Here is a 115,343-nt window from a genome sequence, read left to right on the forward strand (position 1 = left end):
AATGCAGGATCGTATCATAGCCGCTGATGGAGACGTCCCGGACCAGTTGTGTCCGGTAATCATGAACCTTGCTGGTGACGGCTCCGCATTTCGGGCAGTGGTGCAGGCGCTGCTGCATCCTTAGATGGATATGCATTTGCCTGCCGGAGCATTCTATATTTGTGACGATTACATCTTCCAATTGAAGCAGTTTTTCGATACAATCTCTGTAGAGCATTGATTACCTCCTGAGGGTTTTGTTTCGCAGCTTTATTCTACAGGATTTTGGTATTTGATGCTCTTACTTTTTCAATCTAAAGATGGCTCACAGACAGTGAGCCACCCCAACATATTTTTTAGAACCCCTATTTTTGTGTAACCGCCCAAAGCGATTGAATTTCCTGTCGGGATGTAATAGAATATTTATTAGTGACAGTAGAGCTTGTCTACTTGCCATGATATACGATGAAAGGAAGTACTATATATGGTAAAACAGCTATATCCGAGAGTTGAAATCAACCTGGACTATTTGAAGGAAAACGCGGAGCAGATGGTGAAGCGGTGTGCGGACAAAGGTATTGAGATTGCCGGTGTAATCAAGGGCACGACGGGACTTCCGGAATGCGCCAAGGCTTTCGCGGAGGGCGGATGCACCATGATTGCTTCTTCGCGTCTGGAGCAATTGGAGGATGCGCGGAATGCGGGCATAGAACTGCCGTTTCTGCTGCTGCGTGTGCCGATGCCCAGCGAGATTCCGGAGGTTATCCGGCTGACGGATATCAGTCTGAACAGCGAGCTTTCCGTTTTGAAGGCGCTGAATGAAGAGGCCGGAAGGCAGAACCGGAAACACGGGATCATTCTCATGGCGGATCTGGGCGATCTGCGGGAAGGTTACTGGGACAAGAATGAGATGACAGATGTGGCGGAACAGGTGGAAACCGGGATGGAACATCTGGAACTGGCAGGCGTGGGTACTAATCTGGGCTGCTACGGCTCAATCTTGGCAACAAAGGAAAAACTGGACGAACTGGTGGATGTTGCGGAACGCATTGAGGCGAGAATCGGCAGAAAGCTCCGGTACATTTCCGGCGGCGCGACAAGCAGCCTGATGCGAGTTCTGGATGAGGACATTCCCGAACGGATTAATATGCTCCGTTGCGGAGAGGGAATCCTTCTGGCCAGGGATCTGGAACTGTTTTACGGTTATGATATGAGCTTTATGCATCAGGATGTGTACACACTGAAGGCAGAGGTTATTGAAGTGAAAGAAAAACCGACGCATCCGGTGGGACAGATCGCGGTGGATGCTTTCGGACACACCCCGGATTATGTGGACCGTGGAATCCGGAAGAGAGCGCTGCTGGGAATCGGTAAGGTCGATTACGGGAGCATCGAGGACATCTTCCCGAGGGAGAAGGGAATTCAGGTGATCGGAGCCTCCAGCGATCATACGATTCTGGATGTTGAAGACTGCGGACGGGATCTGAAGCCCGGGGACATTATAGATTTCGATATCAACTATGCGTCTCTTGTCTACGTGACAAACTGCAGGAATGTGCAGATCATCTATGTATAGAGACACGCCTGTCAGAATTCCGGAGAAGGAGCTTCGTGTTTCTGCGGAGCGTCATTTCGCCCGGGCGGGCGGCCACGGCCTGACGGGGAAAGGCCGGGAGGTTTTTCTTTCCGGCGGGAGGCGGTACCGGGACGCGAGGATACAGAAGATTGATATCCGTGCGGTCGTTTCATTCTGTGATACAAAGCAGGAATCCCCGAACTCCGTTCTGCTGAAACACGCGCACGCCGCGAAATCTTCGGAATTCCCGGAGTATGTGCGCCTGACGGCGCCTGTGCTGGAACAGTACGCGAAAACTTCGGTAACGGGAGCTTACGTCTGGTTTCTGAGCGTTTCGGGGCTGGAATCCACCGGTGCCGGCGCGGACGGAGAGAAAGCCGTCGACATGGACGCCGGGAGCACCGGAGGCAAGGGTGAAGAGAAAGGCGCCGCCGACATGGACGATGGGAGCACCGAAGCCGGGAGCATAGAGTCCTTCTATGAAACGCTCTGGGAGGAAAGTTATCTGGCTGCGGCGGTTTCCCGGCTGAAGAAGGATCTTGCCGGAGGGATCCCTTCCGGATACTGCCTTTCCCCGCAGATGGGGCCGGGGTATTACGGAATGTCGATGGAGGAAATTTTCGCCTGCGGAAAACTGGCGGATCCCGGAGCCGCGGGCGTTGAAATTTCTGAGGCGGGGTCGATGCGGCCGGCAGCTGCCTCGGCAGGCATATATTTTGTGCTCCCGACGGGCGCCCCGGTTCCGGATCAGGCGTGCAGAAGCTGCGTGGGAGACCCTAGCGGATGCGGGTTTTGTCTCTTGCGGAACAAAGACTGATTCGATATAATAAAAAAGGAGAGGGAATCACTTATGGGAGATATGGCACTTTATCTGGGAATTACTGTCGTCGGATATTTTATCGGCGACCGGTACCGGAAAAAGGAAAGGAATCTGCCCTGGACCGCGAAGGTGCAGACTGCGGCGATCGCGGTGCTGGTTTTCGCTATGGGACTGCGAATCGGCGCCAACAGAGAAATCGTAGAGCAGCTGGATACCATCGGGCTGTACGCCTTTGTATTCACCATTGTCGTTATGGTGTTCAGCGTTGTGTGCATTTTTTTTGTGAGAAAACTGCTTGGAATCAATCGCTATGGACTTATGAAGACGGATCAGACAGAGGATCCGGTGGAGAAGGCCATCGAAGATAATCTGAGCGGTGCATCCGGGGGACGCGGCATCGACCCGATGACTCTTGTAATACTGGGTTTTGTTGCTGCCGGAATCGCTGCGGGATATTTCGGCTTTGCATTGCGGCTGAAGCATTTCGACAGTTTCAATGAGACGATCAGTCTGGTTATCAAACTCGGTCTCTGTACGCTGCTGATTTTCGTCGGAATCGATATCGGGATCGAAGGAAAGGTTGTTGCACACTTCCGAAAAGTGGGAATCCGGATCCTGGCTATTCCGGCCGCAGTTATCGTCGGGACGCTGGCGGGGTCCGCAGTCTGTGCGCTTTTCCTGCCGATCAGCCTAAAGGAATCGCTGGCGGTCGGCGCCGGCTTCGGCTGGTATACGCTGGCGCCCGGAATCATAATGGACCGGGGATTTGTCCTGGCGGGAGCGATCTGTTTTATGCATAATGTAATGCGTGAACTGCTGGGGATTCTCTCGATTCCGCTTGTTGCGAGATATGTGGGCTTTGTGGAGAGCTGCGGGCTTCCGGGTTCATCCTCAATGGATGTCTGCCTCCCGATCATCGAGCGGGCGACCAGCGGAACGACGGCGATTTATTCCTTTGTGAACGGCGTTGTGCTGTCTTTTGCCGTTCCGGTGCTGGTTACTTTGTTTATCGCGTAAAGCATTAGGTATCTGCTCATAAGTTTATGTTGGAGACGGTTAGTAATAAGCGGGCATTAAAACGGTGCCTGCCCGTTAGCTTCTGTCGGAATCAATGGGCGCTGACAAAGGAGAGGTTTTATGTTTTATGTCGCTCTGTATCTGAGCATGCTTGTAATTGGATATCTCGGAGGATACCGGATGCGGAATCGCCGGATCGGGGAGAAGGCGTCTGAGGTCATTATGATGGTGTTCATTTCCCTTCTGGTGCTGATTATGGGGCTTCGGATGGGATCAAATCAGCAGGTGATCGATAATATCGGACCAATCGGGCTGATCTCTCTTGCCTTTACCGTGCTGCTGTGGATCGGCACATGCTTCGCGGTATCGGTGGCGCGCAGGCTTATGCGTCTGGACAAATGGGGGTTCCTCCATGAAAAGACACCCGGCGGGCAGGGGAGTCTGACCGGAGACGGTGATACGCCGGAGGAGACGGTGATGCTGAAGCATATTGACGATGTAGAAGAAAACGCCGACCGGAAAACCGGAAATGACAACAGCATGACCCGTCTGATTCTTCTGATGCTGGCGCTCGGTCTTGCAATCGGATTCTTCGGGATTCGTACCGTACTGGATCACGAGCAGATGCTTGTCTTTGATGATCTGAGTTCCAAGGCGCTTGTGGTCGGCCTGTGCATCATGATTCTTGCGATCGGTTACGGCATGGGTCTCAGCGGTGAAGTGATCCGCGCCCTGAGCAAAATCGGAGCAAGGGTTCTGGTGATTCCTGTCGCGATTCTGGTGGGAACTACAATCTCGGCAATTCTGATCGGTCTGATCTTCCCGCAGATTACCGTGCGGGAATCCATGGCTATCGGATACGGCTACGGATGGTACACCTATGCGCCCATCTGTATCGGGCATGCCGGACATCAGGTGGCATCTGCCATCTCCTTCATGCACAACGTGCTGCGGGAACTGGGCGGTATCGTGCTGATTCCGGTTCTGGCAAAGAGGATCGGATATATTGAGACCGCATCGATTCCGGGTATCTGCGTTATGGATGTAGCGCTGCCGATTCTGCAGCGCGCGACGAGAGATGAAATTATCGCCTATGCCTTTGCCATCGGTCTGTTTGAGGAACTGCTTACAACTGTGCTGGTGCCGCTGGCAATCGGATAGGAGAGCGCTGTCGCATTCGCCGGCGGCGCATTTTGCGACGGCGGGAAATGCGCTGATGCGAAGATCAAGACGGCGATGCAGCCTGCGCCGGCGGGAAATGTCGGCATGAAGGCGGAGACGGGACTGCGTTGGCAGAACGCTGGGGAAATACGGCGGAGAATACAAAGAAGATAAAAGCATAAAGAGGAAAATAATGAAAAAATTCAGAGGAAGTAATGACTATGTAGCGTCCGGAGAACTGATGAACGCCGTGAACGTGGCAATCGCGCTGGAAAAGCCTTTGTTAATCAAGGGAGAGCCGGGAACGGGAAAGACCATGCTTGCCCAATCTATCGCCGACGCACTGGAGATGCCGCTGTATATCTGGGGAATCAAATCGACGACGCGGGCGCAGGAGGGCCTGTATGTCTATGACACGGTGCAGCGCCTGTATGACAGTCAGTTCGGCGAAGGTGATGTCTCGGACATTTCCCGGTACATCCGTCTCGGCAGGCTGGGTGAGGCGTTCACTTCCGAGGAACAGGCGGTTCTCCTTATCGATGAAATAGATAAGGCGGATCTGGAGTTCCCCAACGACCTGCTGTGGGAGCTGGACCGTATGGAATTCTATATTACAGAGACAAAGACTACGGTGAGAACAAAACATCGTCCGGTGGTGATCATCACGTCTAATGCGGAGAAGGAACTGCCGGATGCTTTTCTCCGCCGGTGTATTTTCCATTACATCGATTTCCCGGAGGAGGAAAAGATGCGGGAGATTATTCGGGTGCATTACGGAGACATCGACAGGAGACTAGTGGATGAAGCGATGAAGGCTTTTTATGACATCCGCCATATGAAAGATATTATGAAAAAACCGAGCACTTCGGAGCTGCTGGACTGGATTCAGGCGCTGCAGATCGGCGGTGTCGATGTGAAGAGGATCCGGGAGGAAATTCCCTATGTAGGCGTGCTGCTGAAGAAAAATCAGGATATCGAGCTCCTCAGGGCATATAGGAGATAAGCTGATGTTTATCCATTTTTTCTACACACTGCGGGAATACGGCCTGAATGTTTCGCTGGACGAATGGCTCTGTCTGATGGATGCTCTGGATCGGGGACTGGCCGGAAATTCGCTGCGGGAGTTTTATTATCTTTGCCGGAATGTTCTCGTGAAACGGGAGAGCGACTACGACAAATTTGATATGGCGTTCGCAGTTTTTTTTCAGTCGATTCAATCGGTGGATGAAATTCCGGAGGAATTATGGGACTGGCTGAATCAGGGTGAACTAGAGCGGGAACTCGAGGATATGCCGGAATGGGCGAAGGAATTCGACTTCGATACGCTGCAGAAGATGTTCCGGGAACGTCTGGAGGAGCAGAAAGAAAAGCACGACGGCGGAAATTACTGGGTCGGAACCGGAGGAACATCGCCCTTTGGCCACGGCGGCTACAATCCCGCGGGAATCAGGGTCGGCGGCGCAGGACGACACCGGTCGGCGGTGCAGATTGCGGAGGATCGCAACTTCCGCGATTTCCGGCAGGACAATGAACTTGATACCCGTCAGTTTCAGATGGCTTTCCGGAAGCTGCGGCAGTTTTCCACCCGGGTAGACACGGCGAAAACAGAACTGGACATCGATGAGACCATTGACGCCACCTGTGAGAATGCGGGACTTCTGAGACTTGTCTATGAAAAGCCCCGAAAGAACACCGTCAAGCTGCTTCTGATGATGGATGCGGGCGGCTCCATGTATCAGCACAGCGAACTCTGCAGCAGACTGTTCCAGGCGCTGCACGATTCAACACACCTGAAAGATCTGAAAATCTATTATTTCCATAACTGTGTCTATGATTACCTTTATACGGATCCCTCCTGCGCGAACGGCCGCTGGATCGAGACCGAGTGGGTGCTCAGAAATCTGGATTCAGACTATAAGGTGATTCTGGTGGGAGACGCGGCAATGTCCAGCTATGAGTTATTGTCCCGGGGAGGAAATCTGGACTGGTATGTCTACAACAAAGAACCCGGCATCGACTGGCTGAAAAAACTGGAGAGGCACTATAAAAATATCGTCTGGCTGAATCCCATAAAAAAAGAACGCTGGGGATACGCATGGGGATCCCGTACCATCGCACTGGTACGGGAGGTGTTTCCGATGTATGAGCTGACGCTCGATGGGCTGGACGCCGCAATACAGAAACTTCTTTCACGATAAACCGAAGAGAACCGGCCGGGTAGGCCTGTCTCGTTTCGAGGACATAAAACTTTACCGGCGGCTAACCTTTACTGAACGGGTTGAAGGTTAGCCGCTGATCTCGCTTCAAGGGCATAGGACAACATCGACCGGTTAATAAGCAGCAGGTCGATTAAGCTGCCGCCGGCAGGTAGGGTTTCTGGCGGGTTGTGCAAGGCTCAGTTACGGTTCAGTTCAGGTAGCGGAAGACGCCGCGTACCTTCCCCTGAATGCTCACATCCCGAACGATAATCGGGCTCATGGTGTCATTTTCCGGTTGAAGGCGGATGTGATCATCCTCTTTGTAATAGGTTTTCACAGTCGCTTCACTTTCAAATCCGTCAATCATAGCAACGACAATGTCGCCGTTTTCTGCGGTGTTCTGCTGTTCGACGAGGATCAGATCCCCATCCATGATTCCCACGTTGATCATGGATTCACCGCGAACGCGGAGCATGAAACAGGTTCCCTGAACGAACTGTGCGGGAACAGGGAAGGTTCCGTCCATATTTTCCTCCGCGGTGATCGGCGTACCGGCGGCGACGCGTCCGATAACGGGGATATCGATGATGTCCTCGCGCTCCGGCGCCGGATCGGGTGTTTGCTGCGGAGCGGCGTTTTCAGGGGAGACCGGGGTATCGGTTTCCGGCCCGTCTTCCTCCTGCGGTACCAGAACCAGTGCCCGGGGCTTAGCCGGATCCTTGCGAAGATAGCCTTTCTCCACCAAAGCGCCGATGGCCTTATGAGCTGTAGAGGTGGATTTGATTCCGACGGCCGCACAGATCTCGCGGACAGTAGGCGGATATCCCTTGGTTCGGATTTCCTCTCTCATGAAATCCAGTATCTTCTGTTCTTTTTCTTTTAAATCAGCCATAGCGTCCCCCTGTAAATGATTTATACAGAAAGTATAACACAACGCGAACAAAAAGTAAACATTTGTTCGCGTGTTCGCGTATGCTTTTTATTCAGCTTTAGCCGATGTTTGTGCCGTATTTTCGGGTAAAACGAATGAAAATCCCTGTGGCGTGACACAGGACATGCCTTCCGTATTTTGGCTGCTTCAGGCGTATTCGACGAATCAGCACGCAAAAAGCGCCGGCAGCATGTAACCGGCGCGGGAGCGGAACGCTCAGCTGACTTTTTTGTTCTCGAGATCTTTCGTGGTCCTCTGTGCCCGGACGGGTCTGTCGACGATGATGGAAATAATGACACAGACCAGGAGCAGGAACTGATAGAAGAGGAACGGAATGATAGAGACGCTGGTGATTTTGGCGATGCTGGCCGCGATCAGCAGCTGTGCGCCATAGGGAATGATACCCTGGCAGATGCAAGAGAATATATCGATAAGCGACGCAGTCTTGCGCGGATCGATGCCGAACTCGGTGCTGATATCCTTTGCGATCGGTCCGGCCATCACGATAGCTACTGTGTTATTCGCCGTCGCGATATCCATCAGGGCGGTCAGCAGCCCTATGCCGAGCATGCCGCCTCTCCGTGTTCTGGAGTGATTCCGGATTGTCTGAAGAATCCATTCAAAACCGCCGTATTCCCGCATCAGCGATCCCATGGAGGCGACCAGAATCGTGACGATCATGGTCTCGAACATATTTTTTGTGCCTTCTCCCATGGCGCTGAACGCTGTGGCGATGGTAAGAGAGCCGGTAGCGAGGCCCACGATGCCGCAGAGTATTGTGCCGCATCCCAGAACGATAAAAACATTTATTCCGCAGAGAGAGGCCAGCAGTACGACGAAATACGGGATGGCCTGCCAGACATTGTACTGATAGTGCTGCAGATCGGCGGAGCCTCCCGTCATCGCAAAGGCGATCAGGATGGCAAAGGTGATAATAGCTGCGGGAAGTGCGATATGGAAATTAACCCGGAATTTATCTTTCATTTCCACGCCCTGCGTCTTGGTTGCCGCGATGGTGGTGTCGGAGATGAAAGACAGGTTGTCGCCGAACATGGCGCCCCCGACGACCGTTCCGACGCAGAACGGCAGACTGAGGCCTGCGCTGTTGGCTACGACAAAGACAATCGGGACGAGCACGGTGATCGTTCCGACGCTGGTTCCCATGGCCATGGAAATCAGACAGGCGATCAGAAACAGACAGGGAATAGCGAAGTTCGGCGGGATGATGTTCAGGAGCATATAGGCAGTACTGGTCGCTCCGCCGGAGGCCTGGGCAATTCCGCTGAATGCACCGGCCATCAGGAAGATAAACAGCATGATCGTGATATTGTCATCACCGATGCCCCCGGCGCAGACGTGAATCTTCTCATCAAACGACAGCTTCGGGTTCTGAAGAAAGGCCACAACCAGAGCCACCATGAACGCAACGACGACAGACATGACATAGAAGCCCATCTGTCCGCTCCTGGGCCTGATATACTCATAATAGATCCCGCTTCCCAGATAGAGAACGAGAAAGACTAAAATCGGAGCCAGAGCTCTGACATTCGGTGTTTTCTTTTCCATTTATACGCCTCCATAATATCTCAATAAATCAGACGGCCGCGAACATTTTGCCAATGCCGGGCACCCTTCCATTGGATGGTGCGCCGCGGCGCTGCTGATAAACTGCCGTCAGCGCCCATTAAGTCCGATGGGGACTTAATGAGCAGACACTACATTATATCACAGTCCGCGGATATTTGTGAAGAGGAAACAAGAAGAGGAAACAAAGGGAAGGAAAGAAAAGAGGGCGAAAACAGGAGCAGATGGAAAACCGTACGGGACCGGCGGGTGGCAGAAATCGCAGGAACAGTGGATTTACAAATAAAAGGGGCTGTGATAAACTTGTTTCAGTAACTGTTTTGGCGTAGGAGTGAGAAATGGATCTTCTGATTGCGTTTTGTGTTTTTGTGGGATGTATGGTCGCCGCTCTGATCAGCGGAACCTCTATGATCCTCGCGCTGCTTGCAGGTCTGGCGGCGTTCGCGGCTGTGGGGCTGCACCGGGGATATCCGCTGCGGAAACTCTGCGGAATGGGAATCCGCGGAGCCCGGGAATCTCTCATCGTCATTGAGGTGATGTGTGTGATCGGTTTCATCACAGCAGCCTGGAGAGTGAGCGGCACGATTACGATTTTTGTGTACTACGGGATTAAGATTATCACGCCGTCGGCGTTTCTGATCATTACGTTCCTTCTGTCCTGTCTGCTCAGCTATGCGTTGGGAACATCCTTCGGAGTCGCCGGGACGGTGGGTGTCATTTTTATGACGCTTGCCAGAAGCGGAGGCGTGGATCCGCTGATTACCGCCGGCGTACTGATGAGCGGCGTCTATTTCGGGGATCGCGGCTCCCCGGTTTCGTCCAGTGCGAATATGGTGGCGGGGATCACAGGAACAAAGATTTTCGACAATGTCCGTGTCATGATGCGGACCGCTGCCGTTCCGCTGGCACTGTGTTTTGTCGTCTACGCGGTTCTGTCTGTGCGGAACCCGATCAGTCATGTAGACAACGCTCTGGTTTCGGAATTCGAATCGGCGTTTAATCTCTCCCTGTGGGCTTTTGTACCGGCTGTCATCATGCTACTTCTGCCGCTGCTTCACGTTAGCGTCATGATTTCCATGGGACTCAGCATCGCCGCAGGAATTCTGGTGGCCTGGCAGGTGCAGGGCGTTCCGCTGCTGAAGGTTCTGCAGATCTGTGTAATCGGTTATCAGGCGGAGGGAAACGGTCTGGGCAGGATTCTCAACGGAGGCGGCCTGGTGTCCATGCTGGAAATTATCGGGATCCTGCTGATTTCCTGTACCTATTCGGGGATTTTCAACGGGACGGGAATGCTTGATTCTCTGCAGCTCCGTCTGGAACGGGCGTGTACCCGCATCGGGCGGTTTCCTGTGATGCTGCTTCTTTCCCTGGCGTCTGCGGTGGTCTTCTGCAATCAGACGATTTCTACGCTGATGTGCAGTGACCTTCTGAAGAAGCCCTATCTGGACGGTGGGGGAAGCCGAGAGGAACTCGCCATCGATATGGAGAATTCCGTTATTCTGATTGCGTGCTTTATTCCCTGGAGCATCGGGTGCTCCGTGCCGCTGGCTTTCTTCGGCGTGGACTTCCGGTGTCTGCCGTATGCGGCGTTCATGTATCTGATGCCTTTGTTTTATCTTTTCACAAAAAAGAGAACGTTTCCGGAACGGCAGAAGCCGGAAACTCTGACGCAGATGGGGTGATGAACTGATGAAAGAACAGACTGGAGGAGATGTATGAAGGGTACGTTATATGGAGTAGGGGTAGGACCGGGTAATCCGGAGCTGATGACGCTGGCGGCGGTGAGGATTATCCGCGAGTCTGCGGTAATTGCCTGCCCGGGGAAGGATGCGCGGCAGAGTACGGCGTACAGGATTGCGGTACAGGCGGAGCCGTCTCTGGCGACAAAGGAATTGCTGGCGGTGGATATGCCGATGACCCGCGACAGAGCGGAACTGACAAAGTCTTTCCGGCAGGGAGCGCTGCTTCTGGAGTCCTTTCTGAAGCAGGGGAAGGATGTGGCGTTTCTGACACTGGGGGATCCGGCGGTATATTCCACGTTTGCTTATCTGGAGGAACGGATCGCCGGGCTGGGATATCCGACCGGATATATCAGCGGCGTACCGTCCTTCTGTGCGGCGGCGGCAGAAGCCGGAGTGCCGCTGACGGAATGGGATGAGGCGCTGCATATTATTCCCGCCGGTCAGATGGATGAGTCGGAACTGGAGGAGACGCTCCGCCTGCCGGGAACCTGTGCGCTGATGAAATCCGGAACACGCATGGATGCGGTAAAATCAGCCCTCGCCGGCAGCGGGAGGGAGGTTTACATGGTCGAAAACTGCGGGATGCTGGGTCAGAAAATCTACCGCGGAGCGGATTCGATTCCGGACACCGCCGGATATTTTTCGATGATTCTCGCGAAGGAAGAGAAAGGTTCAAATCAGCCGTCTGACGACCTCTCTGAAGGCGCGGAAAAGCGACGCTCTGAATCTGAAAGCATCCGCAATCCACTTGACAGCCGGGGAAAATGAATTTAAAATTGAACGTAGTTTTCAATTTCAGAAGGAATTCATGAATCAGATATTCCCGCATAAAATCGGGGACAGAGAAGAAGGGAGGGGAGCAGCCGTGCTGAGGATGACAGGTTTTCATACCAGAGAAAGGTTCACTGCTGTTTTTCTCAGCGTTCTTCTGCTGGCAACGGTCGTTCTGGCCACCTTCTATATCGCGGAGGAGTCCGATCACCACTGTTCGGGCGACGACTGCCCGATCTGTGTCTGTCTGCACCAGTGTGAGAATATCGTCCAGACGCTGTACGGCGGTGACACTCCGTCGCCCGCGGCGGGAACCGCGGCAGTGTTCTTTACCGTCCTTTCTCTCATTTTTTCATATTTTGCAGCAGCGGATACTCTGATTGTCCGCAAAGTCCGGATGAACAACTGAAAATACCCTTTCTGACGGCGTGAGCCGCGAGTCAATGCTATCTTACGACGAAAAAAGAAAGGGTCAGTTATGTTATGAAAAAAACAGCAGTAATTCTTCTGGCGGCAGTGGTCTTTGTAGTGGCTGCTCTCTCAGGCTGCGCGAAAGACAGCGGCAATTCAGAGTCGAAAACTTCCGCGGAAAGCAAAAAAATAAAAATCGTTACAACTATATTCCCGGAATATGACTGGGTCACACAGATCCTCGGCAGCAAAGCGGATCAGGCAGAGGTGACGATGCTTCTGGATAACGGAGTCGATCTGCACAGCTATCAGCCGACGACGGAGGACATCGCAAAGGTAAAATCCTGCGACCTGTTCATCTATGTCGGCGGTGAATCGGATGAATGGGTCAGCAAGGCACTGAAGGACTCCACAAACAAGAAAATGAAAGTGATCAATCTTCTGGATGTCCTGGGCGATTCTGTGAAAGAAGAGGAATCGAAAGAAGGAATGATGCCGGAAAAGGAAGAAGAGGAAGACGGCAGTGACGAGCCGGAGTACGATGAACACGTGTGGCTTTCACTGAAAAACGCGAAGGTGCTGACAAAAGCGGTCGCAAAGGAAATCGAAGCGCTGGATCCGGAGAACGCAAACACATACGGGAAAAACGAAGCTGAATATCTTCGTCAGCTATCTGCCCTGGACGAAAAATACAAAAAAGCGGTCCGACGGTCGGCAGGCAAAACACTGGTGGTCGGCGACCGTTTTCCGTTCCGTTACATGGTGGACGACTATGGATTGGAGTATTACGCCGCGTTTGCGGGCTGCTCCGCCGAGACGGAAGCCAGCTTCAAAACAATTTCGTTCCTGGCGAAGAAGGTGGATAAGCTTAAACTGAAGAATATCGCGACCATAGAGGGGTCCGACCGGAAAATCGCCAGGACGATTATAAAAAATACCGGGAAAAAGAGTCAGCACATTGTGACGCTGGATTCCATGCAGTCAACGACTTCTGAGGATGTGGAAAAGGGAAAGACCTACCTCGGCGTCATGACGGCGAACCTCGGCGTGCTGAAGAAAGCACTGCAGCGGGAGGAATAGTCATGGAACAGATCCGCTGCAATAATTTATCCATCGGTTACGGAGAGCAGGCCATCGCATCCGGCCTCAGTTTCAGTGTGAACGCGGGGGATTACCTCTGTATTGTAGGGGAAAACGGTGCGGGAAAGAGTACGCTGATGCGTACTCTTCTCGGCCTGCAGAAGCCGGTAAGCGGACAACCGGTCTACAGCCCGGATGTCCGGAAGAACGAAATCGGGTATCTCCCCCAGCAGATGCACACACAGCGGGATTTCCCCGCGACTGCCGGAGAGATCGTATTGTCCGGTTTCCAGGGGCAGACGGGATGGAGACCGTTCTACCGGAGGAGTGAAAAGGCAGAAGCCCGGGCGATCATGCGACGCCTTTGTATCGAAGAACTTGCGGGCAGAAGCTTTCGTAACCTCTCCGGCGGGCAGCAGCAGAAGGTTCTGCTGGCAAGGGCGCTGTGCGCCTCCGGGAAAATTCTGTTCATGGACGAGCCGGTGACAGGTCTGGATCCCGAGGCGACAAGGGAAATGTACGCGATAATCGGGGAACTCAACAGAGGAGGAACGACGATCGTCATGATCTCTCACGACATCCTCTCGGCGGTGCGCTACGCAGATCACATTCTCCATATTGGAAACGCCTGCTTTTTCGGCAGGAATGAGGACTATCTGCGCAGTGAAACAGGGAAGAGGTTCCTGAACCGGAGGGAGGTGGGGCTGTGATGACCGCAATCATGACGCTGACGGAGAAGCTGACGTTTTATCTGGACTACCCGTTTGTGCGGTACGCGATCATCGTCGGACTTCTGATCGCACTGGTGTCGTCACTGCTCGGGGTGACACTGGTTCTCCGCCATTTTTCCTATATCGGGGACGGACTGTCTCACGTAGCGTTCGGTGCGATGAGCGTGGCGGTCGTGCTGAAACTTTCTGACCGCATGCTTCTGATTCTTCCGGTCACTATATTCAGTGCGGTGATTCTTCTGAAATCGGGTCAGAACAGAAGAGTGAAGGGCGATGCTGCGGTCGCCATGCTGTCGGTGGGCGCTCTGGCTTTCGGATATCTTACGGTGAATGTGGCAGGAGCCTCGGCAAATGTATCGGGGGACGTCTGCAGCACTCTGTTCGGCTCGACGTCTATTCTGACGCTGACGACCGGGGAGGTGGCGCTGTGCGCAGTTCTTTCTGCGGTGACGCTGATGCTGTTTCTGCTGCTGTATAACCGGCTGTTTGCGCTGACCTTTGATGAAAATTTTGCCAGGGTATGCGGAATCAGCGTGGAATTTTATAACCTGCTTCTGGCGGTCATCATCGCAGTCATCATCGTGCTTGCGATGAACCTCGTCGGTGCGCTGCTGGTTTCGGCGCTGATCATCTTTCCAACCATGGCGGCAATGCGTCTGTTTGAGAGCTTTCGGGCAGTTACGGCTGCTTCCGCCGCAATCTCTGTGAGCTGTGCGCTGATCGGGATTCTCGTGTCAGTTCTCGCGGGGACTCCGGTGGGTTCCACCATTGTTGTCGCGGACGCGCTTGCGTTCGGTCTGAGCATGATTGCCGCGAGGCTGAGAGGAGGAGTGTGATGAAACAAAGTAAAATTCAGACATTCCGGGCGATCCTGTTGCTGTTTCTTTGTGCCCTGATCCTGACAGGTTGCGGAACAAAGAGTAACGAGACGCAGAAATCAGATTCCGCCCCGAAGACGACACAGAGTGAAAGTGCATCTTCTGATAACGGCAGTACGGAAACAGAAGCCTCAGACTCATCCAATGCGGACGGGAACGCCGGGAAAGAAAAAAATAGCAGGAAAAAGGGGCTTCTGGATCTGACGAAGATGAGCAGCACAGCGATTTATTCGGAGGTTTACAATATCATGATCGATCCGGACAGATATAAAGGAAGGATGATAAAGATAAAGGGTGTATGCTATATTACAAAGGATGATGCGTCGGGCAAGACGTATTACGCCTGTGTCATCAAGGACGCCACTGCGTGCTGCAGTCAGGGAATTGAATTCAAGTTGAGAAAAGGACTCAGTTATCCGGAGGATCAGTCGAAGATTACAGTAAAAGGAACCTTCACCACATATAAAGAAAAGAAAATGACATACTCGTGTCTGAAAAATGCAGTTCTGGAAAGATAAAGGGGATTCGGAAAAGACCGAATCCCTGAACACGAGTATCAGACAATATTTGCAAAATCACCCATCACCTCGGAGATTTTAATCTGCTGCGGACAGACCTTTTCACAGCTTCTGCAGTGCAGACATGCGGATGGCCGCTTATCTTCCGGGAACGCGGCCAGTGCCATCGGGGCGATGAAACCGACCTGACCTGACTTTGTTGTAAGTGTATGCTCGTTATACAGAGAGATCAGGCGCGGAATATCCAGACCTGCCGGACAGTGGTCAACGCAGTAGTGGCAGGCGGTACACGGCACAGTCTGTTCATCGGCCAGCTGTTCTGCAATCTGCATCAGAGTCTGCAGTTCCTCACCGTTCAAAGGCAGATCCTGCTCAAAGGTTTCGATGTTGGCCTTCAGCTGGGACTCGTCTGTCATACCGGAGAGAACCACTCTGACCTCCGGAAGCCCCTGCAGGAATCGAAACGCCCAGGCCGGGATTTCCTCCTGCGGGCGCAGTTCTTTCAGCCTGCTCTTCTGATCATCGTTCAGGTGCGCCAGCTTGCCTCCCCGGAGGGGTTCCATGACCCAGACCGGTATGTTATATTTCTTCAGAAGCTCGACTTTTTCCCGGCCGTGCTGGAATTCCCAGTCCAGATAGTTCAACTGCAGCTGGCAGAATTCCATGTCGTCGCCGTAGGCTTCAAGGAACCGTTTCAGTACAGGCAGTTCTCCGTGGCAGGAGAAGCCGAGGTGCCGGATGCGCCCGCACTCTCTCTGCTTACGCAGGTAATCCATAATGCCGTACCGGGGATCGAGGTACTGTTCGATGTTCATTTCACAGACATTGTGGAACAGATAGAAATCGAAGTAATCGTGTCCCGTCTTCTCGAGCTGTTTTTCGAATATCTCCTGAACCTTCGGCATATTGGCCAGATCGTATCCGGGAAATTTGGTGGCGAGGAAGTATTTGTCTCTGGGGAATCTGCGCAGCGCCTGTCCCATGACCTCTTCGGAGTGTCCTCCGTGATATCCCCATGCGGTGTCATAATAATTGACGCCGTGCTTCATGGCGTAATCCACCATGCGCATGGTCTTTTCCGCGTCGATTTTCGCATCGTCGCCGTCAATGACAGGCAGGCGCATCGCGCCGAATCCCAGCATGGACAGCTTCATATCCTTAAAGTTTCTGTATTGCATAATATCCTCCTAATGTTTCTCTGCTTGTCCGCATTGTTTTTTCGTCGGTTTTGATGTACAATCTATATGATATTACATGAACCTGACTTCAGGTCAATATATTTTTGTTAAGTGAAAGGAATTTTATGGAAACGTATACCATCGGGCAGATTTCGGAAATGTTTCAGCTGCCGGTGTCCACACTGAGATATTATGACAGGGAAGGACTTTTCCCTGAGCTTCGCCGTCAGTCCGGAAGACGGATATTCAGCGAACGTGAAGTTGAAGCGCTTCGCGTGATCGAGTGCTTGAAAAACTCCGGACTTGAGATTCGGGACATCAAACGGTTCATGCAGTGGTGCGGCGAGGGACCGTCTACCTATCCGCAGAGGAAACGGTTGTTTGAGGCCAGACGGAAGGCTGTGGAGGAGGAGATGGCGCACCTTCAGAAGACGCTGAATCTGCTGGAGTACAAATGCTGGTATTATGAAACCGCTATGCGCGACGGTGATGAAGAGGGCATACAGAACATGCTGCCGGATGGCCTGCCGAAGGAAATTCAGCGACTCTACGACGAAGTATTCAAAGCAGACGCATAAACGGTATCTCGATATACATAATGGCTAAGGTCATTAAACCTTAGCCATTAAATGTTTCCTAAGAGTATGAAATAATCTCTGTAAAAATTCATTTCTGAGGCCTTTCATGATACAATCAAAATCATGGAGGGCCTTAGATTATGGCAAAAAGAGAAAGAAAATCCGTACATCACGTGGAAATGACGGACGGGAAACGAGCGATCATTTAGGGACTGCTGCAGGAATATGATATCCAGAATGCTCAGGATATCCAGGACGCGTTGAAAGATCTTCTCGGTGGAACCATCAAAGAAATGATGGAAGCTGAGATGGATGACCATCTCGGGTATGAAAAGTCAGAGCGGACGAACGATGACAGTGAGGACCGTAATTACAGGAACGGCTACAAAAGCAAACGAGTCAATTCCAGCTATGGAAGTATGGATATCGATGTGCCGCAGGACCGAAATTCTTCCTTCGAGCCGAAAATCGTGAAGAAGCGTCAGAAAGACATTTCTGACATCGATCAGAAAATTATCTCCATGTACGCGAAAGGGATGACAACGAAGCAGATCTCGGAAACGATGCAGGATATCTATGGGTTCGAGGCGTCGGAGGGCTTCATTTCCAATGTTACAGACAAGATCCTCCCACAGATCGAAGAATGGCATAACCGGCCGCTTTCCGCGGTATATCCGATCATATTCATCGATGCATCCATTTCTCCGTACGGGAGGATAGTATCGTTCACAAGGTGGCCGCATATGTGGTTCTGGGAATCAACACCGAAGGAAAGAAGGAAGTCCTTTCTCTGGTCATCGGCGAGAACGAGAGCAGCAAATACTGGCTCACTGTATTGAATTCATTGAAAAACCGTGGTGTCCAAGACATTCTGATCCTCTGCTCGGACGGACTCTCCGGGATCAAAGAGGCGATCACAACTGCTTACCCGGAGACGGAGCAGCAGCGCTGCATCGTCCATATGGTGCGAAACACGCTGAAATATGTGGCAAACAAAGACATGAAAGAATTTGCCAAAGATCTGAAAACAGTCTATACGGTGGTAGATGAAGAAGCCGCTCTGGAGCAGCTCGAAAGAGTGAAAGGAAAATGGTTGCCGCAGTACCCGTATGCCATGAAACGCTGGTATGAGAACTGGGATGCCGTTTCTCCGATCTTCAAGTTTTCCGCGGACGTTCGGAAGGCATTTTACACGACCAATGCGATCGAGTCGCTGAATGCCACGCTGCGCAGGCTGAACCGTCAGAGGTCCGTATTTCCAAGCGCTCAGGCACTTCTGAAGGCGCTGTACCTGGCCACGTTCGAAGCCACCAGAAAATGGACGATGCCGATCCGGAACTGGGGTCAGATCCTGGGAGAACCGGCGATCATGTACCCGGACAGGATCCCAGAATAGAAAAAATCAGCTGATGTGTCGAAACCAGAAACGCCCGGAATTGCCGGGTGTCCTTGACATGCCAGCCGATTTCTGATAAACAGTAGACAGGTGCTGAAGGGGAGTTTTTCCCATTCAGATATATCTCATCTCATGAAAGGCCCCAAATTACAGAAAGAATTTCATGCTCCCTTTCCGGTATGATCCCCTCTGAACTCATTCTTAGGGATTAGGTACAGCCTCACTGCAGCTGTTGGGAGCGAGATGAATGCCGGTGATTCATACATGCTCTCAAAGATTCTCACAAAGCGTTCGTGTTCGCTTCTGGATTCCCACTTCTCTGGTGGATCTCTTTTCTTCTTTTTTGACATAAACTCTCCTTTCTGGACATAAAAAAACCACCGGACATTCTGAATTGAAAGCCTGGTGGCTATGTATTTCTTTGCTTGTTGAATTTATCTAACCATATTGTGGTAACTCTATTATATGAACTTCCAACAAGCTATTCATCGTATTCTTTAAATGTCAATTTTATTTCTTCACCTTCGGATGCAGTAGTTCTGCATCCGATTTCATATGGAACATTCTTATCACAACTCTCAATCAGTTTGGTTTCTTTTCCATTTAAGGAAAGTGATATTTCTTCATTTTCCTCATTTGCGTTTGTTCCTTTATCTTGACGAATAAGCAATATTAATATTGGATATTCGCTACAATTTGTAACATACAAACCGCCAGATACTGAACGAATGTAATCATCGCAATATGTTATTGTTGATTCATCATCAGCAACAACAATTTTCACTTGCTGGGAATCCGATTCATTTTGCTCATTTGCACCGCACCCCGTCATTATTGTAATGCAAAACACTACAGCAAAACACATAGTTATTACCCTTTTGACTGAATATTTCATTTAGTGCTCCTTTCTTAAACACAAATTTGTATATTTTGCCGTTGCAAACGAATTTCCTTTCACCTCAATCATCTCATCTGAACGTCTCATCGCTTCCATGTCAATCTTAACACACGTACATTGCAACCTCCAGATAGTTTCTTCCGATTCGACTCATATCTTTAGCAATCACTGTTGCTATCTCGCCATCTTCAATGTCACGAATCATTTCTTTCCAAGCGGGGCGATCAAAAGAACCGCCACTGTATCCGTCATCGGTGTAGTGTCTGATGTTCTCATAGTCCAGTGCCTCCATTTTCGCTGTAGCGGATTCCATTCCATTCTGGCGGAAGATCCTGCCGAGAAGGGCGATCATAGTACCCGGTTCATCCGAACAGGCCTCTGTTTCCAGCTTGCGTACGATCTCCAGGACCACTTCCTCATCCATTTCTTCGGTCATCTCAGCAAAATGCTCTGCAGCTCTCCTGGCAAGTGCATCCACTAACGGGCAGCCTGCGCAGCTTTCTGTTTCACGGGCTCCGGTTTCTCCCAGCCCCATTGCAATAATTTCCATTGTTTCCTTTGTTGTAGCCATCTCTTATCCTTTCTCCGAAAGCCGGATAGAAAAATAACCCCGCACCGGATTGTGCAGGGTCATGTATTCAGCTTCCGGCTGAAAGGATAGCTTAATCGTCAAGGAATTTCACCAGGAGATCGTCGATGGCATCGGTGTAGCGGTTCTCCTGTATCAGCTTGTTTTTCATTTCGATCAGGCAAAGGACGATGATCCGGCGCTCGTCGTAGCTCAGCTTATATTTGTTTCCGAACATCTTTCTGACCTCCTTTTTTCTTTTATCATAAGGAAGAAATACACCGACAGCAATTATGCGAATGACGGCAGCAAGTGGAAAATTATTTTTTCCTGCAGCCGATCCATGTAAATATGCTTCTCATATCTTAACGAGCGTGCTTCGCCCGTTCCCGCCTTGCCCGGTACTTGCCATAGTGATCCAGTGCTTTGATAATGTATTCTTCGCGCTGTGAAGCCGGAAGGTCCTTCGGAAGATATGTCCTGATCGTGTCTGTTTTCAGAATGATCCGGTCTTTCTGATTCGGCTTTTTCTCACCCAGCAGTTGATAGACCAGCTCTCTGGTGAGGCTGCTGCTTTCGGCCAGTTTCCTTAATTCCTTCGCCTGAGCGTGGCTGGGCGTTCGTTTCTGATAATGGACGGCCGCAACAACAACTTCCTGCCATTCGCGTGGAAGATAGGACAGCTCCACGGCAGGCCGCAGGGCAATCTTTTTCTCATCCACCATCCGCAGCAGGGAAGGAATAAGACGGGTCAGGCGGATGTAACGGCGAACTTGAGTTTGGCTATCACCTGTTTCGACACCAATAATTCCAGCGGATTCCACTTCCTGCAACTTCCGACCCACTGGGTTGGAAGTTAAATCGGTTCGTTTTCCCTGCCGTTTCATGGCATCCAGGCGCATCTTATATGAAAATGCTTTCTCACTGGGAAGGATTTCTGTTCTCTGCAGATTGCTGTCCACCATGAAGATGACGGCTTCATCATGATTCAGCTCTACGATTTTGCAGGGGAGGGTGCTAAGTCCTGCAATTTCGCAGGCCCGTTTCCTCCGGTGGCCGGACAGCAGTTCATATCTTCCGTCTTCCTTCTTCCGGACGGCAGCCGGCGTGAGCACGCCGTTCATCCGGATGCTGTCCACCAGGGCTTTCATGTCCTCGTCTTCTTTCACATGGAATGGGTGCTTTGGGAAGGTGTCGATCTCGGAGATCGGAATCGCATAGATTTTCCTCTGCGCGGAACCGCTCTTGTCTTCATTGGAATAAAATGTATTCTCATTAGTTGAATGGGGCTTGTTTTTTTGAAATGTTTCGTCCGGCATCCGGCATCATCTCCTTTCTCTTTTCATATGTACTATCTGAGGCAGATGCCGGAGCCGGCCTCTGCCTCAGATCGATATCTACATATTAAGTAAAGGAGATGTCCGCATCAATTATGCGAAATCGCACAATCGCTCCCAACAGGTGTGACCACTCCGCAGCTTCAAGTTCCACGGACTCTCAAAAATATGCGAATTCGCACATTTTCTCCCATCAAAATCCTCAAAAAACATGCCGTTATATACCGTTGTATGCGGTTATATGCGGTGCAAAACCGGATGCTCTGAAACCCGCAAACCGTTGCAATCGCCGGATCCTTTGGAATTGCATAAAAAAAGAGCAGCTTCTAAAAGCTGCTCGATCTGGCGGAGGACATGGGACTCGAACCCACGAGGCTGTTACACCCTACTCGCTTTCCAGGCGAGCTCCTTAGCCACTCGGTCAATCCTCCACATCAGTGTCCACGAACTAATTTACCATAAAATAAAAGGTTTTGCAAGAGGAAAACTTACAAAACCTCAAAAACTCTTGAAACTCTTGAAAACCTTGAATCTTACGAATCCCGTAGAATTTTATCAAACCCGGAGATCCCGTGAAAACCTCGCGAACATCGTGCGTCGGTGCGGTCCGCGTGTCTGGGGCAGTGTCATTACGGGGTATTCACATTTGTTTCGCCCGCGAGCCTCGCGTGTCAGCGTGGTCAGTGTGTCCGGAGCGCTTCAACTACCGTGTCCGGAGTGCTTCAACTACCGTGTCCGGAGCGCTTCGGCTATCGTGTCCGGAGCGCTTCAACTACCGTGTCCGGAGCGCTTCGGCTATCGTGTCCGGAGTGCTTCGGCTACCGTGTCTTCCATCTGGCTGATTTCGATGACGCCGCTGTGACGAACTTCTTTTTTGTCGAGATCCTTCAATCCGCGGGGCACCCGTACGCCGGTTCCGGAGGCAACCTCCTCAATGTAACGGAATCCGTCGGGCTGTTCTGGAAGACCGATGGACTTCGCTACGCTTTCCGCGAATTTATAGGCGCTGGCGGTAGATGCAATCAGCGTCGGAGTCCGGTCCCCCGTGGTCTTGCGGTAATCTGAATAGACTTTGTATGCTACCGCCGTATGGGTATCGATCAGGTACCCGTTGTTCCGATACATCTCGCCGATGGTTTTGTTCGTCGCCTCCACATCTGCAAAACCGCCGTAGAAGTCCTTCAGTCCGCTGCGGATGGCGGCCGAAACCTCATAATGCTTCGCGGACTCCAGCTGCTCCATCAGATCGCGGATCTCCGGCCCTTTGCCCTCGCTCAGATGGTAGAGCAGGCGTTCCAGATTGCTGGAGATGAGAATGTCCATGGATGGCGAATTCGTCAGATAAAAGTCCCGGTTTGTATCGTACACGCCGGTGGAGATGAAATCCGTCAGAACTTTATTTTTGTTGGAGGCGCAGATCAGCTTCGCCACCGGAAGACCCATCTGCTTAGCATAATAAGCTGCCAGAATGTTGCCGAAGTTGCCGGTGGGAACGACGATGTTGATCGGGTCGCCGTCCCGGATCACGCCGCGGGCGATGAGCTGAATGTAGCCGTAAACGTAATAGGCGACCTGCGGAACAAGACGTCCGATATTGATGGAATTCGCGGAGGAAAGTCTGCAACCCATATCCGCCAGTCTGACCGCGAAATTCCGGTCATTGAAGATTTTTTTTACGCCGGTCTGGGCGTCGTCAAAATTGCCTTTGATCGCGAACACATGGGTGTTGGAGCCTTCCTGTGTGATCATCTGGCGTTCCTGCACCTGGCTCACGCCCTGATTCGGGAAGAACACGATAATCTCCGTTCCCGGCACGTCCGCGAAACCCTCCAGTGCCGCTTTTCCGGTATCTCCGGAGGTGGCCGTCAGAATGCAGATTTTTTTATCCTCGTGCTCTTTTTTTGTGGCAGTGGTCAGAAGATATGGAAGGATCGACAAAGCCATGTCCTTGAAAGCTGCGGTCTTTCCGTGGTAGAGCTCGAGGAAGAATGCGTCTCCGGCCTCGGTAATCGGAACGATTTCCTTCTCTTCGAACTTCTCGTCGTAGGCACCGTCGATGCAGCGCTGCATTTCCTCTGCGGTGTAGTCGTCGAAGAATGTGCCGATGACAGCCTTCGCGATTTCCTGATAAGAACGGTCCGTCATTTCTCCGGGAACAAAGGAAAGTGCAGGGATTTCCTCAGGAACGTAAAGCCCCTTATCCGGTGCGATTCCCTGAATGATTGCCTGCGCGCCTGTCAGCCTGCTGTCCATGCCCCGGGTGCTGATATATTTCATCATAGAAAAAAATCTCCTGTTCTATAAAAATTTTGCTTTACAATAGCCAATTCACAGTATATAATAATATTCGTCAGTTTTCAAGACGAACAAAAGAAAATGTGTCGCCTTGGTCAAGTGGTCAAGACGCAGCCCTCTCACGGCTGAATCAAGGGTTCGACTCCCTTAGGCGATACCAGTTGAAACATCGGATTCGAGCATTCGCAGCGGATTCGGTGTTTTTTCTATATTTCCTTATTGATAACACTTCAAATCGCAAGCCTTTTGGCAATGAGAGTTAAAGAGAAAGCGGATGACATACTGGGGTGCTGTGAACAAAGATAAAATGATGACTTTGATCAGAAAAAGGTCAAAAGAATCTGGGGAAATCAATTATTCCGCTATACGCGATATGGCGTGCCCGAATATCAGTGGGTAATAAAACGCCCGGTTTGCATAAGAGCCGTGAAAAAAATACCAAGACCGAATTTTGTATGGTAAACTATAAACAGTTATTTTGCGCTATTGACCTGTAACAGGAAAAATCACAAATTTGGGGACATATTAAGTTCTGATGCAGGGGGGAATGCCTTACATATGAGAAGTAAACAAAAGCAAAAAAGAAATTTACATATTCGAAATCACCCTTTCTATGTATGGGTTTATCTCCTGTATGAGGTTTCATATACATTAATCTGGTTCTTTGGGAGAACTTGGCGGCAGAGCCATATGGGGATATTCATCATAACAACGGGAATCGCCGTTTCATGGTTCCTGTTCATGGTATATCGCCGATATGTTAGGCATGATGGGAGGATTGCACCCGACTTGTTTCTGATTAACATCCTGTTTTTCTTTTTTGTCTTTGGTCCGGCTGAATCTTTTTAACGGCAGGAGGAACGGCTACTATGGAAAAGAATAGTGTGAACTCTGTCATCCAAAAATTGCGGCTTATTCCCGGTTATGTGATGACATATTATATCTTTGAGCTGCTCGCTGCGTTTTTCTGTATTTTCGCAGGTAAATATGTCAGTTCTAATGTGTGGGGAGTATATTTTGTTGTTTTGTCCACGGCCTTTATCTGGATGACAGTGATGGAATGGCGGATTCTTGTGAAAAAAGATGTACGTATCAACCAGCTCTTTGTACTTGCCAATGCCCTCTGGCTTATTCTGATAGAGATATAATGTGAAATCAGGAATGCGGATGTATGAAAAGCGCAATACCCTAAGGGTCAATGATAGAATATTATCGGATTATCGGCGCCTCTGCACACCGGGGCGCGTTTTCATTTGCTGTCTGCCGCCGTCGCAGGACGCGCCCGCCGGGCGGGATTCCTGTAAACGGTAAATAGCCCGTATCTTGACTTAAAAAAATTCTCACCCGAAAGTGAGTTATAGAAAAAATATCGCCACCAGGTTCATGACTTGACGGCGTTTCTGTTACTTTGACTTGGTTCTTTTCTTCCGGCATTCTTCTGGGAGTTTTTTTGGACCATGGCAGCAACGGATCCGGAAATCGAGATCCATATCGTCCATGTGCTTTGGAATCTCAGTTAAAAGGAACTTGAAATATTGGCAGATATTCAGGTCGTTCGCTTTGGCGGTTTCTACGATGCTGTACAGGATTGCACTTGTCTGAGTACCGCTGACGGTGTCAATCAGCTTCCAGTTTTTCTTTCCAACACAAAACGGCCTGATTGCCTGTTCGTCCAGGTTGTTATCCGGTGGAACCCGCGGATCATTCAGGAATGTTCGTAAATAGTGTCTGCTCAGTAAGTACTTTAAACGGCAATAACGGTTAATCGCCGATTGAGGAAGAGGGTATACCCGGATATCTTCCCCACGCACTTTGAAAAATCGATTTCAAAAAATCGCATAAGGAAATAATGAAAAACATTGAAAGACCTATTTTTTTTGAGTATAATTCAAGCGGTTTATGCCGATACTAATGAATCTGAGTTGTTTGCAGAGGCGTTTTATGATGCTTACGGTATACGAAAGAGGCGAACTTCTGAAAATGTTAAACTGATGATGGAAGATGTTGAAAGAATGTATGAGGAGGCGGTAAAGCGTGAGATTTCTTGATAAAGAATGGCCCTTATGGTTGACTGGAGAATTCAAAGTGCCCTATATAGGAGAATTGAGGGATGATGCTCCCGACTGGGTCAAAGAAGAGTACTGGGAAGACAGAAGAGAGATTGAACGGAAGATAAGAGAAAATATCCCGATTATGAAATGAATTATGACGGATTTCGTTCACTGACGGGAGGATGGGTAATGCTGCGACAGGCTTACAGGGCAGACCTGTGACAGCTCATGAAATTAGTGAAGATGATACGAAACGGAGCAACTGTTTTGAAAAGAAAAATTGGGAAAACAGAGGATGTTCGTATCGGAGTGCTTGCAGGAACAGTGAAATACCTGGTTGTGCTCTGAACGACATTGGCGAAATAATTCCGAAAAATAACCGTGAAAATGTTAAACCGCGTTGTTTTTGTCACTATATAAGAATAGGAACAAAAGTAGTGCCTTGAAAGAAAGGGTGATTCTATGATGACAACGATTTACTGTGAGCAAACTGAGCGCGGTGTGCATTCATTCTTTATGGTTAATGATGGATATGAGTATTACCTTTTCAGTCAGAATTACCGCAAAGGCGTCCAGGAATATTATTCGAGAGGGGTATCGCTGAACGAATCCATTAACTATTCAAGAGCCCATAAAGACAGTGCGATAGAACGTACGATGTCCAAAATTCCGATGTATGTAAAATACATCGAAAAGGAATATGGGATAGAAGTTCTGGAGAAGACAAAGAAGAAAAACAGATACTGTAATTTCAGCATGAATAGATGCGTGTGAGAGGTACTTAGAATGAAGAAAACAATTATTTGCAGTATTCCTATGAAGGAAAATGTTGATCCGGTGCTGTACACCAGCGACGACAAGTTCCTTTCCGTGGCAGATAAGAAGGTGCGCTATCCGATCTGTGCATTCCTTGAAAAAAACATGAAGCCGGAGGATGAGCTGAAGGTGCTGATTCTCGTAAAAAAGGATCGCTATGGTCATTACAGCAGAAATACTGAGCTTTTTAAACAGGAGCTTGCGGAGGCTAATTCTGAGATTGGTGCCGCTGTCGAATATACAGTCATTGATACAGATTTTGACGAGGCGCGCTCTGTTCACGAGCGGCTGATGGGCAGAATTGTGGACGGCTTATCGACTGGTTCGCATATCTTTGCGGATATAACTTATGGTCCCAAGGATATGCCGATTGTGATTTTTACAGCTCTTAATTTCGCCGAGAAGTTTCTGGAGTGTACGGTTGATAACATTGTATATGGGCAGGCAAGCTTTGTTGACGGGAAGGCAGTTGATACAAAAATCTGTGATATGGTCCCGCTGTATTGCCTCGGATCTATTACAAATACAATCCGCTGCACTGAGCCGGAAAAAGCCAGGTCTATGTTGAAGTCCCTTCTGTCTTTGTAACATAGGTGTCCGTATGTATTATGATAAGAAAAAATATGAGCAGCTGATTATGAACTCGCCGCTATTCTCTATTGACAGGGAAACAGAGTATACAGCTTTTAAGCGGGAATCCTATAGAATGGTTGAAAATCTGTATTGTTATCTGCTCTCAATTAATGAAAAAGACTATGAGCCGTATGGATGTGAAATCACAGAGACTGCGACCAGATGCATAAACAATTTCAGCCCGGATAAAGGCTTGTTTCTTCATTATTTCAATGCTGCATGGAAGCAGGAGTACTCACACATAGTGGGTGTGAAAGTTCAGGATGATAAATACAGAGGTATCAAAGTAACTGAGGCGGATCGACGGGCAGTACGGAAATACACCAGACTTGCAGAACAGCTAGGCTCAAATATATCCTCAGCGGAACTGTACGAGAGATTGTCTGAAGCGATGGAACTGCCGCCTGAACGTATAATTGAACTGGAGAAACTTGGTGGGATGACGGTAGGTGCAGACACATGTATCAGTGATGAAGGTGATGCTCAGAGTATATGGGATCAGATCCCCGCAGATGAAGACATCAGCATGAGATTTGAAAGTGAAGAAGAAATAGAGTCTGTTCTGGGCAGAATAGAAGACGCGTTTTGCTCACTGCAAGCGCGACAGAAGCCCATTGTGTCGGATCTGATTACAATCCGCATTTGTGAAATGCTGACAGGACGTATGACAGAAAGATTCTCGTTTATAAGCGAGTCTGTTATGGAGATGTGGATTGAGAGCGGGCGGCTGCCGACGCAGCGGGAAATTGCTGAGAAATTTGGACGTAATGAGGCCAGTATCAGCCGAACCATAAAGGATTTTATAGAAAAAATAAGAGAAACGGATTGAGAAAAAGAAGGAAACGATTATGGTAATAAATGGCGAAGAGTTTGACATGGATCAGTTTGAAAAGGACATGGCGGAAGATGATGCAGAATATATGGAGAAGATGATACATGAAGACAATCTTATGGACTTAACAGGAAAATCATTTGAAGAGGCAATGGAATACCTTCGTGTCTATGTTAAACTGGAGCCAGATGAACTTGAAGACATTGCGCCTTATATTAAATACGAAGTTGAAATGTCAAATAAAAAAACTGACAACGCATGAAGAGGCAGTGCGTACAGCCGCACATTTTTATAAAGAGTGACATGAAACGGCACTCAGAAGACGGACCTCGCGGAGCACGCGGGGTTTTTGTTTTGTCCGGAATGACCGGCGAAGAAAGCTTGGGATTACCCGGGCTTTTTTGTATGCTCCACATGCTCCGTGACCCGGAACGGATATATGTCAGCCCTAATGAAACACAATGCTCCCGGATGAATTGACCTAGCATAGCATACCCAATTATGATGATGAACAAGACGCAAAATATGCCGTGTTTTCGCTCGTTGCATCCCCGTCGGACTGACGGGCGCGGCAAACGGATGCCGGTAATAATCTGCCGGCAGCGCCGCAGTACACAGGCGAATCCGGGGGAGGTTCCGCAGCGCTTATGGAAATCCTGCGGAGCACGCATTACGCAGACACGGCGCTTGTTCAGACGGCTGTTGAGAAAGCTGACATGAAAGGAAGGAAAAATTGAATCATCATCACAAGGGAAAGAACCGGCGGTTTGTCAGGTACGCGGCGATACTTGCCGCGGCAGTACTGACCGGGTCGTTGTCGGTCACGTGTGCTTTTGCGGCCATTGCTCCGGCCGGAAGCGACGGCGACGCAGGAAAGATATGGATCGGAGAAAACAGGGAGCAGACCTATGAAACGCTGGATAAGGCCGTTGCAGCCGCGGGAGAGGGCGACGTTATCCACCTTCAGGGAAATTTTCGCGAGGATGGAGCCGCGGCGAAGGGAGCGGCGGTCAACAAAGCCGTCACGCTTGATATTGCAGAAAACGCCGTGATTAACGGAGACGGAACTGCGAACGGAATCACACTGTCCGGCGGAGCGAAGCTCCGGTGCTCCGGCGGAGCATCTCTGATGATGAGCGGATTTAAAACGGCGCTCACAGTCGGAACCGGGAGCATCGTGCAGGATGGAAAATACGTGCTGGACGGAAACGAAATCGGGTTTGCTTTGTCCGGCACGGGAAAACTCCAGGGAAGCGGCAGAAGCGCATTGACGGTCTCCGCGAAAAACAGCAGCGGAAGGGCGTTCAGCTACGATTCGGCCTCGCGTTTCATCGGATGCACGGTGGATGTGCAGGCGAACAAAGAACTGAGCGAGCAGTATAATGCGCTGCATCTGGAGAATGCGTCTCTGACGACAAAAGGCGTCTGGTATTATTTCAACCCGCAGGGGGACGACACAGTGCTGTCGCTGGATCATTCTGATTTCTATGCGTATAAAGCCACCGGAGCCTCCGCGTATAAGCAGACGATGTCGATTCATGGTCCAAGTGAGATCAAAAATGGGTCAGTACTGACTTCGGACGGTTCCCGAATTACGAACACAAAAGCGATGAAGGTGACCGATTCTGAACTGGTGTTTAAAAACAGTTACGCGGGCGGCCTGAACATCAACTACGGCGGAACTGCTTTGTTCACCAATTCCACGCTGACCGGCGTGAACATGAGAAGTACGCCGCTCTACGGCGCGGGACTGAACGATCCGAAGGGGCAGTTCATTAAGTTTACCGGGGACTCTGTCGTCAATACTCCGGCGAAGGACAAGACAGCAGATAACGGAGGTGCGGACAGTCCTGCGGAATATATCGTCACCGGAGGCTCCTTTAAAATTGCTTACGATGCAGGGTATAATTATGACGTGACGACGCCCACCAACGGGGAGGAAAACGGGAACGAACGGCTTACGCTGTTCACTCTAACCGACACGAGTGTCACCAGTCTGAACCCCATCAATAAAAAAGGCGAAATGTACACGTATTCCGTGGCGAAGGCGTCGGATGATCAGAAGAAGCATGTGTGGGTGCCTGCCGCCAAAGTTACATTCCGGCTGAACAACGGAAACGCTTCTTTTGCCGACGGAACGACAAAGAATAAAACGGCGCAGACGATCCGGGGCTACCGGCTGGATGACGTCACCGGCAATACCCGGCCGGGCGATCCTTCGGACAGCGACGGGAGCAGATTCCTGGGTTGGTTCTATCGCGACAGCAGCGGCGCGGAAAAAGCGTTCGTCTGGGATGACAAAATCACGGAGGATCGAGAGGTCTACGCCAAGTGGGATATGAAGACGGTGGTCTATCACAACGGACGGGGCGAGACGTTTATTTCTCCGGTGAGCAGTGATAAGGAGCAGGTGACGGTTCTGGGCTATGATGTTATCACAAAACAGAGTTCAGAGTTTTCCGTTCCCGGAAAACAGTTCCGTTACTGGACGAAGGACGCGGCTGGAAAGACACAGGCGATTCTGCCCGGAGCAGAGGTGAGCTTCGCTCAGGGAGAAACCAGCTGCGATCTGTATGCACAGTATGACGATCTGCAGTATCAGGTGAGTTTCTCGGCCAACGGCGGGCAGTTCTCGGACACGTCGGTGTTTAAGCAGAATCCGGATGTGTTTGAGATTCAGAAGGATGCTAACGGGGGCGAGACGGCCGTGCTCCGGAACAAAGCGACCTATGGGCAGACGCTTCACGAGTTGCTGGGCAGCTTCGACTACAATAAGCTGAAGCCGGACACCGGGGCGGTGAAGACCGGTTCCCTTCTGGCAGACCAGAATAACTGGAATTCCGGCGAGAGCGGCAGCGGAAAATCATATCGGTTCGACGATTACAAACTGTTCGGGTTCTTTGAGATGAAAGGGGATAATCCGGAGATTACGGGTGATACGGTGTATTATCTGAAATGGAAGGACGATCCCAAGATACAGACGATTGAAACGTCCGGGATGGATCTTCCGGGAGATATCTGGGGCAGGAGCCAGAATACCAGCAGTAAAACGGAGGTCGTCTGCGACGGAGAAACCTTCAGTCTGACCGGAGCTGTGGATATTTCCTCTGTCAAGGAGAAGATGGCCTATATCGAAAACATGTTTTCGGAAGTGCGGGGAGACTTTTCTTCGATCGGTCTGACGGATCCGAGGTCTGTCTTTACGGCGGTTCTCACTATGCCGGAGGGAGTGAAGATCCCCGACGATCCCGAGGTCTCCGCCGAAGGGCTGGGCGATTGTTTTGTTCTGGGGAAAACTTCTGTGGACGGACAAAAAATAACGGTCACGTTTACCCTGCGGGGAGGTCGGACAGATTATCAGAAACTGAAGGATGCGGTTGATTCTGCAGGAGTCGAATCGCCTCTGGCACCGGGAAAGAACACGATTTCAGTGACTGTCGGAGGGCTCGGAACAGACGGCGGAAAAACGGCCGATGAGCAGAAACTGACAGTGACGGGAACGGTGAACGGGAACTTTTCGGCAGTGGCGAAGAAAAATGACGAGATGAAACGGTTCCGCTTCTCTTGGAGCGCGACGCAGTCCGACATCGGAAGAGACGAAAATGCGACGGAGAAAGACACGATTCAGCACACCCTGCTGATTTCCAAACCGATGGAGCTGATTCTCGGCGGCGATATCCTGATCGGGGAGGATACGGAGCATGAGGCGCTGCATCAGGTGAACGCCGGTGACACAGTTACATATACCGGAAGGCTGGACGTATCCTCCATCAAGGAGCAGATACAGTCACTGAAGGACAACTACGGCGGGGATGCGGACAAAATCACGACCGACCGGGTCAGAAGCACATTTACGGCGGTTCTGACCATGGAGGATGGACTGGTTCTGCCGGAGAATCCGACCGCATCTCTGACGGACAACGATCTTTTCGAGATTCGCAGTGTGGAACGCAAGGGACAGCGCGTGACGATTGTCATGGGATTGAAAAAGGAGTATACAAAATTCTCCGATCTCTATCGGGATGTTACAGGTGTCAGCGACACGCTGGATATGAAAGTTCCGGGAGTGAAGATTCCTGCTGATACGAAAGACGGAACGAAACTGAAGGTTACCGGCGAGGTGACCGGAACCTTTACCGGAGAGGCGACCTCCGAGGCGGGGACGCTGAAGGCGTTCAATTACAGATGGCAGGCTGAGCAGACTGAAGAGGGCAGGGATTTCGTGATTCAGGATCCAGACAATAAGACGATTCAGTATACGATCAGCGTCGTGAAGAAGGCGGCGGGCAAACCTGATACGCCGGACAAACCGGACAAGCCGAATAAGCCGGATAAACCTGACAAGCCGACGAATCTGGAAAAGAAAAAAGATGAGGAAGGCATGGGGCCGCTCACCGGAGATCAAACTTCTGTTCTTCTTTGGGGAGGGACAGCGCTGCTGGCGGTCTTGGCCGCGGCAGGGCTGATACTGAAGCGCAGAAGACGGTCATAACATTCCGATGGATACACGCTGAATGAACGTATGTTGATTCGGGTGCGAGCAGAGGAACGACCGGCAGGCGGTGCAGTCCGAGAAGTTTAAATCGGGAAAAACTGACATAGCCGTGAAATACGCGGCTATGTCTTTTTTTGTCTTTGCACGGCTGCGGTTGTGAAATTCTAGCTGAAAACTAATCTGAGCAAATACTTGCAATCGCAAGCAAAAACGAATACAATAAATAGGAACAAAATTCTCTGATCATCATAGATAAAAACAGCGGCCATGCAGGGATTACTGCTTACTGTGGACGCTGTTTTCAGGTTAGACGGATGAAGGATTCACTCGTCATATTTTTTTTGAATTCCTAAGTTCAACATTGTGATTCGGTCGCTTTTTTATTTTGTTTATTGAGACCTGAGAACCTGGAGCCGCGGGCTCAGAACCGCAGGGACATGCAGGAGAGTCCGCCGTCCAGTTTCCTGAACTCGGAGGTGTCAACAGTCAGGGTTTTGTAACCCAGATCCTGCACCTTCTTCAGTACGGTGGGATATCCCTCCGGCACGATGACGGTATCGTTGACCCAGATGCAGTTCGCCGCATAGGCCTCGTCTTCAGGGATCTCGGTCTTGTTGTATTTTTCAAAGTCCGGTTTGTTGACGAATTCTCCGGAAACCAGCATGTTGTTGTCTTCCAGATAGTTTACGCCGGTCTTCAGGTGAAGAACCTCCTCCAGTTTGACCTCGCTGCAGGTCATGCCGTATTTCGCCAGGATTTCAGTCAGCTGACGGATGCCTTCTTCGTTGGTTCTGGCGGATCTTCCGACATAGAAGTGGTCGCCGACCATCATGACGTCGCCGCCTTCCAGTGTTCCCGGCGCAGTGATGTGCTCAATTTTGTCCTCCGGGAAGAACTTGCGCACTGCATCGATGATTTCTTCCTTTTCCCCGTTTCTGGAGGGTGCGCCCGGATTAGTAATGATCGCACATTTGCTGGTGATCAGGGCCGGATCTTCAACGAATACGGAGTCCGGATATCTCTCGTCCGGCGGAAGAATGGTGATGTCCACGCCGCATCTGCTGAGAGCGCTGATGTAGTCGTCGTGCTGGCGCAGAGCTTTTTCATAATCCGGCTTGCCCGGGTACAGTCCGCTGGTGATGCCTTCTACAAGAGCTCTGCAGGGTCTTCTTACGATAACATGATTGAACTTCTTCATTGCTGTTCCTCCTGTTCCTGGATTTCCACGAATTAGTGATTGGTCGATGTATAATATATTATATACAATATATTATGTATGTCAATAGGGTTTTGCTTTTTTTAAAATATGTTATAATAAGAAGAAATCAAGTGTGATGGAGGAGAAAAGGGCAGAAAGGAGAAAATCTGATCAAAGACTGATGATTGGATTACAGGAACAGAAATGGAGAAATACAAATCTCTGAAGGACCATGTCTACGATTATATTGCGGAGCAGATTCTGGAGGGGAATCTTGAGCCGGAGGACAAGATTAACGAAGCTGCAATCTGTGAAGAACTGAATATCAGCCGGACGCCGGTGCGGGAGGCTCTGATTCAGCTCGCCTCGGAAGGCGTTCTGCACAACCGGGCCAGAAAGGGCTTCGTGGTGCGGGCGCTGTCGGAGAGGGAGGTGAAGGAGCTCTACGTAGTAATCGGCCTTCTGGACGGGTACGCCGCGAAAAGTGCCTGCGGACAGCTGACAGAAAAGGATCTCGCCAATATGTCCTTCTATGTGGAAAGCATGGATGTGGCGATTAAAGCGGCGAATTTTGAGATGTATCACATGCAGCAGACGGCGTTTCACAATGTGTACACGCAGAAATGCGGAAATGACACGCTGATCGAGCAGCTTGAAAAGATGAAAAGCAAACTGCTGAAGAAGAGCTATGTGGATGATCCGGAGGGAAAGACAAGAGAGATCCTGCTGCAGACAAACCGGGAACACAGAAAGTTGCTGGAACTGTTTAGGAAGCAGTCCGGTGATGAATTGTTCGATTATCTCATGAAGGTTCACTGGAACCCGGAAAACGCGGCCTACGATGTCAGCAAATAGACACTGAAATGTCAGAAAGTTGACTGTTTTGAAGGGATTGAGGGCTCCGGAATATTAACTGTTGATGAAGCAAACTTTAAACTTTGATTAAACTTTATAAATATAGGAAGAAAAACGTTTTTTCCGGTTGCATTGCCAGATTCCCCGTGGTACAATCCGTAATTGTGGGAAAAATACTTTTGTAATATGTAACTATTGGAGGTTTGTTTTGCATCAGGAAATTATTGCCATCCTGATCTTTGTCGTAGTGATTGGTGCGATCATTACGGAGAAGGTGCACAGAACCGCTGCCGCGCTGGCCGGCGTCGTTCTGCTGCTGCTCTTCGGGATTCTGGATGTGAATTCGGCAATCGGGTATGTTGACTTCAATACCATTGGGGTATTGGTAGGCATGATGCTCTTTGTCGCTGTAATCAAGCACTCGGGATTGTTTGAATACATCTCGATTAAAGCAGCTAAGTTGTCTCATGGAGATCCGTGGAAAATCATGGTGGCGTTCATTGTAATTACCGCTGTCTGTTCCGCCTTCCTGGACAACGTGACCACCGTCCTTCTGATGGGACCGATGACAATCACGCTGGCTAAGATGCTGAAAATCGATCCGGTACCTGTTCTGCTGGGGCAGATACTGGCGTCCAATATCGGCGGAACCATGACCATGATCGGTGACCCGCCGAACATCATGATCGGCAGCGCCGCGGGTCTGACATTCGCGGATTTCCTTGAGAACACCGGAGTTGCCTGTGTGATCGGGCTGGTGGCGATGATTTTTGCCATGAAGTTTTTGTACAAAAAGCATCTGAATGCAGATGCGGAAGCGGTGCAGGAAATCATGGAACTGGATGAGAAAAAAGCGATCGTCGATCCGCGTCTGATGAAGGAAGCGATCGTGATGATCGTGCTGATTATCATCGCGTTCATGGTGCACGACAGGTTTGGTATCGAGAGCTGCGCAGTGGCGCTGACGGCGGCGGCCATTATGATGGTGATCGGAAAGCAGGATATTGAAGAGGTGGTCATGGATGTAGAGTGGCCGACGATTCTCTTCTTCTTCGGACTGTTCATCGTGGTAGGAGGTATGGTTGAGACTGGAGTAATCAAACAGCTGGCGACCATGATTATGGATCTGTCCGGTGGACATCCGATCGTGATGATGCTGATTCTGCTGTGGGCTTCCGCGATTCTGTCTGCGATTCTGGACAATATTCCGTTCGTGGCGACTCTGATTCCGCTGATCATTGCCATGGGCAAGCAGGGAATGGATATCACGCCGCTGTGGTGGGCGATTTCACTGGGAGCCTGCCTGGGCGGAAACGGCACTCAGATCGGTGCATCGGCGAACGTGGTGCTTTGCGGAATAGCAGGGAAAAACGGTTATCCGATTTCCTTCAACGAATATACCAAGGTCGGGTTCCCGATGATGATTCTCACGGTATTCATCGCGATGATTTTCCTGCTGGTGCGTTTTGCGATTCTGTAGTGAAAGGAGAATGCTATGTTTAGTGATCAGGTGGCAGACAATATTGTCAACAATATCCTGAGACAGATGGGGGCGACCAAGATCAAGACGATGCCGGGTTACATCAATATTGTGACCTTTGCGCTTTCGGAGGATTTCGTCGTTCAGTATGTGTATGAGATGAAGGAGAACGAGACAATCTACCTTCAGAGGGTGACGCCCTATGAGCATTTCATCGGGGAGCCTGAGAATACGGATGCGTTGGTCGCGGCGATCAAGGAGGATCTGGACAGTTATAAGCGTGCGTTCGACAGCAGCAACTTCGAACTGTTTCTGAAACTCGCGGACAAGGCGGAGAAAGCAAAGAAAATCAGAGAGAGGCTGTTTTTGTCAGATAAATACGCAGATCAGGTAGATCTGGTGAAGGTGGATGCGGCGCTTGACAAGGTGCTGGCTGCTCTGGAGGATGCGGAGAAAAATCTGTGTGACGGAGACAGAAAAGTTTCGGAATAGCGTCCGGAGAAATGCCTCCGGCGTACTGCGCGGTTTGTGAAAACCGCGCCTTTTCTTTTTTGTTTTTGTACAAATTAAGGGTTCTGTAGTTTGACTTGAAATTCGCGAATGCTATATAATTAATGCGTACCCGGCACGCCTTAATTGATGCCTGTGCTCAGGGATTCATTTACAGTAGGGGGGAATTATGAAATATTCAGAGCACTATGAAGTGACCTGTCATGATGTAGATCAGAACAATCATATCAAACCGACGAATCTCGTTCGGTACATGCAGGAGACGGCGAACCATCAGATGAGAGATCGCAAACCGTCGTATTACGACCTTTTTTTTGACGGCAAAGCGTTTATCGTCACTCGTATGAACATCAAAATCCATGCGCAGCTTCAGCAATATGATAAAATAGAGGCGCACACATGGATTTGTCAGGGGAAGGCGGCGACTTTTCCGCGCTGCTATGAGATTCTGCGCGGGGATGAGCTGGTGGCAGAGGCGTACAGCGAATGGGCGGTGGCCAACCGGATCACCGGAAAACTCTGCGGAACGAATGAAATTGATATCACAGAATACGAACAGGATGAGGCGCTGACGCTTTCGATTCCCCGGCGGTATCATTTCCCGAAGGATCTGCGGTTCGAGCCGGTGGGGGAGCACCATGTTTTTTACAGTGACTGCGATATGAACCGTCATATGAACAACGCAAACTATTCCGATCTGCTCTGGAATTATATCCCCGGGATATGTGAAAAGGAAGTGACTTCAATTAATATCCGGTTTATGCGTGAAGCCGCGCTGGGTTCTGACATCGAGATCTTCGCGTCCCGCCCTGAACTTGCACTCGGGCAGGATGAGGATGCAGAGGAACTCTATGCGTTCCGGACCCGGGTAGATGGCGCGACCAATGTGGAGTGCCTGATGGGAGTGCGGCGAACGGAAATACAGGAGGCACCCGAACCCGCACGGGGAACGGAAACGCAGAAGTCGCCGGAGCCTGTGCAGAAACCGGAGAGTCGGAAGGAATGAATTACACCTATATTCTCCGCTGCGGTGACGGGAGCCTTTACACGGGCTGGACAAACAATCTGGAGAAGCGCCTGGAGGCGCATAACGCGGGGCGGGGCGGCAGGTACACCCGATCTAGGCTTCCCGTGAAACTGGTGTATTATGAATCTTTTGATACAAAAAACGAAGCGATGCGCCGGGAGGCGGCAATCAAAAAGCTCACCCGGCAGGAAAAAGAAAAACTTATAAAAGGGATCCGCTAATTTGGATACGATTTCAGAAAGGCCACAATATCTTGTGGCTTTTTTGTTATGTCTGGGAAAGAAAATGGTGTTTGGTGGAGAAAAGTGGTGTTAAATGACAATTCGGTGGTGAAAAATGTTTGAAAGGTGGTGTGAAGTGGTGTAGAATGGATTTGTATCAAAAGATAAAGGGGTAGAAGAGGAGTTCAGCCAAAATGTTCATGGGCACGTATTATAACTCCATAGATGCGAAGAACAGGCTGATCGTGCCCTCGAAGCACAGAGATCAGCTTGCAGGCAAATGCGTCCTGACGAAGGGGTTGGATACGTGCCTGTACATTTACTCCATGAACGAGTGGGATAAACTCACTGAAAAAATCGCGGAACTTCCGGAGTCGGATCCGAAGGTCAGGGAATACATCCGGGACCATTATGCGAATGCGGTCGAGTGTGAATTCGACAAGCAGGGAAGGATCGTTATTCCGCAGCCTCTGATCGATTACGCGAAAATCACCAAGGAACTGGTGACGATGGGGGCGATGAAGAAAATCGAAATCTGGAGCCGGGAAGTATGGGAGACTCCTGACAACGAGGGAAGCATGCAGACGGAGGACTACTCAGAAGCTCTCGCGAAGTACAATTTTTAGGAGCGGCTATGGAATTCAGGCACACGCCGGTGCTGCTGGATCAGTGCATCGAAAATCTCAATATCAGACCGGACGGCATCTATGTGGACGGAACGTTAGGGGGAGGGGGACACTCCTTTCATATCTGTGAACGTCTGTCAGAGCAGGGAATGCTGATCGGAATAGACAGGGACAGGGATGCGCTGGAAGCGGCAGAGAAACGGCTGCGGGAATTCAGCTGCAGGAAGTACTTTGTTCAAAGCAACTACGCTGACATCAGGACAGTACTGGCGGAAAAAGGGATAGAGAAAATAGACGGGGCTCTGCTGGACATCGGCGTTTCCTCCTTTCAGTTGGATAACGCAGAGAGGGGCTTTTCGTATATGCAGGACGCGCCGCTGGATATGAGGATGAACAGGGAGGACGATCTGACCGCGTACGACGTGGTCAACAGTTATGACCGGGATGAACTGACACGGATCATCCGGGAGTACGGAGAGGAACGCTGGGCCTCCAGAATCGCGGCTTTCATTGTGCGGGCGCGCGCTGAAAAACCCGTAGAGAGTACGTCGGAACTGGTGGAACTTATTAAGGAAGCCATTCCGGCCAGGGCGAGGCGGTCAGGTCCGCATCCGGCGAAACGGACGTTTCAGGCGATACGGATTGAAGTGAACGATGAACTGGGCGAATTGTCGCGGGCTGTTGACGAGTATCTGGATGTGATGAATCCGGGCGGAAGACTTTGTATCATTACCTTCCACTCCCTTGAGGACCGGATCGTCAAACAGAAACTGCAGAAGAGAGCGGATCCGTGTACATGTCCGCCGGAATTTCCTGTCTGTGTGTGCGGGAAAAAGGCCGATATCAGAAAGGTGACGCGGAAACCCATCGTGGCGGAAGCATCGGAACTGGATTTGAATCCACGCGCCCGGAGCGCCAAATTGCGGGTGTGTGAAAAGATTTAGGGGTCAATCATGAGTGTAATTGATAAGAGAAGAATACTGGCGGCGATCGTCATGATCGGCTGCATCTGTGTGGCGATGGTGGTGATGACCGCATACGCGGCGGAAATACGCTGTGAGAACAATGCTCTGATCGCGAAGAACAAGGCGCTGCAGGGTGAAGTGGATACGCTGGACGTGAAAATTAAAACAGCCAATAACGTAGATCACATCGAGAAGGTGGCGAAATCGAAACTGGGGATGGTTTATCCGACCTCAGGCAACTGTGTTTATCTGAAAGACAGCGATAAGCCCAGGCGCAACTTCGCTGCGGTGATCCGTAAGGAAGCATATAATTAATCCTTTATTCTTGATGCGTTTTCTATTATAATTGAATAGACAGTGACCAGACAACTTCATACAGAAACGGCTGTCTGGTTTTTTCGTAATGAACAGGAGTGGTTCAGACTATATGTCAAAGGTCGGGATGAGAAGCAAGAAAAGAGTCATCATCGTGTTCCTGATGATACTGGCTCTGGTGCTGGTGCTTGCTCTGCGGACTGCGTGGATTCAGGTCGTCAGGGCAGAGGACTACAGCCAGAAGGCGATCAGCCAGCAGATGAGCGACAGTACCATCGAGGCGAACCGGGGGGTGATTTATGACAAAAACGGGAAGGAGATGGCGTCCAGCGCCATCTGTTATTCCGTGTGGGTCCGACCGGCGCAGATAACAGAGAACTACGTCAGCGACACCAAACTGGATGAGATTTCCACAAAGCTGGCGGTGATCCTCGATATGAAGGCGTCCACTATTAAGAGTCGGCTGAAATCCAAGTCGAATCTGGTTCGTCTGGCGAAATATCTGGATAAAAAACAATGCGATAAGATTCGGGAACTGGATATCACAGGCCTTGAAATAACGGAGGGTACGAAGCGCTACTATCCGCTGGGTACGACCGCCGCGAAGCTTCTGGGGAGCGTTACCGACGACAATGTTGGACGCAGCGGAATCGAAGCGCAGTTCGATAACTATCTGAGCGGAGTTTCCGGAAGGTGGATCAAGGAAACCGACCTCAACGGGGATACTCTGTCCTACGGCTCGCAGAAACTTTATCAGGCTAAGGACGGATATAATCTGTATCTGACCATAGATGAGGTGCTCCAGAACTACGCTGAAAAGGCAGTGGCCGCCGCGATGAGAAAAACGCAGGCGAAACGGATCATGTGTCTTGTCATGAATCCGGAGACAGGGGATATTCTGGCGTGCGTCACGAATCCATCCTTTGATCCCAATAACGCGACGGAGCCGATTTCCGGGACGGAACTCGCCGCCTTTAATAAAATGACGACCAAGCAGCAGACAAACTATCTCAGCCAGATGTGGAGCAATCCCATCGTCAGTGATCTTTACGAGCCGGGTTCCACCTTCAAACTGATCACAACCTCTGCGGCGCTGGAGGAGGGGGTGACGACGCCGACTGCGCGATATTATGACAGCGGCTCCATTCTGGTGAACGGAACACGCCTGTACTGCTGGAACAAAGCAGGGCACGGCAACCAGACCCTTACCCAGGCGGTCGGAAATTCCTGCAATACGGTGCAGGTTCGTCTGGTGGAGAAACTTGGAAAAAAGAAATACTACAATTATCTGGAAATGTTTGGAATCACAGATAAGACGCATGTGGATCTGCCCGCGGAAACTTCCGCAATTATCAAGAGCGAATCCTCGCTGAGCAGTGTGGATCTCGCAACAATGTCCTACGGACAGGGCATCGCGCTGACGCCGATACAGATTCTGACGGCAGCCTGCGCTATCGGAAACGACGGCGTTCTGATGCAGCCGCGGATCGTCAGCAGAATGACTGACAGCAGCGGGAAAACAGTAAAGACATTTAAGACAAAGAAGGTCCGGAAGGTCATCTCCACGAAGACTGCGAACGAAATGAAGGACATCATGGAATACGTGGTTGAAAAGGGCGGCGGCAAAAACGCGGCAGTCGCGGGCTACCGGATCGGAGGCAAAACCGGTACTGCGGACAAGGTTGTGAACGGAAAATATACGAAGGACACCTATTCCTCCTTCCTGGGCATGGCGCCGATGGAAAATCCGAAACTGGCGGTTCTCGTCGTTGTGGACAGTCCTAAGGGAAGTCAGTACGGAAGTGCGGTTGCCGCACCGGTGGCGGGAGTCTTCTTCAAAAAGGCGCTGACCTACATGGAGATCAGTCCCAGGTACACCAGTTCCTCAGAGAAAAACCAGAATGTTGTTTATCTTCCCAGGCTTACCGGGAAAACCTATGCACAGGCTGCGGCGATCCTGAGTAAAAAGGGACTTAAATATCAGGTGAGTCCGGCCATTAAGAACGGAAAAACTGATTTCAAAATTGTGGATCAGTACCCGAAGGCCGGAACCAGAGTGAATAAAGGCGATACAGTATATCTTTACAGAAAGTAGAGGAATGTAAAATGGATGCCATTACGATCAGAGAAATCGTAGACGCAACAAGCGGTCAGCTGCTGTCCGGGAAGGAGGACGCTGTTGTCACGGGCGTGTGCACGGATTCCAGAATTTTTCAGCAGGGCGATCTGTTTGTGGCGCTGCTGGGAGAAAATACTGACGCGCATCGCTTTGTCCGTCAGGTCGCAGAGCAGGGAGGAAAAACCTTCCTGATTTCTGAAAGAGACGCAGCAGAGGCGCTCGCTGACGCGAACGTCATCCTGGTGCAGGACACGCTGGCGGGACTTCAGGCGCTGACCCATTACTACCTGGACAAAATCGGGGTCGGGAAAATTGCGGTGACAGGAAGCGTCGGAAAGACCTCCACCCGGGATATGGTCTATTATATCCTGAGCGAAAAGTATAAGACGGGACGTCCCATCAAGAACTACAACAGCGATGTTGGAATCCCGCTGACCGTGTTCACCTTTGACTCTACGACGGAGATGGCGGTTCTGGAGGAAGGCATGGAGCACGCCGGCGAGATTCACCGTCTGGCAGATATGACCAGACCGGAAGTGGCGATCATCACGAATGTGGGGATCAGCCACCTGGAAAATCTGGGCTCCCGGGAAAATATTTACAGAGCGAAGATGGAGATTACCGATTTCTTCGGCAGAGATAATGTCCTGATTATCAATGAATCCTGTGATCTGCTGAAGCGCAGCAGGATTCACGGCGATTACAGGGTGATTACCGTAGGCGAAACCGGTGCAGAGGATTATGTGGTCTCTGATATTCGGGACATGGGCCTGGAAGGCGTGAATTTTACTCTTACGACGGGCGGAGAATCCCGGGAATTCCGGCTGAACGTTCCGGGTGCGCACAACGCTCTGAACGCAGCGCTCGCTGTCGCAGCGTGCGCGCGGTACGGCGTCACTATGGATCAGGCGGCGGAGGGACTGCTTAAACTGCAGCTGACTGGGAAACGTCTTAAGGTCAGAGAAGCTCGCGGGATTCGTGTGCTGGATGATTCCTACAACGCCGCGCCGGATTCAGTGAAGTCTGCAATCCGCACCGTGGAGGCGACGCCGGCGGAACGCTGGGTGGCAATACTGGGCGCAATGAACGAGCTTGGTGACGACACTCCTGCGCTCCACTATGAAGTCGGGAAATATGCGGCGGAACACGGGATTTCGCTTGTCATCGGGATAGAACCGAAAGCGGCGGAAATCGTAAGAGGCGCACGGGAGGCCGGCTGCAACGCTTTGTATTTTGATGAAAAGGAAGATCTGTATCCGGAGCTTCCGAAACTTTTGAAGGAGGGCGATCTGGTGCTGACGAAAGCTTCCATGACCAGGCACTTCTGGGAGATCGCCGACAAAATCATTAACGGTTAGGGGAAAGAAACATGAGAGCTTATCAATTTGGTGTTGTTATTGTTCTGGCGGTCATCGCAAGTGTAGTGCTGACCTCCATCGAAATTCCGATTCTGAAGCACAGGCAGTTCCAGCAGTTCATCCGCGAGGACGGGCCGAAATCCCACCTCAAAAAACAGGGAACGCCGACGATGGGCGGAATCGCAATCTATGCGGCCATCGTCATGTGCACGATTATCGGTACGCGTCCGACCCGCGATACCTGGATCATCATCCTGGTCGGTCTGGTGTTCGGCCTGATCGGATTCCTGGATGATTTCATCAAGGTCACTGAGAAACACAACCTTGGACTGCGTGCATGGCAGAAACTGGTTCTGCAGATTCTGGCCGGCGTCCTGTTCGGTATCTACATCATGAAGTTCACCGATATGGGGAGCCAGGTCTGGGTGCCGTTCATCGATCGCAACGTTGATTTCGGAATCTGGTTTGTGCCCTTCGTTGCCTTCGTCCTGGTAGCGATGGCGAATTCTGTGAACCTGACAGACGGAATGGACGGACTCTGCGGCGGAGTATCCGCCATCTTCGCGTTCTTCTTTGCGATCGTTGCGAATATATTCGCCAGCTATCCCAGTGCATTTTATCTGTGCGCGGTCTGCGGTGCGTGCATCGGCTTCCTTGTATATAACAAATATCCGGCCCGGGTGTTCATGGGCGATACGGGCTCAATGGCTCTGGGCGGAGGCATGACGGCGGCGATTCTGCTGACAAAGGCAGAACTGCTGATCCCATTTGCGGGCTTTGTCTTTGTGATGGAGGCACTGTCGGTGATCATTCAGGTTGTTTCGTTCCAGACCACCGGAAAGCGGGTATTCCGGATGGCGCCGATCCATCACCACTTTGAAGAAGGTGGAATGCCGGAAAAGCGGGTTGTCCTCATGTTCTGGATTGCAGCGGCGGTCTGCTGTGCCGCTGCATACGGGATCCTGAAGATTTGAGAGGAATTGTGAACTGCTCTGCGGCAGTCTTTGTCAAAAGAGTAAAGCACTGAGGAGCTGGATGGAGATGATGAAAATGACAAACAGAGAAAATATGAAGGGGATGCGGATCCTGGTGGTCGGCTTCGGCCGCTCGGGAATCGCTGCGGCACAAGCGCTGCTCCGGCTGGGGGCAGAGGTGTCGGTGCAGGATTCGAAGAAGGAAGATGACCTTGACGGTAACCTGCTGAATTTCTTTCGCACTCAGGGTGCACGGTTTTATCTGAATACGATGCCACCGGACATGGGCTGTTTTGATATGCTGGTGCTCAGTCCGGGAGTGAGCCCTGAACTGCCCTTTGTCCGGGAGGCAAAGGAAAAGGGCGCAGAGATTATCGGAGAACTTGAAATCGCCTATCGGATTGGCAAAGGAAATTATGTTGCGATTACCGGAACCAACGGGAAAACGACCACAACGACGTTGGTGGGTGAGATCTTTGTCAAAGCGAAGAGAAGGACTCATGTCGTGGGAAATATAGGAGTCGCAGTGATCAGTGCGTCTGCAGCGGCGGAGGAGCAGGACTGGCTCGTTACAGAATGCAGCAGCTTCCAGCTGGAGACTACACGGTATTTTAAACCGGTGGTTTCGGCAATTCTCAATCTCACACCAGATCATCTGAACCGGCATCATACAATGGAGGCCTATGGCGCGGCGAAAGCGAAAATCTTCGCTAATCAGTCCGCGGACGGATGGCTTGTGATCAATTATGACGACAAGGCCTGCTATGCGCTGGCGAAGGGCTGCAGAGCGGGCGTGGTTCCGTTCAGCGTCGAGGAGGAACTGGAGTTCGGAGCCTTTGTGAAGGATGACAGATTGGTGATCCGCGGAAGAGACGGGGCTCTGACAGAAATCTGCCGGAGAGAAGATATCCGTATTATCGGAAAGCACAATCTGCAGAATGTGCTGGCAGCGGCTGCGATCTGTTATTTCGCCGGTATCGATCCGGAAACGATCCGAAAAGGAATCTGTGAATTCCGGGGCGTGGAGCACCGGATCGAGTTCTGCGGCGAGCACGGCGGCGTCAGATATTACAACGATTCCAAGGGGACGAATACGGATGCGTCGATTACGGCGCTGAAGGCGATTGAACACAACATTATTCTGATTGCGGGCGGGGACGCCAAGGGACAGGAGTTTGACGGATTCGTCAGAGAATTTCCGGGAAGAGTGAAGAAACTTGTTCTGCTGGGGCGGGACGCACATCTGATTCAGGAAGCGGCCGACCGGGCGGGATTTTCAGATTATGTATACTGCAGGGACATGGCAGAGTGCGTGGAGAAAGCGGCGGAGCTGGCGGAACCGGGCGATACGGTTCTGCTGTCGCCGGCCTGTGCGAGCTGGGACATGTATGACAGCTACGAACAGCGCGGAGAGCATTTCAAGGAATGTGTCGCGCGGTTGGGAGTGTAAATGAAAAAGCGGTCGAGAACGAAGTTATCAGAGGAACTCAGCATCCTGAAAAGACTGAGGCAATGCGATTTCACGGTGCTTCTTCTGGTGGTCATCCTGGTGATCTTCGGGGTCGTGATGGTGTTCAGCGCGAGTTATTACAATTCGATCAATTACAGTGGAACGCCTTACACGTATCTGAAAAAGCAGCTGTTTTTCGCTCTGACGGGTGCGGCGCTGATGTATGCCACATCGGTGGTGGACTATCATCTCTACCGGAGGTTTGACTGGATACTGCTGATCCTGAGCCTCGTGCTCCTTGTGTTGCTGTTTACGCCTCTGGGCGTGACTACGAACGGCGCGACGCGCTGGCTGCGGGTGGGCCCGCTGTCTATCATGCCGGGAGAAATCGCGAAGGTTGCGGCGATTTTGTTTACGGCATCCTTTTTTGCGGATGAGCCGAACCGGGTTTTGTCCCTGAAACGGGGCGTTCTTCCGATGGCGGGGCTCATGGCGCTGCTGGGCATACTGATCATCAAACAGCCGAATCTATCCACGGCGCTCACCGTCGTCGGAATTATTGCGGGAATGATGTTTCTGTCGGGACTTCAGTGGAGGTATCTCATCGGAGCATTCGGGCTCGGCGCCGGCGGACTGCTCATTCTCAGTCAGACCGGAACCTACTGGGGAGATCGTCTGACCAGTTTCACCGATCCGTTCAAGGATGCCCAGGGCGATGGATTCCAGGCGGTGCAGTCGCTGCTGGCGCTGGGCACCGGAGGACTGTTCGGCCTCGGACTGGGAAAAAGCGTACAGAAGAATCTGTATCTCCCTGAACCGCAGAATGATTTTATCCTCGCGATTATCGGCGAAGAACTGGGCCTTGTGGGAGTTTTGATCCTGATGCTTGTGTTTGTTCTTCTCGTATGGAGATGCAGTATGGTGGCTATAAATGCGCCGGATCAGTTCGGTATGCTGCTGGCCGGCGGCGTCGCGCTGATGATCGGGATTCAGGTGGTGCTGAATGTGGCGGTGGTCACGTCTTCCATGCCGCCTACCGGGATTGCACTGCCCTTTGTAAGCTACGGAGGAAACGCGTTGTGGATTTTCATGGGGATGGCCGGGGTTGTCCTGAATATCTCGAGGCAGAGCAGAACCCTGAACCCGGAACAGAAGAAGAAAAAACAGAACCGCGTCCAGCGCGTGCGGGAGCGCGAGCGTGAACGCAGAGAAAGAGAGAGTTTGATATGAGAGCGATTGTAACTGGCGGTGGAACGGGCGGACACATTTATCCTGCCATCGCCATTGCGGACGCGATTAAAAAAAGAGAGCCGGACTCGCAGATCCTCTATATCGGCAACGAAATCGGTCTGGAAAAGGACATTGTGCCGGGAACCGGTTATCCGATGGAGATGGTTGCGGCGAAATGGATTGACAGAAGCAATGCCCTTAAGATTGTGGACACGGGGTTCACGACGCTGAGAGGGATCCGTCAGTCCCTGCGCATTATGAAGCGATTCCGCCCGGAGGCTGTCATCGGAACCGGCGGTTACGTGTGTTTTCCGGTGCTGTACGCGGGACACCGCTACGGTGCCAGGTGCTTTATTCATGAGCAGAATGCATTTCCGGGTATGGCCAACAAAAGCCTAGAACGTTTTGTGGACAAAGTATTTCTGGGCTTTCCGGAAGCATCGGATTATTTTCACGAACCGGAGAAACATGTGGTAACCGGAAATCCGGTGAGGGACAGTTTTTTCCGCGTGGGAAGAAAAGAAGCGCGGGACAGACTGAAAATCGGAGAGGATCAGTTCGCGGTGTTTTCTTTCGGCGGAAGCCAGGGCGCCGAACGCATCAATGAAGTGGTGTTTGAACTGATGAAAACATTTCAGGGGAACCCGGGAAAAGTTCTGATCTTTGGAACGGGAAGCCAGTATTACGATGAAATCTGTGAAGAAATCCGGAAGCAGGGGATTGAGACCGGACAGAATATCCGTGTCTGCTCATACATCAGAGACATGCCGGACTACCTCGCGGCGGCGGATCTGGTAATCGGCCGGGCCGGAGCACTTTCCGTTGCGGAAATCTGTGTCAGCGGCCGTCCCTCCATTCTGATCCCTTCACCGAATGTTACGGGAAATCATCAGTATTTTAACGCCAGATCGGTTGCGGATCGGGGAGGCGCTGTCTTGATTGAGGAGAAAAATCTGACGCCGGAACGGCTGATTGCCGAGGTAGACAGACTGGAGTCGGAGCCGGAAAAAAGAAACGCCATGGGAGAGGTGAGCCGGAACTGTGTTCCCCATAATTCCGCGGAACTTATTTACGAAGAAATCAGGAAAAGCCTGTGAGGGAGAACGATGGAGCAGGGGAAAAATACACGTCTTGCTTTCACTGAAGCAGCATCCGCGACGGCAACGGATGCGGAACAGCTGAATACGGAAGAGCCGGGCGCGCCGGAGGATATTCCGTGCAGAGAGATCCGCCGGAAGAAAAAAAAACGCAGAAAAAAGAATTTGCGGAGGCGGTTTCTGATTGCGCTGGTTCTCGTCGTGGCGTGCGCTGTGTTCCTGGCGTCACCGGTATTCAATATCAAGACTGTTACAGTATCGGGAAATGTGTATTATACCGACGAGGAGGTCGTCAATATGAGCGGTGCGGTCACCGGAAGAAACCTGGTGTTCTGCCCCGGAAAAAAGGAGATACGGAAACGTCTCCTGCAGGACCCTTATTTCGCGAAGGTGAAGGTGAAACGGCATCTGCCGTCTGCACTGGAGATCCGGGTGACAGAGAGAAAGCAGATCGCTGCGATCATTTACGGAAACCGTTATGTCGTTATCGACGAGGAAGGCCGGGTGCTCAGAATCGCCAGGACAGATCCCAAACTTACGACCCTTTCCGGTTTGACACTGAGCCGTATCAGGATCGGGAAAACAGTCCGTGCAGAAGAGAAGGAAACGCTGAAGGAGACGCTGGAAATGGTTTCCACCATGAGCCGGGGCGATCTGTACTTCAAGAAAATAAAAGTGCAGAAACGCACGATACGGGCGTATGTGTACGATACATTAATTGTAAAGGGAACGCCGGAACAGATGAAAAAAGCCATCGACAGCGGCAACCTGCAGAAGGTGATCAACAAATTGTATCAGAACAAGACAAAGCGCGGGACGATATCGCTGGGAGAGCATAATTATATATCGTTTTCTCCCTCATTTTAATAAAAAATTCGTGCAAATGTCCATATTATATGATAAAATATCACTAATATGGGATCCAAGGAGGCAGTATAAATGTTGCAATTTGAAAATGAACAGACGAGCGGAGCTGTTATAAAGGTGATCGGCGTCGGAGGCGGCGGCTGCAATGCGGTCAACAGAATGCTGGAAACGAACCTGCAGGGTGTGGAGTATATCGCGGTTAATACAGACAGTCAGGCGCTGGGGCGCTGTAATGCTGAGACGAAAATTCAGATCGGCGAGAAACTGACCAAGGGATTGGGGGCCGGCGGAAATCCGGAGATCGGACAGAAGTCCGCGGAAGAGACGCTGGATGTGATTGCGGATCTCATTGAGGGGACTGATATGGTGTTCATCACCGCAGGAATGGGAGGCGGAACCGGAACAGGCGCTGCTCCGATCATTGCCAAGGCGGCGAAGGACATGGGGATCCTCACCGTAGGCGTCGTTACCAAACCGTTTTCATTTGAAGGAAAGAAACGGAAGGCACAGGCTGATCTCGGACTGGACTTCCTGAAGAAATATGTGGATTCACTCGTCATCGTTCCGAATGACAAACTGCTGGAGAACTGTGAGAAGAATACGACGATGATCGACGCGTTCGCAATGGCGGACGACGTGCTGCGCCAGGGCGTACAGGGTATTTCAGACCTGATTTCGGATTTCGCGCTGATCAACGTGGACTTCGCGGATGTGAGATCGGTCATGACCGACCGGGGCGTCGCGCACATGGGCGTCGGGCACGGTTCCGGCGAGGACAGAGCCAAGGAGGCCGTCAAGGCAGCAATCGAAAGTCCGCTGCTTGAGACGAGAATCGACGGTGCCAAGGCGATTCTGCTGTACGTATCCGGCGGCTATGATCTGGGTATGATGGAAGTGAACGAGATCGCGAGCCTCGTCGAAGAACAGGCAGACAACGAGGCCATTCTGATCTTCGGTGCATCCGTCAGTGAGGAGATGAATAACGAGATTTCCATCACGGTCATCGCAACAGGCTTCGAGGACGGCCAGTCCGGACCGGATACCAGCGATTTCAAGCTGCCGGAATCCGCGCGTTCGCCGAGGAAAATTGTTACGGAAGATGGCATCAACGGCACCGAAGTCACGCTGGAGAAAATTTTCGAAGGAGCCAGAGAGGAAGATCCGTCGGACAGCAAGTTCGATATTCCGACCTTTCTGAACACCAAATAATCAAGTTCGCTTTTGAAAAGCCGGTGGTGCAAGCCGGCTTTTTAATACTATTGACGGAAGTTGCTTTACAACATGGAGAACAGGGTTTCATCAAAGGAAAACCGAATATACAGGGAATGTCAGCGGCTGACCCGGAAAAAGTACCGGGACAGGGAGGAAAGATATCTGATCGAGGGAGAAAATCTGATTCAGGAAGCCATTGAATACGGCGCGGATCTGGACCGGCTGATTCTGAGAGAGGATTGGAGTCAGAGTACCGATTTCCCTGTACGTTATTATGTCATGGACAGAAAACTGTTCGATACCCTCGCGCAGACTGAAACGAGCCAGGGAATCCTGGGAATCGTGAAGAAGCGGAGCTGTCGGAAAGATGAACTGCCCATGCTGCTTTCCCACAGAAATGTGGTGGTTCTGGACAGACTTCAGGACCCGGGCAACATCGGAACGATCATCCGCACTGCTGAGGGGGCCGGGTACGGTGCTGTGATCTGTCTGAAGGGGACTGCGGACGTATATTCCCCGAAGGTGGTAAGAGCCGCGGCCGGATCATTGTTTCGGATGCCGATCGTGACGGTGGCTTCTGAGCAGGACTTATTCGAACTGATACGGTCTATGGAGAAACGCCTTGTTGTGACGTGTCTTGAGGGCGACTGTATCTATTATGATGTAAACCTTACAGAAAATATCGCACTGGTAATCGGAAATGAGGGAAACGGCGCCAGCAGGAGTCTGATCGATCAGGCGGACGTCCGACTCCGTATTCCGATGAAGGGTGCGCTGGAATCACTGAATGCATCCGTGGCCGCCGGCATTCTGATGTACGAGGCCATGCGGACAAAATAAATATGAGGTAAAGAAAACATGCAGGAAAAATTAGAAAAGGTATTAGCGGAAGCAAAGGAGCAGCTGAAGGAGGCCGGTACTCTGGAAGAGACCGAAGCGATCCGGGTCCGCGTTCTGGGCAAGAAGGGACAGCTGACCCAGATTCTGAGAGGAATGGGCAAGCTCTCCAGAGAAGAAAAAAAAGAAATGGGGATGGCCGCCAATAAGGCGAAGGCTCAGTTTGAGGAAATGCTCCGGGAACGGGTGAAGCAGGTTCGAGAAAAGACCAGGGAAGCCCGGTTCAGGGAAGAGAAGATCGATGTTACCGAACCCGGCGTGCAGGTCACGATCGGAGTTGAGCATCCGATTACTCAGGTCATAAACGAGATCGTCGGGATTTTCCGTTCCATGGGATATTCCGTTTACGAAAGTCCGGAGGTCGATACCGTGTTCAACACGTTTGACGGACTGAATTCACCGGAATTCCACCCGGCCAGGGACATGTCGGATACCTTTTATATCGGGAAGGACATTGTGCTCCGTCCGCATACGTCTTCAGGCGAGGTACGGGCCGAGAAGGAGCTGCCGCTCCCATATAAAATCGTGATTCCCGGACGCTGCTTCCGGTGCGACACGCCGGACGCCACACATTCTCCCACATTTCATCAGGTAGAAATGATGGTGATCGGCGAAGATATTACTATGGCGGATCTGAAAGGCTCTCTGGATCAAATGGCTAAACAGCTGTTCGGACCGGAAACGAGAACCAAATTCCGCCCCCATCATTTCCCCTTCACTGAGCCCAGCGCAGAGATGGACGTCTCCTGCTTCAAGTGCGGCGGGAAGGGCTGCAACGTCTGCAAGGGAAGCGGCTGGATTGAAATCCTGGGCTGCGGGATGACGCACCCGCATGTACATCGTGTCGGCGGAATCGATACGGAAAAATACACTGGATTCGCAGTCGGAATGGGCGTAGAGCGAATTGCGATGCTGAAATACGGAATTGATGACATCCGGCTTCTGTATGAGAACGACATGAGATTCATCAATCAGTTCAAGTAGAAATCAGTCAGAAGCAAGAAACATTGAAAAATACACAATCTGTATTTGACAATATGAGGAGGTCATAGCGGGAATGATAGTATCAGTTAATTGGTTAAAGGACTACGTCGATATCGATGTTCCGGTGAAGGAATTCTGCGACCGGATGATCATGTCAGGATCCAACATCGAAACCTGCACAGAAATCGGAACAGGAATAAGCGGCGTTAAAGTAGGAAGAATTGATAAAATTGAGAAACATCCGGATGCGGATAAGCTCGTGGTATGCGGAATCAACATCGGCGAAGATAATCTTCTGCAGGTGGTAACGGGAGCCGGCAACATCTTCGAAGGAGCTTTTGTTCCTGTTGCGGTTCACGGAAGTGTGATTCCTGGGCCGCTCCACGGCCAGCCTAAAACAGAAGGCGGAGTAAAGATCACCCGCGGCAAGCTGCGGGGAGTTGAAAGCGACGGCATGCTCTGCTCGGCGCAGGAACTGGGATTTGACGACAAAGTAGCACCGATGTTTTCCAAGGACGGGATCTGGATCCTGCCCGGAAACTGGGACGAACAGCTGGGACAGGACTTTGCCGAATGTCTTGCGCTGGAGGACAGCGTTGTGGATTTCGAGATTACTCCGAACCGTCCGGACTGCCTGTCCATGCTTGGAATGGCCAGAGAGGCTGCGGCAACTTTCGGAAAGACTGTGCGTTATCCTGACACGGAGTGTGAAAAGGCTGGGGAAAACGCGGCGGATTACATCCGGGTATCGGTTCGGTCGGAGCTGTGCAAACGGTATACTGCCAGGGTCATCCGGGATGTGAAGATCGGACAGTCCCCCTGGTGGATGCAGAAACGCCTGATGGCGGCCGGCATGCGTCCGATCAACAATATGGTGGATATTACAAATTTTGTTATGCTGGAATACGGACAGCCCCTGCACGCCTTCGATATCAGAAGCCTCGCCGGCGGCGAGATTATCGTGGATACTGCGAAGGAGGGAGAACATTTCACTACGCTGGACGGAACAGAGCGGACGCTGCATGCGGATAACCTGATGATTAACGATGCGGAAAAACCGGTGGCAGTGGCCGGCGTCATGGGCGGACTGAATTCTGAAATCGTGGAGGATACCGATACGGTTGTTATTGAATCGGCGAACTTCCTCGGAAGCAGTGTGCGTCTGACGGCCAAGGCCCTGGGAATGCGGACGGAGGCTTCCGGACGGTATGAGAAGGGAATTGATCCGAATCTCTGCTCTGCTGCAGCGGACCGCGTCTGTAAGCTTGTGGAAATGCTCGGATGCGGCAGAGTCCTCGACGGTTCCGTCGATGTTTATCCGAATCCGGAGAAAGCGCCGACAGTCATGGCGAGAGTGAGCCGCATCAACAAAGTGCTGGGGACAGATATTTCCCGGGAGCAGATGGTGTCCTACTTCAACGGACTGGAGATGAAGGTGGAAGGAGAAGGCGACGAAATGTACATCACACCTCCGACCGTCCGGCAGGATCTGCTGGAGGAGGTGGATTATGTGGAAGAGGTCGCCCGGATGTACGGCTACGACAATCTGCCGATGACACTTCCGGACACATCGTCGGCCGCGCCTTTCCCGAAGGACTGGGATCTGAGAGAGCTTGCCCGCGTGACCCTTTGCGGAATGGGTGCAAACGAGATTCAGACATACTCCTTCTCCAACGACAAAGTGCTGGATCAGTGCCGAATCGATCAGGATTCCTGGGAACGGAATTTCGTTCGGATGATCAATCCGATGGGAGAGGATACTTCGGCATTGAGAACGATCCTGACACCGGGAATGCTGGAGGTTCTGGGCAGAAACTACGCCAGAAATATTGAGGCTGTCCGGGCTTATGAGATCGGAAATACCTTTATGAAAAACCTGCTGGAACCGGACGGGCTTCCGGATGAATCCTGCAATCTGAGCATCGGATGTTATGGGGAAAAGGAGAATTTCTTTACACTGAAGGGAATAGTCTGTGCTCTGCTGGACAAAATGGGCATCGGTGAATTAACCTTTGTTACAGAAAGCGAGTATGGTCTCTATCATCCCGGCAGGTGTGCACGCATCATGACCCGCGACCGCAACGGAGACGATACAGAACTGGGAATCATGGGAGAACTGCATCCCGATGTGGCGGAGAACTTCGGAATCGGAACCAGAGCATACTGCGCGGAGCTGTTCTTCGACCTGATTCTGACACTGTCAGACCGGGAGGTGCAGTACCGCCACCCGCCAAAATATCCGGCAACATCCAGAGATATGGCGCTGATCGTTGATGAGGATCTGGAAGTCGGAAAGATTGAAGCGGCGGTGAAGGAGATGGAAGCCGGCATTCTGGAGGACATCCGTCTGTTCGATGTCTACCGCGGCGAGCAGGTCGGGCGCGGGAAGAAGAGCGTGGCATTCAGTCTGACCTACCGGAACAATGACAGGACACTGACCGACGAGGAAGCCGACAGAGCTCACGCAGAGGTTGTCGAGATGCTGAAAGAGCGCTTCCACGCGGTGCTGCGTGATTAAGGAACAAAGAAAAAGGAGAAACCATGGGTGACAAAGTAGAAGTTAAGATTTACGGACAGACCTACAGCATTTCCGGAGATAAGACTCAGGAGGAAATCGAGAAAATCGCGGATTATGTGGATGATCGTATGCACCTTGTCTCCAAAGTGATGGGACGGAACGGCACCGGCGCTGTCGCGGTGCTGTCCTCCATCAACATTGCGGAGGAGTATTTTGACCAGCAGGAGGAGATGGAGCGGCTCCGCGTCGCGAATCAGCAGCTGGAGAGAGATTCCGCGCATTATATCAAGCTCTGGGAGGATGCGAAAAAGAACTACAAGCAGACCCGGGAGGCGATGGAAAAACTGAAACTGGAGGGACAGAAGGAAGACAAACGGTTTCAGGAACTTCAGGCGAAATGCTCCGAGTTTGAAAATCAGATCTTCGATCTGCAGATGGAAAACATCCAGCTGAAAAGTCAGATAGAAAAGCTTCAGAAGGGCTGATGCATGAACGAAAAAGCGATTGATATTTTAGAGTACAATAAAATAAAAGAGCTTTTGAAGGACGAGGCCGGCTGTGAAATGGCGAGGGAAATGGCTCTTTCCCTGATGCCGGAGACAGATTCCCGGAGCGTATCCGAAGAGTTAAGGTCAACTACGGAAGCGGTTGACCTTATTGTGCGTAAAGGGCCGCTGCCTGTCGGCGGCATATATGATATCGCCGGGATCGCTTCTTTTGCGCGGAAGGGAGGATGTCTGACCATGAAGCAGCTGCTCCAGGTTCATTATGATCTTGCGGCGGCTTCCAATGTGATTCGGTTTCTGAAGGAGGACGTTCCCCCGGTTCCGCTGATTTCTTCTCTTGCGGAGCTGATTGTGCCCCATCCCGGGCTGGAGGCGGATATCGACCGGTGCATCCTGTCGGAGGATGAGATGGCAGACAATGCGTCTTCGGAGCTCCGCGGAATCCGCAGGAGCATCCAGCGTCAGAATGAATCTATCCGCAGCCGTCTGAACCAGATTGTGAACAGCCAGGCGAACAGACCCTATCTTCAGGACAGTATCGTGACGATCAAAGGCGGGAGGTATGTGATTCCGGTGAAACTGGAGCACAGATCCCGATTTCCGGGGATCGTGCACGATCAGTCGAAGGGCGGAGCGACTCTGTTCATTGAGCCTCAGGCCATAGTGAATATGAATAATGAGCTGCGTGAGCTGGAACTTGCGGAGCAGGCTGAAATTTCCCGCATTCTGCAGAAACTTTCCGATCAGGTAGGGGAGTGCTGTCATGATCTGCGCAATAATCAGGAGAATCTTGTGCGCCTGGACTTTATAATGGCGAAGGGGAAACTTTCCCTCCGTATGAAGGGTGAAGAACCGGAAATCAGCACAGACGGCGCGCTGGTGATTCGGGAGGGACGTCACCCGCTGCTGGATCCGGACAGCGTCGTTCCTGTTTCGGTTTCCATCGGGGAGGAGTATCGGACGCTTGTGATCACAGGACCCAACACGGGCGGAAAGACCGTGACGCTGAAAACAATCGGTCTCCTTGCGCTGATGGCACAGAGCGGCCTTCATATTCCCGCTTCGGGACAGAGCAGAGTTCCGGTGTACAGAGAGATTTTCGCAGATATCGGCGATGAGCAGAGCATCGAGCAGAGTCTGTCTACATTTTCCTCGCATATGAAGAACATTGTGGACATCGTCGGAAAGGCAGGAGAAAATTCTCTGGTGCTTCTGGATGAATTGGGAGCGGGAACAGATCCGACAGAGGGCGCGGCCCTTGCCATCGCGATCCTGGAACGGCTGTTCCGCAGCGGAGCACAGACGGTGGCGACGACCCATTACAATGAGATAAAAAAGTATGCGCTTTCCACTGACGGTGTGGAAAACGGCTCGATGGAATTCGATGTGGAAACCCTGAGTCCGACCTATCGGCTGCGGCTGGGAACACCGGGGAAGTCAAACGCCTTTGAGATTTCCGGCAAGCTGGGTCTGCCCGGAGATATTGTGGATCGCGCCGGAGAACTGATCGAGAGGGGAGATCTTGAGTTTGAGGACGTGATCTCCGCCATCGACAGAGACAAAAAACGGGCTGAGGAAGAACTGGCTGAAGCAGAGCGGATCCGTGCTGAGGCAGAACAGATAAAGGAGCGCCTGGCGGAGGAACAGGCGGAATTCAGGAAGAAGAGAGAAAACCTGATGGCTGACAGTCGTCAGGAGGCTCGAGAGATGCTTCGGGAAGCCAGAGCCACGGCGGACGAGGTACAAAAGGAACTCCGGGAGCTGTCCCGGATGGACAGCCTGGGGGCGCGAAACAAAGCCTTCGATCGCAACCGCCGCAGGCTGAAGGAAAATGAGAAAAAATACGCCGAACGTGTGATCCGTCAGGTCAACAGCGCACCTGTCAGTGCGTCTCAGCTTCGGATCGGCGACCGGGTCCGTGTTCTGTCACTGGACCAGAACGGAGAGGTGCTCACACTGCCTGACGACCGGGGCGAGCTTCAGGTGCAGGTCGGCATCATGAAGGTGACTGTAAATCTGGATGATCTGATGCTGGTAGTGGACGGGAAAAAAACAAAGGCGAAAAAGCCGGCCGCACGGAAAAGCTACGGGAGCATGATGAAGCGGAAGACGGAGTCGGTCCACAGCTCGGTAAATGTGCAGGGAGAAAATCTGGACAGCGCTCGGATGGATGTGGATAAATACATTGATGACGCGTATATGGCCGGGCTGAAGGAGGTCACGGTCATTCACGGCCGGGGAGAGGGAATCCTGCAGAAGGGTCTCCGGCAGTCGCTGAAAAGAAATCGGCATGTTGCATCGATTCGCCCCGGCAATTATAATGAGGGGGGAGAGGGAGTGACTGTCGTCACACTCAGAACAGAGTAAACAGAGTAGGAAGAAATATGTATATCATAAGCAGCTGCCTGCTGGGCAATAATTGTAAATACAACGGAGGTAATAACCGGAACGGGGATGTACTCAGATTTTATCAGACGCATTCCTGCTGCGTGGTGTGCCCGGAGACGGCGGGAGGTCTGCAGTCTCCCCGTCCGCCGGCGGAATATTCCGGAGACCGGATTCTGGATCGAACCGGAAAAGATGTGACCGAGGCTTTCCGGCGCGGTGCGGAGGCGTCCTGGAGGCACGTTCTGCGCCAGGCGGAGAAGCGACGAGAGCCCATTGAAGGGGCCGTATTGAAGGGAAACAGTCCATCCTGCGGAAGCGGATCGATTTATGACGGAACTTTTACCGGAACAACGATCCCGGGCGACGGATGTTTTGTACGAATATTAAAAGAGCATGGAATAGAAGTAATATCGGAAAAGGAGATCGACAGATGGTTAATTACAAAGAAGAAATAGCAAAGATAATCGCCGGACAGGTCAGCGAGCTGAGTGAGGAGGACGCTCTGGAACTGGTCGAGATCCCGCAGGATCCGGCAATGGGAGATTACGCGTTCCCGTGCTTCCGCCTGGCAAAGCTTTTGCGCAAGGCTCCGCAGAGCATCGCGGCGGACATCGCTCAGGCGATCGCGGACCGGCCTTTGTTCGAGAAGGTCGAACAGGTCAACGCATACGTGAATATGTTCCTGTCCAAGGAAATGTATACCAGATCAACCCTGGAGGAGGCGATGGACGGGGAAAACTTCGGAAAGACGAATGTGGGCGACGGAAAACTCGTGATCGTGGAATATTCCTCGCCGAATATCGCCAAGCCTTTCCATATCGGCCATATCCGCAGTACCGTGATCGGGAATTCCATCAATCTGATTTACCGGGCACTGGGCTACAAGGTCAGACGGCTGAATCATGTGGGCGATTACGGCACTCAGTTCGGGAAAATGATCGTCGCATACCGGCACTGGGGGAATGAGCAGGACGTGAAGGACAATCCGATTACCACGCTGCTGGGATACTATACGAAATTCCATGTAGAGGCGGAGAAGCATCCCGAACTGGACGATGAGGCAAGAAAGGCCTTCGCGGATCTTGAGAAGGGACAGGAGGAGGAAGTAAAGCTCTGGCAGTGGTTCCGGGAGGAATCCATGAAGGAGTTCAACCGCGTGTATAAGATGCTGGACATCGAGTTCGACGAGGTGGACGGTGAAAGCTTCTATTCCGATAAGATGCAGCGCTTCATCGATGAGCTGAAGGAGAAAGGACTGCTGGAGGAATCCAGAGGCGCACAGATTGTGGATCTGGAGGCGTATGGCATGCCGCCGGCGCTGATCACCAAATCAGACGGATCCACTCTGTACTGCACGCGGGATATTGCCACCGCCGTGTACCGGAAGGAAACTTACGATTTCTATAAGAACATCTATGTGGTTGCTTCGCAGCAGAACCTGTATTTCCAGCAGTGGATGAAGGTTGTGGAACTGCTGGGATATGACTGGGTAAAGGATTGCATTCACGTGCCGTTCGGAATGGTCAGCCTGGAGGATGGAACCATGTCCACCCGTGCAGGCCGTGTGGTCTTCCTGGAGGACGTTCTGAACAAGGCGGTGGAAAAGACCCGGGAGATTATAGCAGAGAAGAATCCGGATGCGGACGAGTCGTTTGTCGATGATGTGGCGCATCAGGTGGGAATCGGAGCGGTGATCTTCCAGGAGCTTTCGAATAACAAAATCAAGGACTATGTGTTCAAGTGGGACAAGGTTCTGAACTTTGACGGAGAGACCGGTCCGTATGTACAGTATACTCATGCGCGCTGCGCAAGCGTGCTCCGCAAGGCGGGCGAAGAGACTGCTGCGAAGGCGCGGAACCTGGATGAGGTGGACTTCAGCTATCTGAACAGCGACAGTGCATACGCTCTGACCCGGCTGCTGTACGCTCTTCCGCAGACCGTCGTTGAGGCCGGAGAAAAGTTCGAGCCTTCCATCATCACTCGCCATATTGTAAACATCGCTCAGGCGTACAACCGTTTCTATCATGATGAACACATTCTTTCCGAGAATGAAGAAGAGCGGGTGGCCAAGGTCGCATTGACCATCGCAGCCAAGAACGGAATCCGGAACGGGCTGGCACTGCTGGGAATGAAGGCGCCGGAGCGCATGTAGTCCGAACAGGGATTTTGTGAGCTGCCGTGACAGACTGTGCGGAACGCCGCGGTGTACGGTATGCGTTCCGGACTGAATCAGACAGAAACGAAATGGAGTAAATTTTGAGATACGAAGGAGATATCTACCGGCCGCCCAGCGAGGCTTACAGCCTGCTTGTTCAGGTAACGGTCGGCTGCACACACAACAAATGCACATTCTGCAGCATGTTCAAGAATAAGAGGTTTCATCTCAGAAATATGGATGAGGTCATGGAGGATCTGGAGGAGGCCAGAAAGCTCTACCGGTATGTAGAGCGGATCTTTCTGTGCGACGGGGACGCGTTATGCCTGTCCAACCGAAAGCTCCTGGTGATTCTGCAGAAAATTCAGGAGCTGTTCCCGGAATGCCGGAGAGTAAACGTTTACGGAAACGCCGCCGATGTGCTTCATAAAACGCCGGAGGAGCTGCGCGAGCTGTACGAAAACGGAGTGCGCATGATTTATATCGGTGCGGAGTCGGGGAGTGAAAAGGTCCTGAAGGATGTCTGCAAGGGCGTGACCGGAGCACAGCTCATCGAGGCGGTTCATAAAATTGAGGATTCCGGGATCCAGGCGTCAGTCACCTTCATTTCCGGACTGGCCGGCAAAGACGGATGGCGGGAGCACGCCATTGAAAGCGGCAGAATGATCAGCCGGATGAATGCGTCCTATGTGGCGCTTCTGACGCTTATGGTGGAACCCGCGGCACCTCTTTATGAAAAAATCCAGAGCGGCGAGTTCAGGCTGCTGTCACCGGAAGAGGTGATCGCGGAAACCTATTTGATGATAGAGAACATGAATCCGGAGAAGCCCTGCGTGTTCCGGAGCAATCATGCCTCCAACTATCTTTCACTGAAGGGCACCCTTCCGGAGGACAAGGAGGCGATGCTTGCGAAGCTGAGAAGAGCCATGAAAGACAGCGGAATGCTGAAGGATGAAAGGTTTAGGATGCTGTAATGAGAATTCTTCTGACGACATTAAATTCGAAATACATCCATACGAATCTGTCGCTGAAATATCTCTATTCCGTAGTGGCGGATTCCGGACTGGATGTGGAGCTCCGCGAATTTACCATCAATAACGAACGGGATCTCGTGTTCGGAGAAATCATGCGGGGCGGATATGATCTGGTGTGTTTCTCCTGCTATGTCTGGAATATAGAGCAGATCCGTTCCTTGTGCAGCGACCTGAAAAAGGCCCGCCCGGATCTCCGTATCCTTCTAGGCGGACCGGAGGTCAGTTATGAAAGCGAACGGTTCCTGAGGGACAACCCATGGGCCGATTTCATCATTCGCGGAGAGGGCGAAAAGCCGTTCTCCCAGTTCTGCCGTGAGCTGATCTCCGGGAACCGGGATTTCAGCAAGGTCAGCAGTCTGACCTACTGGGGCCTGGATACGGTTCTCTCCAACGAGGCGGGTTCTCTTCCGTATATGGACCGGCTTCCGTTCCCATACACCTATCTGGAGGTGGAGACGGACAAAATCGTGTACTACGAATCCGTCCGGGGATGCCCGTTCCGCTGCTCCTACTGCATTTCCTCCGTGGACAGCACGGTGAGGGAGCTTTCACTTGAGAGAGTGCGCCGGGACGTCGGATATCTGATGTACAAAAATATCCGTCAGGTGAAGTTCATCGACCGGACCTTTAACTACAACAAAGCGCGGGCCGGAGAGATCTGGCAGTATATTATCGACAAAGACAACGGAACCACGAACTTCCACTTCGAGATCTGCGGGGATCTTCTCGATTCGGATTCCTTCCGGGTCCTGTCCAGGGCACGGAAGGGACTTTTCCAGTTTGAAATCGGCGTGCAGTCGGCGAACCCCTACACTCTGCGGGAAATCAGCCGGAAGACCGAAACGGCCGAGGTTCTGCAGAACATCAGCAAACTGATGGAACTGGGGACCATCGAGGTTCATGTCGATCTGATCGCGGGACTGCCATGCGAGGATTACCGGTCCTTCGCGGAATCCTTCGATCGTGTGTATGCAGTTCATCCGTCGGTGCTGCAGCTGGGATTTCTGAAGCTTCTGAAGGGTACGAGGATCCGTAGGGAAGCGAGGGAGCACGGGTACGTATACAGGAACAAAGCACCATACGAGGTGATCAGCAATAAATACATGACTGCCATTGATTTTGTCAAACTGAAGATGGTCACGACTGTGCTTGACCTCTACTATAACCGGGGCGGATTTCAGCGCACGCTGGAGTTCCTCATTGAGGATATGGAAGTCACCCCGTTCCGATTTTTTGAGCGGCTGGCGGATTTCTATTATTCCGGAAAATATCATATGGCTTCTCATAAAAAGGAAGATCTGTACCGGATTTTGTACCGGTTCGCCATGAAGCAGGAGGCGAAATTAAGCGGAATCTCCACAAGAGCAGAGCATTTCCTGACGCTGGATATGATGGACGCGCTGAATCCGGAGGTCGTCCGGCGGTTTATGGAGAAAGGATGGGAACTGAAGTAAATGGAAAAAGAACAGCAGTTTAAGGATCGCATTTCAGATTATCTGATTCCCCGCATTGAAGAGGGGTTCCTGTTCGACGAGCTTTCGGACAATTATCTGAACCGGGCCGGTATCGGGGACATTATGAAGGATGTTCCGGTTCCGATCCGCAGAGCCGAGCTGGACCAGGGTCTCTCGACACTGGCAATTGCCCGCAACATGGCGTATGTGATCGGATGCGATATCAACTTCCGTTACGCGGAAAATTACAAGGCGTATATTCTGAGAACATTCACGTCGGATTTTGTGAAGCCCCTGATTAATGAAGGCGTGGATCTGGCGGCACATGACAGTTATGAAGAGGCGTGTATCCTGTTCAGGGCTGCGATCCTGCTGGATCCGGAAAACCGGGACGCGTTCTACTGCTACGGACGCGCGTGCAAAGACGCCTACGAGAACGGAGAAGGCGAGGAATATGTGGGACGGTTCAAGGCTGAATCTCTGGAAGCCTTTGAAAAACTCACGCTGAAAGCCCCTGACTATGATATGGGCTTTTATTTTCTGGGATTCGGATATATCAATCTCGGGCTGTACATCAAAGCAAAGCTGACATGGGATCGTTTCATGGAACTGTCGGAGGACGGCGAGCTTCGGGCGGAAATCCGGGGGCTTCTGGATAAGCTCACAGAACCCTGCAAAATTGAAGAGGGCTATAACGCGGTGCTCAGCGGACGTTATGAGGAGGGCATTGCGATCCTGTCGGATTATGAAGACGACGAGCGATTTAATACCTGGTGGCCGCTGTGGTATTATCTTGGCGTGGCGTATAAGGGCCTTGAACTGCAGGAAGAAGCGGAGCAGAGACTCCTGCGGGCTTTGCAGTATTCTCCCAGCAATACCGATGTGATGGGGGAACTCGTGGAAATCTACGATGCCTGCGGAAACGAGGAAAAGCGGCTTAAATACGAGAAGAAAATCCGTATTGTCCGGGAAAATGCAGAAAAGGACAGAGAAGAGAAAAGAGCGGCAGCCATGCCGGGGCTTTCCTGAGGAGGGAAAATGGCGACAGTTTTTCTGAAGGTTATAATGATTTTCTGCATCGTTGCTGTAGGATACGCCGCGAACAAAGCAGGCGTTCTTCCTGTGGAGTCGAACAAGTATCTGGTCAACCTGCTTTTGTATATTTCCATTCCGGCTATGATTATCGATTCCATGTCGGAAAATCCCCTGACGCCGGAAATGAAACGGGCGACATTAGAGGTGTTCCTGGGAACGCTGATCTGGTTTTTCGCTGTATGGCTGCTGGGTCTTCTGGTACTGAAGATACTGCGGTATCAGCCGCCTGAGGATCAGGGGGTCCTTCTGGCTCTGATGTCCAGCGTAAACAGCGGATTTATGGGATTTCCCGTTACGGCGTCGATTTTCGGCAGCCAGGCGCTGTATTTCATGGTCATCGAAAACTGCACCTGTGTTTTCTATCTTTACTTCCTGCAGGTTCTGCAGTTGAATTACGGTACAAAAAAACGGGCGGACATTCGCGCGGTGTTCCGCTCTCTCTGTAATATGTGCATGCTGGCGGCACTGATAGGACTGGTCCTTCTGATTACAGGAATGCGGCTCCCGGAAATCGTCTCGGATTTTTTCGGAATTCTGGCGGACGCAACAGTGCCGGTCTCTATGATTGTGCTGGGAATTCAGCTGAGCAACAGCAATCTGAAATCTGCCTTTACCGACCGGAAGCTTATTATTGTCTGCCTTGTCAACGTGGTGCTTGTGCCGGTGCTGACGTTCCTGGGCTGTAATTGGCTGCCTCTCACGAACTGGGCCAAGTTGACGCTGGTGTTTGCTTCGGCCTTTCCGGGCGCGGTGATTTCCGTTGCAATTGCCGCCAGGGAAAACAAAAATGCAGACCTGATGGCGAAGGGAATCGCAATGACGACGCTGATGTCGCTTGCAACTCTGCCGGTGGCCGCCATGGCGCTGATGGAGCTGTATATGTAGGCGGCCGGAACCGCAGCATGGGACACGCATGGAACACGTATGGAACGCATACAGGACGCGCATGAAAGGCATACAGAATGCGCATGGAGACACAGAAGGAAAGGAAACGGTGCTGCTATGATGCAGAACGAGAAAAGAGAACAGATACAGGCGCTTATCGATGAGAAGATAAATCCGGTGCTGGAGAGCCATATGGGCGGCATGGAAATGCGGGATTACCAAGACGGCGTTCTTACGGTGCGGTTTACCGGTACATGCGGCGGCTGCTATGCGGCAGAGGATACGCTGGAGAACGTCGTAAAAGAAGTTTTCCGCCGTGAGATGCCGGAAATCCGGGAGGTTTTGCTGGACAACTCCGTGGATGAAGACATGATGGCATTTGCCCGCTCGCTGATGAGGGGAGGCGGGCGATGACTGCGCCGGATGCGAAGCGGAAGGCAGATATGGCGACGGACACGGAGCCGATGACAGATGCGAAACCGATGGATATGACGACAGCACGGGAACCGGTGACAGACGCGAAACCTGTGGCGATCGGCGTCAAATTCTGCGGAGGATGCAATCCTCGATACGACAGAGGCGCGCTTCTGCGGAAGATCCGGGATGCGCAGCCTGACTGGTCGATTGATATCGCTGAACCGGGTACTGTCTACAAACATCTTCTGGTCATCTGCGGATGCACCAGCGCTTGCGCGGATATTTCAGATCTGACTGCGGAACGGATCTGTATGATTACTGCACCGGAGGATGCCGCGGCAATCATCAGATCAGAGTGCGGCGAAACCGCCGAATAACACTGTGCTGAACATCGAAACATAGAGTTACGGAAGCGGATGACGATACGAAAACGGCCGAAATCTGCCATTTCTGCTGAACGCGGAATAACGGTGGAAGAATACCCAAAAATATTAAATTTACCTGTTGACAAACCTACCGTTTATGCTATATAATACTAACTGTTGCGGACAAAGTAACGTTATTCCGAGGTAGCTCAATGGTGGAGCAACCGGCTGTTAACCGGTAGGCTGTGGGTTCGAGCCCCACCCTCGGAGCCAATTTTTTTCTGCCGGCGTGGCGGAATTGGCAGACGCCTGGGACTTAAAATCCCATGGGTAGTAATACCCGTACCGGTTCGACCCCGGTCGCCGGCACCATTACTATCACACAGAATGGGCGTCACAGCAACACAATATGATATCGCGGGGTAGAGCAGTTGGTAGCTCGTCGGGCTCATAACCCGGAGGTCGAAGGTTCAAGTCCTTTCCCCGCAACCATGTAATAAAAGACGGTGGCACAAGGCCACCGTCTTTTATTACATCGATTAATCAAAAGGACTTGAACCTGAAAAGGCCACGGCGTGAAGCCCGAACGCCCGGTGGACGTTCGGGCAGTCGTGTGTCCAAGGCCGCTGCAGAGAGCGGCCGCAGGGCGGCGGATGCGTAAGCATACGCGCCAGTCCTTTCCTCGCCCGGCCTGAGCATCCCCGGCTCTATAGTTTCGCGATATACAAGAGGAAAAATATACAGAATATAATTCCTACAACAAGTGCGATTGATATAAAGCTGATCCCTACCAGGGCGCCAACCGCGGAGTATTTAACGATCTTGTAGGCGCGCGGGTGCTTTTTTAGTTTGATCCAGGGCAGCAGCGGAATATCAAGGATAGCAAACATGTTGTAACGTCTTACCGGGTATGTTCCTTTTTCCTTCAGATCAATTAATCCGTTTTTGGAGAAAGGGCCGCCAAAATCACGTAGATGGTATTTTTCTTTTATTTCATCAATGGTTAGATGCTTTGCTTCCGCCTTGCCGGCTTTGTATGCATTCCAGCACCGCACCGGAGACAAGGAACAGGTACCACCAGGTTCTATTTCGCGCGGTTTGGGAGGCACCGGAGTGTAATAATTGATTTTTTCCGGTACGCCTTTAACGGCGGATTTACCGCATTTTTTCCGCGGCTCCGGTTTATGCTTTGTATCGCATACGGGTAGAATGTTTATTTTTTCAGGCACGCCGCGCGGCGTGCCCTTGTTTTTCTGTGTATTCATTTTTTTCGTTCCCTCTATTTGACACTGAATGCATGATATTAAGCAGACGGTTTTGTGATGTGTTTTTTTCTTCATCGCAGGCGCGCTTCGGTGTGTCTGACTGCACCTTAATTTCGTAAGCTTTGTGAATGCGTGCGGATAAAGCTCTGCTACACATGATTATAACCTCCGTTTTAATGATTTTCAATAGTTTTCAAATATTTACACTACTTGTGCCGCTTCACGCGCGACCCGGTAATCACGATCGCAGTCCCGTTCATCGCTGCGGAGCCGGGCAAAACATTGTCGATTTTTGTTACCGCTGAATCCATCATCTCGGTTGTAGTCTGACAAAGATGCAGATATAATGAAAGTACAGGGCAAATCTTCAGAAATGTACGGAAGTGCGGGAACCTGCGCAGAGACGGGGCGCCCGCCGTATTTCAGAGATTTTTCGGGCAGGAAACATACGCAAACCGAATGGTACGGTCTCCGTTCCGGGAAGAAAGGAAAATGATATGAAAGAGGGACTTCTCAGTATCGGTGAAATGGCGAGGCTGAATCACATCACTATTGCCACGCTCCGGCTTTATGACAGAGAGGGACTGCTGAAGCCGGCCTTTGTTGATCCGGATTCGGGATATCGCTACTACGATATTTATCAGAACGCCCGTCTGGACATGATTGCGTATATGAAGGAACTGGGGATGCGTCTTCAGGAAATTCAGACTGTACTCAGCACAGAAGACATTACCAGGATTGAGGCGATCCTGGCGGAGAAATATGAACAGATTCACAAAGAAATACGGGCGCTCGAGATCCGGCGCAACGCGGTGGAGCGCGCCATTCGCGCGATGGAACGTTACCGGAAGTCTCCGGTCAAGGGCACCATTTCGCTGGAATACAACGACCGGCGGTACCTGTGGTCGATTCCCGCGCAGAATAATTTCTATGAGGGCGATCTTTCAGACTTCGAGACCTGTCTGACGGAGCTTCGCTTCGCGCTGATCGAGAACGGCTTCCCCGGAATTCACACATACAGCATCGGAACGTCGATTGCCAGAGCCGATTATGAACGGCGGAACTTCGTCGCGGACAAAGTATTCATCTTCGGGGATCATACTCTCAATAAACTCCGGAAAGATATGACCATTGTAGAGAGCGGTATGTACGCCTGTATCTATACCGACCGGTATGAGGATGAACTCTCTTATGCGGATAGACTTTTATCCTATTGTGAGGAGAATCATTTTTCTGTTTCCGGGGATTATATCTGTGAGATTCTTTCTGAATTCAACGTCTTCGACGAGAAGCGCAGAAATATGTTCATCAGGCTTCAGGTACCGGTGAAGTTCCCGGAATGAGAGGGGTGCAGCCCGCCGTTTTTTTCTTTGTTCTATTGATATTCCGGGGGATATTCGATGCCTGAGCACGTATTAAACAGCCGCGAATGGTTGACAAAAAAATAACACTTTCCCCTTGACTCTCATCCGGGATCAGACTTTAAACTTAAGGTAAGAAAATCATACATTTATAGAAGATGGGAGGTAAAACATGGAAAAGATCAAAGTTGTGCAATATGGCTGCGGTAAGATGAGTAAGTATATTCTGCGGTATGCTCATGAACACGGGGCGGAAATTGTCGGCGCAATCGATGTGAATCCGGACATTATCGGAATGGATGTCGGCGACTGGGCGGAATTGGGAATCAAGACCGGGGTTTCCATTTCTGACGATGCGGATAAGGTTCTGGATGAATGTGACGCGGATGTGGCGATCGTGACATTGTTCAGCTTTATCAGAGACATTTATCCGATGGTGGAAAAGTGCGTTGCCCGGGGAATCAATGTTATCACGACCTGTGAGGAGGCGATTTACCCGTGGACGACGGCGGCAGCGGAAATCAACCGTCTGGACGCGTTGGCAAAGGAAACCGGATGTACAATTACCGGCGCAGGAATGCAGGACATATTCTGGATTAACATGGTGGCGATGGCGGCTGCGGGCTGCAACAGAGTGACAAAGATTAAAGGAGCTTACAGCTACAATGTGGATGAGTACGGAATGGCGCTTGCCAACGCGCACGGATGCGATCTCACCCCGGAGGAATTTGAGAAGAATATCGCCCATCCTAAGGAATTTGAAGCCTCCTATGCATGGAACTCTGTAGAGGCCATCTGTAACAAGCTGCACCTCACCATCAGAAGTATCGACCAGAAGCATGTGCCGATCACGCTGGAAGAGAATATTTACAGTGACACTCTGGGAAAAGACATTCAGGCGGGACGCTGCATCGGAATGTCCGCGGTGGTAACGGCGGAAACCATGCAGGGGATTACCGTGGAGGAGGAGACCATCGGAAAGGTTTACCGTCCTGAGGACGGGGATATGTGTGACTGGTGGATAAGCGGGGAGCCGGATGTGGAGTACCACGTTGTAAAGCCGGCAACGGTGGAACACACCTGCGCCACCATCGTAAACCGGATTCCGACGCTGATCAACGCCCCGGCAGGATATGTTACAGTGGACCAGATGGATCCGATCGCGTATCTTCCCTATCCGATGGAGTTTTATGTGGAGGAATAAGTCTTCTGAAAAGACGCTTTCTGAAGTGTAAAAAAGAACCGGGGCGGGTATAGCCGGATTTGCGCCTTCGATTCGATGGCGGTCGGCGGCTCCCGTCCGGGGCTTTTTTGTCGGCCTTTGCAGAGCCTGACCGATGGCTCCTGCTGCCGGTGCTTGCAGGGTCTGATCGATGGTCCTTTCTGCCAGCGTTTGCAGAGTCTGACCGACGGATCTTTCTGCCGGCGTTTACAGATATTGACTGATGGTTTCTGCGGTTCTGCGGTAATAGTCCGCGTAATCACTGCTTTCCAGGGACTCCGGGATGTATTCCACGGCGTAGGCTTCGCAGAGGAGCTGCTTGGCCAGGCATTTTCGCATATAGGAGATGCGCTCCACCGGTCGTTTCAATTTCTCATCCGTGGCGTAGTAGAGGCGGATGGAGCCATGTCCGAAGATCTTCTTGCAGTTCACCAGCCACCACAGGTCGGACTCTGAATAATCCATGCCCAGGCCGACGATGTATACGTCGCCAAGCAGGAAATAGTCTACCCAGGAGAGGGGGACAAAGGCTGATCCGGCTTTTTCGCGCCGCGCGATTTCCTTTGTGAAGACACGGGAGTAGTTGTGCAGACGGCTGATGGCGTTTCCGTAGTAGTAATGCCCCAGGATCATGGAGTCCGGCTGCGTCAAATCTCCGTGAATGTGCCAGATCGGTGCCGCATCCTCCATTTTGTAATATTGATAGAGGGCATAGGCATCCTCTTCTGACGCATCATCGACCGTTCTCATCTGAAAAGGCAGATAAGCCTTTGTACGGCAATTGAAAGAGGGGTCGATGGCCTTTTCGATTTCAAAGGTGTAATTGGTGGTCAGCACCGCGTCCCAGGGCAGATCGGTGAAGCACTGAAACAGCGCCTGCTGTGCCGGCAGAAGATCCGTGTCGTATTTCTGTGCGTTCTCCATCAGCCTGGTGTCGATCCGGTCTCCGGTGGCGATCACCGTCTGCAGCGGATAGGGCAGACTGGCGATGGCCCGGCGCTCCCGCAGCGAAAATTCCCGATAGCCCAGACCGGCGATCATGTCAGACCAGGAGAAACCTTCATATGCGCGATTCAGTCCGTTTCCCAGGAGGAGGACCCTGGGGGAAGTGTTCAGGTCGATTTCTGTCAGTGTCTGATGCATAGAAGTCACCCTGCCTGTTCCCCGTCCGGTGCGGAACCGCCGTCCATTCTGCCGTAATGTTTCATGATCAGCTGTCTTGCCTCCTCGTATTTATCGCCTTCGATGGCGCGGAGAATTCTTCTGTGCTCATCAATGATAATCAGACGTTCCTCATCCCGGATGGACTGGTCGTACAGTGCGACCAGGTAGAAGATGTCCATAACCTCCAGATACATCTTCAGCAGATAATCGTTTTCTGTGCAGCGGATGAAACAGCCGTCGAACTTCAAGGAAGTCCGGGTGTATTCGTGGAGAGGTGCTGTTTTGTGAGTTTCCAGCTGATGAGCCAGAGCCTCCCGCAGCATATCGCAGAGAGCGGCCTTTTTCCCGGTATGGATAATCAGCTCCAGGGCGCCCAGCATCAGCGCCTCCACGGCTTTTTCCACGGAGGCGAAAAGCTCAGGGGAATATTCGATGACCCGTGGCCCGGCGTTCGGCGTGACCTTGATGAGCCCGTCGCGTTCCAGCATGGAGAGAGCCTCCCGCACCGGCGTGTTGCTGACATTCAGTTCGGCGGACAGTGCCATGATGTTGATTTTTTCGCCCAGTCCAAGTTCCCCGGAAAGAATGCGCTGACGGACGATCGTGTAGATCTGTTCTCTGATTGTTGTTTTCTGGATGGTCATAGAATCCTTCTTTGTGCACAAAACATTATTTTAGTACAGTATACGGACGTGCGGATGGGATGTCAAGGGATGAAACGGTGTACAGATGATGGCATAAGCGGTGCACTGACGTCGGAAACGGTGTACAGTTCAATGGATGAGCCAATGGCAGCGCACGTATTGAATATTGACAGACGGGGGAGATGCGATATAATAAAAAATAGATTACGCATTATGCACGATGCGCGGAAGGCGGGTGATATGGAAGATGAAATACAGCAGTTTTTCTCAGATCGTAGAGCAGTGTCAGGCACATGAACGGCCCCGTCGGGTCGCGGTGGCGGGTGCTGCTGAGGAGCATGTTATACGGGCTGTGATCAGTGCGGCGCAGGAAGGTATCGCTGTTCCTGTTCTTGTGGGAGATGCGGCGCGGATCCGTGAACTTCTGGAACAGTTCGGCGAGGACCCGGAGCAGTACGAGATCGTGTACGGCAGGGATTCTAAAGACTGCGGTGAAAAGGCCGTGGGGCTTGTTCGCGACGGGTGCGCGGAATTTATCATGAAAGGCATGGCGGAAACGCGCGATGTGCTGAAGCCTCTTGTGAACAGGGAGAATGGAATGAACACGGGCAGGACGATGAATATTTTTTCCTACAATGAGGTTCCGCAGATGTCGCGGCTGCTGGCGATCTCCGACGGGGGCATGATTTTGTATCCCACTCTGGAGCAGAAACGGGATATCATTCTGAACGCAGTGGATATCTTCCACAGACTGGGCGTTGAAAATCCAAGCATCGCCGTGCTCGCCGGGGTCGAAAAGGTCAATCCGAAGATGCCGGAGACGGTGGATGCCGCAGCTCTGGAGGAGATGAACCGGAACGGGGAGATTCCGGGATGCGAGGTTGTGGGACCGGTCTCATTCGATATCGCTTTCAGCCGGGAAATCGCTGAGCGAAAGGGATTTCAGTGTCCCTACTGCGGCGATTTCGATATGGTGCTGGTACCGAATATGTCCGCAGGAAATCTGATGCATAAGGCGATGATTTTGCACGGAGGAACAAAGATGGCCGGAATCGTCACAGGTGCGAAGGTTCCAGTGGTGCTGACCTCAAGAGGGGCATCCGCAGAAGAGAAGTTCGTATCGATGGCGCTGGCGTCGCTGGTCGCAGGAAGGGGAGCATTATGAGTATCCGTCAGCTGATTATCAATCCCGGATCCACCAGTACGAAACTGGCGGTGTATGAGGATGAAAAGGAAACTGCAGGGGAATCTGTTTCTCATTCCCCGGAAGAACTCGCCGCCTGCGGCGGTCTGTACGAACAGATACCCCTCAGGCTGGAGGCGATTCGCCGGTTCCTTGACAGACAGAATCTGTCCGTTTCCGATTTTGATGATATAATGTGCCGCGGCGGCATGGTATGGGGAATAGGAACAGGCGGATACCGGGTGAACGATGAACTGGTTACCGCGCTGTCTCATGAGGAGTACGCATCGCCTCATGCCTCCGACCTGGGAGGCATTCTCGGTAAAATGCTGGGGGATGAAGCCGGTATCGACGCATATATTTATGATGCGGTTACGGGCGCATCACTGCCGAAGGTGGCTCAGATCACGGGTTTTCCGGAGATTATACGGAGATCCAGCTGCCATGTACTGAATATGCACGCGATGGCGGAGCGCTTTGCGCAGGATCAAGGCGTGACATATGATTCCCTCAGACTCATCATCGCCCATATGGGCGGAGGGGTATCTCTTTGTGCTATCGAGAACGGGCAGATTGTAGATTCTATCGGCGACGATGACGGCCCTTTTTCCCCGGAACGCTCCGGGTTCACGCAGATCCTTCCCATCGTTAAACTTTGTTACAGCGGAAATTACACCTATGAGGAAATGAAATCCATGATTCGCGGAAACGGCGGACTGAAGGCGTATCTGGGAACCTCTGACGCTAGGGAAATCGAGAAAATGATTGCGGACGGGAACAAAGAGGCTGCATTGCTGTACCGGGCACAGGCCTACCAGATTTCCAAGGGAATCGGGGAACTTTCTATCGTGCACAAAGGAAAATGTGACGGAGTGATCCTGACCGGAGGTCTCGCGTATTCCGGGATGCTGACGGCGATGATTGAGGAATACGCAGGTTTTATCGCGCCGGTGCATATTTATCCCGGAGAACATGAAATGCAGGCGCTGGCTCTTGGCGGACTCAGGATCATGACCGGAAAAGAGGAGAGCAGAGAATTTCATCTTGACGATATCAGAGCCTCCGGTCAACTGACTTTTGACGCGCCGTAAGCTTCTGAGCAGGGCGATTGACAGACAGTCCCGCATCGGATAACAGGACATATCGGATTTTATATTGGAATTTCAAGCATCTTCTGCTTGTAAGCTGCCGCTGAACGTGACGAAAAAAAGAAAACACTTGACAGGTATTGCGAATTATAAGAAAATTATATGGAAGGGTGAAGCGAATGGATCTTCATCCGGAGGTTAATTTTCACGGCTATTGGGAAAGGAGACGAAGTGAAAGGAAGTAAGATTATCGTTACCCTGTCGCTTTCCGCAGCACTGATCATCAGTCAGGGTTGTGGCGTTTTCGGGTTGGAAAAACCAGAGACATCCGGCCCGGAAAGTAATGTGGCGGCCAGACAGCAGACCGCATCGGAGCTGCTCAAGGGAAGAAAGTATGCGAAGCAGGAACTGATTGTCACATATGACGACAGCACCTCGAACAAAAGTATTCGGAAGAATGTGGAGAATCACGACGCAACCGCGGAGAAAATCATCACGGCCAATGAGGATGAAAAGGCCGTCAGAGTCAAACTCGATCAGGGTGATTCCATGAAGGAAGCGATTCAGGAATTTCAGAATGACCGGAAAGTTGTGGATGTACAGCCGAACTACCGGTACAGAGTCAGGAACGACGACCCGTATCTGAACCCCTCCCGCGCGGCCAAGTATCAGTACCAGATCAGTCTTCTGGACGCCAGGGGCGCATGGGATATTCTTTCGGGGTCTCATGCGGTTACAAAGGTTGCCGCGGTGGATACCGGAATGGATGCGAAGCATCAGGATCTGCAGGCGAATATGACATCTTCCGCCTATGTCAGGACATTGAACGGACAGAAAATCACCTCGAGGGACGACACCTCTGACCACGGAACACATGTGGCCGGAATCATCGCTGCCGACTATGGGAACGGATACGGAGGAGCAGGTGTTGCCTCCGGATATAAAAACGATCTGGTTAAATTCATGATGGTGGGAGGCAGTCAGGATGGTGAATACTTCTACAGCTTTGACATCGTCAACGCCATCAATTATGCTGTCGACAACGGCGCCAGAGTCATCAATATGAGTTTCGGAGGCGAGTCGAGAGACCGTCTGCAGGAAAAAGCGATTCTGGACGGAGTCAACAACAGACAGGTTGTTTTTGTCGCGGCAGCGGGAAATGACGCAAACGATGCATACAACGATCCCGGGAGCATGGGCGAGGTCATCGATGTTGCGGCGGCAGATGAGAAGGGCGTGTTCGCCAATTCCTACAGCAACTACGGAACCTATGTTGACGTGATGGCGCCGGGAAGCTCGGTGCTGAGCACCACGCCGGGCGATTCTTATGAAATGATGAGCGGAACATCCATGGCTTCGCCGATGGTGGCTGCCATTGCGGCCATGATGCTGGACGCAAACCCGAATCTGACGGCAATGCAGGTTCAGAACATCATCAAGGGATCGACCGTGAAGCCTGACGGATTCAGCAAAGACCGCGGCGGATACGGGATGGTGAGCGCGAAAAAGTGCGTGGAGAATGCCAAAAACGCCAATGCTTCGGTGGAGGCAGAGTCGATAACACAGAAACTGAAGGAGGCAACTGTTACCGCCGGAGATGATATCTGTCTGGAATACAGAGTTCTGCCTGCGACGTCTTTGTCCAGGGTGACCTGGTCCAGCAGCGATGCATCGGTGGCTTCCGTGGATCAGAACGGCAGAGTCACCGGAAATACGGCGGGAACGGTGACCGTTACAGCGAAGACGGATAACGGGAAGACGGCGGCCTGTGAGGTTACAGTGAATAAAGCCGTACCGGTCGAGTCTGTGACAGTCAGCAGCAAGGAACTGCCGTCCAGCCATGAGCTTGCGGTGGGAGACAGCGTGTATCTGAAGGCGAGGATTATGCCGGGAAACGCCAGCAATAAAGAAATTTACTGGAAATCTGACAACGAATCTGTCGCGACTGTAGACGAAAGCGGAACTGTGGAAGGCGTCGGAATCGGAACCGCCACCATCACCGGATACGCGTTTGCGGCTCCGGCGGCGGCACTGTCCGAGAGCAGTCCGAAGATGATAAAAGGAAGTATCAGCGTCACGGTGAAAAACAAGGCGGAGAAAATTGTCTTCACAAAGTCCGCCAAATGGATTCCGATGGGAAAGACATTTGAATTCGGAGCTGTTCTGCAGGATGAAAACGGAAAAAGCGGCTCAGACATCATTGCAAACGATCAGATAATCTGGTCCGTCAATGATCGCACGGTAGCTGCCGTCGATTCTGAGACGGGCGCGGTCACACCGAAGAAACCGGGAGTGTTCTATCTGACCGCATCCTACAGCAGCCTGCCGGGTGAGGATGCGGATGTTACCGTATACAAAAAAGTGATCGTCGCGAAGAAGACGTACAAAGGAAAGAGCGACTATAATCTCCGGCAGTACGGAAAGAAGAAGAAAACATCAGTGAAACTGAAGTGGAAAAAGAATCCGGTCGCCGCTGGGTATATCGTCAGTCGTTCTGATTCCAGAAACGGAAAATTCAAAACGGTGAAAACGATTTCGTCCGGAAGTCGCGTGACATGCAGCATCAAGACGAAGAAAAACGGATATTACAAGGTAAGAGCGTTCTATAAAGATGGCGGAAAAACCTGTTATTACGGGTATTCCAATGTCGTAAAGGCGGTAGTTAAGAAATAGCAGAGAGGCGGTAGAAAGATGTTAAAAAAGACGATGATCGCGCTGCTGATCGTAGTGATGACGGTTACATTCATGCCGTCTCTGGCCTTTGCGGCTGACAGCGGTTCTGCGAAAACGAACACGAAAACAACCGGTAAGGTGAGCATCGGTAAACAGAAACTCAGCAAGAAGAAAATCGGTGCGATAATTCGCAACGATGAGGAAGACGTTTCTCTGACGAATATCAAGGAAATGCTCAGGGACGCCATCAAATCCACCTGGAACGAGTCTGTGGAAGAGGAAGAGGATTATTGTCCCGAGGTATGGAATGAGATGCAGACCGCTTACGACACGGTCATGAAGAAGGTGAATGACGCAACTTCGGCCGATGAGATAATCGAAGGATATTTCTTCTTTTTCATCATCGTTCCCGATGAGATCCTGGAGCCGATTCAGACCATAGAAGCTCTGGGAAGCCAGACCAAGCAGTATGTAACCGGGGCGTCCGACCTCAGGGATATGAAAACGGAACTGAAGAAGGATGCGAAAAAAGCCCTTTCCGGCTACAAGGCTTCAGATTATAACTCCTATTACCGGGGGCTGATCAATGACAGGAGGGCTGAACTCGCAGAGAAAATCGATAAGGTCAGCACCTTCAGAGAATACGCCCTTGTCGCGGCTGAGGTTGAAGAAATCGAAGAGAACGAGGAAGACTCATACATCGAGATCGACGAAGATTCTGAGGATGAAGAGGAAGGAATCTCCGTCGGAAACTGGGTCTATACGAACCAAGAGATGTCTGCTGCCCGGAAGCTGCTGGTAAAATGGGCGAAGGAATACATCCGTCAGGATCTGCCTGATATGGGCTACAAAGGAAAGAAGGACGCGTTCGACGGACAGCTGAAGACCTTTAAGGCGCAGATTAAAAAAGACGAGATTATGACCGTCATGCTGAAACGGTACGATCACTTCCTTCAGGATGTGACAAAGGCTGCGGGAATCGATGAGTCCCAGATGGAGGAAGCGTCCGGCGGAGACATTGTCCGGCTCAAGAAAAAGATGAAACAGATCTTCTATCAGTACAAGAAGCGGGATTACAGCAGTGATAACTGGGATAAGCTGGGGACCATCTATGAGAAGTATATCGACAGGGCCGACATGATGTATCTGCAGGTGCAGGTACGCGACAGTGTTGTCGATGAGATGAAGGCCGAGATGGACAAGGTTCCGGATAAAAAGAAGGAACTGAAGAAACTGAAGGGGAAATACCGGAAGAATCTGAAGAAATACCTGAACGGGAAAAAATATAATCAGAAGAAGGCAAAGCCGATTGTCCGCAAGGCGCTGAAGGCGGTCAGCGACAGCCAGGATCCGGAGGAGCTGCGTAATCTGTACAAGTCATATACGCGTGCTCTGAAGAAGACTCTGCGCAGTTTCCGGATTAAAACCGGCAAGAGCGGAGCAGGTACAGTGAGCAAATCTAAAACAGTCAAATACGGCAAGAAATACGTCGTGAAAGTGACGCCGCGCGCCGGTCACCGGACGGTTTCGGTGAAAATCGACGGGAAATACAGGAAACTGAAGAACAAGTACACGTTTAAATCAGTAAAGAAATCCCATACTGTCTATGCTGTGTTCCAGTAACCCGGGAATTATGGCATGACAGCGGGAGACCAGGCTTATCGCTGAATGAACAATGAACGGTGCGGCCGTGGGAAACCTTTTCCGCGGCCGTTCTGTTTTCCGCGGCCGTTCAGCTTGTGGAGGAAATAATACATTGAAAATTCTGTTTTTGGCTTGACATTTCTTTCGATTGTGCTAAAATAAAAACAAGAAAAGCGAGAAGCAAGGAAGCGTAAAGCGACGAAGCAGGTTCGCTTGAGATCAAGTCATATCTTGGCTGATATGGCGTATGAAGGAGGGTGAGTCCACCAGAAGTGTTTGAGCAACAGAATAATTGAGCCGGTTACATCATTGGAGCCAGGGTTATCCGGAAAGGAGATCAAGGTTCTGGGCTGAAGAGGAAAGTTTCGGGAACTGCGGACGGGCAGGGACGAAAGACGGAACCTTCGGAGTGAAATAAGATGTAACCGGTCAATTTTTTTGTATTACTTTTTTTTTTCTGTTGCTTTTTTTCTTTTCGCGTAGTATTATGTTTGCATCACGATGACGAGAAGAGTAAGTTCGCATCCCGGTTCGCAGAGAGGAGTGGACGGTGGGAGCATTCCAGCCGGAGCGTACTGAAGACCCCCTCTGAGTGGCACCAATCATGCCCGCGTGGCTGCGTGAAAAGCCGAAAAGAGCGTCGGACGGCACAGAACTGGCGAGACGCGGCGGAAACGCTGCGGTTTAATCCATCGCCTGAGAACAGCCCGCGTCGTCCGGAAGATGGGTGGAACCGCGGATACGATCAGTATGCGTCCCTTCTGACAGAGATAATGTCGGCAGGGACGTTGTTTGTTTTTGCCGGCATGCAGCGAGAAGGAGGTAATACTTATGAAAATCACACTGAAGGACGGAAGCGTTAAGGAATACAGTCATCCCCTTTCCGTCTATGAAATCGCCCAAGACATCAGTGAAGGGCTTGCCCGGGTCGCCTGCGTCGGCGAGGTGAACGGCGAGGTCGTCGATCTGAGAACTGTTGTGGACAAAGACAGCGAGGTCAGCATTCTGACTTTCGATTCTGATGCCGGAAAGAAGGCCTATCGCCACACCTGCGCCCATGTGCTGGCGGAGGCTGTACAGCAGGTTTTCCCGGAGGCGAAGCTTGCCATCGGTCCGGCCATCGACAACGGGTTTTACTACGATTTTGATCTGAAACCGCTGGATCGCTCCGACCTGGATCGGATAGAAGCGGCGATGAAGAAAATCATAAAAAAGGGAGACCGGCTGGAATATTACACCCTGAGCCGGGAGGAAGCGCTGAAGCTGATGGAGGAGAGGCAGGAGCCGTACAAGGTTGAGCTGATCAATGATCTGCCGGAGGATGCGACCATCTCCTTCTATCAGCAGGGAGATTTCATCGAGCTCTGTGCGGGACCGCACCTGATGAGCACAAAGCAGATCAAGGCGTTCAAGCTGACATCCACATCCGGAGCATACTGGAGGGGAGACGAGCATAACAAAATGCTGACCAGAATCTACGGCACAGCGTTCACGAAGAAAGCGGATCTGGAAGAGTATCTGGAATATCTTGCGGATATCAAGAACCGCGACCACAACCGCCTGGGCCGCGAGATGGAACTGTTCACAACAGCTGATGTCATTGGTCAGGGTCTTCCGCTGATCATGCCGAAGGGCGCCAAAATCATCCAGAAACTTCAGAGATGGATTGAAGACACTGAGGACTACGAATGGGGCTATGTCCGCACCAAAACGCCGCTGATGGCGAAGTCCGCACTGTATAAGATCTCTGATCACTGGTACCACTATAAGGACGGCATGTTCGTCTTCGGCTATGAAGACAAAGAGCAGCTGAACAGTGCCGCGGAGGCAGAACGACAGATCCACGGTGTAGAAGATCTTTCGCTGATCGAAAATGATGCGGACAGCAATGTCTATGCGCTTCGCCCGATGACCTGCCCGTTCCAGTACTATGTGTACAAAGCGACACAGAAGAGCTATCGTGATCTGCCGTACCGCATGGGTGAAACCTCAACGCTTTTCCGTAACGAGGATTCCGGAGAAATGCACGGCCTCACGAGAGTCCGTCAGTTCACTATTTCAGAAGGTCATCTGGTATGCACGCCGGAGCAGATCGACCAGGAATTCAAAAACTGCGTCGCGCTGGCGAAATACTGTCTGACCACGCTGGGTCTGGAGGAGGATGTGACATACCGGTTCTCCAAATGGGACCCGGACAATGCGGATAAATATCTGGGAACCGCGGAGGAATGGGACAAGGTCGAGAACGCGATGAAGGTGATTCTGGATGAGATCGGACTCGAGTATACGGAAGAGAAGGGTGAAGCCGCCTTCTACGGACCTAAGCTGGACATTCAGGCGAAGAACGTGTACGGCAAGGAAGACACCATGATCACCATTCAGTTGGATATGTTCCTGGCAGAACGTTACGATATGTATTATATCGACAAAGACGGCAGCAAGAAGCGTCCGTACATCATCCACAGAACATCGATCGGATGCTATGAGCGCACACTGGCGTGGCTGATTGAGAAGTATGCCGGAAAATTCCCGACATGGCTTTGCCCTGAGCAGGTCCGCGTCCTTCCTGTATCGGAGAAATACGAGGCCTATGCGCAGGAGGTCTTCCGCGAGCTGCGCAGAAACGGTGTTGACGTTACTGTGGATAACAGCGCGGAACGTCTCGGATATAAGCTCCGCCAGGCGCAGATGGACCGGCTCCCGTATATGCTGGTGGTTGGCGCCAAGGAGGAGGAGGACCGGACGGTATCTGTCCGCAGCAGATTTGCGGGAGACGAGGGAGTCAAGCCTCTCGGCGAATTCGTGAATCAGATCTGCGAGGAGATTCGTACAAAAGAAATCCGTAAAGAAATCCGCAAATAAAAAATGAAAAACGCGCCGGGTCACTTTTGTTCCCGACGCTGAAAGACAAAAGAACACAGTATGAATGCACAGAGGCCGCTGCCCCGACATCTGATACGCCGATCGTTCAGACGCCGGACAGCGGTCTCTTTTTGCGGGGAGCGGGAAAACCGGAAAATCAGGAGAAGCGGGAAGCGGGGAAAGTGCAAAGCCGGGAAACGAAGGAATAGGGGGAATCGTGGAACGCAAATGCCGGATCGTACCGGTACATCCCGGTATACAGCCATGCCGGGAAACTTGACATTTGGCGCGTTTAAGCATATACTTGTATACATGCATAGTGAAACAGTTTAACGTGTTAAAGGGGGAGGCATTTCAATATGTTGGAGATATCCAGAAAAACCAATCTGCTGGAGCAGGCCAGTTACAAATATTCCCTGCAGGATGTAAAGGAGCCCAATCTCTACCGTGATATGTACAATTATGAGGAGGCTCCGAAAATCGCGTTCAACCAGCGGCGCGTGCCGATGAACATGCCGGAGGATATCTGGATCACAGATACATCGTTCCGCGACGGTCAGCAGGCCATGGCGCCCTACACCGTCAAGCAGATCGTGGATCTTTTCAAACTGATGTCCCGGCTGGGCGGACCCTATGGGCTGATTCGCCAGTCGGAGTTCTTTATCTACTCGGAAAAGGACCGTCAGGCGGTGCAGGAGTGTATGGATCTCGGCCTGAAGTTTCCGGAGATCACCACATGGATCCGTGCCAACAAAAAAGACTTCAAGCTTGTGCGTGACCTGGGAATCAAGGAGACCGGCATCCTGGTTTCCTGCAGCGACTACCACATTTTCAAGAAGATGAACATGACCAGAAAGCAGGCAGTGGAATACTATCTGGAAACTATACGTTCCGCATTCGACGCCGGCGTGGTTCCCCGGTGCCACCTAGAGGATATCACCAGAGCGGACTTTTACGGGTTCGTTGTTCCTTTCGTTAACGAGATCATGAAACTTTCGGAGGAGGCGGGAGTTCCGGTGAAAATCCGCGCCTGCGACACAATGGGATACGGTGTGCCGTATACCGGAGCCGCGCTGCCCCGGAGCGTTTCCGGAATCATTTACGGACTGCAGCACTACTCCGGCGTGCCCAGCGAAATGCTGGAGTGGCACGGTCACAACGACTTTTATCATGCGGTATCAAACGCTTCCACTGCCTGGCTCTACGGCTGCTGCGCGGTAAACTGTTCACTTCTCGGCATCGGAGAGCGGACAGGAAACATTCCTCTGGAGGCGATGGTATTTGAATATGCCGGGCTCCGGGGTTCTCTGGACGGGATGGACACAACGGCGATTACAGATATCGGCAAATACTTCGAGGAGGAAATCGGTTACGAAATTCCTCCGAGGACACCCTTTGTCGGAGAAGACTTCAATGTCACCAAGGCGGGAATCCACGCTGACGGACTGCTGAAGGATGAGGAGGTCTATAATATCTTCAATACGGAGAAACTGCTGAAGAGGAAACCGGGAGTGACGGTGAGCAAGACGAGCGGACTTGCCGGAATCGCATACTGGATCAACGATCATTACAATCTGACGGGAGAGAATGAGATCCGGAAGGAAGATCCGATCGTGGCCGAACTGAAGGAATGGGTCGACAGGCAGTATGATGAGGGCAGAACAACAAATATATCTAATCGTGAGCTTCGCGAGAAACTGAAGGAGATGAAACAAAATGATCGAATATAAAAGTGTATCCCTGGCGAATCAGGTTTTTGAACGTATCGAATATAACATTTTGAGCGGTGAATATGCTATCGGTGAGATCATCAGCGAAAAACGTCTCGCAGCGGAGCTTGGCGTGAGCAGGACGCCGATCCGGGAGGCGCTGAGCCGGCTGCTGGAGGAACGGCTTGTTGCAGACTCCCCCAGCGGGACGGTCGTTCTCGGCATCACCGATAAGGACGTGGATGACGCATATGAGGTGAAGAGGCGCATTGAGGTGCTGGCGACCCGGTGGGCTTCCCAGCTCATCGACGGCGAGGGCATTCGCAGGCTTTCTGACATCATCGACCAGCAGGAATTCTATGCACAGAAAAATGATACGGTCAAGGTCAGAGATCTGGATACGGATTTCCACGATACAATCTATGAGTATTGCGGAAGCACGGTGCTTCAGGGAATTCTTTCCCCTCTGCACCACAAGATTATGAAGTTCCGTAACGCATCGCTGCAGAGTAATGAAAAGCGTGTACCGGAATCCATTGCGGAGCACCGGGCGATTCTGGACGCACTGGCGGAGCACGAGGACACCAAGGTGGAGACGCTGATGCTCGTTCATGTGGAACACGCATATAAGGGCGTCGTGAGGGAGAGAGAGAGCCGAAAAAACAGAAAGACAGCAGAGAACGAGAACGCAGCAAAGAAAGAGGAGGCATAAGAATGGGAGAGACCATTGCACAGAAGATCATCAGAGAGCATCTTGTCAGCGGCCGGATGGAGCCGGGAGAGGAAATCGCACTCCGCATCGACCAGACGCTGACGCAGGATGCGACTGGAACCATGGCGTATCTGGAATTCGAAACCATGGGTATTCCCCGGGTACGTACAGAACTCTCCGTAGCATATATTGATCACAATACGCTTCAGTCCGGATTCATGAACGCCGATGATCACAGATTCATTCAGTCGATGGCAAAGAAATACGGACTCCGTTTTTCCCGTCCGGGAAACGGAATATGCCATCAGGTCCATCTGGAGCGGTTCGGCCGCCCCGGAAAAACGCTGATCGGATCGGACAGCCATACGCCTACCGGCGGAGGTATCGGAATGCTGGCGATGGGCGCCGGCGGTCTGGATGTTGCGGTGGCCATGGGAGGCGGAGCGTATTATATTAATATGCCGAAGATGTACAAAGTGAATCTTACGGGCCGGCTGCGGCCCTTTGTCACGGCGAAGGATATCAGTCTGGAGATTCTGCGCATTCTGTCTGTCAAGGGCGGTGTAGGAGCGATTATCGAATGGGGAGGTCCCGGGATCAGAGAACTTTCCGTACCGGAAAGGGCAACGATCACTAACATGGGAACAGAACTGGGAGCGACCACATCCATCTTCCCTTCTGATGAGGTGACAAAGGCGTTTCTGGAAGCCGAAGGCCGCGGAGAGGACTTTGTTCCCCTGGCAAGCGACCCGGATGCGGTCTACGATCGGATAATCGACATCGACCTTGATACTCTTACGCCGAAGATCGCATGTCCCCACAGCCCGGACGCGGTGGTGGATGTGGCCTCCGTCGAGGGAACCAAGGTGGATCAGGTCTGTATCGGCTCCTGTACCAATTCTTCTCTGTACGATATGCTGAAAGTTGCGGCACTGCTGAAGGGCAGAGTGATCAGCCCGGACGTCAGCCTGTCCGTCTCGCCGGGATCCCGGCAGGTTCTGACCATGCTGGCAGACTGCGGCGCGCTGTCGGATATTCTGTCCAGCGGAGCCCGGGTGCTGGAATGTGCCTGCGGGCCGTGTATCGGCATGGGATTTTCGCCGAACAGCGGAGGCGTGTCGCTGCGGACGTTTAACCGCAACTTTGAGGGACGCAGCGGAACAAAGGACGGAAAGGTGTATCTTGTTTCCCCGGAGACTGCAGTGGCAGCAGCGATTTTCGGTGAGATTACCGATCCTGCGAAACTGGGTGAGATTCCTCCGATTCATATGCCGGAGGCGTTCAGGATTGACGACAGTGCGATTCTTCAGCCTGCACCGGTTGAGGAAGCGGCAGAGGTCGAGATTCTGCGTGGCCCCAATATCCGGGAATGCCCGGCGGGCGAGCCGGTGGAGGATGAACTTTCAGCTCCGCTGGCGCTGAAGGTCGGCGACAATATTACCACAGACCATATCATGCCGGCGGGTTCCAGGATTCTGCCGTATCGTTCCAATATCCCGTATCTGTCGCAGTTCTGCTTTGAGGTCTGCGATCCCGGTTTTCCGGAGCGGGCGAAGAAAGCAGGAAGAAGCATGATTGTCGGCGGAGAGAATTACGGGCAGGGTTCGTCCCGGGAACACGCGGCGCTGGTTCCGCTGTATCTCGGCGTGAGGGCGGTTATCGCCAAGAGCTTCGCGCGGATCCACGCGGCGAATCTGATCAATGCCGGAATCATGCCCCTGACCTTTGAAAATCCGGATGATTACGAGCAGCTCCAGCAGGGAGACGAGCTGAAACTGTCCGGTATCGAGAGGGGCATGGAAAACGGAACAATTACGCTGCTGGATGAAACGAGCGGGAAGAGTTTCCCGCTGCGCTGTGCGTACACGGAACGCCAGAGGGCGATCCTGCGTGCGGGAGGTCTGCTGAAATACGTGGCGAAGGAGGCACAGTAGACATGTTTGGCCGGAAACGACTCAATATGAAAAACGCGGCACGCAACAGACAGTGGAATATCAGAATAACCAACAGAAAGGAGAGAAGAAGAGCCAGAGCGAAGACTTCCTTCGTCTCGGATCTTGTAGATATGAGCATCAAGGAAATGAATGAAATGGCGGTGATTGCTGATCTGACCGGACAGTTCCGGAATCTTCTGATGGATCAGCTCAGCCGTGTGATGGAGATGGAAGAAGGCAGCAAACCGCCGAAAAATTTCAGGGAACTCAGCAAAATCACCATCGGAATCTGCCCCGGCGACGGAATCGGACCGATCATCATGGAACAGGCAGAACGTCTCCTGCGGGTCGTTCTGCGTGATGAGATCTCCTCCGGCCGTATTGTGCTGAAGCCTATTGAAGGACTGACTATAGAAAACCGCCTTCAGAAAATGGAGGCAGTTCCGGAGGACGTTCTGGAGGAGATCCGCAAATGCGATGTTCTCCTGAAGGGTCCCACCACCACGCCTAAGGGCGGAAGTCTGGAAAGTGCTAATGTTACGCTTCGGCGGGAGCTGGATCTGTATGCCAATGTCCGTCCGGTCAGTGTGCCGGAGAAGGGAATCGACTGGATATTTTTCCGTGAGAACACTGAGGGTGAATATGTTCTGGGCAGCAAAGGTGTTGAGGTTCCGGGAAAGCTTTCCTTTGATTTCAAGGTAACCACAGAACCGGGAACGCGGAGAATCGCCAGGAAGGCGTTCGACTATGCCAGGGACAACGGCAAGAATAAAGTGGCGATTGTCACAAAGGCGAATATCATGAAGAAGACGGACGGGAATTTCTCCCGGATCTGTCATGAGGTCGGGCTTCATTATCCGGGAATTGAGATGGAAGACTGGTATATCGACATCATGACGGCGAATCTGGTCAATCCGGAAATCCGCAGTCAGTTCCAGGTCTTTGTGCTTCCGAATCTTTACGGCGACATTATCACTGACGAGGCGGCGGAAATTCAGGGCGGCGTCGGTACAGCAGGGAGCGCCAATATCGGAGATCAGTACGCGATGTTCGAGGCTATTCACGGAAGCGCACCCCGGATGATCGAGGACGGACTGGGGGATTATGCCAACCCGGCCAGTCTGTTCAAAGCTGTGGTGATGATGCTCCGGCATATCGGATTCACGGCCAAGGCAAACGGGCTGGAAAAGATTCTGGAGGAGTGTCTGGAAATCGAGAAGAGCGTGGTAGTTACCGGCTTCCCGGAGGGAGCAACCTGCAGGGAGTTTGCGGATTATGTAATCGGGAAACTCGATTAAGGCGCATAGCGGAGCAGTCTCCATTCAGCTGTGAGGTCTTCGCTGTGAGGGCCGGCGGAAAAACGAGATTAAAATAAAGTAAAATCCCGCACCGGAATATTGACAACGGCGGGCAGTGTGATAAAATGCATTTGTCAGGCACGAATATACATTCTGCAGCGGAGAGAGAATATCAGAGAGACCGTGAGGAACATCGTTCTTCACGTCTCTTTTTTTGTGACAGCCGGCAGAAAACTATTGACAGACGAAAGGGAAAGGACTAATGAAAAGTATCAGGACAGCGGGTGTGAATATTTCTATGATTCTGCTGGGAATCGCATTGAACGCATTTGCGGTGGAGGCGTTTTGCCTTCCCTATGGTATTCTGGTGGGAGGCGCTACCGGGATCGGGCGGCTGCTGAATTATTTTACGGATATGCCAGTATCCATGGGCGTCATGTGTGTCAATGCGGCCCTGCTCGTGCTGGCTTTTTTCTGTATGGGGAAGCGGTACTCGGCCTCCATCGTTCTGGGAACTTTCCTCTATCCTGTGCTGATGGCTTTCTTTGAAGGAATTCCGCAGATTCGGCATATGGTACAGGACCCGCTGCTGGCGGCATTATGCGGAGGCGGTCTGATGGGTGTCGGAATCGGCCTGGTGATTCGGAACGGTGGAAGTCTGGGCGGTTCTGATGTTGTTCCTGTGATTCTTCATAAAAAAGCAAAGCTTCCCATCGCACCTGTCATGTACGGTCTGGATGTGGCGATTCTGGTGCTTCAGGGATTTCTGGCATCGCCGAATGAGATTATTCTTGGTATTCTTATGACGCTGACGTACACTGTCGTAGCCAACAAAACACTGCTGGCCGGCGGCGGTCACGTGCAGTTCATGATTTTCAGCCCGCAGAATGAGAAAATAAAAAAGCTCCTTGTGGAAAGGGGCTTCGGCGCCACGCTCCTGCATGGGAAGACGGCGTATTTCTCCCATGAGACGGACGTTCTGATTACGATTCTTTCAGTGAGATACATGAATTATGTGAAGGATCGGATTCTGGAGATCGACGACAAGGCGTTCATGACAATCAGCAGTGTGAGAGAGGTGGACGGCCGCGGCTTTACCATCAGCATGGATTCCTAAACCATGCTGATGTATTTTATATGACCGGAGATAATCGCTCTCACATCTTTTATTTCTGTGGATTTCATAATGCGCTTGGGCAGACAGAAAGTGCTTGCGCTGTCCGGGCGGATGACAAAGATATCGTCGGTTTCAATAGCACGGGCGTCTTTGTCTCCCTCAAGTTCCTGCGGCTCCTGCCCGGGAATGCCGATAGTGCCCTCCGGACTGAGAACGATCCGGAATGTGCCGCTGGATCGAGCCACTGACCGTGCACCGCGGCGCGCCTTCACAATGGGCATATAGACCAGATAAAACAAAAGAAGAACACACAGAATCACAATAAAGAAATAGTGGATCTTCCGGTTATCCATGGCAAACAGCACCATCAGCACGATCGCGATGACGGACAGCCCCAAACCGGCGAAGAGGCGGAACCTTCTGTCCCATTTGAAAGACAGAAGGTAAAACGCCTCATACGCTTCATCATAACTGAGCCGGTAGTCAAACCGACAGGCCGTGGAGGGCATCTCTGAAATCGGTGTTTTCGGCTGCTGTTTTCGTATGTTCATAAATGCTCCTTAGCTCTTTTTTTTCGCCAAGCGATTTCCGTTTAGCTGCTTCCGGCGGAATTTTGTCAGCGTCGGCTGCGTGAGTTTCTCTGCGCTGTTGCGGGGTGAGTTCTCTCTACGCCGATGCTGCGTGAGTTTCCCTGGGCGATAGCTGGGTGAGTTCTCCCTACGCCGTTGTACTCTTTCCGGCTCCGGCATTTTTCTTTTCCTGCCGTGCTTCCTCCTGCTCGGATATCAGGCGCTGAGAGGGCAGCGGCTGACCGTATTCATCGTAGTCTTCGCTGAATGTGTCGTATTTCGCCGGATTGACCATGACCTTCACAAAGGATACCGCGATCAGAATCAGAAGGAATACCACCGGGAATCCGCCCAGATTGGACAGGTACTTCAGCGCATCGGTGCTCTTGAAGGCAGTGATAAAGATCACGCACATCACCCCGATCGTAACACCCCAGACGATTTTCAGCCAGGTCGGAGATTCGGTATCTTCAGCGCTCAGACCGGTGGTGCAGAGACCTGACATAGCGTTTGTGTTAGAGTCTGATGCGGTAACGAAGGATACAAATACGATCAGCAGGAAGACCAGAATCGTGACGATCGGAATCGGCATCTGATGCAGCACCGCATAGGTTGCCGAGGCGGTGCCGCCGTCTGTCATGGCTTTGTTGATTCCTTTCCCCGCCAGCTCATAGTAAATGGAGGAGGAGGAGAAGAGCCCCAGCCAGGCGACTGAGAACAGCGCCGGATAGACGACGATGGTTCTGATCGCTTCACGCACGGAGAAACCGCGGGAGATCCTGCCGAGGAATACAGATGTAACCGGCATCCACGCCATCCAGTTGCACCAGTAGAAGATCGGCCACCAGTCTGCCCATTTGTCCCCGTCAGCAGCAGAGAGGAACAGGGACTGCTTGCAGAAGTCTGTCAGATATGCGCCGAATCCTTCGATGGTCAGGTTCAGAATGTAGAAGGTGGGGCCGAACAGGAAGACAAACAGGCCGAGCACCATATAGATCCTGGAGTTGATCGTGGACAGAATACGGATGCCGTTCATCACGCCGGAGGATGCCGAGGCGACAAAGGCGGCTACGATGATTGCAGCCACGATGGTCCATGTTGCAGCGTTGGATTTGAAGGAGTCGAAAATACTCGCGAGTCCGTCAGAGCAGAGGAATACTGCAGAGCCCATGCTTGCCGCCATTCCGCAGACCAGAGCCAGCAGGCAGATGACATCGACGACCGGCGAGGCTTTTTCTGCCGCAGGATACGGGAGCGCTGGATAGAGCATGCTGCCGATGGAGTATTTTTTCTTCGCGTTATAAAACAGGAATGCGAAAAGAATCGCCGGAACGCCGTATATGCACATCGGAGTAAACGTCCATTCCAGGAAGATATCCTTCATGATGAAGGTAATCGCTTCCGGAGACTGGGCCTTTACTGATGCGGGAGGATTGTAGTAATGATACATCGGCTCCGCACAGGCCCAAAGCAGTATCCCTGCGGCCATGATCGTACAAAGGACGATCCAGACATAGTTCGCCATGTTCATAATCGGCTTCGCCTTCCGTCCGCCTATCCGGACCCGGCCGAAGGGCGAGATGTACGCAACGAGGATCAGGACCACACATGCGAATGCCATCAGTGCGAAGAGCCAGGAGAATTTATCCAGAATGAAATTCGTGATGGTCATGATGGTCGCATTAAATGCCTTGCCGCTGATGAAGTTCAGGGCGATCGTCGCAATGGCCAGCAGCCATGGGATCAGGAAGACGCCCCAGCGTATCTGCTTATTATTACTCATATAATACCTCCAGTTGTGATAATTTCTCTATTCTACGGATTTCCACACTTCGAGATTCGTGGTGGAAACTGCAATAGCGCCGGCGGAGAGTGCGCCCATGACGTCATCGGAATCCAGTACGAGTCCGCTGGCGACCAGTGGCTTCCCGTCCACCTCCTCCAGAGCGTAGCGGATCATTTTCCCGAGACCTGCGGGCATCATCTCCACCACGTCCGGCCGGGTGTCGCGCACATGTTTTTTGATGTTATTGAAGGTGATGGTATCCAGCATGAAGAATCTCTGGATGGTGAAGAGCCCCAGTTCGTTGGCGCGTTTGATCAGATGGGGCTTGGTGCTGATGATGCCGTCAGCCTCGGTGAATTTCCGGATGAAATCCACACTGATCTCCTTGCTGGCCAGACCTGATATCAGATCAATATGCACCACGGCCATTTTTCCGGCTTTTTTTATTTCGTGCACGATATCCCGGATGGTGCAGATGTTTCCGTACAATACGTAGACAATTTCGCAGACGGATGAGCTGCTCTTCTCCAGCCATTCATCATTTTTGACGGCGGCGATGACCGGGCAACGCTCGGTGCTGTCATAAAAGAATTCCAGCAGTTCTTTCTTTCTCCGGGCCAGCTCGGCCTGTGTCCGCATATCGCCGACTTCCAGATTCAGTTTTTCAGAGTAGGACATTGTTTTCTCCTTGTAAATCGTATCTGCTCGTTAAGTCCACGTCGGACTTAACGAGTGCTGACAATAGTTTGCTTGCAGTGTTGCAGCGCACAATCTGACGGTAATCGGTAATGTACGCCGCAGTTCTGCATATGCGACAAATAAACACACTGAATCTGTATATTTTATCATGGACTGCAATACTTTACCATAGCGCGGAGAAAATCTTTCCAGTCTCCGCAGATGCAGATGTCGGATTTCTTCATGATCGGCGCGTCCGGATCCCGATTCACAGCGATAATGGTTCCGCTGCCGGAGATGCCGGCGCAGAAGGCGGGAGATCCGCTGGCGCCCAATACGATGCAGAGCTTAGGATGGATCATGCTGCCGCTGACGCCCAGAAGCTCCTCCATCGGACGCCATGCGTTCATGACCACAGGTCTGGACACCCCGAAGGCTGCGCCGAGCTGTTCTGCCAGTGCTGCAGCCTCATCTGCGCCGGCGCGGCTGCCCAGTCCGCGGCCGGCGGCAATGACCAGACGGCTCTCTGTCAGGGAGGAGGACATGTGCTGCGGAACGAGATTCTGATTTGTCGGATTCAGAGGATCTGCAGGGAGGGTAACAGTTTCCGGGGCATCTTCTCCCGACGCATCGCCCGGAGAAAGTCCGGCCGGCGCCGAAGCATTTTCGCCAGAAAGAGCAGACGGCTTTGAAATGTCCTCAACCGGCGCACCGCCTGCCGGGCAGCTTTTGTTAATCACGATACAAAAAGGCTTCCGGCGGAGCACAAAGTCGCCCCGGATATGTTCCGTGCACAGAGAGCGCACTACATGAAGACCGTCATCGCAGAATCTCATTTCAGTCACGTCGACGGCAGCGGTGCCTCCGAGCCTCGCCGCCAGCCGCACCGCAAGCTCCCGCCCGGCGATGGATGCAGGGAACAGGATAATATCGTCTTCGGCACATAAGGAGACAAGGGAAATCAGCGCGGCTTCCGCCCGGCAGAAGGTGTCTCCGTTCAGGGAGATTTTTCGGAGATTCCGTGAACTGTCTGTGCAGTTTTGCAGGAATCCGGACAGTCTGCCCGAATCTTCTTCGGCGGATCCGGGATTCGGCAGGATAAGTGTGTAATTCATCGTGTTCCCTCCCTGATATATTCCTGAACAATCTGTTTCGCGATATCGTCGGTATCTCCCTCCATCTGCCGCGCGGCACGGCTCTGATCGATGGCGGAGACGGACTGAAGTCGGATCCCGTTCTCCTTGAGTTCTTCAGAAAATTCGGAGGCAGAAATCACGGAAGGAGGATTGCTTCCGGAGGCCTTCCTCTGGCGAAGAGTCGGTATTCGCAGACAGGTGTCCGGTACATCGCCGATTGTGAGAAGGAGAGGGGTAGGCAGGTCTTCAGACAGAATTCCTGTATCTGTCTGGTGTTCTATTCGGATGCGTCCCTCCGCACCGGCGGAAAATCCCGTGACCTCGGTGATGCAGGGAAACTGAAGAGCTTCTGCCAGGAGCAGAGGAAGCTGGCTGAAACCGCTTACGCTACTCTGCGTACCCGCCAGAATCAGGTCAAAGGGTCCTCTCTTTCTGCAGTATTCTGCCAGAAGGGCGGCGTGCGATTCCTCGTTGTCCGGTCCGGGCCGATCGGTATCGATCCGGTCGGCGGACTGATATCCGAGTGCCGTCAGAGTGCGCAGAGCTTTGTCGGCCACAGCGTTTCCGAACGTGACGGCAGTCAGCCGAACTTCGCTGTCAATCGCCGCAGCCGCAGCGGAGGCGTGAGAACCGGCCGACGCAGCCGCAACGGAATCAGCAGAAGCGGCCGCTGCGGCGTCCCGGAAGCGCAGCGCCAGTTCTGCCGCGCTTTCGTCCTGAGCCTCCGGAACAGTTTTCACACCTGGGAAATTCAGGCGCGTATCGACAATATCGGAAGCCCATTCGGCTTCCGATATCAGATCCAGGTCAGGTATTATGTTGAAAACGGTCAGTATATTCATCATTAAAAGTTCCAGGGATGTTCTTTGTCGTGTTTTACCGGAATCAGGGTGCCCATATTCATGACGCCGTTGGGATCGAAGGCGTACTTCAGCGTTTCCAGCATATAGAAGGAAGAACCGTATTCCTCCCAGACATAATGTGCTCTGGCTTTTCCGAGTCCGTGGTGATGGGCGATGGAGCCGCCGAACCGTACGGTTTCCTCGCAGATGATCCGGTTGATCAGATTGTGATATTTGTTGATTTCGTCTTCCGGTCTGCAGTCCACGACATTGTAGTAATAGACAAAGTACATGTTGGTTCCGTTGATGTAGCTGTGGGAGGAGTGTCCGCCGATCATGGTCAGATCCGGAACTTCGTTGGTGATCCGCTCTACGACGGAGGCATAGATTTTGTAAATGCAGTCCCAGCAGCCGGAGATCTCAGTGGTGATTCCGATGTTGTCGGTTGCCAGGATCTCCTTCTTTTCCTGAGCGATCTGCTCAGCACCCCAGTTGAGGTGGTTGAACCAGGTTTCAATCAGCGAAGCGTCCACAGGAGTGACGCCTTCGATCTTCCTCACGATTTCATCGATTCCTTCCGCAGTTGCCTTTGTAATAGAAGCAGGCCCCTCTGCCATGAATAGAAGCACGTTTTCGCCGTCCGCCCAGTCGAAGTTCATCTCGGCATCCTGCAGATCGTACAGGCGTGCGACAGAAGGTCTGTAACCCTCTACCATGACCTGACGCAGAGCCTGGAATCCCTTTTCCATATCCTTGATCCGGTAGCCCAGGAAGCGGTTGTTTTCGGGCTGATATTTGAAGATCTTGACGGTAACCTCAGTAATGAAGCAGAGCGCGCCCTCGTTGCCCAGGACGATGTGACGGATGTCCGGTCCGACGGAACGCCGCGGCACATTCTTGATGCGGCAGACCTGCCCGCCCGGGAACACCACTTCGCATCCCACCAGCATGTCTTCGATTCCGCCGTACAGGGTGGAAAACTGACCGATGCTGCGGGTCGCCACAAGCCCGCCCATCTGCGCGAGTGGCTTGGACTGCGGGGAATGACCTGTCGTCAGGCCCTGTTCCCGCAGGCTGTCCTCCAGCGACTGGAGGGGCACACCGCACTGGCAGGTGACCTGCATGCTCTCCTTGTTGACCTCGAGAACCTGATTCATTTCCGAACCGTCGATGACGACGGAATTCTCCAGCGCTGTTTCCAGGCCGCCCTCGATGGCGGAATGACCGGTGCGGGGAACAACGTTGACGCCGTTTTCATTGGCGAACATCAGAACGTTTCTGACCTCTTCGGTGTTCTTTACATATACGACGGCGGCAGGGATGGGCTGCGTGTAAACCTCGTGGCACTGCTCAAACTTTCTGTAGCGGTCGATGCTGCTTTCCTTCAGTACGGTTTCATCGGTGATTACCCGGTCTTCTCCGAGAATGTTCACCAGACCTTTTACGATTTCTTCCCTTGCGAGTGACATAACGAATCTCCTTTCGATATTTCTGTATGGTCGAATGTTTCATCGTTCCGCCGGCTGTCTTCTGTCAGAGCAATAGAAAAATAACTCGTCGGACACAGAACAAACACTGTGGAACGAGTTACCGTCTCTGAATCTCTTAACGTAACTGAAGTAATCTTATCAGTCCCGGACGGATTTGTCAACAGGATAATGAGAAAGTTTCTGAAAATTTGCGGATTGACAAAGTTTCGGCTTTGTGCTATTATCGCATTAATTACCGGGAGAGACAGATCAGAGAGCGGTAGTTCAGGTACATTGCTGTACGCTGAATTGCCGCTCTCTTTTTGTTTACAAAGGGCGATGACGCGCGTTAAGTCGCAGATTCTGTCCTCCTGCATGGAAATCAGAGACATTTGGAGGAAATATTATTATGAACAGAGAATTTGTAAAAAAGTGGGGAACACTGCTGCTCCTCGCTGCCGGCGCAGGGATTATTTTCCAGCTGCCGTACATCAGAGAGACATTTTATCCGCAGATTCAGAAAGCAATGAATCTGACGAACAGCCAGATGGGACTGCTGTCCTCGGGATATGCGACGATGGCGACCCTGTCCTATTTCATCGGGGGAGCGGTCGCAGATAAGTTCTCGGCTCGGAAACTGCTGACCTTTTCCTTTATCGCGACGGGAGCCCTCGGACTTTGGTTCTCCACATTCCCGAGCTTTACCACGGCACGTATCATCTTTGTACTGATGGGAATCTCCAGCATCATCACATACTGGTCCGCATGCATCAAAGCGACGAGAATGCTGGGAACAGAGGACGAGCAGGGACGCCTGTTCGGATGGCAGGAGGGCCTGAGAGGCATCATGAACGCACTGCTTGTATTCGGAATGACTGCGGCGTATGCACATATTTCCAGAACGGCAGGGGAAGTCGCGGGAGCATCTGCCGCAATCAAGGTATGCGCCGTCGTTGTGATCATCATCGGCGTTCTGAACTTCATATTCATCGAGGATACCGAGAAGAATGAGGAAGGCGAGAGCGTTCTCGAGCTTACAAAGGGATTGTTCAAGGCACTGACAATTCCGCGTGTATGGCTGCTGGTGGGCATTATCTTCGCGGCATATAGTGTTTACGGCCTGATCGGATATGTCAACACGTATGCGGTCACCTATTACGGCCTTTCCGAGACGATGGGCTCGACGCTTGGCGGAATCCGCTATCTGCTCCAGGGCGTCGGCGGAATTGTCGGAGGATTCCTGGCCGACCGGTACCATTCAAGGATTAAAGTCATCGTGGGCGGATGTGTGCTGCTGATGATCTCCTTCGGCCTTTACATTGTTCTGCCGGTGCAGGCCGGACTCGTGGGTGCGGTGATCGGAAACTTCTTCTTCGGACTTGTCTTCATCTATGCGGTGAGAAGTCAGTACTTTGCGGTTCATCAGGACGCCGGAATTCCGGTGGAGATGAGCGGAAGAGTCTCAGGTATTGCTTCTGCACTGGGCTACACGCCGGATCTGTTCATGTATACTCTGGTCGGATCCTGGATGGACCAGTATGGTGCGGCCGGATTCAAGATGACATGGGGCTATGCGGTGGCAGCTGCAGGCGTCTGCATCGTGCTTTCACTGGTGCTCAGCAGAGTGATCCGCAGCAAAGCGAATGCGGCAGAAAACGGAGCGGCGTAATTCAGCGCTCTTTATGTCCTACGGCGACATAATGATCAGAGATTATGGTATAATAAAATAAACGGAGGTATCGAAAATGCGTAATATTAATGATTTTTCAATGGATTTCTTTTCGCTGAAGGGAAAAAACGCTATTGTGACAGGCGGCTGCAGCGGCCTGGGACAGGGTTTCTCTCTGGCACTGGCCAAGGCAGGTGCGAACATCTTCTGCTTCGCGGCGGTGAATGACGACGGAACCACACAGAAGCTGATTGAAGACTGCGGCGTAAAATATCATTTCATGCAGGGCGATATCATGGAGGACGGAATCTGTGACAAGGTCGCGGAGGAATGTGTCCGCGTGTTCGGAAGCGTCGATATTCTGGTGAACTGCGCCGGAATCTGCAAGATTGCTGACGTCCTGGACTTCGGCAGAGAGGAATGGGATCCCATGATCGGCATCAACCTGACCGGCGCATTTGATATGAGTCACGCAGTCGCGAAATACATGATTCCGCAGAAGAGCGGTCGCATCATCAATATCTGCTCGCTGTTCAGTTTCCTGGGCGGACTGGGTTCGCCGGCCTATGCGGCCATGAAAGCCGGACTGATGGGCCTGACCAAGGCTTATGCGGATGAGCTGGGACAGTACGGAATCACGGTGAACGGAATTGCGCCGGGATATTTCCAGACAGCGATGACTGCCGGCACCGGAAGCGGGAACGAGGATGACCCGAAATACATCAAAATCAAGGAGCATATTCCAATGGATCGCTGGGGCGAGCGTCAGGATCTGATGGGAGCGATGGTATTCCTGGCCAGCAAGGCGGCGGATTATGTGAACGGAACCGTTCTGGTAGTGGACGGCGGATATCTGGTGCGGTAATTGAGAGAAGGCGAAGCAAATGAGTGAGAAATACATTATTGGAATTGACGAGGGATCCCAGAGCGCAAAGATCTTAATCTTCGACACAAAGGGACATATTGTCTGCGAGGGCAGACATCCTCTTAAACCGTATAATCTACCGGAACCGGGGCATGTGGAGCATCCGGATGATGACTGGTGGGACGCCATCTGCGAGGCCGGAAAAAAATGCATGGCCGCCTTCCGGGGAGATCCGAAGGATATCGTCGGAATCGGTCTTTGTACCATACGCTACTGCCGCGCCTATCTGGACGAGAACTGCATGCTTGCACAGCCGGCGCTGTCCTGGATGGATGTCCGGGTTTCTGCACCTTACGTACATGAAAACCCAAAGGTGAAGTACATCGTCGCATCTTCCGGATATATCACGTTCCGGCTGACCGGCGAGAAGAAGGATTCTGTCGCCAACTATGAAGGCGGATGGCCGGTGGATGTGGATACCTGGACCTGGTCGGAGGATCCGCAGGCGTATAAGGACTGCGGCATGCCCCGGGAAATGCTGTTCGAACTTGTGAAACCGGGAGATGTCCTGGGATGCGTGACCGCGGAGGCGGCTGCCGCAACGGGATTTCCGGAGGGCGTTCCCGTGGTTGCGACAGCGAACGACAAGGCGGTTGAAGGCCTGGGAACCGGCTGTATGGGAGACGACACCGTGTGCCTGTCGCTGGGGACATATACCGCAGCGATGATGGAGGGTAAGGAATTTCTGCGGGATACAAAGAATACCTGGCCGAAGTTCTCCTGTGTTCCGGATAAGTATCTTTACGACACCTGGGGAATCCGGCGCGGCATGTGGACCGTCAGCTGGTTCCGGGATGTTCTGGGCAACGGCTACGCGAAGGAAGCGGCTGCGAAAGGAATGTCCGCAGAAGAGATGCTCAGCATGGAAGCGGAAGGCGTTCCCGTGGGCAGCGACGGCCTGATGACCGTGCTGGACTGGCTGCCCTGGGTAGATGCCCAGTATAAGAAGGGAATCATGATCGGATTCGACGGACGGCACACCCGGGCGCATATTTACCGCTCGATTCTGGAGGCGGTCGCCCTGACGATGAAGAAATATATCTTCGATATGACAGATGAGGTTGGAGTAGACATAAAAAAGATTATAGTAACCGGAGGAGGCTCAGGGAGCGATCTGTTCATGCAGATCATCGCGGACGTCATGAACATCCCGACTGTGCGGAACGAGGTGACCGGTGCGGCCGGACTGGGAGCGGCCGTCTGTGCAGCTGTCGCCGCAGGCGTTTATCCTTCCTTCGAGGATGCTGTCGCGAATATGGTGCGCTTCTCTGACCGGTTCCGGCCGATCCCGGAGAACACAGAGGTCTATGACAAAATGTACCCGATTTACTGGGATATCACGAATCATACCGATGCGATTCTGAAAAAAACATATGAAATCTTTAAATGATAAAAACAGCGCAGTCTGTCAGATCAGAGTCAGACCGGACGGGGCGCGCTGAACCACAGCGTATCCCTGCGGTGCCGGATGCTCCGGCTTCGCGGGGTCGCTTTCTTTCAGGGAGGTGTTTTTATTGACCAAAGTCCAATCAGAGATGTTTGATGCGAACCGTCTGATCCTCGTCGTGAATGATGACGGAGTGCGTTCCCCCGGAATCGCTGCGGCCGCGGAAGCCGCCGCAGCGTTCGGAGAGGTGATGATTACAGCTCCGGTGAGTCAGCAGACTTCAATGGGACGGGCATATCCGCGGTATCCGGACCTCGGTGTCATCGAACGGATTCCGGTGCGGGTCGGAGAACGGGAGATTTCTGCTTACGGAATTCACAGCTCTCCCGCACACGCGGCGGCATACGGTATAATAGAAATTGCGGACAGAAAACCGGATCTGGTGGTCAGCGGGATCAATCTGGGTGCCAATCTGGCGCGGTCGATTACCTGCAGCGGAACACTCGGCGCCTGTTTTGAAGCGGTCAGTGAAGGCGTCCCGTCCCTGGCGATTTCGCTGGAAACCCCTGTGGAAGCGATCATGAAGCACGATTTCAGTGAGGACGATACCGAATTCGGCAGCGCTCGCGGTGTTACGGCATTTTGGATCGAAAAAATTCTGAGGGAAGGGATGCCGCGGGGTGCGGAGATCCTGAACGTGAATGTTCCGTACAGGCGTATCGGACCGGAGGAATTCAGGATGACACGTCTGGACAGTCAGAATTATTATGTCCTGGAGAAACTGCCTGAGAGAGACTGGAGCAGGCCGTATACCATGGATTTTAAAATCCGGTTCGAGGAGGCGGATCTGCTTCCGGAGGGAGATATCCGGGCGGTATGCGTGGATCGTATCACATCGGTGACGCCACTGGGATGGGATCTGACTAAAGATTGAACGTGTATTTTGTTAGGAAAACGGCAGGAGACAGAGATGGGATATCAGATTACAGAATTTGGACAGGACATACTGGACGATGTGAAGAGACTGTGTGACAGGATGCTGGATGATCAGCTGCGGGATGCGGACCGGAGCGGAGAGTGGCCGGCGGAGGCTTATCAGGCCGCATCGGAAATGGGGATCGGAGCGGCGTTCATAAAAGAGGAATACGGCGGCGCAGGTCTGGAACTTCAGGAGCAGGCGGCTGTGTTGGAGGAACTTGCGGCATGCGATGCCGGATTCGCAGTATCATATATGGCAAATCGCCTCGCTCAGTCTCCGGTGGAAATCGCGGGCAGTGCGTTTCAGAAGAAACTGGTGTACGATGTGCTCCTCAACGGAGGATTCGCCGGATTCTGTCTGACGGAGGATCAGGCGGGAAGCGACCTCTCCGGCTGCCGCACCAGAGCTGTCAGGCAGGGAGACCACTACGTCCTGGACGGCAGCAAGCTGTTTGTGACCAACGGGCCCAATGCGGAGATCTTCGTGGTGTTCGCTGTGACTGATCCGGATGGGGGAACAAAGGAAAATCTGAGCGCATTTCTGGTTCCCGGTGATGCGGAAGGACTGACCCGCGGCGTCCGGGAGCATAAGTTGGGGATCCGGAATTCCGGAACCTGTGAGATCAGTTTCAATCGCGTACCAGTTCCGGCAGGATACAGGATCGGCGAAGAGGGCGAGGGTTTTTCCCTTGCGGTCCGTTCCCTGGAGCAGGCGCGGATCTGGTGCGGTGTAACGGCACTGGGAGTGGCCCGGCGCGCTATAAGTGAGTCGGTGACGTATGCGAAGGAGCGCAGGCAGTTCGGTAAACCGCTGAGTGAGAATGAGGTGATTCTGTTCAAACTGGCGGATATGGAAATGAAGACAGAGGCGGCGCGTCTCTGCTGCAGTGCCGCGCTGGAAAGACTTGAGAAGGGTCTGCCGGTAACAAAGGAATCTGCGATCGCGAAATGCCTGGCGGCGGATGCCGCTATGGAGTGCGCAGTGGAGGCGGTACAGATTTTCGGCGGATACGGATACTGCGAGGAGTATCCGGTGGAAAAGCTGCTGCGGGATGCGAAGATTTTCCAGATCTTTGAGGGAACCAACGAGATTCAGAGACTGATCGTCGGACGGTCGCTGATGAGGGAGCGGTAATCGCTGTTCATCTGATTCTCACAGATTTATTCAGGTTCAGACTGCTGCACCGATGTGCCGCCGCTCTGATCCCAGTCCTTCAGACCTTTCTCCTGGTTCTCCATGACCCGGTCGAGATCGAGGGGGACAGGTTCTTCCATCAGATAATCCCTCAGGGCATCGACGCCTTCCCCGGTCACGTTGTTTACCGGGAAAATCCGCTCGCAGCCGGCGTCCTCCAGCCACTGGCGAACCATGGGGATGTTTGCCAGCGGGGAATCGATCTTGGTGATGATGCCGATCATGGGCCGCGTGCTCACGCCGATAATCGCGGGATCAAACAGATTATAGGGCTCGTCGGCGGCGCAGAGCAGACCGATCACATCAGAATCAAAAGAAAAACAGCCGAGGGCCAGCGCGAGGGTTTTGGTTTCGGCGTATTCTCCCGGCGTATCGATGGTAATATCCCAGGTTTTAACATATTGAGTTTTATGATAATGGACGTTTTCGCCCTTCAGCGCCTGAGTGAGCGAGGTTTTGCCCGCTTCGCTCCGGCCGGCCAGGAAGAGCTTCTTCTTCATTTTTTTCATTGTTTGCAGGTCATTTCCTTTTTCGATTCAGTAAGCCGGCATGATCAACGGACTTGTCCAATGTGTGCCCATCCGTCGAATATGTTTGAATTGTTAATACTCCAGTTCACCGGTCTGAAATCGGACAGACGGTGTAACGCAGTTCTTCCCTGAAATAACGGACGCACTCCTCGATGGCCACTGTGACATCTGCGCGCGGTCCGGTAATAATCAGGGCTCCGCTGAACCGGTCCATAAAACTGAGGTCGATTTCCCCCATCTTGGTGGAGATGTCCGCGGCAATGACCACCGTTTCCGGCGGGGTCATATGAAGAATTCCGATTGAATTTCCCCGTGGGTCGTTTCCCTCATGAAATCCGATGTCGAGTCCCAGGTTGTGGTAGACTGCGGGGTCTGAGATCCCGATGATATGAGCAAGTGTGATTTCCCTGGCGGGAACGGAGGAATGCGTGACCCGGGCCTGTCCGTTTCTGGAATGTGAACGGATGTAACGGATAAGTCTTTCCCGGTCTGTGTTTTTTCCGATGTATTCCTGCATGGCGGATCACCTCGCTTCAGCGCTTTGTGATGGGGCAGCAGACATAGCCGAGAGTTTCACGAAAATATTCGACGATTTCCGTGATCGCCGTCGTAACCTCTGCGATTTCTCCGGTGATGATCAGCGTTCCGCTGAAACGGTCAGCAAAGCCGAGGTAGACGTTTCCGCTCTTGACGGCAATGTCGGAGGCGATTACCGCAGACTCCGGCGGCGTCATATTCATGATGCCGATGGCAGAAGTGCGATAATCGATTTCCGGGTTCAGTCCCAATTTCTGATATACGATAGGCAGCGGGCCGCCGATAATATGAGCAAGGGTGATTTCCTTTCCGGCTACCAGTTCCTGCACGATGCGGAGCTGTTCCGGGGAATCCTTTGTGTTTTGATTAAACTGGTCGTTCATGGTAAAATCCCCCCGTTTTGCAATATCATTTGTTATAATCTGATTTAGGATAACGCGAAAACACGGTTTTGTCAATAATTGCGGATTGAATTAAACCGCGTTATGCGATAAAATTTATGTAAAGACTGATTTCAGAAATATAAAAAACCGGAGATGAGAATATGGCACAGACTATAGATATAAAAAGCTTTTACGAAGGGCTTGACCGGATGTACGGACAGCACGATTACGGTGAGACAGAGAAGTACCTTCTCGGAAGTCTGAAGACGGCGCAAGAGGAGATGAATATCTCTCTGATTATCGCGGTCAGTAATGAACTGGGAGGATTTTATCGCGCAGCAGGAAAGGTGGATGAGGCGAAACTGTTGAACGACAGTGTTCTGAAGGCCCTGGAGTCGATCGGTCAGGATCGGAACGAGAATTATGCGACCGCGCTGATGAATGCGGCGAATTCCCATAATTCTGCGCATGAATATGACGTGGCGCTGGGCATGTATAAGAAGGCTGAGGATCTCCTGGAGCAGCTTGGACTGGGCAGAGACTACCGCATGGCAGCGCTGTGCAATAATATCAGTTCACTGTACCGGGAGAACGGAGATCTGGAGGAAGCGGAAAAGATGGCGCGCAAGTCCATCCTGATCATTTCCGAGATTCCGGACGCGCGTCTGGATATGGCCACAAGTCTGATCAACCTGGGAGAGGTGCAGACCCGTCTCGGAAAATACCGGGAGGCGGAGGAAAGCCTGAAGACAGCTGCGGCAATCTATGAGCATGATGCAGGCGGGATGGACATTCATTATGCATCCGCCGTCGCGGCGATGGGCGCGCTGGAATACTACAGGGGAAACTTTGAGGCGTCTGCGGAGCAGTACAGAAAGGCGCTGGAACTGATCCGGCGTGATTTCGGAAAGTCCGCATATTACACGATGATTGAAAACAACCTGAAAATGGTGGAAGCGGAGATGAGAAAATGAAGGGCATGGAACTGGCTCGCGCGTATTATACGCAACTGGGCGCGCCGCTGATTCGTCAGGCTCTGCCGGAATATCAGGGCCGTATCGCGGCAGGACTGGTAGGCGAGGGATCTGAATGCTACGGATACGATGACGCATATTCACAGGATCATGATTTCGGTCCGGGTTTCTGCCTCTGGGTCACATCAGATACGGCAGTCAGAGTGGGAAAAGAAATTCAGGCTCTGTATGACAGTCTTCCGAAAGAATTCATGGGATATACCCGGAACGAAACCCCGGAAGGGAAGGGACGGGTAGGCCTTTTTCGAATAGATTACTTTTATCAGCGGTATACGAACTGTCCGGGAGCACCGGAGACCAATATGCAGTGGATGAATGTTCCGGAGAGGTTCCTTTCTGTTGCGACAAACGGTGAGGTCTTCTCGGATCCTGAGGGGGAATTTACTGCTGTCCGACGGAAACTGCTTGCCTTCTACCCGACCGATGTGCTTCGCAAGAAGCTGGCCGCCAGAGCCGCAGTGATGGCACAGGCGGGGCAATATAATTATCCGCGCTGTGTTCAGCGGGGAGACAGAGGCGCGGCTTTTTTCGCGATGAATGAATTTGTACAGGCGGCTCTTTCCGCGGTGTTTCTGTTGAACCGTAAATACATGCCATTTTATAAATGGGCGTTCAGGGCTGCGGGAGAACTTACGATTCTGCAGGATTCAGTCCGGCGTCTGCGTCGTCTGGCTGATCTGGAGCAGGTTGTTCCTCCGGCAGAAGCGCAGAGCCTCATTGAGGGAATATGCGCGGAAGTGGCAGAAGAACTGAGACGGCAGGACTTTTCCTCATCGGAGGATTCCTTCCTGGCCCCACACAGCGGCGAGATTATGGCGGGAATACAGGATCCTGAGATCCGCAGGCTGCATGTGATGGCGGACTGTGGCTGAGGATCGGAGAAAGGAACAGATTATGGAGCATGTACAAAGAAACCGCAGCGAGAAAGACAGACTGATCAGTGAGATTGTCTCGCTGGAATGGAATATGTTTCAGAAAGTGGAGAACATCGGGGGCCGGGCGGGCTGTCAGGATGACTGGAACACATTTTACATCATGCGGTACAGCCAGGATGCGACATGGAGCGAGGACACTCTGCGCAGTTACCTGAACGATCTGAGGCAGGCTGCGGCGTCAGGACGGAACCTTCTGACGGAAAAATACGCGTATATGATGGAATTCACTGATCCGGAATATTACCGGGAACATCTGCAGGCATCGCTGCCGGCTCTTTCGGAGCAGAAGGGACGTCTGATTGCGGAGATTGTCAGTCTTCAGCTGATCTCTCACCGGAGATTCGCCGGTCTGTTTCCTCGGATTGCGGGGGCGGGCCGGCCGGTCGGCGATGAACGAGGTGAAACATCGGTGAAATCCTATTCCATCGGCGAACTGAAAACCTATTCGGAGGAAACGCTGCGGCTGCTGCTGCGGGATGTAAAGCAGAATCCGGATATGGTGCTGGATATTCAGCGGGGCATCGCGGAGTTCTACGGGTACTCCGGACTGGAGGCTGCGGAACAGGCGCTGGCCGGCAGAGATGGTGAACGGCAGTCACAGTAGAGCATCAGAACATCAGGACAAGTTTCTCCGGAGGAGACAAAATGGAAACGATCAAGGAATTTTACTCAATCGGCGAGGTCAGCAGGTTATGTAACGTATCCCGCAAAGCGATGCGTTTTTATGATGAGATCGGACTGATCCACCCGGACAAGGTCGGCAGCAACAACTACCGGTTTTATTCCCGGGAGGCTCTTCTGAACCTGACGATTCTGAAATATTACAAACAGATGGGGTTCAAGCTGGAAGAGATGAGAAATCTGATGGATACAGAGGAGTATCAGGAGATTGAACATGGATTCCTGCGGAAAATCAGCGAGCTGGAAGACGAGCAGGTCAGCATCGAGAACCAGCTGACTTCAGTGCGTGACTGGTATTCGCTGCTGCTGGAGGCGCAGACCGTTATTCTGAACGATGCGCGGGAGGTTTCCGTTAAATATATTGAACCGGATGAGTTCGGATTTATGGATCAGGAGTACATCGGCGATCCCAAGGAAGCTGTGATTAATCTGGAGTGGACGGAGTTCCTCGATCAGCTTGCGGTTGAGATTACAGGGCCGGTCATGATTGAATTTCCATCGTATAAAGACCGTATTGACAACCGATGCACCAGGATGCGGCTGCTGCAGAAGATGATCCGACCCAGACATAAGGAATATCTGACGCAGATGGGTGGCTGTATGATGCTGTCATGCTATCATATCGGCCCTCACAATACAATTGCGGACACTTACCATAAGATGGAGAACTGGGCCCGGAGCCATGGCTACCTTCTGGGAGATTCCTCCTGGGAAAGGTATGTGACCGATTATTGGACCACAAAGAATACAGAGATGTTTGTTACGGAGATCCGGTTGGATGTGCATCGCTGACAGCCGGTGTGAATGTCCGTGTCCCGAGGCGCGACGCTTCTGAAACAGCGTACAGAAAAGAGCTGCCGCACTAATCAGTTTAGTGCAGCAGCTCTTTTTGTTTGCGGTCAATCTGCTGTGAAATGATGAATCAGTCGACGTATTTTCTGATGGTGTCGATCATTTCCTGGTCGGATTTGTAGTAGATGATCAGGTTTCCGCTGCTGTCCATCTCCAGCCTGTTCTCGGCGATCAGACCGTTGGAGCAGGCAGTCTGGAGAGCCTCGTCCATCTGCTTGTCGCTGAAGGCCCGGAAAGTGCCGTATTGGGCTCTCAGCGCATCCTGCACGTCAGCACGGCAGGCCTCCTTGCCGCTTGTAAAGAATTTCAGAATTGCCATATTCAGTGGTAGCATAGTTTACGCCTCCTTTGTAGCCTTGTCCTGAGAAATAGCGAGGATGACGATACCAACGACCATGATGAGGGCGCCGACCCATCCCTGCCAGGGAATGGCGTAACCGTCAACACCGAAGACCAGTCCGATGACAATGAAGCACCAGAAGGGACCCCAGAACGCATATGTGCCGTTGCAGCCCATGCCCAGCGCCGCGCCGCACATCGATGCTCCCTTGTACCAGAACTTGAAGGAGAAGGATGCGAACATACCGGCGATGAAGAACATCCAGATGGAAGGACCGTCTGTCAGAGCCGCGCCCAGAAGCCGGAAGCCGGTTCCGATTCTGTCTCCGCCCATAATGGAAAGGATGGAGACAAGGATAACCGCGTTCACGATTCCGGAAGTGCACTGACGGATGACAATCGCAACCTCATAGTCTACGATGCAGCACGCATAGCCTCCGACTGCGCCTTCGATACCCCAGCCGAGAGCTGCCAGGAACGCCGCGGCCATACCCAGAACAGCCTTGCCGTCGAAGGACAGTCCGGTCATGCCGGTGCTCCCGATGAGCACCGCTGCGCAGAAGCAGATCACGATACCGAGAATCATTCCTGCGGACAACTTCTGCTTATAAAGAAATCTTCCGATAATCGCGCCGATTGCCGCGTTCAAAGCCGCGATCGGAACGATGATGGAACCCGCCATCTGCAGTCCGATTACATAACAGGTGGACGCGAAAGGTCCGCCGATGATCGCTGCGATGATCAGGATTCTTCCGGGTTTGGTTCTCAGGGACCGTTTGAAGTCTCCCAGACGACCGATGATCGCTGCGTAGATCAGAGACCAGACTGCGGAGCAGAGGTCGTTGACCGCAGCACCCAGTGCACTCAGCGTGTAGATCAGCGCGAACGCGGACAGACCCTTGGCGATGCCGGTTGCACCGTAGAAGTCAATCCAGACGCCGGACTCCATTCCATGCGTCATGAACGCGGTGTATCCACCGTAGAGGAAACCGGATAAAAGTGCGATCAGAATTCCTTTCTTGCGAAAAGACTTGTCGCGCGCTTCCTTTGCTGCCAGAGCATTTGCGGGAGCGTTTGCTAAGTTGCTCATAATTTCACCTCACAAATAAAAATCAAAGAACTAATACTTAGAATCGTTGGTTTCGATTCTTCACAATGTTGCGTTGATTATACTCTAGGGGAAGTGGGGCGGTCAATGCTTTTTTCGGGGAATTCATCCGGATCAAAGGAGAAACCGTACCGTCCGAAATGGCAGAATAAAGGAAACACAGCGGTTTCGTCAATTTCTTAACAAGAAGAAAAATTTTTGAGTCGCAATTTCCAGAATATGGCAATACTATTCCCCAAGGGGGAAGGTTTTTGTTTCATTTATGTAAAAATATTCCATAATAATTTTTTTTGTTCTGCCGCGGAATGCAAAAAAAAGCCCTGAAAACCCCAAAAAAATCAATAATTTTCAGAAAATTGAGCACCAAAAAGGGACCTCGTTCAGGTCGGGAGCATTTCCGTCATTGACATTTCCGTAGGGGGAAACTGTAGAATCAAAGTAACTGAAATCAGATTAAAGAAGTGTAATCACATGGACTTTGCAGAAAGGAGCGATTACGTATGAGCAGATATTACGGCGAACAGGCAATCGGACTTGTCGAAACCATCGGCATGGTTCCTGCGCTGGATGCCTGTGACAAGATGCTGAAGGCTGCGGATGTGGAACTGATTTCCTATGAAAATATCGGATCCACGCTGGTTACGATTATTGTCAAGGGCGATGTTGCGGCATGTAAAGCTTCCGTAGAGGCGGGCGCCAGAGCGGCGGCGGCGATCGGAACGCTGACGGCGCAGAATGTAATGCCGCGGCCGATTCCGGATATCGGCGATATCGTATCTTGCCACGATGTCGATTGTTATTGATTTCGATACAGTACAGGAAGGATTTAAACATGAGTAATAAAGGTCAGGGACAGGCATTGGGTATGATTGAGACCTTCGGACTGGTATTCATGCTTCAGGCGGCGGATGCGATGGTGAAAGCCGCAGAGGTGGAAGTCGTCGGTTATGAAAATACCGCGTCCGGCTACATCTCAATTCTTACGAGAGGCGACGTTGCGGCCTGCAAGTCGGCGGTCGAAGCCGGAATCAAGGCCGTTGAAGAGATGGGCGCGGAGGTGTACAGTTCCTGCGTTATCGCGACGCCCCATCCGGGACTGGAAAAGATCATTGAGAGATATACACTGGATAAGCTGTTGCCGTATTAGAGATGTGACTGGAGGGAGTGACGATGATGAATATCATAGACAATGATTTGCTCTCCATCCAGGAAGCGCGTATTCTGGCGGAAAACGCGGGCGGCGTGCAGGCGGAACTTGCTTTGTTCACGCAGGAACAGCTTGACCGGATCGTGGAAGCCATGGCGGACGCAGTCGAGCCCCACGTCGAGGAACTCGCAGTGCTGTCCAGCGAAGAGACTGATTACGGCAACTGGAAAGACAAGTATGCGAAGGATCGCTTTGTCTGCGGCTATCTGCGTGAGCAGCTGCGGGGAATGCGGTGTGTCGGCGTGATCGGCGAGAACCCCGAGAAGGGGCTGATGGACGTCGGTGTTCCCGTGGGCGTGATCGTGGCGCTCTGTCCGGCAACGAGCCCGGTATCGACGACGATTTACAAAGCGCTGATTGCAGTGAAGGCCGGAAATCCGATCATCTTTTCGCCGCATCCCAGAGCGAGAGACACAATCGGAAGAGCGCTGGATATCATGATTGAGGCCGCGGAGGCCAGCGGGCTTCCGGAGGGAGCACTCAGTTATCTGCATACCGTGACCAAAAGCGGTACTGTGGAGCTGATGCATCATCCTTCCACATCGCTTCTCCTGATTACTGGTGTACCGGGAATGCTCGATGAAGCGTACGAAGCGAGAAAACCGCTGATTTACGGCGGAGCCGGAAACGGTCCGGCATTTATCGAAAGAACCGCAGACGTGCGTCAGGCGGTTCGGGACATCATCAGCAGCAAGACCTTTGATAACGGCCTTCTGCCGGCGGCGGAGCAGTCCGTCGTAGTCGATGCTCCCGTCGCGGAACAGGTCAGAGCAGAGTTCATGGCGAATCATGCGTACTTCATGACTGAATGTGAATCCGAGCAGCTGGCGAAGCTGATCTTCAATTCTGACGGCTCGGCCAACACCACGCTGGTGGGAGTTACGGCGGAGACGCTGGCGAAGAGAGCCGGGTTCAGCATTCCTCCGGAAACGGTGCTCCTGGTTTCGGAGCAGAAGTATGCGTCGCAGGAGAATCCATATGCGAGGGAGAAACTGGCGCCGGTAGTGGCGTTCTTCATCGAAGATGACTGGGAACACGCCTGTGAGAAGTGCATCGAGCTGCTGCTGAAGGACAGACGCGGACACACGCTGGTCATCCATTCAACGGACGGCGATGTGATCCGGCAGTTCATGCTTCGCAAACCGGTCGGAAGGATACTTGTCAATACGCCTGCAACCTTCGGGAGCATGGGAGCATCCACTAATATGTTTCCGGCGATGACTCTCGGCAGCGGCTCGTCCGGACTGGGGATCACCTCAGACAATGTGTCTCCGAGAAATCTGATTTATGTCAGGAAGGTGGGATTCGGCGTCCGGAGCGTGGAGACGGCGGATCGTGAATTCTTCGGAAGAGACCGGCTCCCGGATAAACCGAGAATAAAGACGCAGGATATTGAAACTGCGGAACAGGTCAGGGTAATACAGGGACTTCTCAGGGAGGCTGTGGAACAGAAGAACTGAGGAGAGTAAATAACATATAAGAACAAGGTGGAAACCTGAAACGAAAGAGAGGTAACCCATTGGACATTCGTGATTTTTCAAACAAACTGGCGGAAGCTACGAAAGACATGTCGGCGGAAGAGCGCAACGCACTGAAGTCCATGTTTGAGAATGTTACTAAAGAAATGGAACGTAAGGAAGCGGCAGCTCCGGCGCAGGCGGCAGCGCAGCCAGCCGCGGCAGCTCCGGCTCCGTCTTCTCCGGACTGGCAGCCGGACGGACCTACGCCAAGAATCAAAGCGCTGAAGGATAACTACAGAAAGCAGGTTCCGTCGATTTCCACATACCGCGCGAGAGCGGTCACAGAAATCACAAAGGCGAATCCCGGAATGCCGAAGATCATTCTGAGAGCCAAGGCGTTCCGCCACTGCTGCGAGACTGCTCCACTGATCATTCAGGATAATGAGCTGATCGTCGGAAATCCGACGGGCGGTCCCCGTGTCGGCGCGTTTGCTCCGGACATCGCATGGAAATGGATGAGAGACGAGCTGGATACCATCGGAACCAGAGACCAGGATCCGTTCTACATTTCTGATGAAGATAAGAAATACATGAAAGAGGAACTGTTCCCCTTCTGGGAAGGAAAATCCGTTGACGAGTACTGTGAAGACCAGTACAAGGAATGCGGCGGCTGGGAACTTTCCGGCGAATCCTTTGTTTCAGACTGTTCCTATCACGCGCAGAACGGAGGCGGCGATTCCAACCCCGGATACGACGTGATCCTGATGAAGAAGGGCATGAAGGACATCCAGCAGGAGGCGAGAGAGCATCTGAAGGAACTGGATTACGCCAACCCGACGGATATTGATAAAATCTACTTCTATAAAGGCGTGATCGACACGACTGAAGGCGTCATGATCTACGCGAAAAGACTGTCTGATTATGCTGCGCAGCTGGCGGGACAGTGCACCGATCCGACGAGGAAAGCAGAACTCCTGAAGATCTCAGAGATCAACGCCAAGGTTCCCGCTAACAAGCCGGAAACCTTCTGGGAAGCTATTCAGGCAGTCTGGACCGTCGAGTCCCTGCTTCCGGTAGAGGAAAATCAGACCGGCATGTCCATCGGACGTGTGGACCAGTATATGTATCCGTTCTACAAGGCGGATATGGAGTCCGGCAGAATGAATCAGTTTCAGGCGTTTGAACTGGCGAGCTGCATGCTGATCAAGATGTCCGAGATGATGTGGGTAACCAGTGAAGGCGCATCCAAGTTCTTCGCCGGATATCAGCCCTTTGTTAACATGTGCGTAGGCGGCGTTACCCGTGAGGGTGTCGACGCGACCAACGATCTGACCTACCTGCTGATGGACGCGGTGAGATTCACGAAGATTTATCAGCCGTCGCTGGCCTGCCGGATTCACAACAAATCGCCTCAGAAGTACATGGAGAAGATAGTAGACGTCGTAAGAGCGGGAATGGGATTCCCGGCCTGCCATTTCGACGATACTCATATTAAGATGATGCTTGCCAAGGGAGTGTCGATTGAGGACGCGAGAGATTACTGCCTGATGGGCTGTGTAGAACCGCAGAAGTCCGGAAGACTGTATCAGTGGACCTCCACCTCCTATACCCAGTGGCCGATCTGCATCGAGCTGGTGCTGAATCACGGTGTACCTCTCTGGTACGGTAAGCAGGTCACACCTGATCTTGGTCCTCTCACGCAGTATAAGACTTATGAGGACTTTGACAAAGCGGTCAAGGCGCAGATCCAGTATATCACCAAGTGGACTGCCGTTATGACGGTAATCTCCCAGAGAGTACAGAGAGATCTGGCGCCGAAGCCGCTGATGTCCATCATGTTCGAAGGCTGCATGGAGAAGGGCAGAGGCGTTGAGGCCGGCGGCGCGATGTACAATTACGGACCGGGCGTCGTCTGGAGCGGACTCGCGACCTATGCGGATTCAATGGCGGCGATTAAGAAACTGGTATTCGATGACAAAAAATATACGCTGGAGCAGTTGAACGAGGGCCTGAAGGCAGATTTCGTCGGCTACGAGCAGATGAGAGCGGACTGCCTGGCAGCGCCGAAATACGGAAATGATGACGATTATGCAGATCTCATCTGCACGGATCTGATCAACTTCACCGAGATGGAACACCGCAAGTACAAGACTCTGTTCGCGCAGATGTCCCACGGAACGCTGTCCATCTCCAACAATACGCCGTTCGGACAGATGACCGGCGCCTCCGCTAACGGACGGAAAGCGTGGACGCCGCTGTCGGATGGAATTTCTCCGACACAGGGCGCAGACAAGAAGGGACCGACGGCCATCATCAAGTCCGTCTCGAAGATGTCTAACGACAACATGAACATCGGCCTGGTGCACAACTTCAAGCTGATGCCGGGAATCCTGGATACACCGGAGGGCGAACAGGGTCTGATCACTCTGCTGAGAACCGCCTGCCTGTTCGGGAACGGCGAGATGCAGTTCAACTACGTGAACAATGAAGACATGATTGCTGCACAGAAGGATCCGGACAGCTACAGAGATCTGGTTGTTCGTGTCGCCGGTTACAGTGCATTCTTCACGGAACTGTGCAAGGACGTGCAGGATGAGATTATCAGCAGAACCATGCTGACACATTTTTAAACAACAGTAATATAAGCAGGAGTTCAGCATAATGAGCGGCAACGGAGAAGCGCTGGAGCGTAAAGCTACTATATTCAACATACAAAAATATAATATGCACGACGGTCCGGGGGTAAGGACGCTGGTATTTTTCAAAGGCTGTCCGCTTCGCTGTAAATGGTGTGCCAATCCGGAGGGACTGGAACGAAAGTTCCAGGTCATGTTCAAGAAAGACGCCTGTGTAAGCTGCGGGGCATGCGTTCCGGTGTGCCCCAAAGGCATTCACAGCATTACGGCGCAGGGACATACTGTGAATCGGGAAATCGACTGCATCGGATGCCGGAAGTGCATGGATGCCTGTTTGTATAACGCGCTGGACATTGCCGGAGAGGTTCAGACCATTTCGAAAATCATGGATGTGGTACTGGAGGATCGGATGTTCTACGATATGTCCGGCGGAGGTATGACCCTGGGCGGCGGCGAATGCACGGCGCAGCCTGAGGCATGTCTCAGTCTCCTGCAGACAGCAAAACAGAACGGCGTTAATACTGCGATCGAGACCTGCGGCTATACGCCCCACGACAAACTGATGAAAATCGCGGAATATGTGGATCTGTTCCTGTTTGACATCAAGCATTTCAATTCGGACAGGCACAGTGAACTGACAGGCGTCAGAAACGAAATCATCCTGAAAAATCTTACGGAGCTTCTGAATACAAAGCATAATGTAAAGATCAGGATGCCGATGCTGAAGGGTGTGAACGACAGTCGTGAAGAGATCGAGAATACAATGAAATTCCTGCTTCCTTTCAAGGATATGAAGAATTTCAAGGGAATCGATCTGTTGCCGTATCACAAGATGGGAGTAAACAAGTACGGACAGCTTGATATGGAATACCAGATCAAGGAGGATCCGAGTCTTTCACAGGAGGACCTGGATCGCATTGAAGGTTATATCAAACCGTTCGATCTGCCGGTTTCAGTGATCCGGCACTAGACAGTTATTTTTCTGAGGTAGCTATGGGTGTAATCAAGGAAACAAATGATGAACTGCAGCGTGTCATAGAGGAATCGGTTCCCGGCAAACAGGTGACCATTGCTCATGTCATCGCCGCGCCCATGACGGACATCTACGAACGTCTTGGGATTGACGAGGCGGGAGCCATCGGCATCCTGACTTTGTCTCCCTATGAGACGGCGATCATTGCGGCTGATATCGCGACGAAAGCTGCGGATGTCCAGATCGGCTTCCTCGACAGATTTACAGGCTCTGTCGTCATTTCCGGAGACGTGCAGAGCGTGGAGACGGCGCTGCAGGCGGTAACGGACACCTTGTGCAATCTGCTGGGATTCAGTACAGTGGAGGTTACAAAGACCTGATGCGCAAAATAATGGTGATCGGTACCGGAAAGTCCGGAAAGACGGCATTGGTGGATGCCATCAACGGAGAAAAACGACCGCCGAGAAAAACGCAGGATATGATATTCGGAAAATACACCATAGACGTTCCGGGTGCATACCTGGAAAATCCCTGGATGTACAAGCATCTCATATCCGCGGCACAGAACAATGCGGGACATATTCTGATTCTTGTGGATCAGAGCAATCCCGTCGACAAATATTCTCATGGATTCGCGAAGGTTTTCCGCTACCCGGTTACGGGAGTGATTACCAAATGTGATCTTCATCCGGAGAATGAGGAGACATGCCGGAAACAGCTGAAATACATCGGCGTTGAGGAGCCTTATTTCCGGGTCAGTGTGAAAACGGGCGAAGGCATAGAGGAACTGAAGGAATACGTGCTGAAAGACATCATTGAAAGGTCGAAGAAACATGAAATTCATAACGGAAGATGATCTGAGAGACATCTACAGAAAAGATCCTTTTACAAGCTATGAAATCCAGCCGGGCGCCAGACTGACTCCGGGCGCCAGACAGTTCCTGCAGGACAGACAGATCAATGTATTCGCAGACGGAACAGCGATGCACGTCGGCGATGGAGTCGTGGCAGGCAGAGAGCCGGGTGTCGGCACTCCGGATCTTCTGAAGGACAGAAGGCTGGGAGCGTGTCTGAAATCCGCAGAGGCCCTGTTTCTTCTGACCGCATCGGAGCTGATGGAACTCGACGTGGTTCTGGCGCAGGAGGTTCTGCAGCTTGGCAGAAAGTTCGAGGAAATCAAGTACATGGCGAAGGAGGGGAAGACCTTCGAGCCGGTTCCGTTCAGAACATGCGGAGGAATGACGGCGGAGACATTCTGCTGTGACATAGGCGACTGCTTTGATATCACAGAATTCCATATGCAGACAGAGAAGGGGCGGCAGATTCTGCTGCTGCACCGGCTGCGCTGCGAGCTTTATGAGGTGCAGGTCACCGTTATGGAAGTCCGTTGTACCAACAAGGCAGTGACAGAAAGACTGAATCAGATCATCAACTGCATTTCGCAGCTGATATGCAAGGCCTTTGGAGGGGGAGAATGTCTGAGAAACGAGTAAACTTTGAGTATTGCGATCAACTGGTGGAGAAGTTCGAGCAGGTCTGCGAAAAGCCGGAACTTCACAAATCGTCTGTGTATTATACCGGCGTCGACCTCGGAACCGCCTGCGTGGTTGTGGCGGTGCTGGATGAGAACTACGAGCCGGTGGCAGGATGTTACAAATATGCCGACGTCGTCAGAGACGGCATGGTCGTGGACTACATCGGAGCTGTTCAGATCGTCCGTGAAATGAAGCAGGAATTGGAGGAGAAACTGGATACAGAACTGGTTTATGCGGCAGCCGCAATCCCGCCGGGAACGGAAACTGTCGATTCCGGTGCCGTGGAGAACGTCGTGCGGGGAGCAGGATTCACTCTGAGCAACCTGCTGGATGAACCTACAGCTGCGAACGAGGTGCTGAAGATCCAGAACGGAGCGGTTGTCGACATCGGCGGCGGAACGACCGGAATCTCTATTTTCAAGGACGGAAAGGTTGTTTATATCGCCGACGAACCTACAGGGGGAACACACTTTTCACTGGTTTTGTCCGGCGCTTACAAAATGCCCTTCGAGGATGCAGAGGTGTTCAAACGGGATCCGGACAATCACAAAGAAATCTTTCCGGTGCTCAAGCCGGTGATCGAAAAGGTCGCGGCCATCATCAACGAGCATATCGAGGGACATCAGGTTGAGGAGATCTCCCTTGTTGGAGGAACCTGCTGTCTGACCGGGATCGAAGGTACCATCGAGAAGAAAACAGGAATCTACACGCATAAACCCAGGAATCCGATGTTCGTCACGCCGCTGGGAATCGCACTCAGCTGCAGGCAGGAGGAATACGAAGGAAAATGGTAGACACGGGAAGAGGCAGAGATGGAATTCAGAATCATTAAGACCCCCTCGCAGGGGACGATCGATATCCTGATGAGACGTAAGGGAACTCCCTCCTCTCAGAGGCCGGAAAGCATCGATGCCGTAGGTCTTGTGCAGGGCAGGCTGATTGAAATGGTGGTTGCCGCCGATATCGCAGAAAAAACCGTAGGCGTTACGGTGGAGGATATCAGAGGCAGCTGTCCGCAGAACATGATTATGCTGGCAATATTCGGAGACACAGCGTCTGTGGAATCAGCGCTCCGCGCGATTCAGGAAGACGCAGAGGGGAGTAAGTACAGTGCTGACGGCTAAGCTGATTGATAATATCTGGGCGACCAGAAAGACGCCGCTTCTGAACGGATACAAGTTGATGCTTGTGGAAGTGATCGGCGGAGGGAAGAATGATGGACAGCGCCTTGTGGCGGTGGATACCATCAGTTCCGGAATCGGAGACAGAGTACTGGTAACGCTGGGATCGTCCGCCAGAAGAATGGTGGAGGATGACAGCATACCGGTCGATGCCGCGATTGTCGGTATCATAGATGAAGACTGTGAATTTTAGGAGTCTGGGAGGTATAGTATGGCGCTTCTGGATCAAATCAAAAGTGCGGGCGTGATCGGAGCCGGCGGAGCCGGATTTCCAACTCATGCTAAATTGACATCAAATGCAGATTACATTCTGATGAACGGAGCGGAGTGCGAGCCGCTGCTCCGCGTGGATCAGCAGCTGATGGCCATGTACCCGGAGGAAATCATCAGGGGATTTGAGATGGCCGGAAGGATGGTCGGCGCGAAACAGGCGATCATCGGAATCAAAGGAAAGCATGGCGACGTAATTCAGATTCTCAGAGACACGATTGACAGAATCGGTTTCACTGATTACGTTTCTGTAGGGATTCTGCCGGATATCTATCCTGCGGGAGACGAGCAGGTTCTGGTCTATCAGCTGACCGGAAGAGTGGTTCCGGAGGCGGGGATCCCTATCATGTGCGGCTGTGTCGTCATGAATTCTGAGACGGCGCTGAACGTTTACAACGCATCAAAGGGACTTCCGGTCACGGAGACCTACGTCACGGTGGCGGGCGACATTCCCAACCGGCTGACACTGAAGGTCCCTGTGGGAACACCGGTGCTG

At 52.0% G+C, this 115,343-nt stretch carries 111 protein-coding genes, 5 tRNA genes and 1 pseudogene (1 of these 117 running past the window's edge); 90 read left to right on the forward strand and 27 right to left on the reverse strand.

Going from position 1 to position 115,343, the window contains the following annotated elements; all coding sequences use genetic code 11:
• Window positions 1–217, reverse strand: a 217-nt coding sequence (locus tag FYJ64_RS03670) for a transposase family protein (RefSeq protein WP_206045534.1), incomplete at its 3' end; no start/stop codon positions are given.
• A 246-nt stretch (window positions 218–463) separates the two neighbouring features.
• On the opposite strand from FYJ64_RS03670, the gene FYJ64_RS03675 reads away from it, so the two are divergent.
• The 6 genes from FYJ64_RS03675 to FYJ64_RS03700 all read left to right on the forward strand — a co-directional run bounded on the left by FYJ64_RS03675 (window position 464) and on the right by FYJ64_RS03700 (window position 6,751).
• Window positions 464–1,555 carry an alanine racemase gene (locus FYJ64_RS03675; RefSeq protein WP_154573898.1) on the forward strand — a complete coding sequence of 364 codons (1,092 nt, stop codon included), beginning with the start codon at window positions 464–466 and terminating at the stop codon, window positions 1,553–1,555.
• Window positions 1,548–2,372 carry a hypothetical protein gene (locus FYJ64_RS03680; protein ID WP_154573899.1) on the forward strand — a complete coding sequence of 275 codons (825 nt, stop codon included), beginning with the start codon at window positions 1,548–1,550 and terminating at the stop codon, window positions 2,370–2,372. The genes FYJ64_RS03675 and FYJ64_RS03680 overlap by 8 nt, the downstream gene beginning before the upstream one ends.
• A gap of 33 nt (window positions 2,373–2,405) precedes the next feature.
• A complete protein-coding gene (locus FYJ64_RS03685; RefSeq protein WP_154573900.1) occupies window positions 2,406–3,392 on the forward strand; it encodes a LysO family transporter in 987 nt (328 codons plus the stop codon).
• Window positions 3,393–3,512: 120 nt separating this feature from the next.
• On the forward strand, window positions 3,513–4,553 hold the full coding sequence (locus FYJ64_RS03690; RefSeq protein ID WP_154573901.1) for a LysO family transporter: 1,041 nt from the start codon (window positions 3,513–3,515) through the stop codon (window positions 4,551–4,553).
• Between the two features lie 193 nt (window positions 4,554–4,746).
• Window positions 4,747–5,556, forward strand: a complete 810-nt coding sequence (locus tag FYJ64_RS03695) for an AAA family ATPase (RefSeq protein ID WP_154573902.1) — start codon at window positions 4,747–4,749, stop codon at window positions 5,554–5,556.
• A gap of 4 nt (window positions 5,557–5,560) precedes the next feature.
• Window positions 5,561–6,751, forward strand: coding sequence for a vWA domain-containing protein (locus tag FYJ64_RS03700; protein ID WP_154573903.1), 1,191 nt, complete (start codon window positions 5,561–5,563; stop codon window positions 6,749–6,751).
• A 208-nt stretch (window positions 6,752–6,959) separates the two neighbouring features.
• Here the strand turns inward: FYJ64_RS03700 and lexA are convergent, their stop codons facing one another.
• Both lexA and FYJ64_RS03710 read right to left on the reverse strand, forming a co-directional pair.
• A complete protein-coding gene (gene lexA / locus FYJ64_RS03705) occupies window positions 6,960–7,643 on the reverse strand; it encodes a transcriptional repressor LexA (RefSeq protein ID WP_154573904.1) in 684 nt (227 codons plus the stop codon).
• Between the two features lie 255 nt (window positions 7,644–7,898).
• Window positions 7,899–9,248, reverse strand: coding sequence for a Na+/H+ antiporter NhaC family protein (locus FYJ64_RS03710; RefSeq protein WP_154573905.1), 1,350 nt, complete (start codon window positions 9,246–9,248; stop codon window positions 7,899–7,901).
• 178 nt (window positions 9,249–9,426) lie between these two features.
• Here FYJ64_RS03710 and FYJ64_RS11645 point away from each other — a divergent pair, with 178 nt between their 5' ends.
• The 8 genes from FYJ64_RS11645 to FYJ64_RS03745 all read left to right on the forward strand — a co-directional run bounded on the left by FYJ64_RS11645 (window position 9,427) and on the right by FYJ64_RS03745 (window position 15,397).
• On the forward strand, window positions 9,427–9,552 hold the full coding sequence (locus FYJ64_RS11645; RefSeq protein WP_268891398.1) for a hypothetical protein: 126 nt from the start codon (window positions 9,427–9,429) through the stop codon (window positions 9,550–9,552).
• A gap of 52 nt (window positions 9,553–9,604) precedes the next feature.
• The gene (locus tag FYJ64_RS03715; protein ID WP_154573906.1) at window positions 9,605–10,948 is read left to right on the forward strand and encodes a Na+/H+ antiporter NhaC family protein; all 1,344 of its coding nucleotides are present in this window, start codon (window positions 9,605–9,607) and stop codon (window positions 10,946–10,948) included.
• Window positions 10,949–10,981: 33 nt separating this feature from the next.
• Window positions 10,982–11,776, forward strand: a complete 795-nt coding sequence (cobI, locus tag FYJ64_RS03720; protein ID WP_154573907.1) for a precorrin-2 C(20)-methyltransferase — start codon at window positions 10,982–10,984, stop codon at window positions 11,774–11,776.
• Between the two features lie 40 nt (window positions 11,777–11,816).
• Complete coding sequence (locus tag FYJ64_RS03725; protein WP_154573908.1) at window positions 11,817–12,188, forward strand: hypothetical protein; 372 nt, start codon at window positions 11,817–11,819, stop codon at window positions 12,186–12,188.
• A 74-nt stretch (window positions 12,189–12,262) separates the two neighbouring features.
• Window positions 12,263–13,270 (forward strand): metal ABC transporter substrate-binding protein, encoded by a 1,008-nt coding sequence (locus FYJ64_RS03730; RefSeq protein WP_154573909.1) that lies wholly within the window; start codon window positions 12,263–12,265, stop codon window positions 13,268–13,270.
• Window positions 13,271–13,272: 2 nt separating this feature from the next.
• Complete coding sequence (locus FYJ64_RS03735) at window positions 13,273–13,980, forward strand: metal ABC transporter ATP-binding protein (protein ID WP_154573910.1); 708 nt, start codon at window positions 13,273–13,275, stop codon at window positions 13,978–13,980.
• Window positions 13,980–14,837 carry a metal ABC transporter permease gene (locus FYJ64_RS03740; RefSeq protein WP_235897111.1) on the forward strand — a complete coding sequence of 286 codons (858 nt, stop codon included), beginning with the start codon at window positions 13,980–13,982 and terminating at the stop codon, window positions 14,835–14,837. The genes FYJ64_RS03735 and FYJ64_RS03740 overlap by 1 nt, the downstream gene beginning before the upstream one ends.
• Complete coding sequence (locus tag FYJ64_RS03745) at window positions 14,837–15,397, forward strand: hypothetical protein (RefSeq protein WP_154573911.1); 561 nt, start codon at window positions 14,837–14,839, stop codon at window positions 15,395–15,397. The genes FYJ64_RS03740 and FYJ64_RS03745 overlap by 1 nt, the downstream gene beginning before the upstream one ends.
• Window positions 15,398–15,435: 38 nt before the next feature.
• On the opposite strand, the gene FYJ64_RS03750 is transcribed toward FYJ64_RS03745, so the two are convergent.
• A complete protein-coding gene (locus FYJ64_RS03750) occupies window positions 15,436–16,575 on the reverse strand; it encodes an aldo/keto reductase (protein WP_154573912.1) in 1,140 nt (379 codons plus the stop codon).
• Between the two features lie 125 nt (window positions 16,576–16,700).
• Between FYJ64_RS03750 and FYJ64_RS03755 the strand changes: the two genes are divergently transcribed.
• Window positions 16,701–17,153, forward strand: coding sequence for a MerR family transcriptional regulator (locus FYJ64_RS03755; protein ID WP_154573913.1), 453 nt, complete (start codon window positions 16,701–16,703; stop codon window positions 17,151–17,153).
• 212 nt (window positions 17,154–17,365) lie between these two features.
• Window positions 17,366–18,549: pseudogene (locus tag FYJ64_RS03760) on the forward strand (IS256 family transposase).
• 161 nt (window positions 18,550–18,710) lie between these two features.
• Here FYJ64_RS03760 and FYJ64_RS03765 read toward each other — a convergent pair.
• From FYJ64_RS03765 to thrC, 7 genes are all read right to left on the reverse strand, one after another.
• The gene (locus tag FYJ64_RS03765; protein WP_154573914.1) at window positions 18,711–18,899 is read right to left on the reverse strand and encodes a hypothetical protein; all 189 of its coding nucleotides are present in this window, start codon (window positions 18,897–18,899) and stop codon (window positions 18,711–18,713) included.
• A gap of 131 nt (window positions 18,900–19,030) precedes the next feature.
• Window positions 19,031–19,444, reverse strand: a complete 414-nt coding sequence (locus tag FYJ64_RS03770) for a hypothetical protein (RefSeq protein ID WP_154573915.1) — start codon at window positions 19,442–19,444, stop codon at window positions 19,031–19,033.
• A 106-nt stretch (window positions 19,445–19,550) separates the two neighbouring features.
• The gene (locus FYJ64_RS11875; RefSeq protein ID WP_465250609.1) at window positions 19,551–20,018 is read right to left on the reverse strand and encodes a recombinase family protein; all 468 of its coding nucleotides are present in this window, start codon (window positions 20,016–20,018) and stop codon (window positions 19,551–19,553) included.
• Between the two features lie 91 nt (window positions 20,019–20,109).
• The gene (locus FYJ64_RS11320) at window positions 20,110–20,253 is read right to left on the reverse strand and encodes a hypothetical protein (RefSeq protein ID WP_168851741.1); all 144 of its coding nucleotides are present in this window, start codon (window positions 20,251–20,253) and stop codon (window positions 20,110–20,112) included.
• 127 nt (window positions 20,254–20,380) lie between these two features.
• Complete coding sequence (locus tag FYJ64_RS03780) at window positions 20,381–21,334, reverse strand: ParB/RepB/Spo0J family partition protein (RefSeq protein WP_154573916.1); 954 nt, start codon at window positions 21,332–21,334, stop codon at window positions 20,381–20,383.
• A gap of 361 nt (window positions 21,335–21,695) precedes the next feature.
• Window positions 21,696–21,783 (reverse strand) — tRNA-Ser (locus FYJ64_RS03785).
• Window positions 21,784–22,147: 364 nt separating this feature from the next.
• Window positions 22,148–23,632: a threonine synthase gene (thrC, locus tag FYJ64_RS03790; protein ID WP_154573917.1), complete on the reverse strand. Its 1,485-nt coding sequence runs from the start codon at window positions 23,630–23,632 to the stop codon at window positions 22,148–22,150.
• 100 nt (window positions 23,633–23,732) lie between these two features.
• On the opposite strand from thrC, the gene FYJ64_RS03795 reads away from it, so the two are divergent.
• A tRNA-Glu gene (locus tag FYJ64_RS03795) sits at window positions 23,733–23,807 on the forward strand.
• Between the two features lie 709 nt (window positions 23,808–24,516).
• A complete protein-coding gene (locus FYJ64_RS03800) occupies window positions 24,517–24,795 on the forward strand; it encodes a hypothetical protein (RefSeq protein WP_154573918.1) in 279 nt (92 codons plus the stop codon).
• Window positions 24,796–25,050: 255 nt separating this feature from the next.
• Here FYJ64_RS03800 and FYJ64_RS11725 read toward each other — a convergent pair whose 3' ends face one another.
• Complete coding sequence (locus FYJ64_RS11725; RefSeq protein WP_154573919.1) at window positions 25,051–25,458, reverse strand: IS66 family transposase; 408 nt, start codon at window positions 25,456–25,458, stop codon at window positions 25,051–25,053.
• Between the two features lie 66 nt (window positions 25,459–25,524).
• On the opposite strand from FYJ64_RS11725, the gene FYJ64_RS03810 reads away from it, so the two are divergent.
• The 7 genes from FYJ64_RS03810 to FYJ64_RS03840 all read left to right on the forward strand — a co-directional run bounded on the left by FYJ64_RS03810 (window position 25,525) and on the right by FYJ64_RS03840 (window position 32,471).
• Window positions 25,525–25,695 (forward strand): hypothetical protein, encoded by a 171-nt coding sequence (locus FYJ64_RS03810; protein ID WP_206045535.1) that lies wholly within the window; start codon window positions 25,525–25,527, stop codon window positions 25,693–25,695.
• Entirely contained in the window at window positions 25,682–25,849 is a 168-nt protein-coding gene (locus tag FYJ64_RS03815) for a hypothetical protein (protein ID WP_154573921.1), read from the forward strand. Before FYJ64_RS03810 ends, FYJ64_RS03815 begins: the two co-directional genes overlap by 14 nt.
• 365 nt (window positions 25,850–26,214) lie before the next feature.
• A complete protein-coding gene (locus tag FYJ64_RS03820) occupies window positions 26,215–26,472 on the forward strand; it encodes a hypothetical protein (RefSeq protein ID WP_154573922.1) in 258 nt (85 codons plus the stop codon).
• 12 nt (window positions 26,473–26,484) lie between these two features.
• Window positions 26,485–27,102, forward strand: a complete 618-nt coding sequence (locus FYJ64_RS03825; RefSeq protein ID WP_154573923.1) for a TM1812 family CRISPR-associated protein — start codon at window positions 26,485–26,487, stop codon at window positions 27,100–27,102.
• A gap of 13 nt (window positions 27,103–27,115) precedes the next feature.
• A complete protein-coding gene (locus FYJ64_RS03830; protein ID WP_154573924.1) occupies window positions 27,116–27,976 on the forward strand; it encodes a hypothetical protein in 861 nt (286 codons plus the stop codon).
• Between the two features lie 19 nt (window positions 27,977–27,995).
• Window positions 27,996–28,241 carry a hypothetical protein gene (locus FYJ64_RS03835; protein ID WP_154573925.1) on the forward strand — a complete coding sequence of 82 codons (246 nt, stop codon included), beginning with the start codon at window positions 27,996–27,998 and terminating at the stop codon, window positions 28,239–28,241.
• A gap of 471 nt (window positions 28,242–28,712) precedes the next feature.
• Entirely contained in the window at window positions 28,713–32,471 is a 3,759-nt protein-coding gene (locus FYJ64_RS03840; protein ID WP_154573926.1) for an LPXTG cell wall anchor domain-containing protein, read from the forward strand.
• A 424-nt stretch (window positions 32,472–32,895) separates the two neighbouring features.
• Here FYJ64_RS03840 and FYJ64_RS03845 read toward each other — a convergent pair whose 3' ends face one another.
• Complete coding sequence (locus FYJ64_RS03845) at window positions 32,896–33,672, reverse strand: dimethylarginine dimethylaminohydrolase family protein (RefSeq protein ID WP_075712201.1); 777 nt, start codon at window positions 33,670–33,672, stop codon at window positions 32,896–32,898.
• 204 nt (window positions 33,673–33,876) lie between these two features.
• Here FYJ64_RS03845 and FYJ64_RS03850 point away from each other — a divergent pair, with 204 nt between their 5' ends.
• The 32 genes from FYJ64_RS03850 (at window position 33,877) to FYJ64_RS04005 (ending at window position 65,168) form a co-directional block, all read left to right on the forward strand.
• Window positions 33,877–34,527, forward strand: a complete 651-nt coding sequence (locus FYJ64_RS03850; protein ID WP_154573927.1) for a GntR family transcriptional regulator — start codon at window positions 33,877–33,879, stop codon at window positions 34,525–34,527.
• A gap of 208 nt (window positions 34,528–34,735) precedes the next feature.
• A complete protein-coding gene (locus tag FYJ64_RS03855; RefSeq protein ID WP_154573928.1) occupies window positions 34,736–36,007 on the forward strand; it encodes an ArsB/NhaD family transporter in 1,272 nt (423 codons plus the stop codon).
• 15 nt (window positions 36,008–36,022) lie between these two features.
• Window positions 36,023–36,499 carry a hypothetical protein gene (locus FYJ64_RS03860; RefSeq protein WP_154573929.1) on the forward strand — a complete coding sequence of 159 codons (477 nt, stop codon included), beginning with the start codon at window positions 36,023–36,025 and terminating at the stop codon, window positions 36,497–36,499.
• A 187-nt stretch (window positions 36,500–36,686) separates the two neighbouring features.
• Window positions 36,687–37,523 carry an acyl-[acyl-carrier-protein] thioesterase gene (locus tag FYJ64_RS03865; RefSeq protein ID WP_154573930.1) on the forward strand — a complete coding sequence of 279 codons (837 nt, stop codon included), beginning with the start codon at window positions 36,687–36,689 and terminating at the stop codon, window positions 37,521–37,523.
• Window positions 37,520–37,765, forward strand: a complete 246-nt coding sequence (locus tag FYJ64_RS03870) for a GIY-YIG nuclease family protein (protein WP_154573931.1) — start codon at window positions 37,520–37,522, stop codon at window positions 37,763–37,765. The genes FYJ64_RS03865 and FYJ64_RS03870 overlap by 4 nt, the downstream gene beginning before the upstream one ends.
• Before the next feature lie 194 nt (window positions 37,766–37,959).
• Window positions 37,960–38,391, forward strand: a complete 432-nt coding sequence (gene mraZ / locus FYJ64_RS03875; RefSeq protein ID WP_075712195.1) for a division/cell wall cluster transcriptional repressor MraZ — start codon at window positions 37,960–37,962, stop codon at window positions 38,389–38,391.
• 8 nt (window positions 38,392–38,399) lie between these two features.
• The gene (gene rsmH / locus FYJ64_RS03880) at window positions 38,400–39,335 is read left to right on the forward strand and encodes a 16S rRNA (cytosine(1402)-N(4))-methyltransferase RsmH (RefSeq protein WP_154573932.1); all 936 of its coding nucleotides are present in this window, start codon (window positions 38,400–38,402) and stop codon (window positions 39,333–39,335) included.
• Window positions 39,336–39,344: 9 nt separating this feature from the next.
• Window positions 39,345–39,671 (forward strand): FtsB family cell division protein, encoded by a 327-nt coding sequence (locus FYJ64_RS03885; protein WP_154573933.1) that lies wholly within the window; start codon window positions 39,345–39,347, stop codon window positions 39,669–39,671.
• Window positions 39,672–39,759: 88 nt separating this feature from the next.
• Window positions 39,760–41,766, forward strand: a complete 2,007-nt coding sequence (locus tag FYJ64_RS03890; RefSeq protein WP_154573934.1) for a penicillin-binding transpeptidase domain-containing protein — start codon at window positions 39,760–39,762, stop codon at window positions 41,764–41,766.
• 11 nt (window positions 41,767–41,777) lie between these two features.
• Entirely contained in the window at window positions 41,778–43,148 is a 1,371-nt protein-coding gene (locus FYJ64_RS03895; protein WP_154573935.1) for a UDP-N-acetylmuramoyl-tripeptide--D-alanyl-D-alanine ligase, read from the forward strand.
• Between the two features lie 11 nt (window positions 43,149–43,159).
• Entirely contained in the window at window positions 43,160–44,122 is a 963-nt protein-coding gene (mraY, locus tag FYJ64_RS03900) for a phospho-N-acetylmuramoyl-pentapeptide-transferase (RefSeq protein ID WP_154573936.1), read from the forward strand.
• 76 nt (window positions 44,123–44,198) lie between these two features.
• Entirely contained in the window at window positions 44,199–45,572 is a 1,374-nt protein-coding gene (murD, locus tag FYJ64_RS03905; protein WP_154573937.1) for a UDP-N-acetylmuramoyl-L-alanine--D-glutamate ligase, read from the forward strand.
• Entirely contained in the window at window positions 45,573–46,802 is a 1,230-nt protein-coding gene (gene ftsW / locus FYJ64_RS03910; protein WP_154573938.1) for a putative lipid II flippase FtsW, read from the forward strand.
• Window positions 46,799–47,899, forward strand: a complete 1,101-nt coding sequence (gene murG / locus FYJ64_RS03915; RefSeq protein WP_154573939.1) for an undecaprenyldiphospho-muramoylpentapeptide beta-N-acetylglucosaminyltransferase — start codon at window positions 46,799–46,801, stop codon at window positions 47,897–47,899. The genes ftsW and murG overlap by 4 nt, the downstream gene beginning before the upstream one ends.
• Before the next feature lie 9 nt (window positions 47,900–47,908).
• Window positions 47,909–48,766 carry a cell division protein FtsQ/DivIB gene (locus FYJ64_RS03920; RefSeq protein WP_154573940.1) on the forward strand — a complete coding sequence of 286 codons (858 nt, stop codon included), beginning with the start codon at window positions 47,909–47,911 and terminating at the stop codon, window positions 48,764–48,766.
• 72 nt (window positions 48,767–48,838) lie between these two features.
• A complete protein-coding gene (ftsZ, locus tag FYJ64_RS03925) occupies window positions 48,839–49,975 on the forward strand; it encodes a cell division protein FtsZ (protein WP_154573941.1) in 1,137 nt (378 codons plus the stop codon).
• 72 nt (window positions 49,976–50,047) lie between these two features.
• Window positions 50,048–50,818, forward strand: coding sequence for a TrmH family RNA methyltransferase (locus tag FYJ64_RS03930; protein WP_154573942.1), 771 nt, complete (start codon window positions 50,048–50,050; stop codon window positions 50,816–50,818).
• Window positions 50,819–50,836: 18 nt separating this feature from the next.
• A complete protein-coding gene (pheS, locus tag FYJ64_RS03935) occupies window positions 50,837–51,859 on the forward strand; it encodes a phenylalanine--tRNA ligase subunit alpha (protein ID WP_154573943.1) in 1,023 nt (340 codons plus the stop codon).
• A 73-nt stretch (window positions 51,860–51,932) separates the two neighbouring features.
• Window positions 51,933–54,377, forward strand: coding sequence for a phenylalanine--tRNA ligase subunit beta (gene pheT / locus FYJ64_RS03940; protein ID WP_154573944.1), 2,445 nt, complete (start codon window positions 51,933–51,935; stop codon window positions 54,375–54,377).
• A gap of 23 nt (window positions 54,378–54,400) precedes the next feature.
• Window positions 54,401–54,862 carry a cell division protein ZapA gene (locus FYJ64_RS03945; RefSeq protein ID WP_154573945.1) on the forward strand — a complete coding sequence of 154 codons (462 nt, stop codon included), beginning with the start codon at window positions 54,401–54,403 and terminating at the stop codon, window positions 54,860–54,862.
• Between the two features lie 3 nt (window positions 54,863–54,865).
• Window positions 54,866–57,250, forward strand: coding sequence for an endonuclease MutS2 (locus FYJ64_RS03950; RefSeq protein WP_154573946.1), 2,385 nt, complete (start codon window positions 54,866–54,868; stop codon window positions 57,248–57,250).
• A gap of 17 nt (window positions 57,251–57,267) precedes the next feature.
• Window positions 57,268–57,726: a 2-thiouracil desulfurase family protein gene (locus tag FYJ64_RS03955; RefSeq protein WP_154573947.1), complete on the forward strand. Its 459-nt coding sequence runs from the start codon at window positions 57,268–57,270 to the stop codon at window positions 57,724–57,726.
• Window positions 57,702–59,423 (forward strand): arginine--tRNA ligase, encoded by a 1,722-nt coding sequence (argS, locus tag FYJ64_RS03960; RefSeq protein WP_154573948.1) that lies wholly within the window; start codon window positions 57,702–57,704, stop codon window positions 59,421–59,423. The genes FYJ64_RS03955 and argS overlap by 25 nt, the downstream gene beginning before the upstream one ends.
• Before the next feature lie 104 nt (window positions 59,424–59,527).
• Window positions 59,528–60,400 (forward strand): radical SAM protein, encoded by an 873-nt coding sequence (locus FYJ64_RS03965; RefSeq protein WP_154573949.1) that lies wholly within the window; start codon window positions 59,528–59,530, stop codon window positions 60,398–60,400.
• On the forward strand, window positions 60,400–61,914 hold the full coding sequence (locus tag FYJ64_RS03970) for a B12-binding domain-containing radical SAM protein (protein WP_154573950.1): 1,515 nt from the start codon (window positions 60,400–60,402) through the stop codon (window positions 61,912–61,914). Before FYJ64_RS03965 ends, FYJ64_RS03970 begins: the two co-directional genes overlap by 1 nt.
• Entirely contained in the window at window positions 61,915–62,943 is a 1,029-nt protein-coding gene (locus FYJ64_RS03975) for a tetratricopeptide repeat protein (protein ID WP_154573951.1), read from the forward strand.
• A gap of 9 nt (window positions 62,944–62,952) precedes the next feature.
• Window positions 62,953–63,894 (forward strand): AEC family transporter, encoded by a 942-nt coding sequence (locus FYJ64_RS03980; RefSeq protein ID WP_154573952.1) that lies wholly within the window; start codon window positions 62,953–62,955, stop codon window positions 63,892–63,894.
• 117 nt (window positions 63,895–64,011) lie between these two features.
• Entirely contained in the window at window positions 64,012–64,308 is a 297-nt protein-coding gene (locus tag FYJ64_RS03985; protein WP_206045536.1) for a NifU family protein, read from the forward strand.
• On the forward strand, window positions 64,305–64,688 hold the full coding sequence (locus FYJ64_RS03990) for a hypothetical protein (RefSeq protein WP_154573954.1): 384 nt from the start codon (window positions 64,305–64,307) through the stop codon (window positions 64,686–64,688). Before FYJ64_RS03985 ends, FYJ64_RS03990 begins: the two co-directional genes overlap by 4 nt.
• A gap of 186 nt (window positions 64,689–64,874) precedes the next feature.
• Window positions 64,875–64,949: transfer RNA gene (locus tag FYJ64_RS03995), tRNA-Asn, on the forward strand.
• A gap of 10 nt (window positions 64,950–64,959) precedes the next feature.
• A tRNA-Leu gene (locus FYJ64_RS04000) sits at window positions 64,960–65,048 on the forward strand.
• Between the two features lie 44 nt (window positions 65,049–65,092).
• Window positions 65,093–65,168 (forward strand) — tRNA-Met (locus FYJ64_RS04005).
• Between the two features lie 215 nt (window positions 65,169–65,383).
• Here the strand turns inward: FYJ64_RS04005 and FYJ64_RS04010 are convergent.
• Window positions 65,384–65,941, reverse strand: a complete 558-nt coding sequence (locus FYJ64_RS04010; protein WP_154573955.1) for a hypothetical protein — start codon at window positions 65,939–65,941, stop codon at window positions 65,384–65,386.
• Between the two features lie 497 nt (window positions 65,942–66,438).
• Between FYJ64_RS04010 and FYJ64_RS04015 the strand changes: the two genes are divergently transcribed.
• Together FYJ64_RS04015 and FYJ64_RS04020 are read left to right on the forward strand one after the other, a co-directional pair.
• The gene (locus FYJ64_RS04015; RefSeq protein WP_154573956.1) at window positions 66,439–67,284 is read left to right on the forward strand and encodes a MerR family transcriptional regulator; all 846 of its coding nucleotides are present in this window, start codon (window positions 66,439–66,441) and stop codon (window positions 67,282–67,284) included.
• A 190-nt stretch (window positions 67,285–67,474) separates the two neighbouring features.
• Window positions 67,475–68,506, forward strand: coding sequence for an NAD(P)H-dependent amine dehydrogenase family protein (locus FYJ64_RS04020; protein WP_154573957.1), 1,032 nt, complete (start codon window positions 67,475–67,477; stop codon window positions 68,504–68,506).
• 225 nt (window positions 68,507–68,731) lie between these two features.
• Here FYJ64_RS04020 and FYJ64_RS04025 read toward each other — a convergent pair whose 3' ends face one another.
• On the reverse strand, window positions 68,732–69,667 hold the full coding sequence (locus tag FYJ64_RS04025) for an SIR2 family protein (RefSeq protein ID WP_154573958.1): 936 nt from the start codon (window positions 69,665–69,667) through the stop codon (window positions 68,732–68,734).
• A gap of 5 nt (window positions 69,668–69,672) precedes the next feature.
• Entirely contained in the window at window positions 69,673–70,332 is a 660-nt protein-coding gene (locus FYJ64_RS04030; RefSeq protein ID WP_154573959.1) for a GntR family transcriptional regulator, read from the reverse strand.
• Window positions 70,333–70,579: 247 nt separating this feature from the next.
• Here FYJ64_RS04030 and FYJ64_RS04035 point away from each other — a divergent pair, with 247 nt between their 5' ends.
• The 10 genes from FYJ64_RS04035 to FYJ64_RS04080 all read left to right on the forward strand — a co-directional run bounded on the left by FYJ64_RS04035 (window position 70,580) and on the right by FYJ64_RS04080 (window position 86,552).
• The gene (locus FYJ64_RS04035; RefSeq protein WP_206045537.1) at window positions 70,580–71,497 is read left to right on the forward strand and encodes a phosphate acyltransferase; all 918 of its coding nucleotides are present in this window, start codon (window positions 70,580–70,582) and stop codon (window positions 71,495–71,497) included.
• Window positions 71,494–72,606 carry a butyrate kinase gene (buk, locus tag FYJ64_RS04040; protein ID WP_154573961.1) on the forward strand — a complete coding sequence of 371 codons (1,113 nt, stop codon included), beginning with the start codon at window positions 71,494–71,496 and terminating at the stop codon, window positions 72,604–72,606. Before FYJ64_RS04035 ends, buk begins: the two co-directional genes overlap by 4 nt.
• 228 nt (window positions 72,607–72,834) lie before the next feature.
• Complete coding sequence (locus tag FYJ64_RS04045; RefSeq protein WP_154573962.1) at window positions 72,835–75,276, forward strand: S8 family serine peptidase; 2,442 nt, start codon at window positions 72,835–72,837, stop codon at window positions 75,274–75,276.
• Between the two features lie 18 nt (window positions 75,277–75,294).
• A complete protein-coding gene (locus tag FYJ64_RS04050) occupies window positions 75,295–76,899 on the forward strand; it encodes a hypothetical protein (protein ID WP_154573963.1) in 1,605 nt (534 codons plus the stop codon).
• An 852-nt stretch (window positions 76,900–77,751) separates the two neighbouring features.
• On the forward strand, window positions 77,752–79,782 hold the full coding sequence (thrS, locus tag FYJ64_RS04055) for a threonine--tRNA ligase (protein WP_154573964.1): 2,031 nt from the start codon (window positions 77,752–77,754) through the stop codon (window positions 79,780–79,782).
• A gap of 359 nt (window positions 79,783–80,141) precedes the next feature.
• Window positions 80,142–81,512 (forward strand): beta/alpha barrel domain-containing protein, encoded by a 1,371-nt coding sequence (locus FYJ64_RS04060; RefSeq protein ID WP_154573965.1) that lies wholly within the window; start codon window positions 80,142–80,144, stop codon window positions 81,510–81,512.
• A complete protein-coding gene (locus FYJ64_RS04065; protein WP_154573966.1) occupies window positions 81,499–82,203 on the forward strand; it encodes a GntR family transcriptional regulator in 705 nt (234 codons plus the stop codon). Before FYJ64_RS04060 ends, FYJ64_RS04065 begins: the two co-directional genes overlap by 14 nt.
• Before the next feature lie 2 nt (window positions 82,204–82,205).
• Window positions 82,206–84,137: an aconitate hydratase gene (locus FYJ64_RS04070; protein ID WP_154573967.1), complete on the forward strand. Its 1,932-nt coding sequence runs from the start codon at window positions 82,206–82,208 to the stop codon at window positions 84,135–84,137.
• A 26-nt stretch (window positions 84,138–84,163) separates the two neighbouring features.
• A complete protein-coding gene (locus FYJ64_RS04075; RefSeq protein WP_235897104.1) occupies window positions 84,164–85,435 on the forward strand; it encodes an isocitrate/isopropylmalate dehydrogenase family protein in 1,272 nt (423 codons plus the stop codon).
• Between the two features lie 262 nt (window positions 85,436–85,697).
• Window positions 85,698–86,552 (forward strand): YitT family protein, encoded by an 855-nt coding sequence (locus tag FYJ64_RS04080; RefSeq protein WP_154573968.1) that lies wholly within the window; start codon window positions 85,698–85,700, stop codon window positions 86,550–86,552.
• Here FYJ64_RS04080 and FYJ64_RS04085 read toward each other — a convergent pair.
• From FYJ64_RS04085 to FYJ64_RS04110, 6 genes are all read right to left on the reverse strand, one after another.
• Window positions 86,549–87,103, reverse strand: coding sequence for a hypothetical protein (locus FYJ64_RS04085; RefSeq protein ID WP_154573969.1), 555 nt, complete (start codon window positions 87,101–87,103; stop codon window positions 86,549–86,551). The genes FYJ64_RS04080 and FYJ64_RS04085 overlap by 4 nt on opposite strands.
• Window positions 87,104–87,269: 166 nt before the next feature.
• Window positions 87,270–88,904: a BCCT family transporter gene (locus FYJ64_RS04090; RefSeq protein ID WP_154573970.1), complete on the reverse strand. Its 1,635-nt coding sequence runs from the start codon at window positions 88,902–88,904 to the stop codon at window positions 87,270–87,272.
• Between the two features lie 27 nt (window positions 88,905–88,931).
• Window positions 88,932–89,585, reverse strand: a complete 654-nt coding sequence (locus FYJ64_RS04095) for a glycerol-3-phosphate responsive antiterminator (protein ID WP_321074589.1) — start codon at window positions 89,583–89,585, stop codon at window positions 88,932–88,934.
• A gap of 167 nt (window positions 89,586–89,752) precedes the next feature.
• A complete protein-coding gene (locus FYJ64_RS04100; protein ID WP_154573971.1) occupies window positions 89,753–90,700 on the reverse strand; it encodes an electron transfer flavoprotein subunit alpha/FixB family protein in 948 nt (315 codons plus the stop codon).
• Window positions 90,697–91,566 carry an electron transfer flavoprotein subunit beta/FixA family protein gene (locus FYJ64_RS04105; protein WP_154573972.1) on the reverse strand — a complete coding sequence of 290 codons (870 nt, stop codon included), beginning with the start codon at window positions 91,564–91,566 and terminating at the stop codon, window positions 90,697–90,699. The genes FYJ64_RS04100 and FYJ64_RS04105 overlap by 4 nt, the downstream gene beginning before the upstream one ends.
• Window positions 91,566–93,032 carry an FAD-binding oxidoreductase gene (locus FYJ64_RS04110; protein ID WP_154573973.1) on the reverse strand — a complete coding sequence of 489 codons (1,467 nt, stop codon included), beginning with the start codon at window positions 93,030–93,032 and terminating at the stop codon, window positions 91,566–91,568. The genes FYJ64_RS04105 and FYJ64_RS04110 overlap by 1 nt, the downstream gene beginning before the upstream one ends.
• Before the next feature lie 409 nt (window positions 93,033–93,441).
• Between FYJ64_RS04110 and FYJ64_RS04115 the strand changes: the two genes are divergently transcribed.
• The 5 genes from FYJ64_RS04115 (at window position 93,442) to FYJ64_RS04135 (ending at window position 99,126) form a co-directional block, all read left to right on the forward strand.
• Window positions 93,442–94,701 carry an MFS transporter gene (locus FYJ64_RS04115; protein WP_154573974.1) on the forward strand — a complete coding sequence of 420 codons (1,260 nt, stop codon included), beginning with the start codon at window positions 93,442–93,444 and terminating at the stop codon, window positions 94,699–94,701.
• A gap of 76 nt (window positions 94,702–94,777) precedes the next feature.
• Window positions 94,778–95,566 carry an SDR family oxidoreductase gene (locus FYJ64_RS04120; protein ID WP_154573975.1) on the forward strand — a complete coding sequence of 263 codons (789 nt, stop codon included), beginning with the start codon at window positions 94,778–94,780 and terminating at the stop codon, window positions 95,564–95,566.
• 19 nt (window positions 95,567–95,585) lie between these two features.
• A complete protein-coding gene (locus FYJ64_RS04125) occupies window positions 95,586–97,016 on the forward strand; it encodes an FGGY-family carbohydrate kinase (protein WP_154573976.1) in 1,431 nt (476 codons plus the stop codon).
• Window positions 97,017–97,140: 124 nt separating this feature from the next.
• The gene (surE, locus tag FYJ64_RS04130; protein WP_154573977.1) at window positions 97,141–97,947 is read left to right on the forward strand and encodes a 5'/3'-nucleotidase SurE; all 807 of its coding nucleotides are present in this window, start codon (window positions 97,141–97,143) and stop codon (window positions 97,945–97,947) included.
• 36 nt (window positions 97,948–97,983) lie between these two features.
• Complete coding sequence (locus FYJ64_RS04135) at window positions 97,984–99,126, forward strand: acyl-CoA dehydrogenase family protein (RefSeq protein ID WP_154573978.1); 1,143 nt, start codon at window positions 97,984–97,986, stop codon at window positions 99,124–99,126.
• Between the two features lie 26 nt (window positions 99,127–99,152).
• Here FYJ64_RS04135 and FYJ64_RS04140 read toward each other — a convergent pair whose 3' ends face one another.
• From FYJ64_RS04140 to FYJ64_RS04150, 3 genes are all read right to left on the reverse strand, one after another.
• Window positions 99,153–99,695 carry a EutP/PduV family microcompartment system protein gene (locus FYJ64_RS04140; RefSeq protein WP_235897105.1) on the reverse strand — a complete coding sequence of 181 codons (543 nt, stop codon included), beginning with the start codon at window positions 99,693–99,695 and terminating at the stop codon, window positions 99,153–99,155.
• A 106-nt stretch (window positions 99,696–99,801) separates the two neighbouring features.
• Entirely contained in the window at window positions 99,802–100,233 is a 432-nt protein-coding gene (locus FYJ64_RS04145; protein ID WP_154573979.1) for a BMC domain-containing protein, read from the reverse strand.
• 16 nt (window positions 100,234–100,249) lie between these two features.
• Window positions 100,250–100,636, reverse strand: a complete 387-nt coding sequence (locus FYJ64_RS04150) for a BMC domain-containing protein (RefSeq protein ID WP_154573980.1) — start codon at window positions 100,634–100,636, stop codon at window positions 100,250–100,252.
• Between the two features lie 161 nt (window positions 100,637–100,797).
• Here FYJ64_RS04150 and FYJ64_RS04155 point away from each other — a divergent pair, with 161 nt between their 5' ends.
• The 4 genes from FYJ64_RS04155 to FYJ64_RS04170 are packed head-to-tail and all read left to right on the forward strand — an operon-like array spanning window position 100,798 to window position 104,078.
• Window positions 100,798–101,610, forward strand: a complete 813-nt coding sequence (locus FYJ64_RS04155) for a tetratricopeptide repeat protein (protein WP_154573981.1) — start codon at window positions 100,798–100,800, stop codon at window positions 101,608–101,610.
• Complete coding sequence (locus FYJ64_RS04160) at window positions 101,607–102,542, forward strand: DUF4037 domain-containing protein (protein ID WP_154573982.1); 936 nt, start codon at window positions 101,607–101,609, stop codon at window positions 102,540–102,542. Before FYJ64_RS04155 ends, FYJ64_RS04160 begins: the two co-directional genes overlap by 4 nt.
• A 22-nt stretch (window positions 102,543–102,564) precedes the next feature.
• Window positions 102,565–103,209, forward strand: a complete 645-nt coding sequence (locus FYJ64_RS04165) for a DUF4125 family protein (protein ID WP_154573983.1) — start codon at window positions 102,565–102,567, stop codon at window positions 103,207–103,209.
• A gap of 41 nt (window positions 103,210–103,250) precedes the next feature.
• Window positions 103,251–104,078 carry a MerR family transcriptional regulator gene (locus FYJ64_RS04170; protein WP_154573984.1) on the forward strand — a complete coding sequence of 276 codons (828 nt, stop codon included), beginning with the start codon at window positions 103,251–103,253 and terminating at the stop codon, window positions 104,076–104,078.
• A gap of 130 nt (window positions 104,079–104,208) precedes the next feature.
• On the opposite strand, the gene FYJ64_RS04175 is transcribed toward FYJ64_RS04170, so the two are convergent.
• Entirely contained in the window at window positions 104,209–104,472 is a 264-nt protein-coding gene (locus FYJ64_RS04175; RefSeq protein ID WP_154573985.1) for a hypothetical protein, read from the reverse strand.
• Window positions 104,473–104,475: 3 nt separating this feature from the next.
• Entirely contained in the window at window positions 104,476–105,567 is a 1,092-nt protein-coding gene (locus tag FYJ64_RS04180) for a hypothetical protein (protein WP_154573986.1), read from the reverse strand.
• A 518-nt stretch (window positions 105,568–106,085) separates the two neighbouring features.
• Here FYJ64_RS04180 and FYJ64_RS04185 point away from each other — a divergent pair.
• The 12 genes in view from FYJ64_RS04185 to FYJ64_RS04240 are tightly spaced (at most 59 nt apart) and all read left to right on the forward strand, a layout consistent with a single transcriptional unit that may run on beyond the window.
• The gene (locus tag FYJ64_RS04185) at window positions 106,086–106,388 is read left to right on the forward strand and encodes a BMC domain-containing protein (RefSeq protein WP_075712137.1); all 303 of its coding nucleotides are present in this window, start codon (window positions 106,086–106,088) and stop codon (window positions 106,386–106,388) included.
• 29 nt (window positions 106,389–106,417) lie between these two features.
• The gene (locus tag FYJ64_RS04190) at window positions 106,418–106,732 is read left to right on the forward strand and encodes a BMC domain-containing protein (RefSeq protein ID WP_075712136.1); all 315 of its coding nucleotides are present in this window, start codon (window positions 106,418–106,420) and stop codon (window positions 106,730–106,732) included.
• Between the two features lie 23 nt (window positions 106,733–106,755).
• Window positions 106,756–108,252, forward strand: a complete 1,497-nt coding sequence (locus FYJ64_RS04195; protein WP_427810812.1) for an aldehyde dehydrogenase family protein — start codon at window positions 106,756–106,758, stop codon at window positions 108,250–108,252.
• 59 nt (window positions 108,253–108,311) lie between these two features.
• A complete protein-coding gene (gene cutC / locus FYJ64_RS04200) occupies window positions 108,312–110,882 on the forward strand; it encodes a choline trimethylamine-lyase (protein ID WP_154573987.1) in 2,571 nt (856 codons plus the stop codon).
• Window positions 110,883–110,913: 31 nt separating this feature from the next.
• The gene (gene cutD, locus FYJ64_RS04205; protein ID WP_154573988.1) at window positions 110,914–111,858 is read left to right on the forward strand and encodes a choline TMA-lyase-activating enzyme; all 945 of its coding nucleotides are present in this window, start codon (window positions 110,914–110,916) and stop codon (window positions 111,856–111,858) included.
• Window positions 111,859–111,881: 23 nt separating this feature from the next.
• On the forward strand, window positions 111,882–112,241 hold the full coding sequence (gene eutS, locus FYJ64_RS04210) for an ethanolamine utilization microcompartment protein EutS (protein WP_075712133.1): 360 nt from the start codon (window positions 111,882–111,884) through the stop codon (window positions 112,239–112,241).
• Window positions 112,241–112,717: a EutP/PduV family microcompartment system protein gene (locus tag FYJ64_RS04215; RefSeq protein ID WP_075712132.1), complete on the forward strand. Its 477-nt coding sequence runs from the start codon at window positions 112,241–112,243 to the stop codon at window positions 112,715–112,717. Before eutS ends, FYJ64_RS04215 begins: the two co-directional genes overlap by 1 nt.
• Window positions 112,695–113,354, forward strand: coding sequence for a cobalamin adenosyltransferase (locus FYJ64_RS04220; protein ID WP_154573989.1), 660 nt, complete (start codon window positions 112,695–112,697; stop codon window positions 113,352–113,354). Before FYJ64_RS04215 ends, FYJ64_RS04220 begins: the two co-directional genes overlap by 23 nt.
• Window positions 113,336–114,190, forward strand: coding sequence for an ethanolamine utilization protein EutJ (gene eutJ / locus FYJ64_RS04225; protein ID WP_154573990.1), 855 nt, complete (start codon window positions 113,336–113,338; stop codon window positions 114,188–114,190). The genes FYJ64_RS04220 and eutJ overlap by 19 nt, the downstream gene beginning before the upstream one ends.
• An 18-nt stretch (window positions 114,191–114,208) precedes the next feature.
• Window positions 114,209–114,520: a BMC domain-containing protein gene (locus FYJ64_RS04230; RefSeq protein WP_154573991.1), complete on the forward strand. Its 312-nt coding sequence runs from the start codon at window positions 114,209–114,211 to the stop codon at window positions 114,518–114,520.
• Complete coding sequence (locus FYJ64_RS04235) at window positions 114,507–114,770, forward strand: EutN/CcmL family microcompartment protein (protein ID WP_075712128.1); 264 nt, start codon at window positions 114,507–114,509, stop codon at window positions 114,768–114,770. Before FYJ64_RS04230 ends, FYJ64_RS04235 begins: the two co-directional genes overlap by 14 nt.
• Window positions 114,771–114,788: 18 nt before the next feature.
• Window positions 114,789–115,343: the 5' end (the start) of a 4Fe-4S dicluster domain-containing protein gene (locus FYJ64_RS04240; protein WP_154573993.1), read on the forward strand. Its footprint extends 774 nt past the window's final position; 555 of the gene's 1,329 nt are visible here — the first part of the coding sequence; the start codon lies at window positions 114,789–114,791; its stop codon lies beyond the right edge, outside the window.

Origin of the sequence: Hornefia butyriciproducens, assembly GCF_009695915.1 — a bacterium.
Lineage (GTDB): Bacteria > Bacillota > Clostridia > Peptostreptococcales > Anaerovoracaceae > Aminicella > Aminicella butyriciproducens.

Bases quoted from the DNA above. Each gene is read 5' to 3' on its own strand.
- FYJ64_RS03675 (WP_154573898.1), top strand. From the start codon at position 464: ATGGTAAAACAGCTATATCCGAGAGTTGAAATCAACCTGGACTATTTG.
- FYJ64_RS03680 (WP_154573899.1), top strand. From the start codon at position 1,548: ATGTATAGAGACACGCCTGTCAGAATTCCGGAGAAGGAGCTTCGTGTT.
- FYJ64_RS03685 (WP_154573900.1), top strand. From the start codon at position 2,406: ATGGGAGATATGGCACTTTATCTGGGAATTACTGTCGTCGGATATTTT.
- FYJ64_RS03690 (WP_154573901.1), top strand. From the start codon at position 3,513: ATGTTTTATGTCGCTCTGTATCTGAGCATGCTTGTAATTGGATATCTC.
- FYJ64_RS03695 (WP_154573902.1), top strand. From the start codon at position 4,747: ATGAAAAAATTCAGAGGAAGTAATGACTATGTAGCGTCCGGAGAACTG.
- FYJ64_RS03700 (WP_154573903.1), top strand. From the start codon at position 5,561: ATGTTTATCCATTTTTTCTACACACTGCGGGAATACGGCCTGAATGTT.
- lexA (WP_154573904.1), bottom strand. From the start codon at position 7,643: ATGGCTGATTTAAAAGAAAAAGAACAGAAGATACTGGATTTCATGAGA.
- FYJ64_RS03710 (WP_154573905.1), bottom strand. From the start codon at position 9,248: ATGGAAAAGAAAACACCGAATGTCAGAGCTCTGGCTCCGATTTTAGTC.
- FYJ64_RS03715 (WP_154573906.1), top strand. From the start codon at position 9,605: ATGGATCTTCTGATTGCGTTTTGTGTTTTTGTGGGATGTATGGTCGCC.
- cobI (WP_154573907.1), top strand. From the start codon at position 10,982: ATGAAGGGTACGTTATATGGAGTAGGGGTAGGACCGGGTAATCCGGAG.
- FYJ64_RS03725 (WP_154573908.1), top strand. From the start codon at position 11,817: ATGAATCAGATATTCCCGCATAAAATCGGGGACAGAGAAGAAGGGAGG.
- FYJ64_RS03730 (WP_154573909.1), top strand. From the start codon at position 12,263: ATGAAAAAAACAGCAGTAATTCTTCTGGCGGCAGTGGTCTTTGTAGTG.
- FYJ64_RS03735 (WP_154573910.1), top strand. From the start codon at position 13,273: ATGGAACAGATCCGCTGCAATAATTTATCCATCGGTTACGGAGAGCAG.
- FYJ64_RS03740 (WP_235897111.1), top strand. From the start codon at position 13,980: ATGACCGCAATCATGACGCTGACGGAGAAGCTGACGTTTTATCTGGAC.
- FYJ64_RS03745 (WP_154573911.1), top strand. From the start codon at position 14,837: ATGAAACAAAGTAAAATTCAGACATTCCGGGCGATCCTGTTGCTGTTT.
- FYJ64_RS03750 (WP_154573912.1), bottom strand. From the start codon at position 16,575: ATGCAATACAGAAACTTTAAGGATATGAAGCTGTCCATGCTGGGATTC.
- FYJ64_RS03755 (WP_154573913.1), top strand. From the start codon at position 16,701: ATGGAAACGTATACCATCGGGCAGATTTCGGAAATGTTTCAGCTGCCG.
- FYJ64_RS03765 (WP_154573914.1), bottom strand. From the start codon at position 18,899: ATGTCAAAAAAGAAGAAAAGAGATCCACCAGAGAAGTGGGAATCCAGA.
- FYJ64_RS03770 (WP_154573915.1), bottom strand. From the start codon at position 19,444: ATGAAATATTCAGTCAAAAGGGTAATAACTATGTGTTTTGCTGTAGTG.
- FYJ64_RS11875 (WP_465250609.1), bottom strand. From the start codon at position 20,018: ATGGCTACAACAAAGGAAACAATGGAAATTATTGCAATGGGGCTGGGA.
- FYJ64_RS11320 (WP_168851741.1), bottom strand. From the start codon at position 20,253: ATGTTCGGAAACAAATATAAGCTGAGCTACGACGAGCGCCGGATCATC.
- FYJ64_RS03780 (WP_154573916.1), bottom strand. From the start codon at position 21,334: ATGCCGGACGAAACATTTCAAAAAAACAAGCCCCATTCAACTAATGAG.
- thrC (WP_154573917.1), bottom strand. From the start codon at position 23,632: ATGATGAAATATATCAGCACCCGGGGCATGGACAGCAGGCTGACAGGC.
- FYJ64_RS03800 (WP_154573918.1), top strand. From the start codon at position 24,517: ATGGAAAAGAATAGTGTGAACTCTGTCATCCAAAAATTGCGGCTTATT.
- FYJ64_RS03820 (WP_154573922.1), top strand. From the start codon at position 26,215: ATGGTTAATGATGGATATGAGTATTACCTTTTCAGTCAGAATTACCGC.
- FYJ64_RS03825 (WP_154573923.1), top strand. From the start codon at position 26,485: ATGAAGAAAACAATTATTTGCAGTATTCCTATGAAGGAAAATGTTGAT.
- FYJ64_RS03830 (WP_154573924.1), top strand. From the start codon at position 27,116: ATGTATTATGATAAGAAAAAATATGAGCAGCTGATTATGAACTCGCCG.
- FYJ64_RS03835 (WP_154573925.1), top strand. From the start codon at position 27,996: ATGGTAATAAATGGCGAAGAGTTTGACATGGATCAGTTTGAAAAGGAC.
- FYJ64_RS03845 (WP_075712201.1), bottom strand. From the start codon at position 33,672: ATGAAGAAGTTCAATCATGTTATCGTAAGAAGACCCTGCAGAGCTCTT.
- FYJ64_RS03850 (WP_154573927.1), top strand. From the start codon at position 33,877: ATGGAGAAATACAAATCTCTGAAGGACCATGTCTACGATTATATTGCG.
- FYJ64_RS03860 (WP_154573929.1), top strand. From the start codon at position 36,023: ATGTTTAGTGATCAGGTGGCAGACAATATTGTCAACAATATCCTGAGA.
- FYJ64_RS03865 (WP_154573930.1), top strand. From the start codon at position 36,687: ATGAAATATTCAGAGCACTATGAAGTGACCTGTCATGATGTAGATCAG.
- FYJ64_RS03870 (WP_154573931.1), top strand. From the start codon at position 37,520: ATGAATTACACCTATATTCTCCGCTGCGGTGACGGGAGCCTTTACACG.
- mraZ (WP_075712195.1), top strand. From the start codon at position 37,960: ATGTTCATGGGCACGTATTATAACTCCATAGATGCGAAGAACAGGCTG.
- rsmH (WP_154573932.1), top strand. From the start codon at position 38,400: ATGGAATTCAGGCACACGCCGGTGCTGCTGGATCAGTGCATCGAAAAT.
- FYJ64_RS03885 (WP_154573933.1), top strand. From the start codon at position 39,345: ATGAGTGTAATTGATAAGAGAAGAATACTGGCGGCGATCGTCATGATC.
- FYJ64_RS03890 (WP_154573934.1), top strand. From the start codon at position 39,760: ATGAACAGGAGTGGTTCAGACTATATGTCAAAGGTCGGGATGAGAAGC.
- FYJ64_RS03895 (WP_154573935.1), top strand. From the start codon at position 41,778: ATGGATGCCATTACGATCAGAGAAATCGTAGACGCAACAAGCGGTCAG.
- mraY (WP_154573936.1), top strand. From the start codon at position 43,160: ATGAGAGCTTATCAATTTGGTGTTGTTATTGTTCTGGCGGTCATCGCA.
- murD (WP_154573937.1), top strand. From the start codon at position 44,199: ATGACAAACAGAGAAAATATGAAGGGGATGCGGATCCTGGTGGTCGGC.
- ftsW (WP_154573938.1), top strand. From the start codon at position 45,573: ATGAAAAAGCGGTCGAGAACGAAGTTATCAGAGGAACTCAGCATCCTG.
- murG (WP_154573939.1), top strand. From the start codon at position 46,799: ATGAGAGCGATTGTAACTGGCGGTGGAACGGGCGGACACATTTATCCT.
- FYJ64_RS03920 (WP_154573940.1), top strand. From the start codon at position 47,909: ATGGAGCAGGGGAAAAATACACGTCTTGCTTTCACTGAAGCAGCATCC.
- ftsZ (WP_154573941.1), top strand. From the start codon at position 48,839: ATGTTGCAATTTGAAAATGAACAGACGAGCGGAGCTGTTATAAAGGTG.
- FYJ64_RS03930 (WP_154573942.1), top strand. From the start codon at position 50,048: ATGGAGAACAGGGTTTCATCAAAGGAAAACCGAATATACAGGGAATGT.
- pheS (WP_154573943.1), top strand. From the start codon at position 50,837: ATGCAGGAAAAATTAGAAAAGGTATTAGCGGAAGCAAAGGAGCAGCTG.
- pheT (WP_154573944.1), top strand. From the start codon at position 51,933: ATGATAGTATCAGTTAATTGGTTAAAGGACTACGTCGATATCGATGTT.
- FYJ64_RS03945 (WP_154573945.1), top strand. From the start codon at position 54,401: ATGGGTGACAAAGTAGAAGTTAAGATTTACGGACAGACCTACAGCATT.
- FYJ64_RS03950 (WP_154573946.1), top strand. From the start codon at position 54,866: ATGAACGAAAAAGCGATTGATATTTTAGAGTACAATAAAATAAAAGAG.
- FYJ64_RS03955 (WP_154573947.1), top strand. From the start codon at position 57,268: ATGTATATCATAAGCAGCTGCCTGCTGGGCAATAATTGTAAATACAAC.
- argS (WP_154573948.1), top strand. From the start codon at position 57,702: ATGGTTAATTACAAAGAAGAAATAGCAAAGATAATCGCCGGACAGGTC.
- FYJ64_RS03970 (WP_154573950.1), top strand. From the start codon at position 60,400: ATGAGAATTCTTCTGACGACATTAAATTCGAAATACATCCATACGAAT.
- FYJ64_RS03975 (WP_154573951.1), top strand. From the start codon at position 61,915: ATGGAAAAAGAACAGCAGTTTAAGGATCGCATTTCAGATTATCTGATT.
- FYJ64_RS03980 (WP_154573952.1), top strand. From the start codon at position 62,953: ATGGCGACAGTTTTTCTGAAGGTTATAATGATTTTCTGCATCGTTGCT.
- FYJ64_RS03985 (WP_206045536.1), top strand. From the start codon at position 64,012: ATGATGCAGAACGAGAAAAGAGAACAGATACAGGCGCTTATCGATGAG.
- FYJ64_RS03990 (WP_154573954.1), top strand. From the start codon at position 64,305: ATGACTGCGCCGGATGCGAAGCGGAAGGCAGATATGGCGACGGACACG.
- FYJ64_RS04010 (WP_154573955.1), bottom strand. From the start codon at position 65,941: ATGAATACACAGAAAAACAAGGGCACGCCGCGCGGCGTGCCTGAAAAA.
- FYJ64_RS04015 (WP_154573956.1), top strand. From the start codon at position 66,439: ATGAAAGAGGGACTTCTCAGTATCGGTGAAATGGCGAGGCTGAATCAC.
- FYJ64_RS04020 (WP_154573957.1), top strand. From the start codon at position 67,475: ATGGAAAAGATCAAAGTTGTGCAATATGGCTGCGGTAAGATGAGTAAG.
- FYJ64_RS04025 (WP_154573958.1), bottom strand. From the start codon at position 69,667: ATGCATCAGACACTGACAGAAATCGACCTGAACACTTCCCCCAGGGTC.
- FYJ64_RS04030 (WP_154573959.1), bottom strand. From the start codon at position 70,332: ATGACCATCCAGAAAACAACAATCAGAGAACAGATCTACACGATCGTC.
- FYJ64_RS04035 (WP_206045537.1), top strand. From the start codon at position 70,580: ATGAAATACAGCAGTTTTTCTCAGATCGTAGAGCAGTGTCAGGCACAT.
- buk (WP_154573961.1), top strand. From the start codon at position 71,494: ATGAGTATCCGTCAGCTGATTATCAATCCCGGATCCACCAGTACGAAA.
- FYJ64_RS04050 (WP_154573963.1), top strand. From the start codon at position 75,295: ATGTTAAAAAAGACGATGATCGCGCTGCTGATCGTAGTGATGACGGTT.
- thrS (WP_154573964.1), top strand. From the start codon at position 77,752: ATGAAAATCACACTGAAGGACGGAAGCGTTAAGGAATACAGTCATCCC.
- FYJ64_RS04060 (WP_154573965.1), top strand. From the start codon at position 80,142: ATGTTGGAGATATCCAGAAAAACCAATCTGCTGGAGCAGGCCAGTTAC.
- FYJ64_RS04065 (WP_154573966.1), top strand. From the start codon at position 81,499: ATGATCGAATATAAAAGTGTATCCCTGGCGAATCAGGTTTTTGAACGT.
- FYJ64_RS04070 (WP_154573967.1), top strand. From the start codon at position 82,206: ATGGGAGAGACCATTGCACAGAAGATCATCAGAGAGCATCTTGTCAGC.
- FYJ64_RS04075 (WP_235897104.1), top strand. From the start codon at position 84,164: ATGAAAAACGCGGCACGCAACAGACAGTGGAATATCAGAATAACCAAC.
- FYJ64_RS04080 (WP_154573968.1), top strand. From the start codon at position 85,698: ATGAAAAGTATCAGGACAGCGGGTGTGAATATTTCTATGATTCTGCTG.
- FYJ64_RS04085 (WP_154573969.1), bottom strand. From the start codon at position 87,103: ATGAACATACGAAAACAGCAGCCGAAAACACCGATTTCAGAGATGCCC.
- FYJ64_RS04090 (WP_154573970.1), bottom strand. From the start codon at position 88,904: ATGAGTAATAATAAGCAGATACGCTGGGGCGTCTTCCTGATCCCATGG.
- FYJ64_RS04095 (WP_321074589.1), bottom strand. From the start codon at position 89,585: ATGTCCTACTCTGAAAAACTGAATCTGGAAGTCGGCGATATGCGGACA.
- FYJ64_RS04100 (WP_154573971.1), bottom strand. From the start codon at position 90,700: ATGAATTACACACTTATCCTGCCGAATCCCGGATCCGCCGAAGAAGAT.
- FYJ64_RS04105 (WP_154573972.1), bottom strand. From the start codon at position 91,566: ATGATGAATATACTGACCGTTTTCAACATAATACCTGACCTGGATCTG.
- FYJ64_RS04110 (WP_154573973.1), bottom strand. From the start codon at position 93,032: ATGTCACTCGCAAGGGAAGAAATCGTAAAAGGTCTGGTGAACATTCTC.
- FYJ64_RS04115 (WP_154573974.1), top strand. From the start codon at position 93,442: ATGAACAGAGAATTTGTAAAAAAGTGGGGAACACTGCTGCTCCTCGCT.
- FYJ64_RS04120 (WP_154573975.1), top strand. From the start codon at position 94,778: ATGCGTAATATTAATGATTTTTCAATGGATTTCTTTTCGCTGAAGGGA.
- FYJ64_RS04125 (WP_154573976.1), top strand. From the start codon at position 95,586: ATGAGTGAGAAATACATTATTGGAATTGACGAGGGATCCCAGAGCGCA.
- FYJ64_RS04135 (WP_154573978.1), top strand. From the start codon at position 97,984: ATGGGATATCAGATTACAGAATTTGGACAGGACATACTGGACGATGTG.
- FYJ64_RS04140 (WP_235897105.1), bottom strand. From the start codon at position 99,695: ATGAAAAAAATGAAGAAGAAGCTCTTCCTGGCCGGCCGGAGCGAAGCG.
- FYJ64_RS04145 (WP_154573979.1), bottom strand. From the start codon at position 100,233: ATGCAGGAATACATCGGAAAAAACACAGACCGGGAAAGACTTATCCGT.
- FYJ64_RS04150 (WP_154573980.1), bottom strand. From the start codon at position 100,636: ATGAACGACCAGTTTAATCAAAACACAAAGGATTCCCCGGAACAGCTC.
- FYJ64_RS04155 (WP_154573981.1), top strand. From the start codon at position 100,798: ATGGCACAGACTATAGATATAAAAAGCTTTTACGAAGGGCTTGACCGG.
- FYJ64_RS04160 (WP_154573982.1), top strand. From the start codon at position 101,607: ATGAAGGGCATGGAACTGGCTCGCGCGTATTATACGCAACTGGGCGCG.
- FYJ64_RS04165 (WP_154573983.1), top strand. From the start codon at position 102,565: ATGGAGCATGTACAAAGAAACCGCAGCGAGAAAGACAGACTGATCAGT.
- FYJ64_RS04170 (WP_154573984.1), top strand. From the start codon at position 103,251: ATGGAAACGATCAAGGAATTTTACTCAATCGGCGAGGTCAGCAGGTTA.
- FYJ64_RS04175 (WP_154573985.1), bottom strand. From the start codon at position 104,472: ATGCTACCACTGAATATGGCAATTCTGAAATTCTTTACAAGCGGCAAG.
- FYJ64_RS04180 (WP_154573986.1), bottom strand. From the start codon at position 105,567: ATGAGCAACTTAGCAAACGCTCCCGCAAATGCTCTGGCAGCAAAGGAA.
- FYJ64_RS04185 (WP_075712137.1), top strand. From the start codon at position 106,086: ATGAGCAGATATTACGGCGAACAGGCAATCGGACTTGTCGAAACCATC.
- FYJ64_RS04190 (WP_075712136.1), top strand. From the start codon at position 106,418: ATGAGTAATAAAGGTCAGGGACAGGCATTGGGTATGATTGAGACCTTC.
- FYJ64_RS04195 (WP_427810812.1), top strand. From the start codon at position 106,756: ATGATGAATATCATAGACAATGATTTGCTCTCCATCCAGGAAGCGCGT.
- cutD (WP_154573988.1), top strand. From the start codon at position 110,914: ATGAGCGGCAACGGAGAAGCGCTGGAGCGTAAAGCTACTATATTCAAC.
- eutS (WP_075712133.1), top strand. From the start codon at position 111,882: ATGGGTGTAATCAAGGAAACAAATGATGAACTGCAGCGTGTCATAGAG.
- FYJ64_RS04215 (WP_075712132.1), top strand. From the start codon at position 112,241: ATGCGCAAAATAATGGTGATCGGTACCGGAAAGTCCGGAAAGACGGCA.
- FYJ64_RS04220 (WP_154573989.1), top strand. From the start codon at position 112,695: ATGAAATTCATAACGGAAGATGATCTGAGAGACATCTACAGAAAAGAT.
- eutJ (WP_154573990.1), top strand. From the start codon at position 113,336: ATGTCTGAGAAACGAGTAAACTTTGAGTATTGCGATCAACTGGTGGAG.
- FYJ64_RS04230 (WP_154573991.1), top strand. From the start codon at position 114,209: ATGGAATTCAGAATCATTAAGACCCCCTCGCAGGGGACGATCGATATC.